This window comes from Streptococcus pyogenes, assembly GCF_002055535.1.
Taxonomy (GTDB): Bacteria; Bacillota; Bacilli; order Lactobacillales; family Streptococcaceae; genus Streptococcus; species Streptococcus pyogenes.
Map to the genome: position 1 here is coordinate 804,976 of NZ_LN831034.1, position 114,107 is coordinate 919,082.

A 114,107-nucleotide genomic window follows, 5' to 3' on the forward strand; every position below is an offset into this window, starting at 1 on the left:
AAGATAGGTGCATTGATTGCTATTGAACAGACTCAAACCTTACAAGAATATATTGCGACAGGAATTCCGCTGAATGCCGACATTTCAAGTCAACTACTCATCAATATTTTTATTCCGAATACGCCGCTTCATGATGGAGCTGTTATCGTTGGTCAGAATAAGATTGTGGCAGCCTGTGCTTACTTGCCTTTGTCAGAATCAAAGGCAATTTCCAAAGAATTTGGGACCCGTCATAGAGCGGCTATTGGATTATCTGAAAACTCTGATGCACTAACTATCATTGTTTCAGAAGAAACAGGAGCTATTTCAGTAACTCGCAAAGGCCAATTTTTACACGATTTAAGCACAGATGAATTTGAAACGGTACTTAGGACCTACCTGATGAGTAATTCAAATGTTACTTTACCATGGTATAAGAAAATTCTAGGAGGGAAATCTAAATGAAACGATTTTTAAATAGTCGTCCTTGGTTAGGAATGGTATCAGTCTTTTTTGCGATTCTCCTTTTTTTAACTGCAGCATCGAGCAATCATAATAACTCTAGCTCGCAAATTTATAGTCCGATTGAAACCTATACGCATAGCCTTAAAGATGTACCAATTGATATGAAGTATGATAGTGACAAATATTTTATCAGTGGGTATTCTTATGGTGCGGAAGTTTATCTAACCTCCACTAATCGTATCAAATTAGATTCTGAAGTGAACAATGATACACGTAATTTTAAGATTGTGGCGGATCTAACACATAGTCATCCAGGTACAGTAAGTGTCAACCTAAGAGTAGAAAACCTTCCTTCTGGGGTGACAGCTACCGTATCTCCAGATAAAATATCAGTCACAATTGGCAAAAAAGAATCTAAGGTATTTCCTGTTAGAGGAAGCGTTGATGCTAAACAAATTGCAAATGGTTATGAAATTAGCAAAATTGAAACGGGGGTTAATAAGGTTGAAGTGACCAGTGATGAATCTACCATTGCTTTAATTGATCACGTTGTGGCAAAGTTACCTGATGATCAAGTGTTAGATAGGAATTATAGTAGTCGAGTGACCTTACAAGCTGTCTCAGCTGATGGAACTATTTTAGCAAGTGCAATTGATCCTGCAAAAACAAATTTATCAGTTGCTGTAAAAAAAATAACGAAATCAGTCCCGATTAGAGTTGAGGCAGTGGGGATGATGGATGATAGCTTATCAGATATTCAATACAAATTGTCAAAACAAACAGCTGTTATCTCAGGTAGTCGAGAGGTCTTAGAAGATATTGATGAAATTATTGCAGAAGTTAACATTTCTGATGTCACTAAAAATACTAGTAAGACCGTGAGTTTGTCTTCTAGTCAGGTGTCAATTGAGCCGTCAGTAGTGACCGTTCAGTTGACAACCACCAAAAAATAATGGATAATAACTAGGAAAATTGAATGGAGGAAGCCATTAGGCTTATATAAATTATGGGAAAATATTTTGGAACAGATGGTGTTCGTGGCGAAGCAAATGTTGAGCTGACACCTGAGTTAGCTTTTAAACTGGGCCGATTCGGTGGTTATGTTTTAAGTCAACATGAGACCGAAAGACCTAAAGTTTTTGTGGCGCGTGACACCCGTATTTCAGGAGAAATGTTGGAGTCAGCCTTGATTGCTGGTCTACTATCTGTTGGTATTGAAGTTTATAAACTTGGCGTTTTAGCGACACCTGGTGTCTCTTATTTAGTTAGAACAGAAAAAGCAAGTGCAGGTGTGATGATTTCTGCAAGTCATAACCCTGCGCTTGACAATGGCATCAAATTCTTTGGGAATGATGGGTTTAAGTTAGCTGATGACCAAGAATTGGAAATTGAAGCTCTCTTAGATGCTCCGGAGGACACGCTTCCTCGCCCGAGTGCAGAAGGACTTGGAACCTTGGTAGATTATCCAGAAGGACTTCGTAAATATGAAAAGTTCTTGGTAACAACTGGTACTGACTTAAGCGGTATGACAGTTGCCTTAGACACTGCTAATGGAGCTGCTTCAGTGTCAGCACGTGATGTCTTTTTAGATTTAAATGCAGAAATTGCTGTCATTGGTGAAAAACCAAATGGTCTTAATATTAATGACGGTGTTGGTTCAACGCGTCCAGAACAACTTCAAGAGTTAGTTAAGGAAACAGGAGCAGATCTTGGTTTAGCCTTTGATGGCGATAGCGACCGTCTGATTGCTGTGGACGAAACTGGCGAGATTGTTGACGGTGATCGTATTATGTTTATCATTGGTAAATATTTGTCAGAAAAAGGGCTTCTTGCTCACAATACCATTGTCACAACGGTGATGTCTAACCTCGGTTTTCATAAAGCTTTAGATAAACAAGGTATTAATAAAGCAATTACAGCAGTTGGAGACCGCTATGTGGTTGAAGAAATGCGTAGCTCAGGATACAATCTCGGTGGTGAACAATCAGGCCATGTCATTATCATGGACTACAATACCACTGGAGATGGTCAGTTGACAGCTATCCAATTAGCCAAGGTGATGAAGGAAACTGGAAAATCACTTTCGGAATTAGCTGCTGAAGTAACCATTTACCCTCAAAAACTGGTGAATATTCGTGTGGAAAACAGCATGAAAGAACGTGCTATGGAAGTTCCAGCTATTGCGAACATCATTGCAAAAATGGAGGATGAAATGGCTGGTAATGGTCGTATTCTCGTGAGACCAAGTGGTACAGAACCTCTTCTTCGTGTCATGGCAGAGGCGCCAACAGATGCCGAAGTTGATTATTATGTCGATACTATTGCTGATGTCGTCCGTACAGAAATCGGATGCGATAACTAACGAGTTGAGTACAAACAAGAAACCTTATTTCTAAGGCTTCTGTCAACAATTGGAAAGAGGCTTGGGGCGTTTAGCCCAAGTCTCTTTTTATAAATTGTTATAAATTGCTAAAGTAGAAGAGAAAGGATATTGGATGACAAAACAGCAAATCGAAAAACTAGCGGACTTACTGCCTCCTTTTGCAGCCACACTTTACTTAGACATGATTCCTGAATTTCAAGAAGGTTATGCTTCTTATGTTTATCAAACACCAAAACAAGATATTCAAAAGCGCCGCATCAAGCAGTTAACTAAAAATTTTGAACGATTACTAGATACCCCATCTTTTTATGTGATGCCTGTGACAAGAAAAACAGCAGAGCAATTGCTAGCAGATAAAGGCCTAGCTTATCATTTGTTATCGACAGTTGCAGCTAATCAAGTGTTTGCGGCTGCTGTTAACGAGGATCAGATGCTTTTTCAAGTGCTTCGAAATGGAGCAAGAGTAGCCTTTGTGATTCTTCAAGAAAAGGGGGAATTTCTAGAAATGACTTTAGGGATTCTTGAAACAGTGACAGAAAACGAGGTTCCAGCAGCTATTGTGGAGGCTGTCCAGACATATCTTCTGGCAGATATGCAAGAGAAACTCCCTTCTTTAAGCATTATGGTCAGTCAAGAATCAAGCAAGCTTTTTTACCAAGAACAAGGGTTTGTTTTGCTAGCTAAGGGTTGCAAGCCAGGAAACGAAAATGATTCTGACGTTTGTCAGCTCGTAAAATACTTTTCCAAGCCATGAAGAATCAAGGGAAATGGTTTATTCATAGAAACATTTTATCATCAAAGTGGTATAATAAGACCATGTCAAAAAAACCTACTTCAGCCTATGTGCACATTCCTTTTTGCACACAAATTTGTTATTATTGCGATTTTTCAAAAGTCTTTATCCAAAATCAACCTGTTGATGCTTATTTGAAAGCCTTGATTCAAGAATTTGACTCTTATGGCATTCGAGACCTAAAAACCCTTTATATTGGAGGAGGTACGCCTACAGCTATCACTGCTAAACAGTTGGAGTATCTCCTAAATCACCTTGAACGAAACCTCAATTTAGATGATCTTGAAGAATTCACAATTGAGGCAAATCCTGGTGATTTGACGCCAGAAAAAATTGCGGTGCTTCAGAGGTCAGCTGTCAATCGGATTTCCTTGGGGGTGCAGACTTTTAATAACAAGCAATTAAAGCAGATTGGCCGTAGCCATAATGAAGAACAAATTTATAGCACCATTGCCAATTTAAAAACTGCAGGCTTTCACAATATTTCCATTGATTTAATTTATGCCTTGCCAGGTCAAACCTTAGATCAAGTCAAGGAAAATGTTGCTAAAGCTTTGGCACTTGATATTCCCCACCTTAGTCTTTATAGCCTTATTTTGGAACATCACACTGTTTTTATGAACAAAATGCGACGTGGTAAACTTAACTTACCAACGGAAGACTTGGAAGCGGAAATGTTTGAGTACATTATTTCAGAAATGGAAGCTAATGGTTTTGAGCATTATGAAATTTCCAATTTTACCAAACCAGGTTTTGAAAGTCGCCATAACTTGATGTATTGGGATAATGTGGAGTATTTTGGATGTGGTGCAGGGGCTTCAGGTTACCTTAATGGCATTCGTTATCAGAATCGGGTGCCCATCCAGCATTATCTTAAAGCGGTTGAAGCAGGGAATGCTAGACTAAATGAAGAAGTGCTGCGCAAAGAGGAAATGATGGAAGAGGAACTCTTTTTGGGCTTACGTAAAAAGACAGGAGTCTCCATCCAGCGGTTCCAAGAAAAATTTGGTATGTCTTTTGAGGAGCGTTATGGAAATATTGTTAGGGAGCTTCAAAACCAAGGACTGCTTGTCAAAGATGACGCCTTTGTCAGAATGACTAAAAAGGGTCTTTTCTTAGGTGATTCTGTTGCTGAGCGGTTTATATTAGATTAGGAGAGTATTATGGGATTAAGTTATCAGGAGGAGTTGACACTTCCTTTTGAATTATGTGATGTCAAATCAGATATAAAATTGCCCCTTTTATTAGACTATTGTTTGATGGTTTCTGGTAGACAGTCTGCGCAATTAGGACGAAGTAACAACAATCTTTTAGTTGATTACAAGCTTGTTTGGATTGTAACGGATTATGAGATCACTATTCATCGCTTGCCACATTTTCAAGAAACCATCACCATTGAAACAAAAGCCCTTTCCTATAATAAATTTTTTTGTTATCGCCAATTTTATATTTATGATCAAGAGGGGGGTCTTTTAGTGGATATCTTAGCCTATTTTGCTTTGTTAAACCCAGATACGCGAAAAGTGGCAACTATTCCAGAAGATTTAGTAGCGCCATTTGAGACTGATTTTGTTAAAAAGCTACACCGTGTTCCTAAAATGCCTCTTTTAGAACAATCAATTGATCGTGATTATTATGTGCGTTATTTTGATATTGATATGAATGGTCATGTCAACAACAGTAAATATTTAGATTGGATGTATGATGTGTTGGGGTGTGAGTTTTTAAAAACGCATCAGCCTCTTAAGATGACTTTGAAATATGTTAAAGAAGTCTCACCAGGCGGTCAAATTACTTCCAGTTACCATTTGGACCAATTAACTTCTTACCATCAAATCACCTCAGATGGGCAGCTGAATGCCCAAGCCATGATTGAATGGCGAGCGATTAAACAAACAGAAAGCGAGACAGACTAGTGCCTTATAAGGGTTATTTAATTGATTTAGACGGAACGATTTACCAAGGGAAAAACCGTATTCCAGCAGGGGAGCGGTTTATCAAACGCCTACAAGAAAGAGGCATTCCCTATTTATTAGTGACTAATAATACCACAAGAACACCCGAAATGGTGCAAAGCATGCTGGCTAATCAGTTTCATGTTGAGACAAGCATTGAGACCATTTATACGGCTACCATGGCAACCGTCGATTACATGAATGACATGAACCGTGGCAAGACAGCTTACGTTATTGGAGAAACAGGGCTCAAATCAGCTATTGCAGCAGCAGGTTACGTAGAAGAACTTGAGAATCCCGCTTACGTGGTGGTTGGTTTAGACAGTCAGGTGACCTATGAGATGTTGGCTATAGCCACCTTGGCTATTCAAAAAGGTGCCCTCTTTATTGGGACAAATCCTGATTTAAACATTCCAACCGAACGTGGTTTGATGCCAGGAGCAGGTGCATTGAATGCCTTACTAGAAGCTGCCACACGTGTAAAACCTGTTTTTATTGGCAAGCCCAACGCTATCATTATGAATAAATCACTAGAGGTATTGGGCATTCAGCGCTCTGAGGCTGTCATGGTTGGCGATAATTACTTGACTGATATCATGGCAGGTATTCAAAATGATATTGCAACGATCCTCGTGACAACAGGCTTTACCAGACCTGAAGAGGTACCAACCTTACCAATTCAGCCAGATCATGTCCTATCCAGCCTTGATGAGTGGAGGTTGTGATGGTAGAAAACACTAAATTACTATGTAGCTGGGTATGGTTATTAGCGTTAGCTATTCTCATAACGATCTATTCAACGTGGCTGTGGTATCCTCTTGAGGTGGACCATCTAAAGTTAGAACAAGTTGTTTTTATGAGCAAGGATGCTATCTTGCATAACTATAACGGACTACTCAATTACCTCACCAATCCTTTTGTGACAAGGTTGGAATTTGCTAATTTTCACTCATCGGCAGACGGACTCAAGCATTTTGCAGATGTGAAGTGGCTTTTTCACCTAACTCAAGTCGTTTTTCTTGGCCTTCTTTACCCAACCCTTAAGACTTTCACACAAAGGTTAAAAACCAAACGTTTCTGGCTCCTTCAAAAACCTTTAATACTAGCAGCTTTGTTTCCTCTTATGATTGGTCTAATGGCTAGTTTCATTGGGTTTGAACATTTTTTTACTCTTTTTCATCAGGTGCTTTTTGTAGGAGATAGCAGCTGGCTCTTTGATCCCTTGAAAGATTCTGTGATTTGGATCCTTCCAGAAGTCTTTTTCTTGCACTGTTTCCTTTTCTTTATGATAGTTTACGAAATCATCCTGTGGAGCTTAGTAGGTTTAGCAAGATGGCAGCGCCTAAATGTAGAATGATAAAAGGATTAAGAGATTAATTTCCCTAAAAATGATAAAACAAGCGTTTTGAAAGCGCTTGTTTTTTTGGTTTGCAGTCAGAGTAGAATAGAAGTATCAAAAAAAGCACCGACTCGGTGCCACTTTTTCAAGTTGATAACGGACTAGCCTTATTTTAACTTGCTATGCTGTTTTGAATGGTTCCAACAAGATTATTTTATAACTTTTATAACAAATAATCAAGGAGAAATTCAAAGAAATTTATCAGCCATAAAACAATACTTAATACTATAGAATGATAACAAAATAAACTACTTTTTAAAAGAATTTTGTGTTATAATCTATTTATTATTAAGTATTGGGTAATATTTTTTGAAGAGATATTTTGAAAAAGAAAAATTAAAGCATATTAAACTAATTTCGGAGGTCATTAAAACTATTATTGAAATCATCAAACTCATTATGGATTTAATTTAAACTTTTTATTTTAGGAGGCAAAAATGGATAAGAAATACTCAATAGGCTTAGATATCGGCACAAATAGCGTCGGATGGGCGGTGATCACTGATGATTATAAGGTTCCGTCTAAAAAGTTCAAGGTTCTGGGAAATACAGACCGCCACAGTATCAAAAAAAATCTTATAGGGGCTCTTTTATTTGACAGTGGAGAGACAGCGGAAGCGACTCGTCTCAAACGGACAGCTCGTAGAAGGTATACACGTCGGAAGAATCGTATTTGTTATCTACAGGAGATTTTTTCAAATGAGATGGCGAAAGTAGATGATAGTTTCTTTCATCGACTTGAAGAGTCTTTTTTGGTGGAAGAAGACAAGAAGCATGAACGTCATCCTATTTTTGGAAATATAGTAGATGAAGTTGCTTATCATGAGAAATATCCAACTATCTATCATCTGCGAAAAAAATTGGTAGATTCTACTGATAAAGCGGATTTGCGCTTAATCTATTTGGCCTTAGCGCATATGATTAAATTTCGTGGTCATTTTTTGATTGAGGGAGATTTAAATCCTGATAATAGTGATGTGGACAAACTATTTATCCAGTTGGTACAAACCTACAATCAATTATTTGAAGAAAACCCTATTAACGCAAGTGGAGTAGATGCTAAAGCGATTCTTTCTGCACGATTGAGTAAATCAAGACGATTAGAAAATCTCATTGCTCAGCTCCCCGGTGAGAAGAAAAATGGCTTATTTGGGAATCTCATTGCTTTGTCATTGGGTTTGACCCCTAATTTTAAATCAAATTTTGATTTGGCAGAAGATGCTAAATTACAGCTTTCAAAAGATACTTACGATGATGATTTAGATAATTTATTGGCGCAAATTGGAGATCAATATGCTGATTTGTTTTTGGCAGCTAAGAATTTATCAGATGCTATTTTACTTTCAGATATCCTAAGAGTAAATACTGAAATAACTAAGGCTCCCCTATCAGCTTCAATGATTAAACGCTACGATGAACATCATCAAGACTTGACTCTTTTAAAAGCTTTAGTTCGACAACAACTTCCAGAAAAGTATAAAGAAATCTTTTTTGATCAATCAAAAAACGGATATGCAGGTTATATTGATGGGGGAGCTAGCCAAGAAGAATTTTATAAATTTATCAAACCAATTTTAGAAAAAATGGATGGTACTGAGGAATTATTGGTGAAACTAAATCGTGAAGATTTGCTGCGCAAGCAACGGACCTTTGACAACGGCTCTATTCCCCATCAAATTCACTTGGGTGAGCTGCATGCTATTTTGAGAAGACAAGAAGACTTTTATCCATTTTTAAAAGACAATCGTGAGAAGATTGAAAAAATCTTGACTTTTCGAATTCCTTATTATGTTGGTCCATTGGCGCGTGGCAATAGTCGTTTTGCATGGATGACTCGGAAGTCTGAAGAAACAATTACCCCATGGAATTTTGAAGAAGTTGTCGATAAAGGTGCTTCAGCTCAATCATTTATTGAACGCATGACAAACTTTGATAAAAATCTTCCAAATGAAAAAGTACTACCAAAACATAGTTTGCTTTATGAGTATTTTACGGTTTATAACGAATTGACAAAGGTCAAATATGTTACTGAAGGAATGCGAAAACCAGCATTTCTTTCAGGTGAACAGAAGAAAGCCATTGTTGATTTACTCTTCAAAACAAATCGAAAAGTAACCGTTAAGCAATTAAAAGAAGATTATTTCAAAAAAATAGAATGTTTTGATAGTGTTGAAATTTCAGGAGTTGAAGATAGATTTAATGCTTCATTAGGTACCTACCATGATTTGCTAAAAATTATTAAAGATAAAGATTTTTTGGATAATGAAGAAAATGAAGATATCTTAGAGGATATTGTTTTAACATTGACCTTATTTGAAGATAGGGAGATGATTGAGGAAAGACTTAAAACATATGCTCACCTCTTTGATGATAAGGTGATGAAACAGCTTAAACGTCGCCGTTATACTGGTTGGGGACGTTTGTCTCGAAAATTGATTAATGGTATTAGGGATAAGCAATCTGGCAAAACAATATTAGATTTTTTGAAATCAGATGGTTTTGCCAATCGCAATTTTATGCAGCTGATCCATGATGATAGTTTGACATTTAAAGAAGACATTCAAAAAGCACAAGTGTCTGGACAAGGCGATAGTTTACATGAACATATTGCAAATTTAGCTGGTAGCCCTGCTATTAAAAAAGGTATTTTACAGACTGTAAAAGTTGTTGATGAATTGGTCAAAGTAATGGGGCGGCATAAGCCAGAAAATATCGTTATTGAAATGGCACGTGAAAATCAGACAACTCAAAAGGGCCAGAAAAATTCGCGAGAGCGTATGAAACGAATCGAAGAAGGTATCAAAGAATTAGGAAGTCAGATTCTTAAAGAGCATCCTGTTGAAAATACTCAATTGCAAAATGAAAAGCTCTATCTCTATTATCTCCAAAATGGAAGAGACATGTATGTGGACCAAGAATTAGATATTAATCGTTTAAGTGATTATGATGTCGATCACATTGTTCCACAAAGTTTCCTTAAAGACGATTCAATAGACAATAAGGTCTTAACGCGTTCTGATAAAAATCGTGGTAAATCGGATAACGTTCCAAGTGAAGAAGTAGTCAAAAAGATGAAAAACTATTGGAGACAACTTCTAAACGCCAAGTTAATCACTCAACGTAAGTTTGATAATTTAACGAAAGCTGAACGTGGAGGTTTGAGTGAACTTGATAAAGCTGGTTTTATCAAACGCCAATTGGTTGAAACTCGCCAAATCACTAAGCATGTGGCACAAATTTTGGATAGTCGCATGAATACTAAATACGATGAAAATGATAAACTTATTCGAGAGGTTAAAGTGATTACCTTAAAATCTAAATTAGTTTCTGACTTCCGAAAAGATTTCCAATTCTATAAAGTACGTGAGATTAACAATTACCATCATGCCCATGATGCGTATCTAAATGCCGTCGTTGGAACTGCTTTGATTAAGAAATATCCAAAACTTGAATCGGAGTTTGTCTATGGTGATTATAAAGTTTATGATGTTCGTAAAATGATTGCTAAGTCTGAGCAAGAAATAGGCAAAGCAACCGCAAAATATTTCTTTTACTCTAATATCATGAACTTCTTCAAAACAGAAATTACACTTGCAAATGGAGAGATTCGCAAACGCCCTCTAATCGAAACTAATGGGGAAACTGGAGAAATTGTCTGGGATAAAGGGCGAGATTTTGCCACAGTGCGCAAAGTATTGTCCATGCCCCAAGTCAATATTGTCAAGAAAACAGAAGTACAGACAGGCGGATTCTCCAAGGAGTCAATTTTACCAAAAAGAAATTCGGACAAGCTTATTGCTCGTAAAAAAGACTGGGATCCAAAAAAATATGGTGGTTTTGATAGTCCAACGGTAGCTTATTCAGTCCTAGTGGTTGCTAAGGTGGAAAAAGGGAAATCGAAGAAGTTAAAATCCGTTAAAGAGTTACTAGGGATCACAATTATGGAAAGAAGTTCCTTTGAAAAAAATCCGATTGACTTTTTAGAAGCTAAAGGATATAAGGAAGTTAAAAAAGACTTAATCATTAAACTACCTAAATATAGTCTTTTTGAGTTAGAAAACGGTCGTAAACGGATGCTGGCTAGTGCCGGAGAATTACAAAAAGGAAATGAGCTGGCTCTGCCAAGCAAATATGTGAATTTTTTATATTTAGCTAGTCATTATGAAAAGTTGAAGGGTAGTCCAGAAGATAACGAACAAAAACAATTGTTTGTGGAGCAGCATAAGCATTATTTAGATGAGATTATTGAGCAAATCAGTGAATTTTCTAAGCGTGTTATTTTAGCAGATGCCAATTTAGATAAAGTTCTTAGTGCATATAACAAACATAGAGACAAACCAATACGTGAACAAGCAGAAAATATTATTCATTTATTTACGTTGACGAATCTTGGAGCTCCCGCTGCTTTTAAATATTTTGATACAACAATTGATCGTAAACGATATACGTCTACAAAAGAAGTTTTAGATGCCACTCTTATCCATCAATCCATCACTGGTCTTTATGAAACACGCATTGATTTGAGTCAGCTAGGAGGTGACTGATGGCTGGTTGGCGTACTGTTGTGGTAAATACCCACTCGAAATTATCCTATAAGAATAATCATCTGATTTTTAAGGATGCCTATAAAACGGAGCTGATCCATTTATCAGAAATTGATATTTTGTTATTAGAAACGACCGATATTGTCTTGTCCACTATGCTGGTAAAACGGCTAGTGGATGAGAATGTCCTTGTCATATTCTGTGATGATAAACGATTACCAACAGCTATGCTGATGCCTTTTTATGGTCGTCATGATTCGAGTTTACAGCTTGGGAAACAAATGTCCTGGTCAGAAACAGTCAAATCGCAGGTTTGGACGACGATTATTGCTCAAAAGATTTTGAATCAATCTTGCTATCTAGGAGCATGCTCCTATTTTGAAAAATCCCAATCTATTATGGATTTATATCATGGTTTGGAAAATTTTGATCCGAGTAATCGAGAAGGGCATGCAGCGAGAATTTATTTTAATACACTTTTTGGGAACGATTTCTCAAGAGATTTGGAGCATCCAATCAATGCAGGTCTGGATTATGGTTATACTTTATTATTGAGTATGTTTGCGCGTGAAGTGGTTGTGTCTGGATGTATGACTCAGTTTGGGCTTAAACACGCTAATCAGTTTAATCAGTTCAATTTTGCTAGCGATATTATGGAACCATTTAGGCCTTTAGTGGATAAGATTGTTTATGAAAATCGAAATCAGCCTTTTCCCAAAATAAAGAGAGAGTTATTTACTTTGTTTTCAGATACATTTTCATATAATGGTAAAGAGATGTATCTCACGAATATTATTAGCGATTATACTAAAAAAGTTGTCAAAGCTCTGAATAATGAAGGGAAAGGAGTTCCTGAATTTAGGATATGAGTTATAGATATATGAGAATGATACTTATGTTTGATATGCCGACGGACACCGCTGAGGAACGAAAAGCCTATCGAAAATTTCGGAAATTTTTACTTAGTGAAGGGTTTATCATGCATCAATTTTCTATTTATAGTAAGTTGCTGTTGAATAATACAGCTAACAATGCCATGATTGGTCGGCTGAGGGAGCATAATCCTAATAAAGGAAATATTACATTACTAACGGTCACGGAAAAACAGTTTGCACGAATGATTTATTTACATGGTGAAAGAAATAATTGTATTGCAAACTCCGATGAAAGACTTGTATTTCTTGGGGAGGCTTTTGATGAATCTTAATTTTTCCTTACTAGATGAACCGATTCCATTAAGAGGCGGTACAATTCTTGTGCTCGAAGATGTCTGTGTATTTTCAAAAATAGTGCAATATTGTTACCAATATGAGGAAGATTCTGAACTTAAATTTTTTGATCACAAGATGAAAACAATCAAAGAATCAGAAATCATGCTTGTAACAGATATTTTAGGATTTGATGTTAACTCCTCAACCATTTTAAAATTGATTCATGCAGATTTAGAATCTCAATTTAATGAGAAACCCGAAGTGAAATCGATGATTGACAAATTGGTTGCTACGATTACAGAACTGATTGTCTTTGAATGCTTAGAAAATGAATTAGATTTAGAGTATGATGAAATCACAATCCTGGAATTGATTAAGTCCTTAGGAGTAAAAGTAGAAACGCAAAGTGATACTATTTTTGAAAAATGTCTAGAGATACTTCAAATTTTCAAATATCTCACTAAGAAAAAGTTGCTTATTTTTGTCAATAGCGGAGCTTTTCTAACAAAGGATGAAGTGGCTAGTTTACAAGAGTATATATCATTGACAAATTTAACAGTTCTCTTTTTAGAACCACGTGAACTATATGATTTTCCGCAGTATATTTTAGATGAAGATTATTTCTTAATAACTAAAAATATGGTATAATACTCTTAATAAATGCAGTAATACAGGGGCTTTTCAAGACTGAAGTCTAGCTGAGACAAATAGTGCGATTACGAAATTTTTTAGACAAAAATAGTCTACGAGGTTTTAGAGCTATGAAAACTTTTTATTTATGATATAATAGTTTGTGTGTGAATATGCGCTTTTGTGGCGTATATTTTTTTGTTTCCAAAATATTTTCTGCGTATTTTACCGTGCTTTTTTGCCTTCTGTCGGGGAATTTAGTCGGGAAATATTATTGTCTAAAAAAGCTGAAAATGTGTCTGTAACTTGAGCAGATAGTTCATCGTGTACCTGATTATATTTATCAGTCATATACATTTTTGTGTGGCCAAGTGCTTTACTAAGAGCTTCCATGGGAACCCCAGCAATTATGCTTTGAGTGGTAAAAAAGTGTCGCATCATGTGAGGGGTAACACGAAAACCAACAATCTCATTAACTTTCTCAAATTCGTCATTGAGTTTGTTTGGATTAATGAGATTACCGTCTTCCTTAATGCTTATATAATCCCATTCTTTGTCTTTGATGATGGAAAGTCGTTTTTTGATAGCAGTAGCATTGTCTCTAAGAAACAATAGCAATTCTGTACCTTTAATATCTAACATGACATATCTTTCTGACTCTTTTGTTTTAAGTCCATGTCGGCCATTTTTAGTGTGATTACTGCGACTATCATGTAGTCTGAGGATAGCACGACCATCCTGATGAAAACGTATATCCATCTGACGTATTCCAAATATTTCCCCTCTACGAAGACCAAAGATGGTTAAATAAGTTAATGAGAAAAAGATTTTATCCATCATCTGCTCAGCTTTTATAAACCATTCCTGAAATTGTTCCATGGTAACTTTTTTATTTTTGGGAGGAACGGTACTTTCCCCAATATAAACACCTTTAAGTCGATTAGCTGGAATATTACCATTCAGAACAGCATCATTGAGCATTGCCATGAAACAATTATTGATACACTTAACGGATTCTCGGGGCTTTGTCATCAGCATGTTAGCTATGTAAACCTCATAGTCGTTGCGATTAAGATTCCGCAATTTAACTGTTCCGTACTCTTTAAGTATATTATTTCTCATTAAGCTTTTATAGGTTTCTTCGGTATTTGGGGTCCATCTATTAGTAGCTACACGTTTCTCGTGGAAAATTTCCCAATAACCAGAAACAGTAATATTCATATTAATACCAATGCTTTTTTCATTAATCTGTTTTTCAATTTCTGTTAAGGCAGCACGGGCTTCAGGAATAGTTTTAAGTCCGCTTTTAGTAATTTCTTTTTTCTTCCCTTGGAAAATGTAACTACGGCGGATATAGTAGCGTTTACCTTTTAGCGTTTCGTACCAAAAAATATTTGGGTATTTTGTTTTGTGATATTTCATGTTATTCTCCTTAGTTGTTGCTTCTGGACAAGGTCTTAACTTCAGAGAATCTTGGCATCACCCCCTTTATGTGATATAATTTAAGGTATAAGAAAACAAGCTATTTAAAGCTTACTTCTTATTGATTTCATATCGCCTTACGCTCTCCTCGCCAAAATTGAGCGTGGGGCTTTTTTTATAATTTATAAAATAATAAAAGCGATAACCAGAAATAGTTACCGCTTAGGTGTGGCAGCTTGTGCCAACAATCATTTGCACTAGGATTTCTCCTAGGTTAGTAACTATATTTTATCAAAGAATTTACACTCTGTCAAATGAGGTATCTTGATTTAATTTCATCACTTAATATTTTCATTTGTGGTTCTAGTATTTGTGCAATACCCATTTTTAATTTTCTACCCCTCTCTATATATATCAACTACCTCACCGACGGTTCTAAAGTTATCACTTTCAGATAGTGTGATGTCAGCATATTTTGGATTAAGAGACTGGAGGTGGTCGTTCTTTAATTTCTTGACATAGTTTTCACCGTTGACCTGAAAAATACCAATTTTGTTAATACCAACTTGATCAGTAAGCTTAATAAATAAAAAGTCACCATTTTTTATCTTTGGTTCCATGGAGTGGCCAACGACTACTGCGACAGTATCATAGTTTTTTTCGTCTGGTATTTCGTCAGCGTAGAAGTCAACTTCTGTATCATAGTCGTCTTCTTGCCAGTAGCCAGTACCAGCAGAAACCTTACCTGGTACAGATAGGCTAATTCGTTTTCTAGCGCCGTATTCTGAACGTTTTTCGGATATGTTGGTGATTTTCCCTTGCTCCTCTGCTAAGAGCGTCTCAGAGGTCGATACGAGCCTATTTTTGCGGTTATCGTTAAGCTTTGAGTAATTAGACAGCAGGATTGCCTTGCGTGGGTCGAAGTTTGGGAATGGAATGGAAGGAGTAGATTTAGATGAGTCAAATAAATCCTGAGGAGCAACATTTAATGCTTCAGCATATTTTCTTATGTCTAGCTCATCTAGTTGTCTCTTTCCGTTTTCATGATTTGATATTGTATTTTGCTTAAAACCTGTTAGCTTTGCTAAATCTTTTTGAGTTAGTTTTTTCGACTTTCGTATAGTTTTAATGGAATTTCCAAGAATGTTCATATGCTTCGCACCCTTTCTACTTATAATATAACATAACGAGATAAAAAAATAAATAAAAAAATCTCAAAAAGAGATAAAAAACAGTTGACAAAATATCTCAAGTTGAGATATAATGTATTTACAAGGTTGATAAAGACCTTAAGAAAGGAGATAGGCAGATGATGGAACACATCATAAAAAGCCTACAAGAACATGACTTAGCAATAGCTATCATTCTTGTAGGCTTAGTTAGAGAAGCTAGACTTCATCATAAGCAAGTGTTACAGCACAAGCTAGAAGTCATGAAGCTTCGCAACAAAAAATAAGAGCAAGGGGTGAAAGCCCCAACCTCTTACTTTAGTGTATCATCATCTGCCAAGAAAGGCAATGACAATTGTTTATGTTTTAGTAGGGTTGTGGTTATGCTCATTTATCGGAAGGCAGTTCCACAAGCGTTATTTGTATAATAAAATTGAAAAGATGAAGAAGGAGGTAAGGAAATGATGCAAGAAGTTATTCAATCTATTGTAGCCGTTGGTGGTTTTGGGTATTTGAATTATTGGATAGCAGCAAGGGTCAGTGATATTGATTTAGGTAATGATCAAGATAAAAAATATTTAATCGCTTTTCTGACGTCGTTAAATTATACGTTTTATTTAACTATCTCATTAGTTTTAAGAGGAGTTGTTGAACGTACTATTATAACCATAGTTGTTTCGATTTTATTTAGCTTACTATTTCCGAGTATTCTAAAAATTTTTTATAAGTTCATTAATGTTATTAGGGGTAGCAGTCAGCATTCAAGATTAGAACCTATGCTTGTGAAAAATGCAATGTTTAATGATGATAAAGATAGATGCTTTATATTTGATTTTGAAGGAAATCTCATATCAAGTGGAGCCATGGGAATGCTCAGTGGAAAGAATGAGGAGCTTTCTATGAAACTGTATCCGTACTTTGCTAGTCATGAGGAACATAAAATTCGCAACGAAGAGACGCTTTATCAGTTTCTTGAAGAAAAAAATCTCGAAGCTAGAGTGTATCTAAACTTTGAGAAAAAAATAAAAATTATTTATTTTTAGGAGTTGGATTTGTTGGGCGTTTAAAATAATCAGGTGCAGGTTTCATTTTACTTGTTTCGCCCTTCACTTTGACATCGTGTTGGTAAATCGGCATTTTATCCATATGTTTGCTCCTTTCGTTAAAGATGGTTGTTTGTCTTTATTATATCATAGGAGCATGGGGCTAGGATGGTTTTCATTGTGGTTCGATTCCGCAACTAGTCATGACGTCAATATTAAGAAAATAGGAGGGGATACAGTGACAAAGAAGCAACGTTTAAAACAGCAACACTTAAAACCTAAAAAACGACTGAGAGAAGAACGGCTCAAACGAGAATATTCTGAGATGTATATGGCTGACTTGATAGGTTTGAAGAATCGAAGAGGTTACTCTGAAAAAGAAGATGGCATTCAATCTTTCAAAGATTATGAGATGGCAATTATAGCTGATAAGTTTGGCATCTCAGAAGTTGAGTTATTTTTTTAAAACAAAATATCTCGATTTGAGATAATCGAAGAAAGGAATTTTATGAACGAAATTTTTAACTTTAACGGACAGAAAGTCCGTACTTTAATTATTAACAATGAGCCTTACTTTGTTGGTAAAGACGTTGCAGATATTTTGGGGTATCAAAATCCGCAAAAAGCTATACGTGATCATGTTGATTTTGATGATAAGCTGACAGAACAAATCGTTCAGTCAGGTCAGAATCGTGAAATGATTATTATCAATGAATCTGGTCTTTACTCACTCATTTTATCAAGCAAGTTGCCACAGGCAAAAGAATTTAAGCGTTGGGTAACTAGTGAGGTGTTACCACAGATTCGGATGCAGGGAGCTTATGTGCCTGAAAACCTATCTGATGAAGCTTTTATTGCTCTATTTACTGGTCAAAAGAAGCTCAAGCAAAAACAATTAGAACTAGCTCAGGATGTTGATTATTTGAAAAATGAACAACCTATCCATCCCAGCTTTGCCCAAGCTCTACTTAAAAAGCGTAAAAGTCGTGTAGTAATGTGGCTTGGTGGCATGGATAGTCCTGCTTATAGTGATAAAGTATTTGCTCAGTCGGTATTCCGTGAGGCAGAAATGGACTTTAAAGCTCACTTTAACGTTAGTCGATATGATATGTTACCCAAGAAGTTTGAAGATGCAGCATTATCTTACTGGATGACTTGGGAACCAAGCACAAATACTAAGATGAAAATTGCTGATCTTAATCAATCGAGTCAATTATATTTGATGTGAAAGCAAAAAGCACATGCGGGAACATGCGCTTAACAAAAATGAATAACTAGATTATATCACAAAGGAGAATAAAGATGAAACTAGAAAAGATTGAGCAGGCTACAAAAATAGCGCTATCTATGGCAGTTGTAGGGACTGCATGTAAGATAGCACTAGAACGACATCACTCACACATGGCTTATCGGAGAAAAATAGGAGAAATCTTATCGGCTATTGGGCCACATTATGTGGACAGTGAACTTCATGAATTTTCCAAGTTTTGCATGAGTTTATTAAAAGAGTCCTAAAGACCTTCCCAGTCACCTGCATCAAAAAATTTAACACCATCAATTTCAGTTACTGATGGTTTCTTGTATGGATGTAATTCTTTGTATTTTAAGAGAAATTTTGTCATAAAACTGCCCAACTCAGCAAACGGTACAGTTTCATACATTTTCTCGTGATAGTCTTTTATAATTTCATCTATTAACTGTTCACAATCTTTATTCATAAATTATCCTCCTTTCCATAATTTTTGAATACAACGGTGAGAGGTCATATTCGAATAAATTATATCAAAATAGAAAGGAAAACACATTAGCGACTTAAAAAGCGGAAAAATAAAAAATTTGTCGTGGCCCAACATGGTCAAAATTTCTGATGCATTAAAAGTCAGCTTGGACGAATTTAGATAACAAAAAAAGTCCGACGGGAATCGGACTCAAAACAAGTTTTAATTTACTTAATTATACCACAAGGAGATAGATATGGATAATATCTTAATGAGTTTGTCCGACTGGATAAAATCTATCATCAAAGATACGCTTAACAAACTAGTCGAAATAGAAAATGAGAACGATAACTATCCAGAGCTGATGGATATTTCAACAACAAGTAATTTTTTGGGAATTGGCGAAACAACTTTTAGAAACCAATACCGATATATGCCAGATTTTCCAAAAGAGCTACCAGCAAAAAGATGGTCAAAAAGAGCTATTAAAAAATGGCTCTCGGAACAATTATAAATAACTTCAAAGACTTCTGGACAAGGTCTGACGACATTATTAGGGCTCTAATGGTATTGAGATTAAGTTAACAGATATAAAAGAGGTAGGAATATGAAGGAATTAACTAAAGCTCTCAATAAAAATAGCGCAGAAAGAAGAAAAGGATATGAGTATGACAGAAAATCCATTAAGTGCAGTTATCTTTCTAATAATTCTATTTTTAATAGCATTTTTATGTAGAGATGACAGCGAAGAACAACCGAAGTCGGTAACAAAATCCAGAGATGATATTGTCGCTGAGCGGTACGGAAGAGTAATGCAGATTGAGCATCACGAAGGAAGCCATTATGGAAGATTTTAAAATATTGCCCCATGATATTCAGACAGAGCAGGCAGTTCTTGGTTCTATCTTTATCAATCCTGAAAAAATCATTGAGGTAGCTGAGTATCTGAAACCAGATGATTTCTATAAACCAGCACACAGAATATTATTTAAGGCCATGCTAAGTATTTCTAGCAATGCTGAGCCTATTGATGTCGTCACAGTTAAATCAGTGCTAGAAAGTCAAGACAATCTTGCTACTATTGGCGGAATAACCTATCTGCTAGAGGTAGTCAATGCAGTACCAACAAGCGTACACGCTGAACATTATGCAAAGATTGTGGCTAAAAAAGCACAACTTAGATCTATCATTGACAGCCTTTCTGATTCTATTGGCAATGCCTATGACGAGAACATGGATATTGACGAGATTATAGCAAAAACTGAGCGGTCGTTGATTGAGGTTAGTCAATCTAGTAATAAGAGTAGTTTTAGACCTATCCATGACGTGCTAGCAGAAAACTATCAAAAAATTGAAGAGCGATCAAACAATAATACTCAGATTACAGGTATTGCTACAGGCTTCTATGACTTTGACAAGTTAACAACGGGATTACATGCAGACCAATTAATTATCTTAGCAGCTAGACCTGCCATGGGTAAGACGGCATTTGCTCTTAATATCGCTCAGAATGTGGCAACTAAGTCTAATAAGGCTGTGGCCGTCTTCTCGCTTGAAATGGGTGCCGAAAGTCTAGTTGAGCGTATGCTTGCTAGCGAGGGAACTATTGAGAGTCACAACATCAGGACTGGTCAATTAACTGTTGAGGAGTGGCAACGGCTTATCTATGTGCAAGGAGAGCTTGCTGAAGCACCTATTTTCATAGATGACACGGCTGGCGTCAAAATTACTGACATTAGAGCAAGAGCCAGAAGACTATCGCAAGAAAATGATGGTTTAGGGCTCATTGTCGTTGACTATCTTCAGTTAATACAAGGGTCACGTTCAGACAATAGGCAACAAGAAGTCTCTGAGATTTCTAGACAGTTAAAGATAATTGCTAAGGAATTAAAAGTGCCTGTCATTGCTCTTAGCCAACTATCACGCAGCGTTGAGCAAAGGCAGGACAAGAGACCTATCATGTCAGACTTAAGGGAGTCAGGAAGCATTGAGCAAGATGCTGATATTGTCGCCTTTTTATACCGTGATGATTACTATACTGACAAATCTGACGATCAGCCAGAAAGTAATCTGACTGAGTTGATTATCAAGAAAAATAGGCATGGCAGTCTTGGCACTGTTAACCTATATTTTCATAAAGAGTACACTAAATTTTCTAGTTTAAAGGAGGAAAATAATGGCTCAGCGTAGAATGTTTAGTAGAAAAATTACTGAGACTGATCGTTTCCTTGAAATGCCATTATCATCTCAAGCTCTCTACTTTCATTTGAATATGGGAGCTGATGATGAGGGCTTTATCGATAAGGCTAAGACGATTCAGAGAACAATTGGTGCTAGTGACGATGATATGAAATTGCTTATTGCAAAAGGGTTCTTGATTCCCTTTGATAGTGGTGTAGTCGTTATCCGTCATTGGAGGATTCACAACTATATCCAGTCTGACCGCTTTCAATCAACTTTATACCAGTCAGAAAAGGCTCAGCTAGAGTATGACAAGTCAAAAACAGCCAGTCTTAAACCTATTGGAAATTGTATACAAAATGTATCCGAAATGGAGACACAGGTTAGGTTAAGTAAGGGTAGCTTAGATAAGGATAGCTTAACTACCTATCCTACTGTTTTAGACAACGAGGAAGAAGATATTCCATACAAGGAAATCATATCTTACTTGAATGAAAAAGCTAATAGAAATTACAGACCTAACATTCAGAAAAACAAAACTCTTATCAAGGCTAGATGGTCAGAAGGATTCAGATTAGATGATTTTAAGCATGTCATTGATAACACAGTCAAGGATTGGTCAGGTACTAAGTATGAAAAGTATCTCAGACCTGAAACGCTCTTTGGTTCTAAGTTTGAAGGTTATCTGAATCAAGCACCACGAACCAAGAAGGAAACAACTGATGAAAGGTTGGGCTTTTAGATGAATCCTTTTAAGAATTTTGAAACCAGGCAAGTCTTGGCTGAAACTTGTGAGGTTCACGGTTGCCAGTTGTGGCTGACTAAAGTACCGATTAAGGGAAGACTTGAAGAACTCAAGCAATGCCCAGAGTGTACCAAGGCTGCTATCAACATCTTTGAAGATAAGTTGAACAGCCAGAGCAAAATCAACAGCAAACTTGCTGATACCTATGCTGTCTTTGAAAGAGATAGCCTGGTATCAGACAAGCTGAGGGCTAAGAGCCTTGAGAACTATGAAATAAAGTATGATATTGACCAGCAAGCTATCAACTACGCCAAGCGAATGGAACAGTTCTACCGACAGGACAGAACAGGCAATGCTATTATTACAGGCCCCTCTGGAGTTGGCAAGAGTCATCTGACTTACGGCTTGGCGAGGTTTATGAATGAACAATTTAAAGTCTACAAATCACCAAAATCAGTCCTCTTCATCTCACTGGTAAGCCTTTTTACAAAAATAAAAGAAAGCTTCAAGGTTGACAATGGGTACAGACAGACTGACATGATTAAGTTACTAACTAAGGTTGACTACCTCTTTCTGGACGATTTGGGCAAGGAGAGTCGCAAAGGCGACAGCCAGAACAATGAGTGGACTCATCAAATACTGTATGAGATTTTAGACAATCGGAGCAACACAATCATCAATACAAATCTGAGCAGTAAGGAGATTAAGGCCTTGTATGCTGACAATTATGGCAACGGTGCTTTGTCTAGTCGGATTCTTGAGGGTGTGACTGGAAATAGCTTTGCTTATCCGAAGGATATGGAAGATAGGAGGTATTGATGTTTAAACTACAACATATTGTTAATGGGTTTTATCCAGTTACCGTTGGTAATTTTGATAATGTTCAAGATGCAGTTGATGCCATCAAGGCGCATGTTAGAGCTAACTCCGCAATCATAAATCCACGATATGCAAAGAGTATGAGTGGCGAAACTATCAGAATTGATTATGGTGCTAAGGATTGCTATTACTTGTTAACTAAAAAAACGGAGGAAAAACAAAATGACTGAAGAACAAATAATGACATTACCAATCAAATATGGAAACTTGATGATGGCTAAGGCAGATGCACTAGATGCCTTGATTGAAAATGACATTGTAAATAAAGAAACAATTATCAATATTGGTAATGATGATTGGTATGCGGAATATTTAGCAAACAAATGGGAGATTGAACATGACTAAAACACTTGAGGAAAAGGTTGAACAATGGTTTATTGACCGCACCCTACATGAGGCTAATCCAGTTAAACAATTTCAAAAGCTGATGGAAGAATCAGGCGAACTGTTTGAAGGTATCGCAAAAAATAAACCTGAATTGATTTATGACGCCCTTGGTGACATGCAAGTTGTCTTGATTGGTCTTGAACAGCAAATCAAGAACGGTGCAGCAATTGAAGCGAAACCACAGGAGATGGAGCTTCTGCTCCTTACATCAAGTTTAGGAGAGGTGGCTCAAAAGCTCTACAAGCACATTTTCCACAAAGAAACACGGACACCGCTTGTCCGTCCTCAGTTGATGTTGCTGCATAGTTCCATTCATGCAGTTGCCATTCATAACGAGACTACGGCTGATGATTGTTTGGCCATTGCCTACAATGAAATCAAAGACCGTAAAGGAAAGATGATTGATGGAGTTTTTGTAAAGGAGGCAGATTTGTGAGAAAGATACTGACAAAAATTGGAAATTTTAGTCTTTTGCTCATCCTCTTGTTTAGTCCGTTGTTAATTAGCTACAAACTTGACAAAACTGATGCAAAAATTAAACAACCAAAAGTCATCATTTACAAAGTTGATAATGTTGGTGCTAATATGATTGGTACCATTACAGCCAAGGAAATTATTGACGGTCACTATACTGTTACCGCTGGTACTTATGGTAAATTCTTAGTCACTGAGGAACAATACAATGAAATTTCTGTTGGTGATAACATTCCAGATTATTTGAAAGGACGTGGGAACTAATGTGGAAATGTGAATTTATAAGAAAATGGCTTAATATTCCAACTGTTAAAGATAATGAAACCAGAAAACTAAGTGAACAAGGTTATGTCAAAGTGAATACTGAAAGCACTCAGTTTACGGGAATAAAAATTATTCATGATAATGTCAATAAACCAAGTCATTATCAGGGTAAGTATGGACTTGAAGCTATTGCTGTCATTGATAACTTCATGGGTGATTTAGCAGGTAAAGCGTCGTGGGCATGGGGGAATATGATTAAATATGTCCTACGTTTTCAGAAGAAAAATGGTCTTGAAGACCTTAAAAAAGCAAGAAAAAACCTTGACTGGTTGATTGAAGAAATGGAGAAAAATAATGGCTGATAAACTTAACGATATGATGACAGGAATCTATGGATTTAGTGTCAGAGATAATAAGGTCGTTCCACCAAAACACCATTTTCCAAAGGCAGTGGCAGAAAGAGCTGATTACTTTTGGGAAATGGCGGAAGATGGTTTGACATTAATGGGAGCGATGGAATGTATCTTTGCGGATGATAAACCTGAAGGATTTGATTTTTGGGCAACAAAGGAGTGGTTACCAAAAACAGAGGAATTTGATGAGTGGGTAGGTCATTTGTTAAGTCTAGCACAATCAGAAATGATGATTTATTTATTATTTGGAAATAGTGGTGATCAAAATGAATAATTTAGAAAAAATTAGGGAAGAAAAAGGAATTTCAGATGTTGAGTTGTCATCTGTTGTCCAAAAAATACTTGAAGAAAAATACATTAAAGGTTTACGATTTGAACAAGTAAATGCCCTAACAATTATGTGCGAGTTGGGTTATATCCACTTTGACAAGAGACTATCTGAAGTTTACGAACAAGCATTAAATAGCATAGGAGATTATAAAAAATGATCAATAACGTTGTCCTGATTGGCCGCTTAACAAAAGATGTTGAGCTACGCTATACACCAAGTCAAGTAGCTTGCGCACAGTTTACTTTAGCAGTTAATCGTAATTTTAAAAATCAAGATGGGCAAAAAGAAGCTGATTTTATTAATTGTGTAATGTGGCGACAAGCTGCTGAAAATTTAACAAATTGGACGAAAAAGGGCCATCTGATTGCGATAACAGGACGCATTCAGACCCGTAACTACGAAAACCAACAAGGACAACGTGTCTATGTAACAGAAGTGGTTGCCGAAAGTTTTCAAATTTTAGAGAAGCGTGATAAAACAGCTAATACTAATAGCTTGGCAGATACCATGCCAGACTATGGACCAGAACCAGATTTACCATTTTAGGAGTAATTAATAAATGATATATTTACAAGGCGAAGGTATAAAACCAGAAGATATGACTATTGACATGAGTGGGGTTCAGGCATTACAGTCAACCATTGACTATATCAACTTTTTAGAATCAGAGAAAAACAGATGCTATAAAGAGTTGGAAGATAACGAAGCTTGTATTGCCAGACTCAAACAGTCGAATATAGAGCTAACTCAAAAAGTTGTTGATGTGACGTGGAAGGATATGAGAAGGGTAGCTAAAGCTCGGTTATCTCGTAGAAAATATGGGGTTAAAATCGGATGAAACTAAGAATTAAATACTTACGTCAAGCATTAGGCTTAACTCAAAGTGCTTTTGCTGCTAAAGCTCACGTTCACAAAAATATGATAGCTAACTATGAGTCTCAAAATTCAAACCCAAGTTTAAAACAGATTGAGAAAATCGTATTAGCATTTAACGTTGAACCAGCATGGCTTGCAGGATGGGACACAAAACCTCAAATTGTTGTCAAAGAAAAAATTGTCAGGGTTCAGGACCCATCAGCTCGTATTCCAAATGATTGGAAAAATGATGAGTGTGGTAGGTTGATCAATTGGGTTGAGGTACAAACATCTGGAGAAATAATCACGAATAAAGGTCAGTAAAAATGAAACTATCCAAAAAAGATTACGATTTACTCGATAAGGAGTTGATGCAATTCAAAGATATTGACAAATCTATTGCAACAAGACAGATGGAATTGATGTCCAAAGATGGCATTAACTTTATAACTTATCGCACAAACGGTCTTCTCAATCATCCAGATATGATAGTTGAGAAGTGGAGTGATGACCTGATTTTACGCAACATGGATATTTTTAAAGAGACTGTCCAAAAACTTATTGAGGAAATGGATAATGAGCAGAAAGAAATATTTTCTTTACATTGGCTTAATCATCAATATAGTTGGGAGGAAGTCATGTTTTACATCAATTGTAGTAAGTCATCAATCTACCGCAAGCGTAAAGCAATTTTAAAAATTTACGCTAAATTGAAAGGTTGGCACTAAAAGCATATTGTAGTGCCACAAAAAAGAAGTTATTATGATAGCGTGAAATATTGAATATCAGAAGCAAGAAACTGTTGGAACGATTTGAATATCATTATTTCTAAAGGAGACAAGAGCAAATGTTCTTGTCTTTTTACTTTTTAGGAGGTGATAAAGTGTGAAGATAGTACAACCAATCAGAGATACTGATCAGATTGATATGATGAAGGATTATTTAAAAGATTGGAATCCAAGGAACTTTTTGCTACTACTTTTTGGATTAAATACTGGATTGAGGATAGGTGATATCCTACCGCTAAAAGTAAAGCATGTCACAGCTAGCAATCATATAGACATAATAGAACAAAAAACAGGTAAGCAGAAGCAGTTTCCTATCAATAAGACGTTAAGACGAGAGATAGACAAGTATATTAAAGAGAAAGAACTAAAGCCTTGGGATTATCTATTTGAAAGTCGCAAAAAGTGTACAGAACCAGGAAAAGAAGGTCAGAAGCAACCAATAAGCAGAGAGCAAGCTTGGAAGATACTCAATCAAGCTGCTAAGCAATTTGGCATACATCATATAGGTACGCATAGCATGAGAAAGTCGTTTGGTTATCACATGTATCAAAAGACCCAAGATATAGCGATGCTGATGGAGATGTTTAATCATTCTTCACCAGATATTACTTTAAGATACATTGGCATAAACCAAGAAAAAATAGATGATGCTGTGGCTGATTTCAGCCTGTAATATTTTTTTAGTTTTATTTAATAACACAAAATGAAAAAATGTTGCATTACCTTTTCAGGAATTGGATGCTTAGCTTAGTAATCATCATTGATTTGATAGCTTTTCAGGAAATTAACAATATATAAGATATGTGACATTGAGAGAGGAAAAATAAATGAAACCTAATCGTTATCCATACGGTAAATCACATTCGAGGAACAATATAACCAAACCAATAAAAGAGCTGGTAATTATTTTTAGAGAAGATGAATCTATCCCTGAAGTAATACTAAACGGAATTAATCTTAAAAATAGCAGAGCAGGCCTAGTATCTATTAACCTTAACTGGCATACAAAGAATGTTCAGTCAATCGATGAGTTAGTAGAGCGCAAAGTATCACTTGAATACTACGATAATCCAGGTTTAGATATGTCGCTTTGTAAGTTGTCTCAATCGTTTAAATTAATATAAGAATTTTAAAATGGAGGTGCAAAATGAAATTTATTAAGTTGACAGTAGAAGAACAAGAAATAACATCAGTCGTAGGAAACAAAGCATTTACACTACCAGAACATATAACTCTAATACCAGTTGAAAACATCATCCAAGTTTTCGAAAACAAAAATTTGAAAAGTGGATTAGTCACTTGTGTTTCCGTTGTTTTTAAGTATTCCCAAGCAACAGAGGAAATATTAGTTAAAGAGTCAATCCACGAAATCAATAGATTGCTAAACAAGTAAAGGTGGATTGTTATGTACAAAATAGCGCCAAAAGGAATGATAATGTTTATCGCTAACAAATATTGCGAAGTAAGACCCAAAAGCATCCACAAGGGAATTGAGTGGGCTTGGAAATGGTATCAGAGTTTTAACAAAGGAAGTTTGGTGCCGTATGAATGGCTAGAGTATCACAATCAATTTAAAAAGGAACATGATTATCCATGTTTTAAAAAATAATTATTATTTATGGCTAGGGAATGTAATGCGAAAAACAAAAATTGAAAAAGAGTTTAGCCATCACATTATGTGGCTACAAAGATACTACAAAAAGTCTCAAGGCAATCCACTAAATTCCATATTGCTACAGATGCTAGAGGAGAAAGAGGAAGAGACAGGTCTTGATAGGTTTAATGATATTGACTGTCGTATTTACTTTGCCTGGCTGTCAGCAATAAGTTACATGATAAACCATACAGATAGCAACATGATGCAGCTAATCAAAGATGTCTATGTTCATCGCATACTAAATATGACAGGAGCTGGTGCTAAGTACCTCAACTATGCTGAGACACAGACACAACAAAAGGTCAGAGATTGGTTTGTTGAGCTTAACAGACAACATTACGAAAAGGTAATTGCCAATGATTAAGATTGATACGACAAGCAAAGAGTCTATGTATCGCACCTTCTACCACAAGACAGAGTGGAGGAAGCTCAGAGAGATTGCAATCATCAGAGATAAGAGAGAGTGTGTTTGGTGCAGGCAGAATGGCAAGAGGACAACAACAAACCTCGAAGTTGATCACATCAAAGAGGTTAAGGACTATCCAGAGCTAGCCTTAGACTTAGCCAACCTTAGGACTCTATGCAAAAACTGTCATAACAGGCGTCATGGACGCTATCAAAAGAAGGAAAACCGCTGGGATGATGAGACTTTTGAATGGTAATGAAAATAAAAAATGAAAGGACACCCCCCGGTCGAAAAAAATCGACTCAATTTTGCTGCCGTGGAACCGGTGGGAGGGTCATTTGACCAAAAATGTGTTTTTTGCGCACATATTTAGAGGGAGGGGGGGATAGTGATAAAAAATGAAAATCTCTGAATTAAAAAAAGAGCTTTTGGGGCTCGTTGATCAGGATAGTTCCTTCGAAGTTGAAATTGTCGAAAGGTACTTGAACCTTGTGAAAATTTATCGAAAGTTAGACCAGTCCCTCAAAGAAAATGGGTATATGATTCTAGTGAAAAATGGTGCTCAAAGTTTCTTGAAAGCAAATTCTGCAATAGGGGAAAAAACCAAGATAAATCAACAGCTCATAAAGCTTGGGGAATTTTTCCAGAAGAAAAAAGAAGAGATTAAAAATGAACAAAATAATACCAATTTTGCGGACCCCTCAGATTTTCTTTAGGAGGTACCTTGATTGATTGGATATGTCCAAGATTACATCGATGATTTTGAAAAAGGCAGAGTCATTTTTAATCAAGAGCGAAAAGATTTAGTCACTTACATTTATCGAGAAATTGTACCTAGAATAGAGAAAAAAGAGATATTTTTTGATGAAAAAAACATAACAAATTGCATCAATTTTATTGAAAAATGGTTCTTTAAACTGGAAAATTTCCAAAAATTTATCATCTCTTTTGTATTTTTAAGGTACTCAGAAACTAATCGAAACGTCTATAAAAAAATACTGATTATGATGGGTCGTGGTGGTGGTAAGAATGGTTTAATATCTGGCATTATAGCTTACTTATTGAGTCCATTCCATGGAATAAAGAACTATAATGTCTCTTTGGTAGCTAATAGCGAGGACCAAGCAAAAACCAGTTTTGACGAAATTTACAACACAGTTGAGAGCCATCCAAAACTAAAAGAAATTTACTACAATACTAAAAGCGAAATCAAATCAATACATACTAATAGTGTGATGCGCTTTAGGACGTCTAACGGGAATACTAAAGATGGTTTACGTGATGGTATGGTTGTTTTTGATGAGATACATCAATACGAGTCTAACAAAGATGTTCGTGTCCACAAGTCTGGTCTTGGTAAAGTAAAAAACGCTCGAGAGTTTTATATTGGCACTGATGGCTATGTCCGAGAGGGCTTTATCGACTCGATGAAGGATAAAGCTAAAAAAGTGTTGAGTGGTGCTGCTAGATGGAACTCGATGTTTCCTTTTATCTGCAAAATTGATGAAGAGCATGAAGTGGATGATAAGGAAAAATGGCAAAAGGCTAATCCAATGTTCCATCAGCCGATGAGCGACTATGCTCAAGAGCTGTTTGACATGGTTTGCGAGCAATACGAAGAAATGATTGAAGATCCGTCAAACCGTGAAGAGTTTATGACAAAGCGCATGGACTTCCCAGTCATGGACGTTGAAAGAAGTGTTGCGAGTCATGAGGAGCTTGTAGCAACCAAACGAGAGTTGCCAGATATGAGAGGTGAAGCTTGTATTGGCGGTTTAGACTATGCTGCTATTCGTGACTTCGCTGCTGTTGGTCTATTATTTAAAAATGGGGACGACTATGTTTGGCTGAGTCATTCATTTGTTCGTAAGGAATTTGTTGACACTTATTATGGTTACTCTAAGCGCAAAGACTCAATTAATGGTAAGAGACAATTTGCCCCTATCAAGAAATGGGAACAAGAAGGACTATTAACGGTTATTGATGAAGCAAGTATCAATCCCCAATATATTGTTGATTGGTTTGTAAAAATGAGAGACGAAGAAGGGTATGATTTACAACGTATCGTGTCAGATAACTTCCGCATGGAAATTTTAAAACCGTTATTTGAGAGAGAAGGTTTTGAGGTCTTGTCAAAAAATACGTTTACTGCCCCACCAGGTTATCAAATAGAAATTGTTAGAAATCCTAGAGCTATTGATAGCTTATTAGCACCAAGAATTGAAACAGCATTTGCTAATCATAAAGTTGTTTTTGGCCATAACGATATGATGCGCTGGTACACACACAATGTTTTGCGTCGCTTAAAAGGTGATGGTAATGTTGAGTACGTCAAAAAAGAAGACACAAGACGTAAGACTGATGGTTTCAAAGCATTTGAATATGCTATGTATCGAGCAGATACTTTAGAAGTTTCTAGTGATGCTGACTTTTATGATGATGTTATGGAATGGTATTAATAAAAGCACCTTTTTAGGTGTTTTTTTATAACTCAAAAAGTCCGCCAAAAAGGGAAGCAAAAACATGTAAATTAAACTTATAAAACGGTGCTGAGATAGCCATTTTAAGGCAATTTCAAATGTTTTTGTGGGTAAATAATCATATAAACGCATTTAAATAGCACCTAGAAAGGTTGTTAAATGGGGATTTTAGACTTCTTTTCCTTCAAAAAATCTGGAACACTGTCAGACGATGACTCAGGAAGTACGACATCAGAAAAATTAATAAATGTCGTCTTAAAAGAAGATGCTCTCTACAAATGTGTCAATTATTTAGCAAGGATAATTTCTAAGTCAACGTTTAGGTTAAAAACTCCAGAAAAATTAACCGAAAATCAAAAAGATTGGTTGTATTGGATTAACACCAAAGCGAATCCTAACCAATCGGCATCCCAGTTTTGGGTTGAAGTAATCCAGAAGCTTTTAGTTGATGGAGAAACATTAATTTTTGTCATACCAGGCAAGGGCATTTACGTGGCAGATAGTTTTACACAGGATAAAAAACTATCTGGAAGTCAATTTAAAGTGTCACGAGTTCAGGGACAAACCTACGAAAAGACATTTACTTTTGATCAAGTCATTTATTTAAAAAATGATAATAGCGATTTAATGTCAAAAGTCGAGTCACTTTGGGAAGAGTATGGGGAATTGCTTGGTCATGTCATTAATAACCAGAAAATAGCCAATCAAATACGCTTTACCATGATACCGCCTAAAGATAAAGTGAGGGAACGTGCTCAGGAAAATAGTGACGGTGGGAGACAGCCTAAATCAGACAAAGATTTTTTCAAACGCACTATCGAAAAAATTAGAACAGAGTCTGTTGTTGGAATCCCAGTTACTGCTAACACTAACTACGAAGAATACGGTTCAAAAAACACAGGGGCTGTTAAATCCTATGTAGATGACATCAAAAAACTAAAAGATCAATACATGGCAGAGTTTGCAGAAATGCTTGGTATTCCAATCTCTTTATTGCATGGAGATATAGCTGACAATCAAAAAAACTATGAGTTACTACTTGAAGGTCCTATTGAGTCGATAGTGACAAATATTGTAGATGGCTTAGAATGTGCTATTTTCGACAAGTCCGAAACACTTGAAGGGTGTTTTATCAAAGTAACTGGATTAAAAAACTATGATTTATTTTCGGTGTCTAACCAAGCAGATAAGCTGATTTCCTCTGGATTTGTCTTTATTGATGAGGTCAGAGAGGAAATTGGTCTTCCTGAGTTACCAGACGGCTTAGGAAAAGTTCTTTATATGACCAAGAACTATGAATCTGTTCTGGAGAGAGGGGGTGAAGTAGATGAAGAAGTTGAAACTTAATGGCCCAGTCGTCAGCGAGGGGGACAAGTGGTACTACGATTGGTGGGAAAAACCTTGTATTACCGCTAAACAAGTACATGATTTTTTAGATAGTGCGGCTGGAGAAGACATCCAAGTCCGACTAAATTCCGGTGGCGGAGAAGTTTTTGTAGGCAGTGAAATATACTCTGCTTTAAAAGATTACCCTGGAAAAGTCGAAATTGTCATTACAGGTCTAGCTGCAAGCATCGCTAGCATTATCATGCTAGCTGGTGATGTTATCAAAGCATCACCAATGGCTCAAATTATGATCCATAACGCTTCTTGGGGAAGTTATGGAGATTATAGGCAATTAAAACATGATAGCGAAGTCGTCGAAAATGCGAGTATCTCTCTAGCTGGAATGTATGCCAGAAAAACAGGGAAACAAGAAGCAGAAATTAGAGAGTTACTAGATGCGGAAACATGGTTTACAGCAAATAGTGCTAAAGAGATTGGTCTTATTGATGACATTTTATACAATGAGATGCCATCGCTTGTAGCTGGTATTGATATAGTTCCTAAGGATAAAATCGAGGAATTTAAAAACATGGTAGCTCACGAAAAAGCTCAAACCAATCAGCAAAATGATGACTTTGAAGCTCGTGTCAAAGCTATTGTTGAGCCAATGATTAACGATTATAAAAATCGACCAGTATCAGAGCTTAAAGTATCTATTGACGCTGATGAATTAACAGAAGTTATAGGCGATGCGGTGACTGAGCTTAAAGAAAAAGCCTCATCCCCATTTGCAAAATTTATTTTTTAGACATTAAGGAGAACACATGGCAATTAACTTAAAAGAATTACCAAAATACCGCGAAGCTGTTGCCGAACTGAGCGCAAAAATCTCAGCAGGGGCAACACCAGAAGAACAAGAAAAGCTATTTGAAGCTGCCTTTACCACGATGGGTGATGAAATTCTCGCCAAAAACGAAGAAGAAATGGAACGCATGTTTGATTTGCGAGACAAAAACCGTGAATTAACAGCAGAAGAAATCAAGTTTTTTAACGACATTGATAAAAATGTTGGCGGAAAAGATAAATTTAAACTTTTACCAGAAGAAACAATGGTCCAAGTGTTTGATGATTTAGTTGCTGAGCATCCACTATTAAAAGTTATCAACTTTAAAAACACTAGTCTGCGTCTAAAAGCTCTTACCGCAGAAACTTCTGGTACTGCTGTTTGGGGTGATATTTTCGGAGAAATTAAAGGTCAATTGAAACAAGCCTTTAAAGAACAAGACTTTAGTCAATTCAAACTTACAGCATTTGTGGTTATTCCTAAGGATGCTCTTAAATTTGGCCCTAAATGGATCAAACAATTTATCACAGAGCAATTGAAAGAAGCTATCGCTGTAGCATTAGAACTTGCCATTGTCAAAGGGAATGGTTTGTTGCAACCGGTAGGCCTTGTCAAAGATTTATCTCAACCAACCGTGGATCAATCAACAGGTCGTGATATTACAACCTATAAAGAAGACAAGAAAGCAATCGCAGATTTATCTGATTTAGATCCAGACACAGCCGTAGAGCTTTTAGTACCGGTAATGAAGCACTTATCCGTTAATGATAAAAAACATCCCTTAAAAATTGCTGGGCAAGTTAAACTACTTTTGAATCCAGAGGATCGCTGGACACTTGAAGCAAAGTTTACGTCACGCAATCAATTTGGAGAGTATGTCACTGTTTTGCCGCATGGTATCACAATCCTTGAATCTCTTGCAGTAGAGACAGGAAAAGTGATTGCTTTTGTCGCAAATCGTTATGATGCGTTTATGGCAACCGCATCAACAATCGAAGAGTATGATCAAACATTTGCTATGGAAGATTTGCAGCTATATCTCACTAAAAATTATTTCTATGGAAAGGCTAAAGACAATCACACTGCTGCATTGCTAACACTTGCTGGTGGCTAGGAGGTAACACATGAAGTTAAGGGTTTTAAAACCATTTGGAGATCACAAAGAAAATATCATTCGACAAGTTGGCGAAGTTTTCGAGGTCTCAAAGACTCGTTTTGATGAGCTTTCAGCAAGTGTGCCTGCTGATTTTTATGAAGAAGTGAAGGCAACTAAAGCTAAGAAAGGCGAGGAAGAATAATGGCTATTGATGCGCAGGAAGCCACTGAGAAATATTTAGCTGCCTTTAAAACAAGGATGAGAGTTTTTGATAGTGACGAAGAAGAAGACAAAAATTTGTCATCTATGCTCTCTGCTAGCATCAAAGTTGTTGCTAATCTAACTGGCGCAAAAGAAGCTAGCGAAGAATTACTTGAGCTAGCTTTTGAGCGTGCCAGGTATGTTTACTATGACGCCTTAGACGAATTCCAAAAAAATTATGCGGATGAAATCGAAACGCTGTATCTAATTAATAAATATAACGACGACGAGGAGTTATCCCATGATTAACGGTAAAAGCATCAAAAAAATAAAGACTGGCAATGGCGAGCTGAAAACAGCTATTAAATTTTATACCTCTACGACAGATGACAGCCTAGATGGTCGTGACACAAAGCTAGATTTAGTCTACAAAACACGAGGGGAAGTCTATAACCCCAGTAGTAAAGACATTGAGATTGCTAACATGCGTAAGGTAGAAGCAAAGATGACTTTGAAAATACGTGATCCACTACATCAATACCACCCAAGTAATTCTGACTTTGTAGAGATTGTAGATAGTCGTATCAAAGGAAAGCTAGGGATTATAGATGTCAGACCGGATTTTAATGACAGAAAATTTTTAATCATTGTTGCTGGAGGTTAGCATGAGTGGATTTGCAAATTTAAAAGGTGTTGAAGAACTTCTGGCGAATATGGAAAAGAAATTAGGCCCTGCGAAAGTTAACAGGGTAGTTAATCGGTCGCTAAAAGAAATTGGCAAAGAACTAGAACCCAGTTTTAAATCTGCCATCTCTATCTATAAGCGTACAGGAGAGACCACTGAGAGCGCAGTTGTTTCGGGTGTAAGAAGAGAAGATGGTATCCCTAAAGTTAAATTAGGTTTCACTACTCCGCGCTGGAATATTGTCCATCTTCAAGAGCTAGAATACGGTTGGAAACACAATAGGCGCGGTGTAGGTGTTATTCGTCGTTACTCTGATATTTTGGAAACTATTTATCCAAGAGGTATCCGTGACAAGCTGAAAAGAGGTTTCGATGGTTAGAGACATGTTAGCAGAAGTGTTTGACTTGTTAAAAGCAGACAATGTTTTAAAATTAGTCAAAATAAAATCTTTTGAACGACCAGAAAGTCTGCTAGACGACCAGACAAGCATTGTCATTTTGCCGATAACTCCGCCAAAACAATCAACTTTTGGTTCTGACACAGCCTTATCAAAAAAATTTCTTTACCAAATCGAGGTTGAAAGCACATCTAGACTAGAATGCAAAGACTTGCAACGTCGTATTGAAAAACAACTGGAAAAGATTGGTTTTTATCAAAATGATGCAGGTTTTGAGAGGTTTGATCGAGATACTGGCAGATATTTAGATACTAGAACTTTTAGGGGTTTTAGCGATATTTACGAAGATTATTAAAGGAGAAATACATGCAAGCAATAGGATTTAAACGCATGACAATCACAATCCTTGATGGCAAAACAAACTCTTTTGTCATCGAAGGAACAAAAGACAAAGGTGCTACTAAGGTTGCTAAAATTAGTGGACTAGCATCAGAACCCGTCAAAACATTTGGTTCAGATATTGCCTACTATACCTCTCGACGTGGGGTAGGTGATGTCAAAATGGAAACGGAAGCAATCGACATCCCATTTGATGTTCTAAAGAAAATTTTAGGATATAAAGATGGTTCATCTTCGACAGGTGTGACTTTTGTTGGTGAAGACACAGAGTCACCAGAAGTATCTGTATTACTTGAAGCACCAGCAACAGGCGGACAGCAAGCTTACCTTGGATTTTTCAAAGGCACATTCTCTATGGATGACATCGAATGGAAATCCAAAGAAGAGAAAAACGAAGGGTTAGACAGCCAAAAACTCGTCTTTACAGCACAACCTGGCGATGAAGGTGAAGCTAAGGGTCAATATGTTGGATGGGCATTTGATAAAGAAACTGAAGGTAAAGGAACTAATGCTCAACAGTTAGAGAAACTTATGAAAGTAAAAAAATCCTAAGCCCAGTCAGCTCTACAGCTGACGATTTTGGGCTTGATCTAAATACTGAGGAAGTAACTGCATTTAGTGAAAAAAAGAATAAAAAGGAAGAGTAAATGGCAATCCTAGAAATTAAAATCACAAATGATGCTGGCGAGAAAGTAGTTAAAGAATGTAAACCTTTAACTGTACGTGATTATCGAGACTATCTTGTTTTACAACAAGAGCTATCTGATAGTGACGCACCAGAGTATGCAAAACTTGACAGGCAGCTGGAATTTATCGTTGGGCTATTTGATGGTCTAACAGTTGATATGATGTATGACAAGCTTAACATGTACGAGCTCAACAGTATTTTAGCAGATGTGTATGTCAAATTGATTGGTGGAGAGCCAGATGACCCAAAGGACAATGCCTAGAACCGAAAGAGGCTTTAGCAAAATTCTATAAGTTTACTCAAGACATTATCCGCTCTGATTTTGGTATGTCTGTCAAGGATGTCATGGAAACAGATTGGCAAGATTTGTTAGCTGTTTTAAGTGCATCAGAGAAAAAAGAAAAAATCATGACTTTAGAGGAATTTATAGGACAGTTAGGATAAGGTCTCGTTTTGAGACCTTTGATTTTTAGGGAAAGGAGATATATGGGAGCAGGAACACCTTTAGGCAGTATGTTTATCGAATTGGGTCTTGATACATCAAAATTTGATCCAAAACTACAGAGTGCTAAAAGGGCTGTTAACTACTTCAAAGCAGAGGCTAAAGCACTAGATTCTACTTTAAAAAATAACGGCAAAAATGTTGGACTCTTACAAGCGAAGTACAAGACGCTAACTCAAGCTATCAATGCTCAAAAAAAAGTATTGACTCATTTAAAAGCTAATTTCGACAAAATGGATCCTGGAACAGCTAAATGGGAAGCTGCAGCCGTGCAAATTGAACGAGAAAATGCAAAGTTAGCTCAACTAGAAGCTCAGCTAGGAAATGTTTCAAAAGCGTTTCAAGAAGCATCTGGTCAGACAGGCTTTACTGGTTTTCTACAACGTAGCGGCAAGCAGATTGATGTTTTGGGCCAGAAATTACAAACACTCGCAGATAAAACTAAATGGATTAGCGCAGGGTTTGGAGCAGGAGCCTTACTCAGTATTAAAGCTGCTAGCGACTTTGATACGGCTTTTACTGGTGTTAAAAAGACTGTGGATGAAGTTAGGGATGCTAATGGGCGGGTCACATACTCTTATGAGAGACTATCAAACGGTATCCGAAAAATGGCTAAGGAAATTCCAGCATCAACAACGGAAATATCAGCTGTTGCAGAGGCTGCTGGACAATTAGGTATCAAAACAAAAGATGTTTTAGGATTTACTCGTGTCATGATCGACATGGGGCAATCAACTAACCTAAGTGCCGAAGAAGCTGCATCATCTATTGCGAAAATCGTAAACATTACAGGACTAACGTCAAAGGAATACTCTAGATTTGGTAGTGCTGTTGTTGCCTTAGGTAATAACTTTGCGACAACTGAAAGAGATGTTGTTGCAATGACAAACCGTATCGCCGCATCTGGTAAACTTGCCGGCTTAACTAATCAAGAAATGTTAGCGTTGGCAACTGCTATGTCAAGCGTCGGTATCGAGGCAGAAGCTGGTGGTACAGCCATGACTCAAACACTATCAGCCATTGAGACAGCTGTCATTAATGGTGGAGAAGATTTAACAAAATTTGCTCAAATTGCCAATATGTCATCAAAAGATTTTGCTAGGGCATGGAAAGAAAAACCAATCGTCGCTTTGCAGGAATTTATCAAAGGTCTTGGACAATTAGATAAAAAAGGAGAGAGCGCTACAAAAGTTTTAGACGACTTGGGGCTCAGCGGTGTCCGTCAGTCTAATATGCTTAAATCTCTTGGATTAGCTTCTGAAACACTCGGAAAAGCCATTGATGTATCAAATATAGCCTGGAAAGAAAACACAGCACTAACAAACGAAGCAAGCAAACGCTATGAAACTTTCCAAAGCAAACTAAAAATTGTTAAGAATAAAATCAACGACATTGCCATTGAGATCGGTGGTCCTCTGATGGAAGCTGCGTCAAATGCACTAAATGCTTTAGAGCCACTCTTTAAAACGATTGGAGACCTAGCTAAAGCATACTCAAATGCAAACCCAGAGACTAAGAGATTTATCGCTTATCTTGTAGCAGGGACTGCTGCAGCATCACCATTTTTACGCATAATCGGTAAAACAAGTTCTGGTGTCGGTAAACTTGTCGCATGGATTGGTAAGCTTGCTGGTGCTAGAAAAGGCGTTGCAGCAGTTAAAGCACTTAAAAGTGCAGTTGAAGCATCAGGAACAGCAGCTGGCGGGGCTAGTACAAAATTTGGCGGTCTAACATCAACTATCAATCTACTGTCAAATCCAATTGGTTTGTTAATTGGTGGGACAGTCGCTTTGACAGGTGTCTTACTAGCTTTAAATCATGCTAAAGATAAAGCTAGAGAGAAGTCTGAGGAGTGGGGAACCACTTTAACCGGCACTACTCGTCAAGCCTTGGACAGCTTTAAACATAAAGTGGATGAGAGCACAGAATCAATGATTAGATTTGATGCTATAGGTTCTCCTGCCATCCAAAGGGTAAAAGATAGTTTCAAGGGCTTATTAGGAGATATAGAAAATGAGTTAACAAAAGCTAACCAACGAATGGAGGAGCTTGGTAATAAGATAGGGCTTACTGCTGAACAGGTAGCTAAAGGTAAAGAGCATAATAATCGAGTAGTTGAGAATGCTAGATTGATGGTTGATGAAATCAATACTATCTATAATCGTCATAATGGCAACGTTAAACGATTGACTGCTGAGGAACAAACTATTGTTGAAAATGCTCAAAAAGAGTTAGTTAGGGCAAAACTAGAGCTTATGGGTCTATCTAATAAGCAGGCTTTATCAGTGATGAAAGCCTTTAACAATGATGTGACAACATTAAATGAGACTCAGCTCAAAAAAACGATGATAGCCCTGGAAAAAGCTATCTCAGAAGAGAAAAAATTATACGATTCTAAGGCTAAATTTCTCAAAGAAGCTCTTGATAAAGAGGCTATTAGCCAAGAAGAATATAACGGTCGAATGAAAACTCTTAAAAATGAGCATGAAGCCACCATGAATGCTTTAGCTGAAAAATATGCTCAAGCTGCTGAAGCTCGTGACTTTAGGCAAAAAGCTAGACTAAAAGACTGGACAACAAATATCCAGGAAAATAGTCAACGGGCTAAAAAATTCTTACGAGAAGTTGGTCTATCTTATGATGAGCTGGCTAATAAGGTGGATGCAGCTGCTAAAAAAGGTGGTACTAATCTGGATTTGTTAGCCAAATCAACAGCAAATATGTCTAAAGAGACTAAGGAAGCTAATGCACTGTGGACATCGCTAACCTTTGACGAGAAGAAAGCTCAGGTTAAGTCTAATGCTATTGATGAGGTAATAAAAGCCTCTCAATCAGAGGAAGGTTGGAACCAGCTCAAGTTTATGCTTAAGCATGCTAACTTAGAGTCAAATGCCAGAGTCAAAATCGCAGAAGCATTGATCGCAAATGGTGATTGGCAAAAAATGACCCCAGAAGAGAAGAAACTGGTCTTTACAAATGATGAGGGACTGGCCAAAATTTACGAAAGTAAAAACTTACTGGAAATTTGGAATCAATTAACACCAAAACAAAAAGAGCTTGCTCTTAAAAATGAAGATTTTGTTAATAAAGCTGGTACTGCTAAAAAAATGCTAGAAAACTGGAATAATCTTCCAGTGGTAAGTAAAGAAATTACGGCAATTGATGGGACTCCTTTGCCAGTATCTACAGCAAAACAAAACCTTGACAGCGTTGTGGCAGGGCCACCACGTCCGATTGAAGCAGAGGATAAAACAGGGCCAAGTGTGGCGCAAGCACATGCAAGCGTCAATAGTCCTAAACAGGTATTGCCAATAGATATGTTTGGTCTTGATAAGACTGGACCATCAGTGGCACAAACTAATAATTCTGTTAATAGCCCAAAACAACGTACTCCAATAGCTATGTTTGGTATGGATAACACAGCAGCCCCAGTCGCTAGTGCAAATAGAGCTGTTAACAGTCCTAAACAAAATGGACCTATACATATCAATGCACAAAATAATACAGGTGGTGTTGTATCACAAGTTTTAGGAGCTTTAGCAGGTATTCCTAGAACAATCACTATCGGAATAAACGCCATCAAAAACTTTGTGGGATTGGAAAACGGGACAAACTATCACAGCGGGGGACCTGCCTTGGTCAATGACCAAAAAGGACCTACTTATCGTGAATTGGTTGTTTATCCAAATGGGCTATCTTTCATACCAGAAGGTCGTAATGTCTTTCTGCCTGATATGCCAAAAGGTACTAAGGTTTTACGAGCAAGTAAGACAAAGGACTTGATGCGTTCTAGGGGAATCCCTAAGTATGCTCATGGTGTGGGGATTTCGTCCGAATCTCGATTTATCAAAGAGTTATCGTCAGCTAATCAGTCGATTAATCAAACGAATATTTCTATTGATAATCGTCAAGTGGAAGCTTTACTAAAACAGCTCATAGAGCTTGTAAAAGCCAACGGAGATAAAGATCAGATCATTGATTTAACCGTGATGCTTGGTAATATGACTCTTGTACAACTCAAAGATAAAATATCAGAGTTACAGCGTAAAGACGAAGCGTTACGTTTAAAATCGTCTAGTTTTTAGAGAGGAGCAGAGATGTTTAGAAAAATAGTCAATGGCAAAGTCACGTTTTTGCCGCTGACAACAACAGTCAATGGCCAGTTGCTTGAAGATGTTTTAAAAAGCGACTCTGCCTCTTTTAAAACAATCAAAATTGAGGGAAGGCATGCGGGTGAATACAATCATCAAGTTACAGAGGTTTTAGGGAGACATGGTGCTTATTATCATCAAAAAACCAAGGATAGCTTACCGCTTACTTGGACAGTCTATCTAAAGGCGAGTGACGTTAGTAGCTTTGGACAGTTAGCTAGTAATCTACATGCGTTGCTAGTCAAATCAAAAGTTACAAAATTTGAATTTAGTGATGATGATGGTTGTTATTATTTAGGGCAATTAAAAAAAATCCCCGATCTCAAAGAAAAACGTTGCGAAGCAGTGGTTGAGATAGAAATTATCTGTTACGATCCTTACAAATTTAAAGACGTTAAGTTATTACAAGGCGGTATCATCAATTACCAAGGTCAAGTAAAAACTAAACCTATTATCACCCTCAACCTATTGTCTTCAACTAAGGGAATTAATCTGCTACATGTCGAGAGTCAGAAGTATATCAGATTGACTGGTACTTATACCACTGACGAAATCAAGATTGATATGGCCACGGGTAAGATTACCCAGAACGGACGCAATATCCTTGGCGATTTAGATATGGTTAATAGTAGGTATTTTGAGCTATTACCTGGTAATAATACATTACAGTGTGCCAATGCCACCATAACCGCAGAGTTTAGGGAGGTTTATCTATGATTTATCTCTTTGATAAACTGGAGCGCTTAGTCGCTACTGTTGGCACTGATGACTTACTCTCGTGGCATTTTAAGGTCAAAAACAATGATTGGGATCAAGCTAGCTTTGAAGTGCCAGTTGACTATGACATTGAGCCTTTTGTTTACTTTGGTTTTTTTAACTACGACCCCAACCTAAAAGAGGAGGTCTTTAAGCTCTTTAAAGTCATTGATTACAACCTAGAAGATAGCAAGTTTTACAAAGGCCTAGATAAAGCAGAGAGTGATCTTGATACCATTGCCATCATCAAAGACAAGCGATTTAGGCAATCGTCCGCAGATGCTTGCATTGCTGGCGCCCTAGAAGGCACTGGTTATCAGGTTGGCAAAGTTGAGGGAATAACTAATGTTAGAACGCTTAGTTATTACTACATCAGCCCAAGAGCAGCTCTGATTAAGGTTGTAGAAGCATTTAACTGTGAGTTTAATGTCAGATATACCTTTGTCCAAAACAAAATAACCAGTCGTTATATCGACCTTAAAAAGCGCTTTGGGAAACCTACAGGTAAGCAATTTGAGCATGGAAGTAACTTGCTTAAAGTCGTCTACGAGGAGTCAACGGACGATATTGTGACATGCCTGATTGGTCGAGGAAAAGGCGAAGAAATCCAACATGAGGAAGCTGAGCCTAAAGATGTTGAGGGACACTTGCCACAGGAAGAAAGGCGGCAAGGCTATGGACGCAGGATTGAATTTACTGATGTTGTCTGGTCGGTTGAAAAAGGAGACCCGATAGACAAACCAGCTGGCCAAAACTTTGTAGCACTAGATAGTGCAAGGGAAGAATACGGCTTGTCTCAAAATGGCGAATTAAAGCATCGTTGGGGTGTCTTTGTCAACGAAGAAATCGAGGACAAGGCGGGACTCTTAAAAGCCACTTGGGAAGAATTGCAGCGTTTGTCAATCCCTATCAGAATCTACAAAGCGGAAATCTTAGATATTGGTCCAGAGACGTGGAAAGGTGACTCAGTAGCCATTATCTACGACGAGGTAAAAATAGGTTTTGAAACTCGAGTTGATGAGATTGATATTGACAAGCTTAATTTTAACAGGTCAGTCGTAACACTTGGTGATTACAGCACTGTCCAAAATCGTGAGTCACGGTCTCGTAAAGAGGCTGTCCAAAACATGATAAATGAGTCTTTAGAGACCATCACAGGCTTGGGGATGACCTTCCAAGAGTTTTTGCAGGACATCGAGAAACGTATCGAGACTGGCAAAAAGGAGATGGAAGACAATTGGCGCAAAGTTAACCTTGAATTTGATAACTTTAAAAAGAAGGTTGAGCTAGAAGGCTTGCAATTCAAGACCTTAAAAGAACAAATCAAAGAAGTTGATGAACGCACCGATAAAGAGCTTGAAGAATTTAGAAAAACCCTAAAAAACCTAGCGTTGCCAGAAGAAGCCATCAAAAAAATCACAGATGCTATCAAGGTAGAGGACATCCCATCGATTAAACAAAGCTTTGATGACCTCAAAAACAAAGTCAGTGAAACGAGCGAGACGTCCCGTCTAAACGCCGAAATTTTAGGTAACAACGGTAAGACCCGCTACAACAAAAATTTGCTGGTTGGCGACCCTAACCGCACCAAAACCTATGATGAGGATTACATAGAAGTAGAAGCCAACGACGGTGGTTTTAAGCGTGGCGAGACGTACACGATTAGCTTTAGTCAAACGTGTGAGCTACTCAAAAAAGTAGCTATCACATTGACGCAAATTAACAACAAGGGAGTTAAGTTAGTACTGACACCAACCAAAGCAAAAATGGAGCCGCAGACCTTTAATCTAACCAAGGATAAAGAAGTTATCAGCGTTTATCCTTTGAGCTATACGGCTGTTTTAACTGGCGATTGGTATAAATCTAAGCAAATAGATTTAAATGCGTTGGAGGGGCGGGAATTAGCTCTGGACATGAGCTATAAAGATGTTGTGGATGGCAATAATGCCGCGATAACAGGGCAGTGGTCAGACAGCCCACAAATAATTTTAGATGGAGGTAATCAATGACAGAAACTATACCGCTGCGAGTCCAATTTAAGCGGATGACTGCCGAAGAATGGGCTCGCAGTACTGTCATCTTACTTGAGGGTGAGATAGGTCTTGAGACCGACACAGGATATGCGAAGTTTGGTGATGGTAAAAACCGATTTAGTAAGCTTAAGTACCTTAATAAACCAGATCTAGATGCGTTTGCACAAAAAAAAGAAACTGATAATAAAATCGCCAAATTAGAATCAATTAAAGCAGACAAAGACACTGTTTACTTAAAAGCAGAGTCAAAAAAAGAGCTAGACAAAAAAATGAATTTGACAGGCGGCACAATGACAGGACAACTACAGTTTAAACCTAATAGTCATATTAAGCACTCATCTTCTACAGGAGGAGCGATTAACATTGATATGTCTAAATCAGCAGGTGCTGCTATGGTGATGTATACAAATAAAGATACTACTGATGGACCATTGATGATTTTACGCTCTGACAAAGATACGTTTGATCAGTCAGCTCAATTTGTGGATTACAGCGGTAAGACTAATGCTGTAAATATTGTAATGCGCCAGCCAAGCACACCTAATTTTTCCTCAGCACTTAATATAACCAGTGCTAATGAAGGCGGTAGTGCGATGCAAATTAGAGGCATCGAAAGAGCATTGGGAACACTCAAAATCACACACGAAAACCCAAACGTTGACGCAAAATACGATGAAAACGCTGCAGCGTTATCTATTGATATCGTTGGAAAACGGGGAGCCAGTGGAAATGGTACTGCTGCCCAAGGCATTTTCATCAATTCGTCCGCAGGCACAACTGGTAAAATGCTCAGAATCAGAAATAAAAATAAAGACAAATTTTATGTAAATCCAGATGGCGGCTTTCACTCATATGCAGATTCAATCGTGGATGGTAATCTAACAGTTAAAGATCCAACATCTGGAAAACATGCTGCGACTAAAGATTACGTAGATAAAAAATTTGATGAGTTAAAAAAACTCATACAAAAAACAGATTAAGGAGGATAAATGAGTAGAGATCCAACACTAACATTAGACGAGTCAAATCTCGTTATTGGTAAGGACGGACGTGTGCATTACACATTTACTGCAGAGAACGACAACCCAAAAGTCAGACTAGCTAGCAAGTGTCTAGGCACAGCGCATTTTAATCAGCTCATGATTGAGCGAGGGGATAAAGCGACTGGCTATGTGGCGCCTGTGGTTGTTGAGGGTAGCGGTGAGTCGACAGGTGTGTTTAAAAGTCTTGAGGAGATGCTTAGTGGTCTACAGTCTATTAATTTAGAGCTGACAGATACTAAAAACTCCAAACTTTGGTCAAAAATCAAGCTGACTAACCGTGGCATGTTGCAGGAGTACTACGATGGTACGATTAAGACTGAGATTATTAACTCCGCCAAAGGTATCGCTACACGCATTAGTGAGGAGACTGGTCAAAAGCTAGCGCTCATCAATGACACCATTGATGGTATCAGACGTGAGTATCAAGATGCTGATAGGCGCTTATCCGCAAGTTATCAAGCTGGTATTGAGGGCTTAAAAGCCACCATGCGTGATGATAAGTTAGATTTGCAAGCTGAGATACAAGCAAGTGCTCATGGCTTGTCTCAAAAGTATGATGATAAGCTTAAGCAGCTATCAGCTAAAATCACAACAACATCTAGCGGCACGACCGAGGCCTACGAAAACAAGCTAAAGGGTTTGCGTGCTGAGTTTACTCGCTCAAATCAAGGCATGCGGACAGAGCTGGAGTCTAAAATTAGTGGGTTGCAATCAACGCAACAAGCAACTGCTAGCCAAATCTTACAAGAGATTAAAGACAGGCAAGGCGCTGTCAGTCGTGTGCAGCAAGACCTAAACAGTTATCAAAGGCGCTTGCAAGATGCAGAAGGCAATTACAACTCTTTAAAAGAGACTGTAGCGGGTTATGAGCGCAGGATATCCAATCAGGATAACACTATCTCTTCTAACTTTACACAGCTAAAAAGCTTGATAAATCAGTCTGTGACCTTAGAAAAAATTCAGTCCCTCTTGAGGCTATCTGGTGACAGTATCATGCTTGCGATTAAAGACAAAATCCCGCAAAGTAAAATGTCTGGCAGCGATATTATCTCAGCGATTAACTTAAACTCCTACGGAGTAACAATCGCAGGTAAACACATCGCTCTCGATGGCAATACGACTGTCAACGGCACCTTTACCACAAAGATAGCAGAGGCTATCAAAATCAGAGCTGACCAAATCATAGCAGGCACTTTAGATGCCTCTAAAGCTCGTATTATTAATCTAAACGCCAGCAGTATCGTTGGTTTAGACGCTAACTTTATCAAAGCTAAAATTGGCTATGCGATTGTTGACATGCTTGAGGGTAAAGTGATTAAGGCACGCAATAGCGCTATGCTTATTGATCTTAGCTCGGCTAAGATGGATTTTAATAGTAATGCGACCATCAACTTTAACAGCCGAGATAACGCTTTAGTGCGTAAAGACGGTACCCACACTGCCTTTGTACACTTTAGTAATGCCACACCAAAAGGTTATACAGGTTCGGCATTATATGCCTCTATTGGTATCACCTCATCTGGTGATGGGGTCAACAGTGCGTCATCTGGACGTTTTGCAGGGCTAAGGTCATTTAGGTATGCTACGGGATATAATCATACTGCTGCAGTCGACCAAACCGAGCTATACGGTGATAATGTCTTGATTGCAGATGACTTTAGCATCAATCGAGGATTTAAATTTAGACCAGACAAAATGGAAAAAGTGCTCGACATGAACGACTTGTATGCGGCTGTAGTAGCCTTAGGCCGCTGTTGGGGGCACTTGGCTAACGTCGGCTGGAATACTGCTCATAGCAATTTTACAAATGCGGTCACTAGAGAGTTGAGTAATTACATTGGTATTATTTAAAAGGAGAAAACATGGATTTAACGCTTAAAAACAAAGATTTAAACACATTATATAGTGTACTAGACAAAATCAAGGTCACGAACATGCGAGCAAACCGCGGACGTGCTAAGCTACTCGCAAAAGTAGTCGATAAAATCAAAGAGTACGCCAAGGATGAGGGTGACCTTATTGATCTGTATGCTCAAAAAGACAAAGATGGCAAGTTTGTCATCGATGAGCGCAAAAACATCAAGCTAGCAGACCCGACTAAGATTGATGAGCTCAACGACTTATTGTCCGAACTTGGTAATGAGGACATTACTATCAAAGGCCATGAGTATTCTAAGCGTTTTATCGACTTTTTGGAGTACTTGGCAGAATCGGAAGATGAGTTTACCTCAGACGAAATCATTATCATCGATAACATTTTAGAGGAATTTGAAGAAAGCAAAGGAGAATAACTATGAAGACATTAACACTATCAGGCAAACCTTATCCAATTCATGAAGGCGGTAAAGTTGTAAAAACAGAGGTTCGCTTAATCGGTGACAATGGGCTATTTATCCCCATTGAATTAATCGGTGATCAGACAGCTAAGGGAGCAGATGACCTTATTAAAGAGGGACTAGATGCTTTTGTACGCGAGTATGTGACTAAATACGCCGTAGCAGAATCAGTGCAAAAAGTGGAAGAGTTGAGCCTCGCACAAAAAGAGATTGAGCAAAATGCGGAGCAAGCAAAGGTAACAGCAGAAGCCGCTGAAAAACAAGCTAAATCTCTGGAGCTTGTCATTGCAAAATCTCAAAAAATGGCTAATCTACAAGCAATCCATCTACTAACAAGCGGAAGCAAAGTTGAACCTGATATCTATAAAGGTCTTTTAGAGCTAATCGAGCCAGCCAAACAAGGTGAGTATCAGGCTTATGACGTGTTTACGGTGGTCGACAGTACTAAAGAGGAAGACGGAGAGGCTGGTGAAGGTAACCTAGTCTTTGTGCATGTCAACGAGCCATTTACTTATGACAAACAGACGCTTAAAGAGCTAGAGGAAGAGGATAAAGTTACAGTCATTAAGTATGCGGACTTAGTTAAGCAGGATTAGCGAGGTAAGCTATGGCAACAGAGTTGATTTTTGGCCTTGGTGGCTTTATTTTAGCTATCGTCACGACTTACAATATTTTTAATGCAAAATCTATCAAGCATGCGACAGATATTACATTGTTGCAGTCTGAGGTTGAGCATTTAAAAATTGTCACTCGTCAAAATGCTAGGCGTCTTGAGGAGCATGATGAGCAAAACAAAACGCTCATCACAATGACAGAGCAAATTAAAAACCTCAATCGTGAGGTAAGAGAACTTAAAGATATTATGAGAGGTGAAGCATGATTAATTTAAAATTACGACTACAAAACAAAGTAACCTTGATGGCTATTTTAGGAGCTATCTTTTTACTGGCACAGCAATTAGGTATTAAACTACCATCAAACATCGCGGATATTGCCAACACAGCTGTAACGCTTTTGGTGTTGCTTGGTGTTGTCGCAGACCCAACCACAAAAGGGTTGTCTGATAGTGAACAAGCCTTGACTTACCACGAGCCAAAGAAATAGAAGAGGAGTAGCATGAGAAAAGCAATCACACAACTAGCCGTCATCATAGCTATCATAGTGCTATATTTTCCACTGGCCGCGATTGCTTTGATTTTGGCTCCCTTTATAGGAGAGGATGATAGATGGCATTTTTAGATAAAATAAAAAGCGCAGTTATCGCAGAGTGGCACACTCATAAGATTTTGCCATCCTTGACAGCAGCGCAAGCAATCCTTGAGAGCGGGTGTGGTAAACATGCACCACATAATGCTTTGTTTGGTATCAAGGCAGATAGATCTTGGACCGGTAAGTCGTTTAACACCAAAACCCAAGAGGAGTATCAACCAGGAGTTGTGACGGATATTGTCGACAGGTTTAGGGCCTATGACAGTTGGGAGGACTCTATCGCTGATCATGGCCAGTTTTTAGTCGATAATCCACGCTATAAGGCAGTTATTGGAGAGGCTGACTACAAAAAAGCTTGTCATGCTATAAAAGATGCAGGTTATGCGACTGCGAGTGGCTATGCGGATCTGTTGATCCAACTGATCGAGGAGAATAACTTGCAGGAATGGGATGCCGAAGCTATAAAAAATAAGGAGGAGCAGATGATTAGTTCTCAGTGTCGGGAAGTCATTGAATTTTTTATTAACTTAGCAAACGCCGGAGTTGGCGTGGATAAAGATAGTTTTGCGGGCTGGCAATGCGCAGATGTGCCTTGTTATGCAGCAAAGCACTGGTTTGGTGTTGACCTCTGGGGAAATGCCATAGACTTACTAGATAGCGCTGCTGCCGTAGGCTGGGAAGTACATCGCATGCCTACGGACGCAAATCCGCGCACTGGAGCATTTTTTGTTCAATCAGTGCCATACCATCAATTTGGACATACGGGAATTGTTATCGAGGATAGTGACGGTTACACTATGCGCACTGTCGAGCAAAACATTGATGGCAATCCTGATGCTTTGTATGTCGGTGCACCAGCTCGTTTTAACAATCGCGATTTTACAGGCGTGATAGGGTGGTTTTACCCGCCATACCAAGGAGATGCAGTTACACAAACAGTCAGCACCGAGCCACAAACCTCTGACACCATCGTAGAGACAGCAAAAACAGGCACCTTTACCCTTGATGTCGCAGAAATCAATATCAGACGCTGGCCAAGCCTTGCCAGCGAAGTAGTAGGTATCTACAAGCAAGGCGATACCGTTAGCTTTGATAGTGAGGGTTACGCCAATGGTTACTACTGGATTAGCTATGTTGGTGACTCGGGTAAGCGAAGCTACATGGCTATTGGGATAACTGACAAAGACGGTAACATTATCAGTCTTTGGGGTAAATTAGTGTAACCGACATATATGCCGGTAGCAAAAAAGGAGGTAAAGCTCCAAGATAAGACAAAACCGCTCAGATTAATTTCTGGGCGGTTTTTTGTGTGTCTAAAAAAGCAGCAATATTAGCCGCTCAAATATTAATCGACTCTATTAATTTTAGGCGCTGTGCGTAATCTAAATCTCTAACCATCTTGGCTAAATCCAGACAGCCGTCAATCTCTGTGTCGGCAATAGCATCGTGCAAATATCTGATTTTATTGCGATCCATAAAAGCACCGAGAACAGCCTCGCCTAAAATCATTTGCTGCTGTGGTGTCAACTCTGGGATCTCTGTTAGCCCCATCAGAGCATCGTAACGCTCTGCAATATCCATGACGCGACCGCTAAAAGTACGATTGCGCAAAGCGTTGCTGCACTCATCATAAATCTTTTCTAATGCGCCGTTGATATAAATTGATTTTTTCCGTTGTGCGGTTGTTTTTGTCATGTTAAATCCTCCTTGGACGGCAATTTACCAATAAAGGGGGCAGTTGCCCTCTTTATACTAAAATTCAAATCCGTTTTCTTTAGCGATTGTTATATAATCTGCTAGTTCGTTGGTTTCTGCGTTAATCTCGTTATCGTTTAAAAATTCGATTGCTTGAGCAAGCTCGTTCCACCAGTCAAACATTGCTTTTTCTTCTGTGTACCAAATGCCTTCTTCTGATTCAGTAAAGTCAAAGCCAAACTCTTCAAAAACTGTGATGTTGTCAATGTTTTCGATGTCTGTTACAAAGTATTTCATATTGTCCTCCTCGACCTCTTTCAGGTCTTGCGATTTATTTTTTTGTAAGCCTTTGTCTTACTTACATATTTATTATAACATTAGGTAGCACCTTAGTCAATACCTTTTTTAAAATTATTTTTTAGTCCATTAAACCAGACTAAAACAAAAAGTCCTTTTTATAGGACTGTTTTTGTTGCCAGAATCAATATGTTTTATAAAAAAAGACTCGTCATTAATAGTGTAAAATGTAAAAGTTTTGAGAGTTATAGTAGTCATAAGTATTACCCCTTAAAATACCCACAACGTTTTTCAGCAGTCGCTTGAGTGATTTTTCTATCACCCCAGTAAAAAACTTTTTCAATCGATCCATGTCGAGGATATACTGCACAATTAATATTTGCTGTTTTGTTAACTACAAATTTTGTGTTTGGCTCGATACCGCTAGCTCTAACTTTATTGTAGTTAGTTGATGAACTGTTACGATATTTAAAGGGTTTATTGTAAATTTCAAAAATTTTATTTCCATATTCCATTTTATTTCTCCTTATTACATAGATAAACATTGATAATGATGATTAATATTGCGATAGTCATTACCATTGCATGACCTCTTTTCTTTTGTTATAATAAGGACAGGGTAGGGGAGTTACTGCTCCCCTCTGTCCATTAGCGATTACTTATGCTTGCGAGGCTTGGGTTTTCGCTTTTTTGTTTGCTTGCTAACGCTTAGAGCTGTGATAAAACTGGCTACTGCGGTTATGTAAGCTGGTGTGCTATCAATTACTTTTTCAAGTAACCTTAGATAGTCTTCTTTGTTCATTGGTCTCACCTTCTTTCCTTACCTTATGATATTATTATACAAGATTATCTTGTATTTGTAAAGTGTTTTTAAAAGATTTTTTTGTTTTTTAAAAAATAATCTTGTTTTTAAGTTATTTTTGTTGTAATATAAACTCAACAGGAGATTAAAAAAATGGAATTATATGAATTTGTCGGGGAACAAATAAGACATCAAAGGAAACTTGCTAAACTAAATCAAAGTCAACTTGCGGAGTTATTAGATACCAATCAGCAAACAATCGGCATGATGGAAAACGGGAAGCGTAGAGCTACACTCCAAGATTTAGTTAAGCTACGGAAAATATTTAATGTATCAGTAGATGATTTTTTACCAAAGGACTGACAATATCTAATTTTAAATTTACAATATAATTAATGACATAGTAGCTTAGCTATGAGGGTTGAGAAATATGGTAGTAATCCATAAATTAAACAGACTGCAGTTTTTGCCAGTCTGTTTTTTTAGTCCATTAAACCAGACTAAAACAAAAAAGTCCTTTTTAAGGGACTTTTTACGAATAATAAGATAAGGAGGATTTACATGCTAACATACGACGAGTTTAAGCAAGCGATTGACAATGGATATATCACAGCAGACACAGTAGCGATCGTGCGTAAAAACGGATTGATATTTGATTATGTGTTGCCGCACGAGTCTGTGAGATCGTGTGAGATTGTGATCGAGGAGAGGGTGGCGGAGGTGATGGTGGAATTAGACAAATAAAAAAAGACCTTGTCCAAAAGGTCGTGGTATAGTCGGGGACAGGTAGTCCAATCTATTGATATAAAGCCTTTTTAGTTTACGAGCTATGCTGTTTTGAATGGTCTCCATTCAACATTGCCGATGATAACTTGAGAAAGAGGGTTAATACCAGCAGTCGGATACCTTCCTATTCTTTCTGTTAAAGCGTTTTCATGTTATAATAGGCAAAAGAAGAGTAGTGTGATGGAACAAACATTTTTTATGATTAAGCCATATGGGGTTAAGCAAGGGGAGGTAGTTGGAGAGGTTTTACGGTGGATTGAACGCCTAAGATTTACGTTTAAGCGATTCGAGCTAAGACAAGCTAGTTCGAAATACTTGGCTAAGCACGACGAGGCCTTGGTGATAAACCTTTTGATCCTAAACTTAAAGCTTACATGACAAGTGGTCCTGTTTTAATTGGGATAATTCTTGGGGACTAAGGTGGTTTTGTCTTTTTGAACCATGATGAGAGTAACCAATCCTAAGGATGCTCTTTGCGGAACCATTCGTGAGAATTTTGCTCAGGCTCCTGGTGATGATGGAGGTATTTTTAACATGGTGCATGGGTCTCATTCAAGAGACTCTGCTAGGCGTGAGATCGCTCTTTGATCTCATCAAAGTAATCTTGGTAGCTCCGCTATTCTCTTGCAAGATAATCCGTAAGAAAAGATAGGCAAAGGCCTACCTTTTTTGTTATAATAGAAGGAAAGACTAAATGTATAGGAAAATAGAATGAACAGTCAAGATTTAAAAAAACGTCAGGAGAAGATTCGTAATTTCTCCATTATCGCACATATTGACCATGGCAAATCTACTCTCGCTGACCGCATTTTGGAAAAGACAGAGACGGTTTCGTCTCGTGAAATGCAGGCTCAGTTATTGGACTCCATGGATTTGGAGCGTGAGCGTGGGATTACCATCAAGTTAAACGCCATTGAGCTTAATTACACGGCTAAAGATGGGGAAACCTACATTTTCCACCTTATTGATACCCCAGGGCATGTGGACTTTACTTATGAAGTATCGCGTTCGTTGGCAGCCTGTGAGGGAGCGATTTTAGTTGTTGATGCAGCGCAGGGAATTGAAGCGCAGACATTGGCTAATGTTTACCTAGCCCTTGATAATGATTTGGAAATTTTACCGGTTATCAATAAAATTGATTTGCCTGCTGCTGACCCTGAGAGAGTCCGTCATGAAGTAGAAGATGTCATTGGACTTGATGCTTCTGAGGCTGTTCTGGCATCAGCCAAGGCTGGTATTGGGATCGAAGAGATTCTTGAGCAAATTGTTGAGAAGGTTCCTGCTCCTACGGGTGATGTGGATGCGCCTTTACAGGCCTTGATTTTTGACTCTGTGTATGATGCTTACCGAGGGGTAATTTTGCAGGTTCGGATTGTGAACGGTATTGTCAAGCCTGGCGATAAAATCCAGATGATGTCTAATGGAAAAACCTTTGATGTTACAGAAGTTGGGATTTTCACTCCTAAGGCAGTTGGACGAGATTTCCTTGCGACGGGAGATGTTGGTTATGTTGCGGCTTCTATCAAAACGGTAGCAGATACCCGTGTGGGGGATACGGTGACTTTAGCTAATAACCCTGCTAAGGAAGCCTTGCATGGCTACAAGCAGATGAACCCGATGGTCTTTGCAGGGATTTATCCGATTGAATCAAATAAATACAATGACTTGCGTGAAGCACTTGAAAAATTACAACTGAACGATGCCAGTTTACAGTTTGAACCCGAAACGTCACAAGCGCTTGGATTTGGTTTTCGATGCGGTTTTTTAGGCTTGCTTCACATGGATGTGATTCAAGAACGTTTGGAACGTGAATTTAACATTGATTTGATCATGACAGCACCATCTGTAGTCTACCATGTTCACACAACAGATGAGGACATGATTGAAGTGTCTAACCCTTCAGAATTTCCAGACCCAACACGGGTGGCTTTTATTGAAGAGCCTTATGTTAAAGCGCAAATCATGGTGCCACAAGAGTTCGTAGGGGCTGTTATGGAATTATCGCAGCGCAAGCGTGGTGATTTTGTGACCATGGATTACATTGATGATAACCGTGTCAATGTGATCTACCAAATCCCGCTGGCTGAAATTGTGTTTGATTTCTTTGATAAATTGAAATCCTCAACGCGAGGCTATGCGAGTTTTGATTATGACATGTCAGAATACCGCAGGTCACAATTGGTGAAAATGGACATTCTTTTGAACGGTGATAAGGTCGATGCGCTCAGCTTTATTGTTCATAAAGAATTTGCTTATGAACGCGGGAAAATTATTGTTGAGAAATTGAAAAAAATCATTCCACGTCAACAGTTTGAAGTTCCGATCCAAGCCGCTATTGGTCAAAAAATTGTTGCGCGTTCAGACATCAAGGCCCTTCGTAAAAACGTTTTAGCGAAGTGTTATGGTGGTGACGTGTCTCGTAAACGTAAATTGCTCGAAAAACAAAAGGCTGGTAAAAAACGGATGAAGGCTATTGGTTCTGTCGAAGTCCCTCAAGAAGCCTTCTTGAGTGTTCTTTCAATGGATGACGATACCAAGAAATAACCAAGCCTAATCGCTTAGTCTTCAGAGGAGAACTCTTGTGGGTCTACATGACCAAAAAATGGTTATCTTATACAAAAAGAACTTTACAATCATTCGCACATAATGTTATAATAATATTATAATGTTATCTCATTATTAGGTGGGTCTACATTTAATATTATTAAAGAAAAAAGAGGAAACAAAAACTGTGAACAAAACAAAACAAAACAAAACATAGCCTTCTTTGTCGCTATGGCTTAACCTCAGCGGCTGCTCTTTTGCTGACCTTTGGAGGTGCAAGTGCGGTTAAGGCGGAAGAAAATGAAAAAGTAAGAGAGCAAGAAAAGCTCATACAGCAACTTTCTGAAAAGCTAGTGGAAATTAATGACTTACAAACTTTAAATGGTGATAAAGAGAGTATACAGTCTCTCGTAGATTATCTGACTCGAAGAGGAAAACTTGAAGAAGAATGGATGGAATATTTGAATTCTGGTATTCAACGCAAACTTTTTGTTGGTCCAAAAGGACCTGCAGGTGAAAAAGGAGAACAAGGTCCTACTGGAAAACAAGGCGAGCGTGGTGAGACCGGCCCTGCAGGTCCACGTGGTGACAAGGGCGAAACTGGTGACAAAGGAGCCCAGGGTCCAGTAGGTCCCGCTGGCAAGGACGGCCAAAACGGTAAAGATGGTCTTCCAGGTAAAGACGGCAAGGACGGCCAAAACGGTAAAGATGGTAAGGATGGCCAAGATGGCAAAGATGGTCTTCCAGGTAAAGACGGTCAACCAGGTAAACCAGCTCCTAAAACACCAGAGGTCCCTCAAAACCCAGATACTGCACCACATACTCCAAAAACCCCTCGGATCCCTGGTCAATCAAAAGACGTGACACCTGCTCCTCAAAACCCTTCTAATAGAGGTCTAAACAAACCACAAACACAAGGTGGTAATCAGCTCGCAAAAACACCGGCAGCTCACGACACACACAGACAATTGCCAGCAACAGGCGAAACAACCAATCCATTCTTTACAGCAGCTGCTGTAGCTATCATGACGACAGCTGGAGTTGTAGCTGTTGCAAAACGTCAAGAAAACAACTAATCCTCTTTTTGCTACCTAACTGATGGAAAGTAAAACTCAGAGAGAACCTCAAGGTTCTCTCTTTTTTGAATCAAGATAGTAGCTCTAGGTATAACGTCTTGTCTGAGGTGCTGTGAACAAATCAGTTACCGCTCACCTCTTTTTTTGGTAAAATGTAAGCACTAAAACATCAAAAGGAGTTTTCCATGGAAACATCAGATGAGTTAAAACAACGCATTGGTGATCTTTCTTACGAGGTCACCCAGCATGCAGCAACAGAATCTCCCTTTACAGGAGAATATGATAATTTTTTTGAGAAGGGTATCTATGTCGATATCGTCAGTGGTGAGGTCTTGTTTTCATCACTGGATAAATTTAATTCTGGCTGTGGTTGGCCTGCCTTTTCAAAACCTATTGAAAATCGTATGGTCACAAACCACGATGACTCTTCTTATGGGATGAGACGAGTTGAGGTTAAAAGCCGTGAAGCAGGATCGCATTTGGGGCATGTCTTTAGTGACGGCCCCAAAGAAGCTGGAGGCTTGCGTTACTGTATCAATTCAGCAGCTCTTAAATTTATTCCTTATGACCAGATGGAAAAAGAAGGCTATGCCCAATGGCTCACATTGTTTGATGAGACATAACAGGGTTTCAAAATGACTGAAATTCCCACAAGCACTGGATTGGTGAGGCGTACGGGTCAGTTTTACAAGCCTTTGTAAAAGGTCTATAATAGGGAATGAAAAAAGGAGGTTAGTATGTCAACTCACTTAAGAAAACTTCCAGGGCTGTTACTTTGCTTATTGTTAGCTCTTCCAGCCTGGTGTTTAGGGCGCTTATTTCCCATTATTGGAGCACCTGTTTTTGCTATTCTTTTAGGAATGTTGTTAGCCTTGTTTTATGAACATCGTGACAAGACTAAAGAGGGAATTAGTTTTACATCCAAGTATATTTTACAAACAGCAGTGGTTTTGCTTGGTTTTGGATTAAACCTAACCCAAGTTATGGCAGTGGGCATGCAGTCTTTACCGATTATCATTTCAACTATTGCGACAGCTCTTTTGGTAGCTTATGGCTTACAGAAATGGCTGCGCTTAGATGTCAATACAGCCACCTTGGTAGGTGTAGGATCTTCCATTTGTGGGGGGTCTGCTGTTGCAGCGACAGCTCCTGTCATTAAGGCAAAGGATGACGAGGTTGCTAAGGCAATTTCAGTCATTTTTCTCTTTAATATGTTAGCAGCTTTGCTATTTCCAAGTTTAGGACAATTACTAGGCTTATCTAATGAAGGTTTTGCTATTTTTGCCGGGACAGCTGTTAACGACACTTCTTCCGTGACTGCAACGGCCACGGCCTGGGATGCCCTTCACCATTCCAATACACTAGATGGAGCAACCATTGTTAAATTGACTCGCACCTTGGCTATTCTCCCAATTACTTTAGGTTTATCCCTTTACCGAGCGAAAAAAGAGCACGACATCGTTACAGAAGAAAACTTTAGCCTTAGGAAGTCATTCCCTCGTTTCATCCTCTTCTTTTTATTAGCTTCTCTCATCACAACATTGATGACCAGTTTGGGAGTTTCTGCCGATAGTTTCCATTACCTAAAAACCTTATCAAAATTCTTTATCGTGATGGCTATGGCAGCGATTGGTTTAAACACAAACCTGGTTAAACTGATTAAGACGGGCGGTCAGGCTATCCTTTTAGGAGCTATTTGCTGGGTAGCTATCACCCTTGTCAGTTTAGCCATGCAATTAAGTTTGGGCATTTGGTAATCAGACACGAGAAATCAGTTTGACTGATTTCTTTTTTTGTATCTTATTTGTGTAGAATTGTCTACATTTTAAAGAGAATAATGCATTTTTAAAACGTTTTCATTTGATAAAATAAACCTATCGTTAAACCAGTTCAGTAAGGACAACTGGTTGAGATAAGCAATTACCGTTTACTCAGCGGTTTTTGTTAATAGAGGAGGATAGGAATGAAACGAAAATTTCTCATTGGGAGTCACGGCAGACTAGCCAGTGGTTTGCAAAGCTCTATTGACATTTTAGCAGGTATGGGACAGGCACTTGAAACCATTGATGCTTATGTTGATGATAGTGACTACACTAGCCAGATTGATGACTTTATCGCTGGGGTAGCAGCAGATGAGCAGGGCCTTATTTTTACTGATTTGTTAGGCGGCAGTGTGAATCAGAAAATGGTAACCGCTGTAATGAACAGTGGCAAAGACAATATCTTTTTAATCACAAACAGTAACTTAGCCACTTTATTGTCGTTGGTGTTTTTAAAACCAGGCGAAGCGCTTACTAAAGATGAAATTGTAACCGTTATCAATGAATCGCAAGTTCAGTTAGTGGATTTGGTCCCTGAGACAAATTCAGAAGATGACTTTTTTGATTAATATCTAGGAGGAAGACAAATGATTACCCAAATTCGTGTTGACGACCGTTTGATTCACGGGCAAGTGGCAGTTGTATGGACCAAAGAGTTAAATGCGCCGCTTTTAGTAGTGGCTAATGATGAAGCTGCAAAAAATGAAATCACACAAATGACGCTTAAAATGGCTGTGCCAAACGGCATGAAACTGCTTATTCGTTCAGTTGAAGACTCGATTAAGCTCTTTAATGATCCACGCGCCAAAGACAAGCGTATCTTTGTGATTGTCAATTCTGTTAAAGATGCTTGTGCCATTGCTAAAGAAGTTCCAGACTTAGAAGCTGTTAATGTGGCTAATGTGGGGCGCTTTGATAAGTCAGACCCAGCAAGCAAAGTCAAAGTGACACCAAGTCTTTTACTTAACCCAGAAGAAATGGCAGCCGCAAAGGAATTAGTCAGTTTACCAGAACTTGATGTCTTTAACCAAGTCTTACCATCAAATACCAAGGTCCATTTGAGCCAATTAGTCAACTAAAGAGAGGTAAAAAAGTATGTTAGTACCAGCAACAATGGCAGCTTTAGCTGTATTGATTTGTTTTGGGGGAAATTATTTAACCGGTCAAAGCATGATGGAAAGACCCCTAGTAGTTGGACTGGTCACAGGTCTTCTTTTAGGAGATATGAAGGTCGGTATCTTAATGGGGGCCTCTCTAGAAGCTCTTTTCCTAGGAAATGTGAATATTGGGGGTGTTATTGCAGCTGAGCCTGTAACAGCGACTGCCATGGCAACAACCTTTACCATTATTTCACATATTGACCAAAAAGCAGCCATGACCCTAGCTGTTCCAATTGGAATGTTGGCAGCCTTTGTGGTTATGTTTTTGAAAAACGTCTTCATGAATATCTTTGCTCCAATGGTTGATAAAGCTGCAGCAGCTAACCATCAAGGTAAACTAGTGATGCTCCACTATGGCACTTGGATTATCTATTACTTAATCATTGCCTCTATTTCTTTCATTGGTATCTTAGTAGGTAGTGGACCTGTTAATGCCTTTGTGGAACACATTCCTCAAAATCTCATGAATGGCTTGAGTGCTGCGGGAGGCCTTCTTCCAGCTGTCGGTTTTGCCATGCTGATGAAATTATTGTGGACCAACAAATTAGCTGTTTTTTACCTATTGGGCTTTGTCTTAACAGCTTATTTGAAATTACCAGCGGTTGCAGTTGCTGCCCTAGGAGCAGTTATTTGCGTCATTAGTTCCCAACGTGATCTAGAATTAGACGCAATTACTAGAGGTGCAATTAGTAAACAAACAACCTTTGACTCTAAAGAATCAGAAGAGGAGGACTTCTTCGCATGACATCACAAGATAATTTGACTAAAGAAGACCGTAAAATGCTTCGCTCAGTCTTTTGGCGCTCATGGACGATGAATGCTAGTCGTACTGGGGCAACACAATACCACGCAGTAGGGGTTATTTACACTTTACTACCAGTCATCAATCGTTTTTATAAGACTGATAAGGATAAAGCAGAGGCACTGGTCCGTCATACAACATGGTTCAATGCCACCATGCACATCAATAACTTTATCATGGGTCTTGTGGCATCGATGGAAAAGAAAAACAGTGAAGATCCTGATTTTGATGCTAGTGCTATTACGGCGGTAAAAGCATCTCTAATGGGACCTATCTCCGGAGTTGGAGATTCCTTCTTCTGGGGAATTTTAAGGGTTATTGCGGCAGGTATCGGGATTTCCTTGGCAAGTGCAGGCTCAGCCATGGGAGCTGTTGTCTTCTTACTCTTGTACAATATTCCTGCTTTTATTATTCACTACTATAGCCTTTATGGTGGTTATTCTGTAGGTGCAGGATTTATCAAAAAACTTTACGAATCTGGTGGTATAAAAATCGTCACTAAAACCTCAAGTATGCTTGGGTTAATGATGGTAGGCTCAATGACGGCTTCAAATGTAAAATTTAAAACGATTCTTACAGTTGCTGCGAAAGGTGCCAAAGAAGCAGCTTCTATTCAAGATTACCTTGACCAATTGTTTATTGGTATTGTACCATTAATGGTAACACTAGCAGCTTTTTGGCTTCTACGAAAGAAAGTGAATATCAACTGGATTATGTTTGGTATCATGTTCCTTGGCATTATCCTTGGACTTTTAGGTATTTGCTAATAATCTCCTAGCAATAAAGGTAAGTAAGACAAGTTTTCTTGTTTTGCTTACCTTTTTCCTTTTAAGATGATGAGACTTGTTTTGATGAAAAACGTAGTAGCATTAAGAAATTTGTTATAATGAAAGGAGCTTAAGATGCGAGGTGAACAGGTGGAAGAACATTTTAAAAAACAATTACAAGATGATATTTCTAGACATTTTTCGTACCAATCGTTAATGTTATCATTGTTGCTAATTGGTCTTTTTATTATTTTTTCATTAGCGCCACAACAATTAGGCCTCTATCGTGATATCAATGCCACTGCAACCCGTTATCACCGTTTGATTAGCAAACAAGAAGCCTTGCTGGATGACTTAGGGAAAAATAGCTTACTACCTTTTTTAAATAAAAACCTCAGCACTGCTGATTTAAGCAAGCACTATTTTCATTTGCGCCATAGCAGCCAAACGTCACCAGAACTTTTACTATTTTCACCTAGTCAAGACCTTTTATTTGCTAGTAACCCACATTTAGGAAATGTTTTTAGTAAATCTGTTTATATTCAAGAAGTCTTGAGAGCAACTCATCCTCCAAAAACCTTGTTTAAAGTTGCTATGGATAGTGAAGATGGTCACTACTTGATGATCATTAAGCCAATGATAGATCAAAACCAACTAAAGGGATATGCTTTTTTAGTGATGAGTGGCAAAGATTTTCTTCATCCTACAAAAACATTGACGTCAGAGTTGGTCATTGCTGATAAGCTGGACAATACGTTTACGTTTTCCAATCGTGAGTTTATAGCATCTAGTCTAGATAAGATCAATAGCCAGTATTTACACCATTATTTTGTTTTTCAAGATAATCGAGCCTTTATCACAAGAAAGGTTGCCTTACAAGGAGGTCTTTGGCTTTACATGTATAGGCCCTTGATTCCAATGGTATCGGTGATGTTATTTTCACTTATTTCATCAGCTGTTATCTTTGTGATTTTGCAACGTAAATCAAGTGGTTTAGCTAACCGAATTGCAGCTAAAAATTCAAGAGCAATCAATCAAATGGTTAGAGATATGAGTGCGATCTCTCGGCAAGAAAAAAGACGTATTGACCTTGAGAGTCAAGATGAATTTCAATATTTATCTGATCAAATCAATCAAATGGTAGAGCGATTGCAACAGTTACATGATAAAACGTTAGATTTGGAAACTCAAAAATTATTATTTGAAAAACGGATGTTAGAAGCTCAATTCAATCCGCATTTCCTCTACAATACGCTAGAAACCATTTTGATTACGAGCCATTATGATTCTGCCCTAACAGAAAAAATTGTTATCCAATTGACAAAATTGTTGCGGTATAGTCTCACGGATTCTAGCAAACCTGTCTTGCTCAAAGATGATTTAAGTGTCATCGAGTCTTATTTAGTGATTAATCAGGTGCGGTTTGAAGAATTGCAATATAGCATTAACCTATCCCCAGACCTTGATAGTCTTGAAGTGCCTAAATTGTTCTTGTTACCTTTGATAGAAAATGCCATCAAATATGGCTTGAAAGAACGACACGATGTCAAGATTAACATTGCTTGTTATTATCAAGATGACCACATTATTTTTTCTGTGAGAGATAATGGTTCGGGAATTGATGCTCATCACCAAAAAGTGATTCGAGAGCAATTGGAAGCTGGAGAGTCACACCATGGGTTAATTAACTCTTATCGTCGGCTTAAGTATCATTTTTCAGAAGTATCCTTGGTTTTTGATCAAGGTGATAAACAGTTTAATGTTAGTTACCATGTTAAGGAGTAGTCTATGTACAAATTAGTCATTATTGAAGATGAACATATTATTAGGAAATGGTTGCGATACGCTATTGATTATAAAGCTTTAGATATTTTGGTCATTGGCGAGGCTAAAGATGGCAAAGAAGGAGCTGTTTTAATCAAAGAGAGTCAACCAGATATCGTTTTAACCGATATTAACATGCCCATCATGACAGCTTTTGACATGTTTGAAGTAACAAAAGATCAAACTTACGCCAAAATTATTTTATCTGGCTATGCTGATTTTCCAAATGCAAGGTCTGCCATACACTACGGTGTACTTGAATTTTTAACAAAACCGATTGAAAAAGCAGCTCTTTGGGAATGTCTTCAAACCATTATTGCTAAAATAGAAAAGCAAAAGGGGTCTAATCAAAAAACAGATGCTTGCGTCTATATTCCCTTACCCCAGATGACTGATCAGATTCCTGAAGTAGTCAAAGATATTTTGGAGTGGGTACATGCTCATTTTCAAGACAAGATCAGCACGAGCCGCCTAGCTCATGACTTAGGGTATAGTGAGAGTTATATCTATCAAAATATCAAAAAGCATCTTCAGATGCCTTTAAGTGATTACATTAATCAATATCGGATTAATCAGGCAATTCAATTGATGCAACAAGAACCAGATTTAATGGTATATGAAATAGCACAAGCTGTAGGTATTTATGACTATCGCTATTTTGATAGGGTTTTTAAAAAGTATCTAGGACAAACTGTAAAGGCTTTTAAAGAAGAGCATTTTATGAAAGATACCGATAGGAGTAAGCCATGTTAAAACTCAAACGCAAATGGCTATTAAGCTTTTTGTTAGTAATAATTATTCTAGCAATCGTTAACGTTGCAATGTATATATTCTCATCGTCAAAAAAAGATAGTGCTAAAGAATTAGTTATCTTGACTCCTAATAGCCAAACTATTTTAACAGGGACTATTCCAGCCTTTGAGGAAAAGTATGGGGTTAAAGTAAGATTAATCCAAGGTGGGACGGGCCAACTTATTGATCAATTAGGTCGAAAAGATAAACCATTAAACGCTGATATTTTCTTTGGTGGCAATTACACTCAATTTGAAAGCCATAAAGATTTATTTGAATCTTATGTTTCTCCGCAGGTTTCTACTGTCATTTCAGATTACCAATTGCCTAGTCATCGCGCAACCCCATATACGATCAATGGCAGTGTACTGATTGTTAATAACGAATTAGCAAGAGGACTTCATATTACCAGTTATGAGGATTTGCTACAACCAGCTTTAAAAGGCAAAATTGCTTTTGCTGATCCCAACAGTTCATCAAGTGCCTTCTCACAGCTGACTAATATATTGTTAGCTAAGGGGGGGTACACAAACGCTGACGCTTGGGCTTACATGAAGCGCTTGTTGGTCAATATGAATTCTATTAGGGCTACGAGTTCTTCAGAAGTCTATCAATCTGTCGCTGAGGGTAAGATGATTGTTGGGCTAACCTACGAAGATCCTTGTATCAACCTGCAAAAAAGTGGTGCCAATGTTTCCATTGTTTATCCAAAAGAAGGAACGGTGTTTGTGCCCTCCTCTGTTGCTATTATCAAACATGCGCCAAACATGACAGAGGCTAAGCTCTTTATTAATTTTATGTTATCACGTGATGTGCAAAATGCCTTTGGCCAATCAACCAGTAACCGACCCATTCGTCAAGATGCCCAAACCAGTCACGACATGAAAGCCTTAGAAACGATAGCTACTTTGAAAGAGGATTATGCTTATGTTACCAAGCACAAGAAAAAAATAGTGGCTACGTACAACCAGTTGCGCCAACGGTTGGAAAAAGCTAAGTAGGAGTTAAAAGTATGGTATTGTCAACTTGAAAAAGGTCCTAAGGCCTTTTTTCTATGTTATAATTAAGAATCATCTTCAGTTGAGAAAGTAAGGATTATGCCACCAAAAACTATTGATATTGAAAAGTACCACCAGCTTGCTTGGCAAAGGCAGGCTGAACACCGAAAGTTTTTAGCGACTTTAAAGAAAAAACCACCTAAACATCTAGACAAAATTGTCCAGGACATTCATCAGGAGGTTTTTCAAGAGATTGATTGCACGTCCTGTGCTAATTGTTGCAAAGACCTTGGACCTGATTTGACAGAGACCGATATTGTCAAAATCGCTAAACTATTCCGAATGAAATTAGCGACTTTTGAAAAGACTTACTTGCGCGTGGATGAGGATGATGATAAGGTTTTCCGGTTCATGCCCTGTCCTTTTTTAGGAGGGGATAACCTTTGAAGCACTTATGATGTAAGGCCTAAAGCTTGCCGAGAATTCCCTCACACAGACCGTAAAAAAATCTACCAGATTAATCACCTCACTTCAAGAACACCTTGATTTGTCCAGCCACCTACGAGTTTGTGGAGCGGTTAAGCAAACGTTTGACCCGTTCTTAGGCTAGAAAAAGGTGTTCTTGTAGTAGAAAGTGTATTTATTATCACTTTTGACAAAAAATCTCTTTCCCTAATTGTTCTAAAGAGGCGACAATCCTTAATCACTGTTAACAAACAGTTAACCGATAAGTGGATTAAGGTTTGTCATCTCAAATAAAATACCCTCAAAAGGAGACCTTATGACCACAGAATTTGACAAAATGACTAGAGGCGAATGGTATGATGCTAATTTTGATTCGGAACTGATTCAAAAACGCATGATGGCACAAGACCTCTGTTTCGATTTAAACCAATTAAAGCCTAGTCGAGAAGAAGAACGCTCTGCCGTTTTAAACCAACTTTTTGGACAATCTTTTGAGGGCTTGGTCCTGCTCAGCCCTTTCATCTGTGACTATGGTAAGAACATTACTTTTGGGAAGAATTGCTTTATTAACAGCAATTGTTATTTCATGGATGGGGCGAAGATTGCCTTGGGCGATAATGTCTTTGTAGGTCCTTCGACAGGTTTTTACACGGCAAATCACCCTCTAGATTATAAACGCCGCAATGAGGGGCTTGAAAAAGCTTTACCAATTACCATAGGAGATAATGTCTGGTTTGGTGCCAATGTCAATGTTATGCCCGGCGTTACTATTGGCAGTGGTTGTGTGATTGCGTCAGGATCAGTTGTTACCCATGATATTCCAGTCAATTCCCTTGCGGCAGGTGTTCCTTGCCAAGTTGTACGGAAAATTGAGCAGGAGTAGAAAGTGAGGCAAAAAGTGCATTACAACTTTCTTTTTTTCGACCTTGACCATACCCTACTTGATTTTGATGCGGCAGAAGAGGTTGCTTTGACCAAGTTGCTAGAAGAGTACCAGGTTATTGATATTAAGGCTTACAAGGACTACTATAAGCCGATGAATCAGAACTTATGGAAACAGTTAGAAGGTGGGGATATTAGTAAAGCTGATTTGGTTAACTCTCGCTTTGCTCTGCTATTTGCTCATTTTGGAGTGACGGTTGATGGCAGGCAGTTAGCAGAAGGTTATCAAAAGCATTTAAAAGATCAAGGGCAAGTTTATGCTGGTGCTAAGGAGCTGTTAGCGGACTTAACTGCCCAAGGCTATAATCTTTATGCGGCAACTAATGGCATCGCAACGATTCAACAAGGCCGATTGCAAGCGTCTGGTTTGGCACCTTACTTCAAAGCCATTTTCATTTCGGAACAGTCGGGTAGTCAAAAACCTAAAAAAGCTTTCTATGATTGGATGACCCAGCAGGTTTCCAATTACCAACCTGATCAAGCTTTGATGATTGGTGATAGTTTATCGGCTGATGTTCAAGGTGGAATTAATGCTGGCATGGATACCTTATGGTACAACCCAAAGCATCTCCTGAATAACAGCCCTGTTCATCCTACCTATGAGGTGTCAGATTATCAAGCTCTGCTGAATTGTATTGCGGAGTAACAGACAATAGCCTTTAAAAATAGCGTAGTCATTTTTTGAAATCGATTTCATAATCTGGTAGACTAAGGTTATCACGAAAAGGAGGCTATATGTGATGGCTTATCAAACTATTTACCCTTATACAAATGAAGTCCTTCATACATTTGATAATATGACCGATCAAGGTTTGGCAGATGTCCTTGAAAGAGCTCACCTTCTCTATAAAAAATGGCGCAAGGAAGATCATTTAGAAGAACGTAAAGCCCAGCTTCATCAAGTGGCTAATATTCTTCGTCGTGACCGCGATAAATACGCTGAAATCATGACCAAAGACATGGGAAAACTGTTCACAGAAGCCCAAGGTGAAGTAAATCTTTGTGCCGATATTGCTGATTACTACGCTGATAAGGCAGATGAATTTTTGATGTCTACGCCACTAGAAACGGATTCAGGTCAAGCTTACTATTTGAAACAATCAACTGGTGTTATCCTAGCTGTTGAGCCTTGGAATTTTCCTTACTATCAAATCATGCGGGTCTTTGCGCCAAACTTTATTGTTGGAAACCCAATGGTTTTAAAACACGCGTCCATTTGCCCACGCTCTGCCCAATCTTTCGAAGAATTAGTTCTTGAAGCTGGTGCTGAAGCAGGTAGTATTACCAATTTGTTTATTTCTTATGACCAAGTATCACAAGTGATTGCTGATAAACGTGTGGTTGGTGTCTGCTTGACAGGTTCCGAACGTGGAGGAGCTAGCATTGCAGAAGAAGCTGGTAAAAACTTGAAAAAAACAACCCTTGAATTGGGTGGAGATGATGCCTTTATTATCCTTGATGACGCGGATTGGGATCAATTAGAGAAGGTGCTTTACTTCTCTCGTCTCTACAATGCAGGTCAAGTATGTACCTCATCGAAACGTTTTATCGTGCTTGACAAAGACTATGACCGTTTCAAAGAGTTATTAACAAAAGTCTTCAAAACAGCTAAATGGGGTGACCCAATGGATCCCGAAACGACGTTGGCGCCATTATCATCAGCTCAAGCTAAAGCAGATGTTCTTGACCAAATTAAGTTGGCCTTGGATCATGGTGCGGAGTTGGTTTATGGTGGTGAAGCGATTGATCATCCAGGTCATTTTGTCATGCCAACCATTATTGCTGGCCTCACAAAAGACAACCCTATTTACTATCAAGAAATCTTTGGCCCAGTCGGTGAAATCTACAAAGTGTCTTCTGAAGAAGAAGCGATTGAAGTGGCGAATGATTCTAACTATGGCCTTGGAGGTACTATCTTTAGTAGCAATCAAGAACATGCGAAAGCCGTAGCTGCTAAAATTGAAACTGGTATGTCTTTTATCAACTCAGGCTGGACAAGTCTTCCGGAACTCCCATTTGGTGGGATTAAACATTCAGGCTATGGTCGTGAATTGAGTGAGCTTGGCTTTACATCTTTTGTGAATGAACACCTTATCTATATTCCGAATAAAACGAATAATGGCAATACTAAAGTTTGATCTAGATTGTTAAAGGAGATCTGCTCGCCTTAATAAACAATCAAGGCGTTACACTCTTCTTTTTTAAAGTCAAAATTTTAAAAATTTGATAAACTAGTAACATGAACGAACTGATTAAACATAAACTAGAACTCTTACCAGACAGCCCTGGCTGTTACTTACATAAAGATAAAGAAGGAACTATTATCTATGTCGGTAAGGCCAAGAATTTGAAAAAACGCGTCCGGTCCTATTTTCGTGGGAGCCATGATACCAAAACAGAGTTACTAGTATCTGAGATTGTAGATTTCGAATATATTGTAACAGAGTCAGATACCGAAGCGCTTTTGTTGGAAATTAACTTGATTCAAAAAAATATGCCTAAGTACAACATCAAGTTAAAAGATGATAAATCTTATCCCTTTCTCAAAATCACAAATGAGTCTTTTCCTCGGTTAGTGATTACAAGATATATTAAGAAAAATGATGGATTGTACTTTGGGCCCTACCCAGATTCTTACACTGCTAATGAAGTTAAAAAGTTATTAGATAGGATTTTTCCATTTAAAAAGTGTAAAAATCCTATCAATAAGGTCTGTTTTTATTACCATTTAGGCCAGTGCTGTGCTCATACCATTTGTCATACAGACAAGGCCTATTGGGATCGTTTAATTGATGATGTTAAGCACTTTTTAAATGGTAAAGATGACAAAATTATTGAAGATCTTCGTTCTAAGATGTTAGCAGCTTCTAAAGAAATGGCATTTGAACGTGCCGCTGAATATCGAGATTTGATTTCAGGTATTGCCACCATGCGCACCAAGCAGCGGGTGATGAGCAAGGATTTGCAAGATAGAGATATCTTTGGCTATTATGTTGATAAGGGATGGATGTGTGTCCAAGTTTTCTTTGTGCGTCAAGGGAAATTAATTCAGCGTGATGTTAACCTTTTTCCCTATTATACCGATGCAGAAGAAGATTTCTTAACTTATATGGGGCAATTTTACCAAGATAAACAGCATTTCATCCCTAAAGAAGTCTTTATTCCAGAAGCTATTGATGAAGAACTGGTAGCCGCTATTGTGCCAACCAAAATCATCAAACCCAAACGCGGTGAAAAAAAACAACTGGTAGCTTTGGCTACTAAGAATGCTCGTGTTAGTCTGCAACAAAAATTTGATTTATTAGAAAAAGATATCAAAAAAACGAGTGGTGCTATCGAAAATTTAGGTCAGTTACTTAGGATTGACAAGCCTGTGCGCATTGAAGCCTTTGATAATTCTAACATTCAAGGGACAAGTCCAGTTGCGGCTATGGTTGTTTTTGTTGATGGCAAACCTAGTAAGAAAGATTATCGTAAATTTAAGATTAAAACAGTGGTGGGACCAGATGATTATGCCAGTATGAGAGAAGTGCTTTTTCGAAGGTACAGTCGGGTGAAAAAGGAGGGACTGCAAGCTCCTAACTTGATTATTGTTGATGGAGGCGTTGGACAAGTCAATGTGGCCAAAGATGTGATAGAAAAACAACTTGGACTCACTATTCCTGTTGCGGGACTTCAAAAAAACGATAAGCACCAGACCCATGATTTGCTTTTTGGAAACCCACTTGAAGTTGTACCGTTGCCGCGCCGTTCTGAAGAGTTTTTCTTACTGCATCGGATTCAAGACGAAGTGCATCGCTTTGCAGTTACATTTCATAGACAAGTGCGACGTAAAAATTCTTTTTCATCAACATTAGATCATATTTCAGGGCTTGGCCCAAAGCGAAAACAGTTATTACTAAGACACTTTAAAACCATAACAGCGATTGCATCAGCTACCTCTGAGGAGATTCAAGCTTTAGGTATACCTAAAACAGTAGTTGAAGCAATACAGCAACAGATAACAGACAATAAAAATGATAGATCGTCCCCTTAAATAAGTGTTATGTTTTCAGTACTGATGAGGTAAAAAGGCGCTACTTGTTACGCACGACATTTCAGTTCGTTATTTTGAAACTTTCAGAAGGTTGCGAAGTGTAGTGAGTTTATGATTTTAAAAACTATTTTATGGTAAAATAAAATGGTATTAAAAAAAACAGATTTAGATAGGAAGTTTTGAAATGAAATTTCTAGAGTTAAACAAAAAACGCCATGCCATTAAGACCTTTAATGACCAGCCAGTTGACTACGAGGATTTGCGAACAGCCATTGAGATTGCAACCTTAGCACCTAGTGCCAATAACATTCAACCTTGGAAATTTGTAGTCGTTCAAGAGAAAAAAGCTGAGTTAGCAAAAGGGTTACCTCTAGCAAATAAAGTGCAGGTTGAACAGGCTCAATATGTAGTGGCGCTATTTTCAGACACTGATTTAGCTTTACGTTCTCGTAAAATTGCCCGTATCGGTGTCAAATCATTACCAGACGACTTAATTGGTTATTATATGGAGACTTTGCCACCACGTTTTGCTGCTTTTAATGAGGTTCAAACCGGTGAGTACTTAGCTATTAATGCAGGCATTGTGGCTATGAACTTGGTGTTATCCTTGACGGATCAAAAGATTGCTTCCAATATTATCCTTGGTTTTGATAAGTCAACGACCAATGAGATTTTAGACATCGATCCGCGTTTTCGTCCAGAATTATTGATTACTGTTGGCTATAGTGACGAGAAACCAGAACCAAGTTATCGTTTGCCTGTTGATGAAGTCATCGAAAGAAGATAGAGTCAGGACAATTAGTTAAATGTAATGTCCAGATGCGCTACTGAGCGACCACTATTGTTAGACTGATACTATTTTGGCTTATTTTAAGTTAAACATTATCCCTAAAACGAATAAGGAGAGTATAATGACAACCATTGATTTTAAAGCAGAAGTTGACAAACGTAAAAAAGCTATGCTAGCAGATTTAGTTGACCTATTACGCATTAATTCAGAACGCGATGACCAATTAGCTGATGATAAACACCCATTTGGCCCAGGTCCAGTTAAGGCCTTGGAGCATTTCCTCGCAATGGCTGAGCGTGATGGCTACAAAACGCGTAATATTGATAACTATGCAGGTGACTTTGAATTTGGTCAAGGTGATGAAGTACTAGGAATCTTTGGTCACCTTGATGTTGTGCCAGCTGGTAGCGGTTGGGATACAGACCCTTATGAGCCAGTGATTAAAGACGATCGCATCTATGCGCGTGGGTCTTCGGATGATAAAGGACCAACCATGGCGTGTTACTACGCTCTGAAAATCATTAAAGAACTGGGTCTTCCTGTGTCTAAAAAAGTTCGTTTCATTGTTGGTACCGATGAAGAATCTGGCTGGGGGGATATGGATTATTACTTTGCTCATAATGGCTTGAAAAATCCAGATTTTGGTTTCTCACCAGATGCTGAATTTCCAATTATCAATGGTGAGAAAGGAAATATCACTGAATACCTCCATTTCGCTGGTGACAACAAGGGCGCTTTTGTGCTTCATCGCTTCCAAGGTGGGTTGCGTGAAAACATGGTACCAGAATCTGCCACAGCTGTCATTACGGCACCGCATGACCTTGATGTGCTAGAAGCAGCTTTGGAGCAATTTTTATCAGAACATGGTGTTAAAGGTTCTATGAAGGCTACTGATGGTAAAATTGAAGTAACTATTATTGGTAAGTCTGCTCACGGGTCGACTCCAGAAGCGGGTGTTAATGGTGCTACCTTGTTGGCTAAATTCCTGAATCAATTTACCTTTGAAGGGGCTGCTAAGGATTATTTACATGTGGCAGGTGAGGTGCTTCATGAAGACTTTGCGGCAGAAAAACTAGGCCTTGCTTATACTGATGACCGTATGGGAGCCCTGAGCATGAACGCAGGTGTCTTCACCTTTGATAGTCAATCAGCTGACAATACCATCGCCTTGAATTTCCGCTATCCCAAAGGAACTGATGCGGCAACCTTAAAAGCAGGATTGGAAAAATTACCAGGATTAACTAAGGTAAGCCTTTCTGAGCATGAACATACACCTCATTATGTGCCAATGGATGATGAATTAGTAGCTACCTTACTTGCTGTTTACGAAAAACAAACAGGTCTTAAAGGCTACGAACAAGTTATCGGCGGAGGAACCTTTGGGCGCTTGCTAGAACGTGGTGTGGCCTTTGGAGCGATGTTCCCAGGTGATGAAAACACTATGCACCAAGCTAATGAGTATATGCCTTTAGAAAATATTTATCGCTCAGCAGCTATTTATGCTGAAGCAATCTACGAATTAATTAAATAAGATGCTTATGACAGCAAAAAGAGCTGGAACACTGTTCCAGCTCTTTTGTGATGATTAGAGACTGTTGTTATTTACCAAGACAGAATTGACTAAAGAGTTGGGTAATGAGTTCATCAGGAGCAGCATCCCCTGTGATTTCTCCGAGAATTTCCCAAGTTCTGGTTAAATCAACCTGTAGTAAATCAACTGGCATGCCAAGCGCCAAACCGTCATTGACAGCTTCTAAACTCTGGACTGCCTTTTCAATCAAAGAAATGTGGCGGGCATTTGACAGGTAAGTGGCATCTTGCTCTACCAAACCAGCGTTGTCAAAGAAAAGCTGGTTGATACGATCTTCGATTAGATTAATGTTCTGGTTGGTTAAAACGGAAATGGGAATGTAGTCATCTGGTAATTGCTCTAATTCAATCTTCTGTTCCAAATCCGTTTTATTCAACAATATAATACGGTTACTGTCCTGACTGAGATTTAACAAAGCCCGGTCTTGGTCAGTCAGTTTTTCAGAAGCATTCAGCACAAGAAGAACAAGGTCAGCTTCTTGAAGAGCTTTTTTAGACCGTTCAACTCCGATTTGTTCGACCAGATCATCTGTCTCACGAATACCGGCCGTATCGACAAGTTTTAGAGGAACTCCCTTGATATTAACGTATTCTTCAATGACATCTCGGGTGGTTCCTGCAATATCAGTCACAATAGCCTTGTCTTCTCGCAACAAATTATTAAGTAAGCTTGACTTACCGACGTTTGGACGACCAATAATAGCTGTTGATAAGCCCTCACGCAGAATTTTACCGCGTTTAGCTGTTCGAAGGAGACTTTCCAAAAGGCTTTGGAATTCTTGTGTTTTCTCACGTAGCAGAGCAGTGGTCATTTCTTCCACATCGTCGTATTCAGGGTAGTCAATATTGACTTCGACTTGAGCTAAGGTGTTGAGAATTTCCTGACGGGTGTCATTGATAAGCTGGGAAAGGGAGCCATCCAGTTGCTTGACTGCAATCGTCATAGCCTTGTCTGTTTTGGCACGAATAATGTCCATGACAGCCTCAGCTTGAGTCAAATCAACTCGCCCATTTAAGAAGGCACGTTTGGTGAATTCGCCAGGCTCTGCCATTCTAGCGCCTTGGCGAATCAATAGTTGCAAGATTTCATTTGTCACAGCAATACCACCGTGCGTATTGATTTCAACCACATTTTCACGGGTAAAGGTTTTGGGGGCTAGCATGACTGACACCATAACTTCATCGATAATAGTTCCTGTCTTAGGATTAATGATATGGCCATAGTTAATGGTGTGTGAGGCGACTTGCTCTAAGTTCTTTCCCTTAAAAACAGATTGTGCAATGGCAAGCGCATCTGTCCCTGATAAACGAACAATGCCAATAGCTCCTTCACCAAGAGGGGTTGAAATGGCGGTAATTGTATCAAATTCTTTAGTTATACTCATGCCCTCTATTTTAAATCAAGTCCTAGTAGAAAGCAAGGTGTTATTTGTATAGAAAATAGGACTAGCACCATTTTGAGTTTAGCTAATACTAAAAAAATAAATGTAAAAAAATCATTTTTTAATAGTTTTTATTGACAATAGTATTATAAAAGAATATAATGATATAGGTTTTGATAAAAAACTGACCTAAGACAGCAGGGGAGCATGCTCATAATATTCCTGCCGAGGCACAAAACGTGATTAAAGAAAATAACGTATTTGTACTTTCGTGTCTAGGTTTAGGTGCGATTTTTTTTGTACCTAGCCCAAAAATAAAAACGGAGGTAAAACTAATGAGTGAAGCAATTATTGCTAAAAAAGCTGAACAAGTCGAACTTATTGCTGAGAAAATGAAAGCAGCAGCAAGTATCGTTATTGTTGATTCACGTGGTCTTACAGTTGATCAAGATACTGTTCTTCGTCGTTCACTTCGTGAAAGTGGCGTTGAGTTCAAAGTTATCAAAAACTCAATTTTGACTCGTGCAGCTGAAAAAGCAGGTCTTGATGAGTTGAAAGATGTATTCGTAGGACCATCTGCAGTAGCATTTTCTAACGAAGATGTTATCGCACCAGCTAAAGTTATCAACGACTTTACTAAAACTGCTGACGCACTTGAAATCAAAGGTGGTGCAATCGAAGGCGCTGTTTCTTCAAAAGAAGAAATCCAAGCACTTGCAACATTGCCAAACCGCGAAGGAATGCTTTCTATGCTTCTTTCTGTACTTCAAGCTCCAGTCCGTAACGTTGCATACGCTGTCAAAGCTGTTGCAGAAAACAAAGAAGGCGCTGCTTAAGTCGTCTCAGAGTAGCTTAAGGCTACGCTTAACATTTTAAATTAATTATTTGGAGGAAATCACAATGGCATTGAACATTGAAAACATTATTGCTGAAATTAAAGAAGCTTCAATCCTTGAGCTTAACGATCTTGTAAAAGCTATCGAAGAAGAATTTGGTGTAACTGCAGCTGCTCCTGTAGCTGCTGCAGCTGCTGGTGGTGCTGAAGAAGCTGCTAAAGATTCATTCGACGTTGAATTGACATCTGCTGGCGACAAAAAAGTTGGCGTTATCAAAGCTGTTCGTGAAATCACAGGTCTTGGTCTTAAAGAAGCTAAAGGTCTTGTTGATGGAGCACCTGCTAACGTTAAAGAAGGCGTTGCTGCTGCAGAAGCTGAAGAAATCAAAGCTAAACTTGAAGAAGCTGGAGCAACAATCACTCTTAAATAAGAAGCAGATAGCAATTTGAGAGCGAAATCCCGATTTATCAGTCTTTTAGAGTTTATAGCGATTTGAAGAAACTGATAAATTGATTTGGTTTCTTGCCAAAAATCCTGCCCAAAAAATCTTTGGCAGGATTTTTATTTTCTATAAAAATTAAGCTGAGTAGAGTGGTTATTCTATCTATATGTGTCTAGTAATAATTTTTTTATGTGAACGAGAACATTTTAATAAGTGTTCTCATTTTTTTATTTTCAGGAGGAAAATCATGCAAATGAATGAACAGTCATCACGACAAATGGTGATTGCCATCTATCTCATTTATTCCAACTCAAAATGACAGTACTCCTTGGCTGTTCCAAGTCGAAATTGTTAGCGATTAAGAAAACCTACGAGACTATGGTTTGATCGATGAAGTCCAACAGTCTCCCAGTGAAAAAGGGCGTTTGGCTAATAAGATTTATTTAGGAAAGTTGGAACATGATTTCACCCCAGTCTTCAGTTCAGACGGGGCCAGTCTCAAAAACAGACCAGCCCCGTGTTAAATTCAGCCCCTAATGAGACTGAAAAGAGTGAAACTGAAGGTAGTGAAACTAAAGAGAGTAATTTAGTGATTGAGGACGAGGAGGAAAGAAAGGAGTGCACTAGTGTGAAAAAGACTGAGGGTCACTTTACCCGTCAAGTTGATCAGGTCACCAAATATGACAAAGATTATATTTGGAGTTTGGTTCATTCCCAATTACGTGAAGGTGGTTTATCACAAGCTGCTAGTGACTTAGTCATGAGCTATTTTGAAGAACGCTATGCTTATGCGCTGGAACACATACGGTTCGCAAGAACAGCTGAAGCTATTGCGGAATATGTCTTTAATGGTGTCTTATCCGAATGGACCAAGCAACTAAGGTGACAAGAAGCGAAGTGAGTAAGATGTTTTGGTGGCTATTATTAGGTGTTTGGGGACTAAGGACAATTTGGTTGATTATTGAAGTTATCACTGCACCAGAAATGGAAGATTATAGTTGAGTAAGGACGTTACATAAGCAGTAAGGTCCTTTTATTTTGTCAGAAAGGAATGAGAGATATGAAGTTTTTAGATTTGTTTGCAGGAATTGGAGGCTTTCGATTGGGTTTAATTAATCAGTGCCATGAGTGTATTGGCTTTTGTGAGATTGATAAGTTTGCGAGGCAATCTTACAAAGCCATCTATGAGACCGAAGGAGAAATAGAATTTCATGACATTAGACAAGTCACAGACCAAGACTTTAGACAACTTAGAGGGCAAGTGGATATCATCTGCGGTGGTTTTTCCCTTGTCAAGCATTTTCACTCGCAGGCAGACGACTGGGATTTGAGGGCACTAGGAGAACTCTCTTCTTTGAGATTACTCGAGCGACCAAACAGATAAAAATCATACCCATAATCACATCCAATCAACGCCATTGACCGTAATTCAGATAAAAAATTGATATGGAATTATGCCTTGGAACGAAACCTCCGTATGATTTCAGACCGTATTTCAAAAATGACTGGAGCAAAAATTATCGAGAAGCGTTATTCCTACCGTGACTATCAAAAATATAGGTAGTCTAGTCATAAATTTGAATTGAAACAACGTCTTTATTTTTTGATGCAGCAGTCAAAGTTCTTTGATGATTTTTTAGAAAAAGCAGAGTAATTACATGTTCATATTGATTTTAGTCAGAAGCATAGCAGATTCATGATGACGGATCGAGTAATGAAAAAACCAATTCGAGGCCGTCAACTCAGTAAACGAGATTTATATGATGAAGAATTTTTTCGTACACATTTTGCCAAGATAGAAATTGAAAGTCGATTAGAATTTTTGTTGAACCGTGCCAATTCATTAGAGGAGCTACTATTAAAAGCAAAAGAAGTGAATCTAACCATTGACTTAAAACAAAAAATGTAACTTTTATCCTAGAAGAAGATACTCAAAAGATAAGTTTAGGTCATAAAAAAATAAGCGATAAGAAATTATATGATGTCAATTTTTTCAAGATTACTTTAAAAATAAGGAAGTCGGTGTTTCAGATCGATTAGAAAGTCTACAGAAACAGTACATGCTTTTCAAGAAGAACGAGATAAAGAGGAGGTATCCACTGAAGAGAGTAAGGAAGTCTTCAAGAAATACAAGGGGCAACGAGATGCCATCCATGAGTTTGAAGTTGAACTTGTGGAACATCAAATTGAGAGGTTAATTGCTGAGGACATTTATATCAAGGTGTCTTTTAGTGTAAAGCAGAGTGGTCTTATTTTCATTCCTAACTATCAATTGGATATTAGGAAAGAAGAAAATCATAAAAAATATAAAGTCTATATTCGTGAGACCGCACAATTCTTCATTTACAACAAGGAGGCGTCTGAACTTAATCGCTATATGCGAGGGCATGAGCTCATTTGCCAGTTAACCAATGATAGCAAGAGTATTCCAAAAAGAAGACGACAAACCATTGATACACTTAAGAAAAAGATTGAAGAAATAAGTCTCCTCATTGAGTTAGATACGGAGAATAAGCCTTATCAAGATATTAAAGATGACATTGTTAAAGATATGGCTCAATTAGATTTGACCATTACAGAGTTGCAGGACCATATTGCTCATCTCAATAAGGTTGCGGAGGTCTTGCTTAATCTGAACAACAACGATATAGAGAACCGCCGTTTGGCCAGATATGACTATGCCAAGATGAACTTGACTGCAGCTATAAAAATAGAAGAAGTTGAGAAAGAGATTGAAACTTCTCAAAATGAACTTAATATATCCATAGATGAGTATGAATATCTAGTAAGAAGGTTGGAAAAGTTTGGAGAGATCTTGAGTGATAGCAAAATTATCGATACTTCTCGAAATGAAATACAATGGGAGTAATTATGATATAATTTGGGTGGTAGCAATTTTTATATCAGATATTAAAATCTAGTTGATGTTTCGTAAATAACTATATTAAAGAAATGATTCCTGCCGCTTACATTAAGAATAGTTTATTTGTAAGTATTTCATTATTTAAAAGGGGTAATAATGTATAAGATTTTAGCCATAGATGATGATAAAGAAATTCTGAAGCTTATGAAGACTGCTTTGGAGATTGAAAATTATCATGTTATAACCTGTCAAGAGATAGAATTACCAATAGTTTTTGATGATTTTAAAGGATATGATTTGATCTTATTGGATATCATGATGCCTAATATAAGTGGAACTGAGTTTTGTTATAAAATTCGGGAAGAAGTTCATTCTCCAATTATTTTTGTTAGCGCTTTAGATGGCGATAATGAAATTGTCCAAGCTTTAAATATAGGGGGAGACGATTTTATTGTGAAACCATTTAGCTTAAAACAATTCGTAGCTAAAGTTAACTCTCATTTGAAGAGAGAAGAGAGAGCAAAGATAAAGAATGAGGCTGAGGAGAGAGTGAAGCGTAGTTTTCCACCTATAGAAATCTATCTAGAGGAACGTATGTTATATATTGATAAACAGCCGTTATTCCTGACTTATAGAGAGTACGAAATTTTAGAATTACTGTCACGTCATCCGTATAAAGTTTTCACAAAAGAAGAGATATATGAACAAGTATATAGCGATGAAGCTTCAGCATTGTTTCATTCTATTTCAGAATATATCTATCAGATTAGAATGAAATTTTCAAGTTTTGGAATTAATCCAATAAAAACTATTCGCGGGATTGGTTATAAATGGGATGTTTAAAAAATATTCAATAAAAAATCGTGTTTGGCGCGCCGTCGTTGAAATTGTCTTTGGAGTTTGTATCACTGTTTTAATGATTGCGATAATATCGCTTTCTTTTTCAAAGTTAAATATAGTGACATCTCATAATGTGGGAGAAGAATTTTATATTAAAGATAAACAGTCAATCAAACAGTTGAACAATTATATGAAGACATTGGGATTAGATTATGTTGTTTTTGATAGAAAAACAGATAAAGCTATGGAAGGAAAATATTTATCTAAAGAATTTTCTTTATTTAACGAAGTTGCAGAAGAAAAAAATAATCTGACTTTTAATTCTGTACATTATGATTTATATACTAATATCAATTATAATATTGTTATAAGATATAATGAGATACCGGAGTTCTCTAACCATTACCTTAGAAATGTTTCATATAACATGTTGACATTTTATATTCTGGGAATAGGAACGAGTATCAGCATTGTAGTTGCTTTAACACGGTTTGTAAAAGAAATTTCTTTGAATTTCAAGGAAATCAAGAAGTTAGCAAATAAAATGGGGATAGAAGTCCTTTCTGAAAATGAAAATTATTCTAAAATAATCGAGTTTGATGATATACTTAGAACTTTACATATTAAAGGTGATAATTTGAAAAGTTTGATTGAGCGAGAAATATTGGAAAAGCAAGATCTATCCTTTCAAATTGCAGCACTTTCGCATGATATAAAAACACCTTTAACGGTTTTAAAAGGAAATCTTGAGTTATTAGAATTGACTACTTTAAATAAAAATCAGGAAGGTTATATTGTATCTATGAACAATAGTATTTCTGTTTTTGAAGGCTATTTCAATTCTTTAATATCTTATACACGCATGCTTTCAGAGGATAGATCAGTGAAACTAATTTTAGTTGAGGAGCTATTAAGTGAGTTACATTTTGAAGTCGATGACTTATTGAATATCAATAATATTGAATTTTCTATTTGTAATAGACTTATTATCACTTCTTTTTATGGAGATGAGGAAAATCTGATAAGAGCTCTTTCTAACCTTTTAGTTAATGCAATAAGATTTATGCCCGTATTAGATAAAAAAATCGAAGTTATACTGTCTGAGTCAGGAGAGCAAATTCATTTTGAAATATGGAATAATGGTGAGCGTTTCAGTGATAGTACACTGAAAAAGGGAGATAAATTATTTTACACGGAAGATTATAGCAGAGGTAACAAACATTATGGAATCGGTTTGGCATTTGTTAAAGGCGTTGCTATCAAACACGGTGGGAATCTTCAATTGAATAATCCAGCTAGAGGAGGTGCTAGCGCCATAATCTCGATAAAAAAGAAAATTTAATAGATTTGATTGAAACTGGAGTATTTCAGGCAAAAAATCGTAAATTTTTGGCTAAAATACTTTTTTTCTGAACAAATTCTGAACTTGGGGTGTCATAATAATCATGTAAATATATCGGATGCAAAAACGTAAGAGAGGAACTAGAAAATGAATAACACAATTAAAGACTTTGATCTCGATTTGAAAACAAATAAAAAAGACACTGCTACACCTTATGTTGGTAGCCGTTACCTATGTACCCCTGGTTCTTGTTGGAAATTAGTTTGCTTTACAACAACTGTTAAATAATAAAGTTATCATTATCATAAACATTATAATTTCAAATAATTTTATATATTTATAAATTTAGGGGAGTAGACTGATTTTAGTTTGCTCCTTTATTAGTAGATAAGGAAGTTATACATGATTAAAGCTCAGCTAAAGAATCTAATAAAAACAATTCATCTCGTAAAAGAGGCTGGTTTCTCCCTAAATGGTTCATTGTACATGGAGTTATTGCATGATTTTACGCATGATGAGTTAGTACATAACCCTATAATCGAAAGTACGGTTGATACAATTCAGTCAGTTGAATTTGAAAGGGTTTCTTTTTCATATAATGGTAAGGATAATGTAATAAACGATATAAGTTTTTCAATTAAAGCAGGAGAGAGGTTAGCAATTGTTGGTGGAAATGGTTCTGGAAAAAGTACGATTTTCAAATTAGCCTGCGGTCTTTACGATAATTATGAAGGCAATATATATATAAATGGTATTAATCTTTGTTCAATACAGAAAAAGTCATACTACAAGAGAATATCCGCATTGTTCCAAGATTTTTTAAAGTATGAATTGACACTGCGTGAAAATGTTGGATTGGGTGAATTATCAAAGTTATATAGTGATGAGTCTTATAATACTTCATTTTTTACCACATCATGGGATTCAGAGAATGAACTGCGATTGGAGGATATTTATATAAGATATAGTGATGGTAAGTTTCATTTTACAACTATCGATGAATCGATTAAACGGGATTGATAGAGAGTTTGAAGAGAAAGTGTATTGTTTTGCTTACTATACACTAAACGCTCAGCAATATATAGAATGGGAGTAACTAATATGTTGAAAATACAAAATCTAAAAAAATCTTATGGTAAGAGAACCATATTGAATAATGTCAATATGAATATTCCTAAGGGAAAAGTGTATGCTTTAATCGGTCCAAATGGTGCTGGAAAATCAACTATTATGAAAATTTTGACAGGCTTAGTTAGTAAGACAAGTGGTTCTATTATTTTTGAAGGTAGAGAATGGTCACGTCGGGATCTGCGAAAAATCGGGAGTATTATTGAAGAACCACCACTTTATAAAAATTTGAGTGCTTACGATAATATGAAGGTAGTTACAACAATGCTTGGTGTTTCAGAAAGCACTATACTTCCATTATTAAATAAAGTTGGTCTAGGAAATATTGACAAGAGACCAGTAAAACAATTTTCTCTTGGAATGAAGCAACGGTTAGGTATAGCTATCTCTTTAATAAATTCACCTAAACTACTTATATTAGACGAACCTACTAATGGCTTGGACCCAATTGGAATTCAAGAATTAAGGGAAATTATAGAGTCATTTAAATCAGAAGGAATGACAATTATGATTTCAAGCCATATACTGTCAGAAGTTGAACATCTAGCTGATTTTATTGGATTTATCTATGAAGGAAAGATTATTCTGGAAAAAGAATATGACGGCTCTGAGAATCTTGAAGAGTTATTCAATAATCAAATTTTATTTGAAAAGAGGAGGTAGGGGCTATGGTACAAATTTTTTTATCAAATTTATTAAAAATAAAAAATACGAGTATTAGCAAGTTGATTCTTATTTTCCCTATTATTTGTGTGATGTTATCTTTATTGTTTTCAGCATTAGGTGGTGAAAATATCCTACGTTTAACTGCGGAAACAACAGTAAATCAGTGGGGAGTTATTTGGATTAATGTTATTATTGCTGTAAATTCTGGTTTGTTAAATAAATTAGAATTAGATTCTAATAAGTATTCTGTTTTTTTATCAAGGGATGTTGATTTAAAAAAGGTAGAATATGCCAGAGTTCTATTGATAGCTCTTATAAATCTAATAATTAGTATGATTTTAAGCTTAATGCTTATTGTAATTAGTTTTGTCCTACCTACTCCAAGTCTTATTAGTATAGGTAGGATACTATTAACTATCTTGTTAATTTGGTTGACTACACTATGGCAAATCCCGTTTATTTTATGGCTATCAAGAAAAATTAATGTGTATTTTGCTATGATTATTAATATTATATCTCCACTAATTATTGGTACAAGTTTTTCTCTCTTAAATAAATGGTATTTGTTCCCTTATGATTGGTCGTTGAAGTTGCTTGAGCCAATGACAAGAATGAGAATAAATAGTATACCTTTTGGAGCGGAGTTTGTTCCAGACTACTCACAGATTTTTATATCATTGTTCCTAGGAATTGCTTTTTTCATCTTACTGACCAATCTATTTGCTATCTCTTTCAAAAAACAGGTGAAATAGTCATGAAATCATATTTATGTTCTAATTTTTTAAAAATCAAAAATACTTCATATTTACTAATACATATTTTAGCTGCACTATTATTTCCCTTACTTCTATTTTTCTATTGGAGTCAACGTGGAGGTTTACAAAGCAGGACTGTATTATTCTCCTACTTTCAAATAGTAGGTGTACTTCTTCCTTTTGTTGCAAGTATTGTGTGCATTCAACTAAAAAATTTGGAAGAATCATCTGGAAAATATAAATATTTATTGGGTTACTCACAGTCGAATTATAAGCCATTTATTGTAGAATTAGTATTTCTATGGTTATGCTATTGTATAGTATTAATTATTTCAATTACTATATTTATTCTTTTATTGAAAACTATTGGTATAAATGTATCTCTCAGACTACTTATTTTGAATAGTTTAATTTATATCATTTTTGCCTATGTAACCTATCTGATCAATCATATTATTAGCTATATATTTAGTACAGGTGTGGCATTAGGTATTTCAATGGTAGGTGTTATTGCTGCAGCATTTTGTGAAACGAGCCTTGGTGATAAGGTATGGTTTCTTATTCCATGGGCATGGCTTTTAAGAATATCAGATACTCTATATAACCAACAGAAAATGGCAATTGTTCCACTTATTGTTATATTTTTTGTTTCATGCACAGTAGCTTTACTTCATATACGAATATTTAAAAGGTGGAATCAAGACTGTTTGACAAGTAGTTAAATACATCTATTTTGTTTACCTAGCAATAAATATGATTTTTTAAGTTATAAATACTATCTAACTTGTTTAACTAAAAAATGACTATAAAATTTCAATGGATTACTAGCTTATATTTAATAGTCTTGTCCAAATAGGACAATTAAACATTTTTTAATCAAATCTCCTTTATACTGATATTAGGAGAATGTTAGATGTATCCGCGTATTAGGAATTTGAGAGAAGATAACGATTTCACTCAAAAGTTTGTTGCAAATTTACTTTCCTTCTCTCATGCAAATTATGCAAAAATTGAGAGAGGAGAGGTTGCCTTAATGGCAGATGTTCTTGTGCAGTTTTATAAACTCTATAACGTCAGTATTGATTATTTATTAGGGCAAACAGATTATCCGTATCGTTTTCATAATAAATAAAAGTCTCGCCTTGATTTGTTCATTGACAACTGAATAAACCGAGGTGGGACTTTCTTGTTTGTCGAGCAATTTAGTGAGATACGCCGTGATAGGAGCGATAATTATTAGCTATAAAATAGAGTGGTTCTCTATCTGCCATGACCACAAATAGGGACAATGATACTTCTGAACGTTCAGGCTGCCAGCGTAAAAGGCCAGTGGGTGAGATTCCCATGAGTGATTTAACCAGTCATACCCACGGAGGTTGTAATTTTTTTGAAAGGAGTGGAGGTGTGAAAATAGTAACATATAAAAAGCTTGATGAATATTGGTTTTCTCGAACATACTGCAAGAAATATTATTAGAGAAGCAAAAAGAATAGCTATAAAAAAGTTGAAGAAGCTCGCGAACTTGAACAAAATGCGGTACAATTAAGTAAATCGCCCTTTGACAATAGAAGACTTGGTATTGCTCCTAAAGATGAAGAAAGTTTAGAAAGTGAGAATTAAAGATGACTATAAAAAATCAAAAAAAGTACAAAGGTGTTTATTGTGATAAGAATGGGAAGATATTTTATCAAGCTGATCTTGGTGTAGATCCAGTAACAGGTAAACGAGTTCAAAAGAAAGCCAGAAAGAATTAGTATGGAAAGCCATTTGGTACAATGAAAGAAGCGTATGATGAACTGGTTCGGATTAGGTATGGGTTTAGTAATAATCTTAGTATTGAAAATGACAATATATCGTTTGAAAACTATATGAATACTATTTACCTAAGAGCATATAAGCAAAAGGTTCAGGCTGTAACTTATGAAATAGCCTTACCACATCATAAGTTATTTATTCAGTATTTTGATTCTAAACTTTTAAAGGGAATAACAGCTTGAGATTGTGAATCTTTTAGTTTACATATTATTGAAAATTATGCAAAGAATTTATGGTCGCGATTCAAAGATTGCATGGGGTATGCTGAAAGGTTAGACTATATTTCAAAAGTGCCATGTAAGGCTTTGGATAATCCTAAAGGGAAACATCCCGACACTCCATTTTGGACTTATATTGAGTTTCAGAATTTTATAAAATCGTTTGATTTGCAAGATTATGAAGAGCTACAAAGATTTACAACTATTTGGCTATATTATATGACAGGTGTTCGTGTAAGTGAAGGTTTATCATTATGATGGGAAAATATCGATTTCGAACAAAAATTCTTGAAAGTTCATACAACCTTGGAAAAGGATGAAAATGGAAATTGGTATCGTAAAGACCAAACAAAAACGCCAGCAGGAGAACGTCTTATTGAGTTAGATGATGTGACAATAGTAGTATTGGAAAATTGGAGAAGAAATCAAGTAGTCAATACTGACACAGATTTCATTATTTCACGGTTTGGTGAACCATTTTGTAAATCAACGATTTGTCGAGTTATTAAGCACAAAGCTCAAAGTATTGGAGTTCCCGTAATAACTGGAAAAGGATTGCGACATAGTTATGCTTCCTATCTTATTAATGTTTTGAAAAAAGACATTCTGTACGTTGCAAAGTGTATGGGACATGCTGATAAGTCTACAACTTTGAATACATATAGTCACTGATTTAATGCATTAGATAAAACAGTATCTGAAGAAATAACCCAAAATGTAATAAGTTCAGGATTAGATTCCATTTTATACCAAAATTCCTGCCAAATAACTAATTGATATAACGAAGCTTATTATATCGCCCATATAACAGGATGTGTTATTGTTACAGGGTACTTGCTTTATGAGCTTGTTTAAGCTACTAAAGGTGTGTGCCACTATACTTCCTTCCAAATTTCTGAGAATTTTTGTTATAATAGTAACTATGAAAGATATAATGATAAAAAGGTGGGTTATCCTTTTTTTTATGGTATTAACTTGTTCAGGGTTTGGTAAAACAGTTCTCGCAGCTGATTTTCAAGTGGGAGCAGAACATGCGATTGTCGTAGAGGCAGACTCTGGGAGAGTTCTGTATGAGAAAGACGCTAAGACGCCAGATGCTATTGCCTCTTTGACCAAATTGGTGACGGCTTATCTGGTTTTAGATAAGGTTAAATCAGGCCAGCTGCAATTATCAGATCAAGTTAATCTCTCAGATTATGCCTTCGAGTTAACAAAAGATAGGTCTTTAAGTAATGTACCTTTTGACAAAAAAACTTATTCAGTTCAAGACCTGTTGACAGCTACTTTGGTAGCAAGCTCAAATAGCGCTGCTATTGCGTTAGCCGAAAAAGTGGCGGGCTCAGAGCTTCATTTTGTAAATCAAATGAGAGAACAGCTATCTCATTGGGGGATTACTTCTGGTAAAATCCTCAACGCTTCAGGACTGCCGAATGAGGTGCTAAAGGACCATCGTTATCCTGGTTCTGCGTTGGAAGAAGAGAATATGTTGAGTGCTCAGGATGTTGCCATTGTGACGATGCATTTACTGGAAGATTTTCCTGAGATTTTAGAGATCACTAAACAAACAGAAGTTGATTTTGCTGGTAATTCTATTAAAAGTTTTAATCAACTCTTACCAGGTATGGCTAAGGGTAGAGCAGGAGTGGATGGGCTAAAGACAGGAACGACAGATTTGGCAGGTCATTGCCTTGTGGTAACTTCTATTGAAAATGGTATGAGGCTGATTACCGTTATTCTAAATGCTGATGGATCTGATAAAAACCAAAACACGCGGTTTGAGCAAGCAAATCGCTTGTTGGACTATGTGGCTAGAACTTATTGTCGTCGTAAGATTCTTAAAAAAGGAAGTCTTGTCTCGGAGCGATCGCTCCCTATTCAAGATGGCCAAGTAAAAGAACTACCGATATCTGTTGCCGAAGATGTAACCATCATTTTGCAACAGGGTGAACAAGTTCCCAAACCTAAACAATTTATGATATCAGAGACTTCTTTATTAGCACCGATTACTAAAGGTGAAGTGGTTGCTTATTTGACGTCTCCAAGAATAACAGATCAGTCAGTGAGGTATTTAAAGGAACCTAAGCGTATTCCTCTTAAAGCTAGCCAATCTCTAAAAAAAGCCTCTGACTTACAGCTGTGGTGGCGAGATTTTCTTGAAAAAAGACGTTAAAGATAAGAATAAAATAATTTTAAAACAATCAAAAAAAGACAGTTATGAAAGAATTTTTTCATAACTGTCTTTTTAGTTTACAGTGAGTATGATTTGGAATGATAAAAAAATTGATGTTATGGTTCCATTGTTTGTAAAAGATTTTCAGGACTCATGTTTGGGAGGATACGAATCCGGTTAAGAGAAAGAAGTCCATTAGCCGCGCTAGCTATTCCTTCGTTAGTGGTAACACCTAATTTATAGTTAAGTCTAGCTGCAATTTGTAAGGTAGTGTCATTATATCTACCAGATGGATAAGCAATGGCAATAGTGTTTTGGTTTAATTGCTTATCAAGATAGTCCTTTGAATCTTTCATTTCAGTTGTTTGAACATCAGGACTAGCCTGCTCTAGATCAGGATGATTCACTGTATGATCTTGGAAAGACATACCGACTTGTTTCATTTCTTTCATCTGCTTAAGAGTCAGATTGGCAGCGCTTCCCATTTCGGTTAGTCCTGTAATAACATTATTGGTGGCTTTAGCATCATATTTTTTTAAGATTGGGTAAGCAACATTGTAGAAATCAATCATACTGTCATCAAATGTTAGCCATACAACTTTTTTAGCAGGCAATTCATTATTTGAAAGAGCGCGGTAGACCTCTTCAGGACTCAAAAAATAGTAGCCCTCGTCTTTCATTTTTTGAAGTTGTTGATCAAAGAGATCTGGGTTGACAATCAAATTAGCATTAGCCGTCTCTTCAGGGGACATTACATGAATAGCATGATACATTAAAATTGGGATCTTGACAGGTGTTTCTTGCTTGGTCCAAGTCAATTTAGAATGGGCCTTTTTTTGAGATTTTGAGGAATCGAAATGAGTCTTCTTAAGTTTTGTCGTTTCTTTTTTTGCCGTCTTTTTGTGATGAAAAAGACTTATTTTAGGTACAAATCGAGAGACATCTGACAAGCCGAATTTGTTAGACCCTTGATATAAATAGAAAATGAGGGTCAAACCAAGAATGCAGGCAAATAATAGTATAAGGTTAATGAGAGTGAAGGCTTTTCTTTTTTGGCGCCGTTTATGTCTATTGTTCATTACTTGCTCCTTTTTTTGATATAAGTACCTCTATTGTAACATTTTTTAGAGAAAAGAAGGCTTGAAGTCAGCCTTTTTTCTTGTTTTTTGGAAGAACGTGTATTAAGGAGTAAAAAAATTATTGTCACAGATAACACTTTAGGAGGTAGCAAAGACTATGTGGGGCTGGTATTCTTATCACGTAAAAAAAGCAATGAAGATAAAAGTGTAGTGTACTTTAGAACTTATTTGAGTGTTTGGTGAGGATAATAAAAAAAAGGGTACTACTCTAGGTTATCTGCTGTCACTTTTTTTTATATATGGTATACTAAAGATAGATGTGAGGTATGAAATGACTTATGAAGAGACTCTAGAATGGATTCATGATCACTTAGTTTTCGGCATCAAGCCAGGCTTAAAACGTATGCTTTGGGTTCTTGGACAGTTAGGAAATCCCCAAAAAAATGTCAAGGGAGTGCATATCGTTGGAACTAACGGAAAAGGTTCCACGGTCAATCATTTACAACACATCTTTACGACAGCTGGTTATGAAGTGGGGACCTTTACCTCTCCTTATATTATGGATTTCAAAGAACGTATTAGCATAAATGGTCGAATGATTTCAGAAAAAGATTTGGTTATTGCTGCTAATCGTATTCGTCCTTTGACAGAGCGTCTAGTTCAAGAGACTGATTTTGGAGAGGTAACTGAATTTGAAGTGATTACTTTGATCATGTTCCTCTATTTTGGTGACATGCATCCTGTAGATATTGCTATTATTGAAGCAGGCCTTGGCGGTCTTTATGATTCGACCAATGTTTTTCAAGCAATGGTTGTGGTCTGTCCCTCAATTGGTTTAGATCACCAAGCTATTTTGGGCGAGACTTACGCTAATATTGCCGCCCAAAAAGCTGGTGTTTTAGAAGGGGGCGAGACCCTTGTTTTTGCCGTTGAAAACCCGTCAGCTCGAGAGGTTTTTTTAACAAAAGCTGAGCAGGTTGGTGCTTCAATCTGGGAATGGCAAGAGCAGTTTCAAATGGCTGAGAACGCATCTGGCTATCGTTTTACTAGTCCTTTAGGAGTTATTTCAGATATTCACATCGCTATGCCAGGACACCACCAAGTGTCTAATGCAGCTTTAGCTATTATGACTTGCTTAACCTTGCAAGACCGCTATCCTAGGCTAACTCCAGATCATATAAGGGAAGGTCTAGCAAATAGTTTGTGGCTAGGCCGTACCGAATTATTAGCACCAAATCTAATGATTGATGGGGCTCATAACAATGAAAGCGTTGCTGCTTTGGTAGCCGTCTTAAAAAATAACTACAATGATAAAAAGCTTCATATTTTGTTTGGTGCGATCGACACCAAGCCTATTGCAGATATGTTGGTTGCTCTTGAGCAAATAGGTGACTTGCAGGTTACTAGCTTTCATTACCCTAACGCCTATCCATTGGAAAAATACCCAGAACGTTTTGGTAGGGTTGCTGATTTCAAAGATTTCTTGGCCTTGCGTAAGCATGCTAAAGCAGATGACTTTTTCGTGATTACAGGGTCACTATATTTTATTTCAGAAATTAGACAGTATTGGGAAAAACATATTGAAAAAAGCGTTCTTTTAACCCATTAAAAAAGAGAAAATGAAAAGGAAAAAACTAATGAAAAGGGAAAGACTAATGTCTATTAATAAGGAAAAAGCAGAAGCAGCCATTTATCAGTTTTTAGAGGCTATTGGTGAAAATCCAAATCGGGAAGGTCTTCTTGACACGCCTAAACGGGTTGCTAAAATGTATGCGGAGATGTTTTTGGGACTGGGAAAAGATCCTAAAGAGGAGTTTACGGCTGTCTTTAAAGAACAACATGAGGATGTGGTGATTGTCAAAGACATTAGTTTTTATTCTATATGTGAACACCACTTAGTTCCTTTTTATGGCAAGGCTCATATCGCTTACTTGCCAAGTGATGGTCGAGTAACAGGTTTGAGTAAATTAGCGCGAGCAGTTGAAGTAGCTAGTAAACGACCTCAACTCCAAGAGCGTTTGACCTCTCAAATAGCGGATGCTTTAGTTGAAGCCCTCAATCCTAAAGGGACTTTAGTTATGGTAGAAGCAGAGCACATGTGCATGACCATGCGAGGCATCAAAAAGCCAGGTAGTAAAACCATTACCACCACTGCCAGAGGCTTATATAAGGAAAGTCGTGCTGAGAGGCAAGAAGTTATTTCTCTAATGACAAAAGATTAGGAGAACTTATGAAAATTGGAAAGTTTGTGATTGAGGGCAATGCGGCTATCATGGGGATTTTAAATGTGACTCCAGATTCTTTTTCAGATGGGGGGTCTTACACTACTGTGCAAAAAGCATTAGATCACGTTGAGCAAATGATTGCTGATGGGGCTAAAATCATCGACGTTGGTGGAGAATCAACACGTCCAGGTTGCCAATTTGTAAGCGCTACCGATGAAATTGACCGGGTGGTTCCTGTGATCAAGGCCATCAAAGAAAACTATGATATTCTAATCAGCATTGATACCTATAAAACCGAAACAGCTAGAGCAGCTTTAGAGGCGGGTGCCGATATTCTCAATGATGTTTGGGCAGGTTTGTACGACGGTCAAATGTTTGCCTTAGCAGCCGAGTACGATGCGCCTATCATCTTGATGCATAACCAAGACGAAGAAGTTTATCAAGAGGTAACACAAGACGTTTGTGATTTTCTAGGCAATAGAGCACAAGCAGCTCTTGATGCTGGCGTGCCAAAAAACAATATTTGGGTTGATCCAGGATTTGGATTTGCCAAATCTGTTCAACAGAATACGGAGTTATTAAAAGGATTGGACCGCGTCTGTCAGTTGGGCTATCCTGTCTTGTTTGGTATTTCGAGAAAGCGTGTCGTAGATGCCTTGTTAGGCGGCAACACCAAAGCTAAAGAGCGAGACGGAGCGACAGCAGCCTTGTCTGCTTATGCCCTTGGAAAAGGCTGTCAGATTGTACGCGTACACGATGTCAAGGCTAATCAAGACATTGTGGCTGTGTTGAGCCAGTTGATGTGAGGACTTATGGATAAAATCGTATTAGAAGGTTGCCGTTTTTATGGCTACCATGGAGCCTTTAAAGAAGAACAGACCCTTGGGCAAATTTTTCTGGTTGATTTAGAATTGTCAGTCGATTTGCAAGCAGCTTCTTTGTCAGACCAATTAACAGATACGGTCCATTACGGGATGGTGTTTGATAGTGTCCGTCAGTTAGTGGAAGGGGAAAAGTTTATTTTGATTGAACGTTTAGCAGGTGCGATTTGTGAACAGCTTTTTAACGAATTTCCGCCTATTGAAGCCATCAAAGTGGCCATTAAAAAGGAAAACCCACCGATTGCAGGCCACTATAAGGCAGTTGGTATTGAATTGGAGAGACAGAGATGACCATTGTTTATTTAAGTTTAGGCACCAATATGGGGGACCGAGCAGCTTACTTGCAAAAAGCTCTTGAGGCTTTAGCTGACTTACCTCAAACACGGTTGCTTGCTCAATCATCCATTTATGAAACGACTGCTTGGGGCAAGACAGGCCAGGCTGATTTTCTCAATATGGCCTGTCAATTAGATACACAATTAACCGCGGCTGATTTCTTAAAAGAAACACAAGCTATTGAGCAATCTCTTGGTCGTGTGAGGCATGAAAAATGGGGATCAAGAACTATTGACATTGATATCTTGCTATTTGGAGAAGAGGTTTATGACACAAAGGAATTGAAAGTGCCACACCCTTATATGACTGAGCGTGCTTTTGTTTTAATCCCCTTATTGGAATTGCAGCCAGATTTAAAATTGCCTCCTAATCATAAGTTTTTAAGGGATTATCTTGCAGCTTTAGATCAATCAGATATCACACTCTTTTCAGCTCAACAGACAGAGTTCTAGACTCTGTTTTCGGAGTAATGCCTGCTATAAGCCAATCCATAAAGTTTTGCCAAATTCATCGTTATTTTTTCTAAAATTTGATATAATAGTATCGGCTTTATGCCGATTTTTTTACGTGTATAAGAAGTGATAAAAGAAAGAAGATAACTATGATAACTGAACTTCATGGGATTGATATTCGAGAGAATGAACCCCTAAAACATTACACTTACACTAAGGTAGGTGGCCCAGCAGATTTCTTGGCTTTTCCTAGAAATCACTACGAGCTATCACGCATCGTTGCTTATGCCAACAAAGAAAATATGCCTTGGCTTGTTTTGGGAAATGCCAGCAATCTCATTGTGCGAGATGGTGGTATTCGTGGCTTTGTCATCATGTTTGATAAGCTAAATGCAGTGCACTTAAATGGTTATACCTTAGAAGCCGAAGCTGGTGCCAATCTGATTGAAACAACGAAGATTGCCAAATTCCATAGTTTAACAGGGTTTGAATTTGCATGTGGCATTCCTGGAAGCATTGGGGGTGCTGTTTTTATGAATGCGGGTGCTTATGGTGGGGAAATATCACATATTTTCTTATCCGCTAAGGTGCTTACCCCAAGTGGAGAGATCAAAACCATTTCAGCTAGGGATATGGCTTTTGGTTACCGTCACTCTGCCATTCAAGAAACAGGTGACATTGTCATTTCTGCTAAGTTTGCTCTTAAACCGGGTAATTATGATACGATCAGCCAAGAAATGAATCGGTTAAATCACCTTCGCCAACTAAAACAACCTTTAGAATTTCCATCTTGTGGATCTGTGTTTAAGCGCCCGCCAGGACACTTTGCAGGTCAATTAATCATGGAAGCAAATCTTAAAGGGCATCGGATTGGTGGTGTGGAAGTTTCCGAAAAACACACTGGTTTTATGATTAATGTGGCAGATGGCACAGCTAAAGATTATGAAGATTTGATTGCTTATGTCATTGAGACAGTTGAAAACCATTCTGGTGTCAGGCTTGAACCAGAAGTTCGGATTATTGGGGAAAACCTGTAACCATTATTGATAATTAAAGAAAGTACCGTGGAGGATTTATGACAATTGACTAAGCCAATTATCACATTTAACAATGTTTCAAAAACATTTGAGGACAGTGGAACACAGGTTCTAAAGAACATTAACTTTGACCTTGAAGAAGGAAAATTTTACACCCTGCTTGGAGCTTCTGGCTCTGGAAAATCAACTATTTTAAATATTATGGCGGGCCTACTAGATGCCAGCAGCGGAGACATTTATTTAGATGGGGAACGTATTAATGATTTGCCGATTAATAAACGTGACATTCATACCGTTTTCCAAAATTATGCCCTCTTCCCTCATATGACTGTTTTTGAGAATGTTGCCTTTGCTTTGAAGCTGAAGAAAGTGGACAAGAAAGAGATTGCTAAGCGCGTGAAAGAAACCTTGAAAATGGTTCAATTAGAAGGGTTTGAAAATCGTTCTATCCAGAAGTTGTCTGGTGGTCAACGTCAACGTGTTGCCATTGCGCGTGCGATTATCAATCAACCGCGTGTGGTCTTACTTGACGAACCACTCTCAGCCCTTGATTTGAAATTAAGAACAGAGATGCAATATGAATTACGTGAATTGCAACAACGTCTAGGCATTACCTTTGTTTTTGTTACTCACGATCAAGAAGAAGCCTTGGCCATGAGTGATTGGATTTTTGTCATGAATGAAGGTGAAATTGTTCAGTCGGGAACACCAGTGGATATTTACGATGAGCCAATTAATCATTTTGTTGCTAATTTTATTGGAGAATCTAATATTATTAACGGTACCATGATTGAAGACTATCTTGTCTCCTTTAACGGGAAAGAATTTGAATCTGTGGACGGTGGAATGCGCCCTAATGAGCCTGTTGAAGTGGTTATTCGTCCTGAAGATCTTCAAATTACTTTGCCAGAAGAAGGGAAATTACAAGTTAAGGTTGATACCCAATTATTCCGCGGGGTTCACTACGAAATTATTGCCTATGATGAATTGGGTAATGAATGGATGATTCATTCTACCCGCAAAGCTATCGAAGGAGAAGTTATCGGATTAGATTTTACCCCTGAAGATCTTCATATCATGCGTCTTAATGAGACTGAAGAGGAATTTGATGCCCGTATTGAAGAATATGTGGAAATGGATGAGCCTGAAGATGGATTGATTAATGCCATTGAGGAGGAGCGTAATGAAGAAAACCTCTAGTCTTTTTTCGATTCCTTACTTCTTATGGATTCTCTTTTTTGTTGTGGCACCAGTCACTCTCTTGTTTTACAAGTCCTTTTTTGACATAGAAGGGCGCGTGACCTTAGCCAATTATGAAACCTTTTTTAGCTCTTGGACTTATTTGAGGATGAGTGTGAATTCTATTTTATACGCTGGTATTATCACACTCGTCACGCTCTTGATTTCATATCCTACGGCTCTCTTTTTAACGCGCCTAAAGCACAAGCAGTTGTGGCTTATGCTCATTATCTTGCCAACCTGGGTAAATTTATTGCTAAAGGCCTATGCCTTTATGGGAATCTTTGGTCAACAAGGAGGGATTAACAGCTTTTTAACCTTTATGGGGATTGGCCCGCAGCAAATCCTTTTCACAGATTTCTCCTTCATTTTTGTAGCCTCTTACATTGAGCTCCCTTTTATGATGTTACCGATTTTTAACGCTTTGGATGATATTGACCATAATGTCATCAATGCCAGTCGCGACCTAGGAGCTAGTGAATTTCAGGCCTTCTCAAAAGTTATTTTTCCCCTTTCTTTAAATGGGGTTAGGGCAGGTGTTCAGTCTGTCTTTATCCCAAGTTTGAGTCTCTTTATGTTAACCCGTTTGATTGGTGGAAACCGGGTGATTACACTTGGTACAGCCATTGAACAACATTTTTTGACCACCCAAAACTGGGGAATGGGATCAACCATTGGTGTCGTCTTGATTTTGACCATGGTTGCTATTATGTGGCTCACAAAGGAGAAAAGTAAATGAAAAAATTTGCCAATCTTTATTTAGCGAGTGTCTTTGTTTTACTCTACATTCCTATTTTTTATTTGATTTTCTATTCTTTCAACAAAGGTGGGGATATGAATGGTTTTACAGGATTTACCCTTGAGCATTACCAAACCATGTTTGAGGATAGTCGTCTCATGACAATCTTACTGCAAACCTTTGTTCTTGCTTTTAGTAGCGCTCTACTAGCAACGATTATTGGGATCTTTGGAGCTATCTTTATCCACCATGTTAGAGGTAAGTACCAAAATGCCATGCTATCAGCCAATAATGTCTTGATGGTATCACCAGATGTCATGATTGGGGCTTCCTTTTTAATTCTTTTTACATCATTGAAGTTTCAGCTGGGCATGTCTTCAGTTTTATTAAGTCATATTGCTTTTTCGATTCCTATTGTGGTTTTGATGGTATTGCCGCGCTTGAAAGAGATGAATCAGGACATGGTCAACGCCGCTTATGATTTGGGAGCTAATTATTTCCAAATGCTCAAAGAAGTCATGCTGCCATACTTAACACCAGGGATTATTGCAGGTTATTTTATGGCCTTTACCTATTCCTTAGATGATTTTGCAGTGACTTTCTTTTTGACTGGAAATGGTTTTACTACTTTATCTGTTGAGATTTATTCGCGGGCTCGTCAGGGAATTTCCTTGGATATCAATGCTTTGTCAACCATCGTTTTCTTTTTCTCCATCCTCTTAGTGATCGGTTATTATTATATGTCACAGGACAAGGAGGAAAAACATGCGTAAACTTTATTCCTTTCTAGCAGGAGTTTTGGGTGTTATTGTTATTTTAACAAGTCTTTCTTTCATCTTGCAGAAAAAATCGGGTTCTGGTAGTCAATCGGATAAATTAGTTATTTATAACTGGGGAGATTACATTGATCCAGCTTTGCTCAAAAAATTCACCAAAGAAACGGGCATTGAAGTGCAGTATGAAACTTTCGATTCCAATGAAGCCATGTACACTAAAATCAAGCAGGGCGGAACCACTTACGACATTGCTGTTCCTAGTGATTACACCATTGATAAAATGATCAAAGAAAACCTACTCAATAAGCTTGATAAGTCAAAATTAGTTGGCATGGATAATATCGGGAAAGAATTTTTAGGGAAAAGCTTTGACCCACAAAACGACTATTCTTTGCCTTATTTCTGGGGAACCGTTGGGATTGTTTATAATGATCAATTAGTTGATAAGGCGCCTATGCACTGGGAAGATCTGTGGCGTCCAGAATATAAAAATAGTATTATGCTGATTGATGGAGCGCGTGAAATGCTAGGGGTTGGTTTAACAACTTTTGGTTATAGTGTGAATTCTAAAAATCTAGAGCAGTTGCAGGCAGCCGAGAGAAAACTGCAGCAGTTGACGCCGAATGTTAAAGCCATTGTAGCAGATGAGATGAAAGGCTACATGATTCAAGGTGACGCTGCTATTGGAATTACCTTTTCTGGTGAAGCCAGTGAGATGTTAGATAGTAACGAACACCTTCACTACATCGTGCCTTCAGAAGGGTCTAACCTTTGGTTTGATAATTTGGTACTACCAAAAACCATGAAACACGAAAAAGAAGCTTATGCTTTTTTGAACTTTATCAATCGTCCTGAAAATGCTGCGCAAAATGCTGCATATATTGGTTATGCGACACCAAATAAAAAAGCCAAGGCCTTACTTCCAGATGAGATAAAAAATGATCCTGCTTTTTATCCAACAGATGACATTATCAAAAAATTGGAAGTTTATGACAATTTAGGGTCAAGATGGTTGGGGATTTATAATGATTTATACCTCCAATTTAAAATGTATCGCAAATAAGCACTCAAAAAGGCTGGTATTTCTCCAGCCTTTTTAATGTATCGACAGATGACGTCACCAGTACACGCGATAGGGGCGGCCAACCTTTGTAAAAATTTGTTGGCTGTTCAGTTGCTTATTTTCTTCTAAATAAGCAATGTATTTACGGACAGAGACATGGGATAAGTGACAAGCGGAAGCTAATTCTTGGATAGTAAAAGGTTGATCAAAGACTTTGATATTTTCCATAATCCACTGGAAAGTGGATTCAGATAAGCCTTTTTCTAACAATTGTTTGTTTTTAGTGTCTTTTTTGCTAGTCAAACATTTCAGTTGGTCAATTTGGGCCTGCTCTAGTTGCTGATTGGCCAAATGTTCTCGATGTGTAACAAACTGTTGGATGCTTTCTTGAAAGCGTTCAAAGGTAAAGGGCTTGATGAGGTAGTCGATAATTCCTAAATGAAAACCATCTCGGATAATATTCCCATCATTTGCGGCTGAAATAATAATGACTTCGCAAGGAATATGCTGAGTACGCCATTTCTCCAAAAATTGAATCCCATTGCCATCTGTAATATGAATATCCAGTAAAATGAGGTCAATTGCGTAATCAGTAAGTATGCTTTGAACAGCTTTCATAGAGTCGCTGGATATAATGCGATCAAAAAGATTTAGTTTTTCGAGGTAATTGCGATGGATAAAATCCACCATAGGATCATCTTCAATGATTAAAACGTTCATGTTGCCCTCCTACATAAGGTGTTGTCACTGAGAACTGTAACTCGGTTACGGTTTGATGTTGATGGAATTGGGAATTTGTATCGGTCAAGAGCTGTTGAAAATAAGGTAAGTCAAAAATAGGCTGTACCCGCTCCAAATCAATCCAATTGTCTGTCAAGGTGTAATGGCTGATTAAATGATTCTGGTCATGTTGAATACTCAAAACGAGTGATTTGGGTCTCAGTGTGGTTAGAAGATTAGTATGGATAAAGCGGTAAATCATCAAACCATTATTAAGTTGATTCTTGGTGGCAGAATGAGGAATCTCGCTTAAAACATCAATCTTGAGATGGACATTTAATTCTTGGTATTTCTCTTGCTCTCCAATGAGAAAACTAGCTAGAAGAGGCTCCTTAACAAGGACAGATAAGCTAGTGAGAATTTCATTTTCGGGTTCCAAAATACTGTCTAAATAAATTTTCAATTGGTCATAATAAGCAATATCCACTAAGCCATAAATAACATGCAATTGATTCATGAATTTATGAGTTTGGGCTTGTAGAGCAGAAGCATAGGCAGTGGTATAGGCTAGCTGATCCAAGGTATCAATAGCCTTAACTGCTTCTCGCATGAAAATAATATGGCCTCGGTGATCGTTTTTGACACAGATGGGTGAAATGGCTAACAAGTAGTCTTCCTCACCATACCGAAAGAGTTGTTCATGCCCCTCTTGCAAACTAAGTTTTGGAAAATCAGGAAAGAGGTAATTGAAACTGTTGCCAGTAGGTTTTCCCAACTGGCATTTCCGAGCAATTAATTTTTGTCCAGCCTGATTGCAGAGCTGTAAGATACCAGCTTTATCTACCACAAATACGGCGGCTTCGATTTGATCCAACATGGCATTACGCTCTTCAAAGAGCTGATAAATTTCACTTGGTTCTAACTGGTGCAGTTGACGCTTGAGTCGAAAAGAAATAAAACTGGTGACCAGTAAACTAATAAGAAGACAAAGGAGTAAAGACAGGGTATAATTGCGTTTTGACGTTAAAGCCACATCATTTAGGGTAGTTAGTTTAATGCCAACCGCAATAGCACCAATCTGTTTGTCACCGTCAAACACAGGTACTAGATAGCGAAGTGACTTTCCTAAAGTGCCCTTGGCGGTAGAGATAACCTTTTTTCCTGCTAGAACAGCCTCCTCATCACCTCCTTGAAAAGGTTTTCCGATATTTTTCGGGTTAGGATGGGTGAGTCGAATCCCTTTCATGTTCATCACGACCACATAATCAAGGTTATAGATGGAGGCAATGGAGTTGGTATAGGCTGTTGTTTTAGCATTTGGTTGGTTGTTTAGGAGTAATTCTTTAATCGCTTGATGACTTGCTAACATTTTTCCAGTTGACGTTAGCAAATGGGTTTCCTGATTTTTGATGGATTGGTGCGTATCATGTAGCATAATCCCGTAAAATAGAGAGGTTGTGACAACAATCATAGATACCAAAATCAACGATAAACTGGCCCATAAACGTAGTGGTTTTTTCATAAGGTCTCCTCTTTATTGAGTATAACACGATAAGAAATGACCTGCTAGCTTAAATTAATTAAATAACTTGAAAAAATTAAAGTAGTTAAACAACTTAAATAAACTATGCTTTTGACATGTTCTCTTTTATACTAGCCTTATCACTAAAGGAGGTTGTTTCATGGAAACAATAAGCAAGAAAATGCCTCAAAAAGACTTGTCTGAGCATTCAAAAGCATGGCAAAATAGGCGAATAGGCTCCGTTCCCTTGCCTGTTTATCTGGTTTTAGCTACCTTAATTTTAGTCACAGGCTGGCTCCAACAATTGCCTGTTAATATGCTGGGTGGCTTTGCTGTTATTTTAACCCTTGGTTGGCTACTAGGAACCATTGGAGCGACCATTCCAGGCCTCAAACATTTTGGTGGCCCAGCTATTTTATCACTCTTAGTCCCTTCGATTTTGGTTTTTTTTAATCTCCTCAATCCCAATGTCTTAGAAGCGACGAATGTCTTGATGAAGCAAGCCAATTTTCTTTATTTTTATATTGCCTGCCTGGTCTGCGGTAGTATTTTAGGCATGAATCGAAAAATCTTGATTCAAGGTCTTTTTCGGATGATTATTCCCATGTTACTTGGAATGGTTTGTGCAATGGGTGTAGGGACTTTGGTTGGCGTCATTTTAGGATTAGACTGGCAACATACCCTCTTTTATGTTGTGACGCCAGTCCTTGCTGGAGGAATTGGTGAAGGTATTTTACCCTTATCTCTTGGTTACAGTGCCATTACAGGAGTCGGAAGTGAGCAATTAGTGGCTCAACTGATTCCAGCCACCATTATTGGGAATTTCTTTGCTATCTTGTGCACGGCTTTGCTCAATCGTTTTGGAGAGAAGCACCCAAGTTATTCTGGTCAAGGGCAACTGGTTAAAATTGGTCACAGCGAAGACATGTCTGATGCCCTAAAAGACAATTCTGGAGCCCTAGATGTTAAATTAATGGGGGCAGGCGTTTTAACAGCTTGTTCACTTTTTATTGCTGGTGGCTTGTTACAGCATTTAACAGATTTTCCAGGACCGGTGTTGATGATTATTCTGGCAGCCTTCTTGAAATACCTGAATGTTATTCCCCAAGAAACCCAAAATGGTGCCAAGCAACTTTATAAATTCATTTCCAGCAACTTTACTTTTCCGTTAATGGCAGGGCTTGGTCTACTTTATATCCCCTTAAAAGAGGTTGTGGCAACCCTTAGCTGGCAATATTTTATTGTGGTGATTAGTGTGGTGTTAACGGTTGTCAGTGTCGGTTTTTTTGTCTCTCGTTTCCTTAACATGAGCCCAGTGGAAGCAGCTATTATTTCAGCTTGTCAAAGTGGTATGGGTGGAACCGGTGATGTGGCTATTTTGAGTACGGCTGACCGCATGAATCTAATGCCGTTTGCCCAAGTCGCTACCCGTTTAGGTGGGGCTATTACCGTTATCACTATGACAGCTATTTTAAGAATTATTTTTAGTTAATCCAAACCAATAAAAAGAGAGGTATTTCCTATGAAAAATCAATTAGGTCAACTTGCCCTTGAACAAGCCAAAACGTTCGGCGGTAAATTGGAAGTTCAACCAAAAGTTGACATTAAAACTAAACATGATTTGAGTATTGCCTACACACCAGGTGTAGCGAGTGTGTCATCTGCCATCGCAAAAGATAAAACATTAGCATATGACTTAACCACCAAGAAAAATACAGTAGCCGTTATCAGTGATGGTACTGCGGTTCTTGGTCTGGGGGATATTGGCCCTGAAGCAGCCATGCCAGTTATGGAAGGAAAAGCAGCCCTTTTTAAAGCATTTGCGGGTGTTGATGCTATTCCGATTGTATTAGATACCAAAGATACTGAAGAAATTATTAGTATTGTCAAGGCGCTTGCACCAACCTTTGGTGGTATTAATTTAGAGGATATTAGTGCGCCCCGCTGTTTTGAAATTGAGCAGCGCTTGATTAAGGAATGTCATATTCCTGTTTTCCATGACGATCAGCATGGAACAGCTATTGTGGTGTTAGCAGCCATCTTCAATAGTTTGAAACTTCTTAAAAAATCCCTTGATGAGGTATCCATTGTGGTGAATGGTGGTGGATCTGCTGGATTATCCATTACCCGTAAATTATTAGCAGCAGGTGCTACGAAAGTGACAGTAGTGGATAAATTTGGCATTATCAATGAACAAGAAGCCGCTCAATTAGCGCCACATCATTTGGATATAGCGAAAGTCACTAATCGTGAGTTTAAATCAGGTACCTTAGAAGATGCTCTTGAAGGAGCAGATATCTTCATTGGCGTATCAGCACCAGGAGTCTTAAAAGCAGAGTGGATTAGTAAAATGGCAGCGCGCCCAGTAATTTTTGCCATGGCCAACCCTATTCCAGAGATTTACCCTGATGAAGCCCTTGAAGCGGGGGCTTACATTGTAGGTACTGGCCGCAGTGATTTTCCTAACCAGATTAATAATGTCCTTGCCTTTCCAGGTATTTTTAGGGGAGCATTAGATGCACGGGCAAAAACCATTACTGTTGAGATGCAAATTGCTGCCGCAAAAGGTATTGCCAGTCTTGTCCCAGATGACGCTTTGAGCACTACTAATATTATTCCAGATGCCTTTAAAGAAGGAGTCGCTGAGATTGTCGCTAAAAGCGTCAGGTCGGTAGTCCTTAAATCATAGAATATATGAAAAAAAAGAGAAAGTTATACTTTAAATCACAAAATAAGTAGAAGCATATTTCTAGCTTCTACTTATTTTGTGATTAGCTAATATCATTATCAATAATAACTTTCAAGGCGTTATTTGCACCAGCATGTTTAAAGGTTTCATAAGCTTTTTCAACTTCTGAAAGTTTAAAATGATGTGTAATAAGTCTTGTTGCGTCAATCTTTCCAGTTTTCAAGACATTTAGTAGCATTTCAGTTGTATTGGCATTAACAAGTCCAGTGTTTAAGGTGATATTTTTAATCCATAATTCATCCAGGTTGAAATCAACTGGTTTCCCATGAACCCCAACGTTAGCAATATGCCCACCTACTGATATAATTTTTTGACAAATATCAAATGTCGCGGGATAACCAACACACTCCATGGAAATATCGACACCACGTCCATTGGTTATATCGTCAATGATAGCCTTGACTTCTTCACTACTTCCTGAACAAATCGTGTGTGTGGCTCCAAATGTTTTAGCTGCTTCAAGGCGATTTTGAGATAAGTCGACCATAATAATATTGGCTGGAGAGAAAAATTGAACGGTTAGTAGGGCTGCGAGTCCTACTGGACCGGCACCAACAATACAAACATTATCTCCAGGCTTGACATGTGATGGCAAGACACCAATTTCATATGAAGTTGGTAAAATATCAGAAAGCATGACAAGTGCCTCATCATCAATCGTATCAGGAGCATGATAGAGACTACCATCTGCATGTGGGATATGGACATATTCTGCTTGTGTTCCATTAATTAAATGGCCAAGAATCCAACCGCCATCTTGACAATGTGACGAAAGGCCTCGTTTACAATAATAACAGGTATGACATGATGTGACGCAAGAAATAATCACTTTATCTCCGATTTTAAAGTTAGTAACCGCATCACCGACCTCCTTAACAATTCCAATTCCTTCATGACCAAGGATTGTTCCTTCTTTACATGCGGGAACATCCCCACCTAAGATATGCAAATCAGTTCCACAAATAGTGGTTTTTACCAACTGGACGATAGCATCTGTAGGCTTTATAATGACTGGTTTTGGTTTGTCTATGAGCTGTAGATTTCCGGTTGAAAGGTAAGTTGCTGCTTTCATATTTAACTTCTTATAAGGTTGAGAGGTAATCAACCAATTCATTTTTACACAGATATTATAATATTTTAAGAAAGGGTTTTCAATATTTTTTAAATCGATTATGATAATTTTTTAGATCATCTTTGTTGAATAACTTCATCCTTATTCAGAACTTAAAGGGTACTATTATAAGAATTTGAAACCGCTTTACTTAAACCGTGTATTTTTGTACAATAATGATTAAGGAGGTTTTTAGATGAAAAAAGAATTTACCAGTATCCTGTTTACAGTTAGTTTTTGTGGAATCATAGCATTGCCTGTCGAAGCTAGTGGCCCTAAAGTTCCTTATACACAAGAAGGTATAACGGCCATTTCAAATCAGGCAACAGTAAAATTGATTTCTATTGCTGATATCGCGAGCAGTTTAGAAGGACAAAAACCTATAACGGTTAGTTTTGATATCGATGATACTTTGTTATTTACTAGCCAATATTTTCAGTACGGCAAAGAATATATAACTCCAGGCTCATTTGATTTTTTGCATAAGCAAAAATTTTGGGACTTGGTCGCTAAACGGGGAGATCAGGATTCTATTCCAAAAGAGTATGCAAAGCAACTAATCGCAATGCATCAAAAACGAGGAGATAAAATTGTCTTTATTACTGGCCGAACTCGAGGATCGATGTATAAAAAAGGTGAGATTGATAAAACAGCTAAGTCACTGGCTAAAGATTTTAAGTTAGACAAGCCAATAGCTATCAATTATACAGGAGATAAAGCTGTGAAGCCGTATCAGTATGATAAAACATATTATATAAAGAAAAACGGCTCACAAATTCATTACGGAGATAGTGATGAAGATATAAATGCTGCCAAAGAGGCAGGTGCAAGACCTATTCGCATTTTAAGAGCTCCTAATTCAACCAATCTTCCTTTGCCAAAAGCTGGAGGATACGGAGAAGAGGTTTTAGAAAATTCGGCTTATTAGTCAAATATTTGTGTAAGAAAGGAAGTAACAGTAATTTCTTTCATCACCCCACTGAGTAACCAATAGCCCAGTGGGTTTTTTGGGTTACAGAAATCAGTTCTAAAAAAGAATCACTGGTAACTTAAGGTTGTCTTTGATACAATGGTAACAGTGTATTTAAAAGAAAGAGAGGACAACATGGAAAACCATAAAAATGAATTCACCTTTTCCAACAAATCAATTATTGCCTATGTTTGGCGTGGTGTTGTGGTTGGTATTATTGCTGGTGTTATTGTTAGTTTATTCCGGTTGTTAATTGAAGTGACAGCTGACTGGGTGATTGAATGGTACCGATACGCTCATATCAATTCGCTGTTGCTACTTCCTATACTAAGTGTCAGTTTGTTAGCTGTTCTTTTTGTAGGTTTTTTAGTAAAGTCTGATTCTGATATAAAAGGATCAGGGATCCCCCATGTCGAAGGAGAACTAAAGGGGCTAATGTCCCCAGATTGGTGGAGTGTCCTTTGGAAAAAATTTTTAGGAGGAATCATGGCTATTTCTATGGGATTTATGCTCGGTCGTGAGGGTCCTTCGATTCAGTTAGGTGCTATGTCAGCCAAAGGATTAGCTAAGTTTTTAAAATCGAGTCGTTTGGAAAAGCGAGTGCTAATTGCCAGCGGAGCAGCAGCAGGGCTATCAGCAGCTTTTAATGCTCCAATAGCAGGCCTCTTGTTTGTTGTTGAAGAAATTTACCATCATTTTTCGCGTTTAATTTGGATTACAGCGCTAGTGGCTAGCTTAGTGGCTAATTTTATTTCTCTGAATATTTTTGGATTGAAACCAGTCTTAGCAATGTCAGAGGCGATGCCTTTTTTAGGACTCAATCAATATTGGTTGTTGCTTTTACTTGGATTATTTCTAGGCTGCTTAGGCTATTTATATGAGATAGTTATCCTTAATTTTAATAAACTTTATGTTATTTTAGGGAGTTGGTTACATCTGCCAGATTATTTTTACGGTATTATTATGGTTTTTCTAATTTTACCGATTGGCTATTATTTACCACAGTTACTTGGAGGAGGACATGGTTTAATACTTTCTTTATCCAATCAACAATTGCCTTTGATGACTATCTTCTTTTATTTTATTATTCGATTTATTGTTAGTATGTTTAGTTATGGAAGTGGCTTACCTGGAGGTATTTTTTTACCTATTTTAACTTTAGGTGCTTTGGCAGGCCTATTATTTGGGCAAATAGCTTCTCAATTAGGTTTATTGAACCAATCTTTTCTTTCTCTTTTTTTGATATTAGGGATGGCAGGGTATTTTGCGGCAATTTCAAAAGCACCACTGACAGGCATGATTTTGGTAACTGAAATGGTAGGTGATTTGAAACCCTTAATGGCCATAGCTGTAGTTACTTTTGTCTCCTATTTAGTGATGGATTTGTTAAATGGACAGCCAATTTACGAAGCTATGCTAGATAAGATGGCAATGAAGCATCCAACTAATCTTGTTGAACCAACATTAATTGAATTGACTGTTGGTGATAAGATTGCAGGGAAATATGTTAAAGAGTTAAAGCTTCCAGAAAATGTCTTAATTACAACCCAAATTCACCATCAAAAATCTCAAGTTGTGTCAGGTAACACGCGCCTTTTATCAGGAGCAACTATCTTTTTGGTCGTTAATGAAGCTGATACAGGTTTTGTCCGTGAGGTATTGATGTAGGTATTAATTTATCACAATTCGGAAAGTTCGAGCTTGTCTTTTAGACTAAGTCTTCGAACGTTTTACTGCTAGAGTTTCATCTGAACCAAAGTGAAACGCTTTTGATGAAGTCAAGTAGGCTTTTTGTTATACTAACAATAAAGATAAGCTAAGGAGGCTGAGATGTTAGAAATTGTTTCAGAAGAGCTACGTCACTATCAAGAACAAAAATTGATTGAGTACCGTAACAAAAATCAGTTAGCCCCAAAAGGAGGCATTGTATTTGCAGGTGATTCTCTCATTGAATTTTTTCCTTTAAAAAAAGCTTTTGGTTCATGTTTGCCTATTATTAATCGAGGTATTGCTGGGATAGATAGTCAGTGGTTATTGCGCCATTTTTCTGTCCAAATTACTGATTTAGAGCCTAAACATATTTTTTTATTAATTGGTTGTAATGATATCGGGCTTGGATATGATAAATGTCATATTGTCAAGACTATTGTAGAGCTTATTAGCCAGATTCGTAGTCATTGTGTCTATAGTCAGATTTATCTCTTATCTTTATTACCAGTTTCCAACAATCCCCGATATCAGAAGACTGTCAAAATAAGAACAAATGCTATGATTGATGCTATTAATAAAGATTTAGCAATGATTCCAACTGTAGAATTTATTAATCTTAATACTTGTCTTAAAGACGAAAAAGGTGGTTTATCAGATGAGAATACTCTAGATGGTTTACATCTTAATTTTCCAGCTTATGCTAAACTAGCTGAAATTATTAAATCTTATATCTAGCAAATAAATGTACTAATAGCGATGAGGCAAGAAGTCAGATAGCAGATGGTTCATCAATCAATTAAGAAAAAAGTTATCAAGATACCATTAAAAATAGTTGCTCAAAGTTCTTTCAAATCAAAAGATTATGATATCGCTATGTTGAGTTTTAGTGTATAATGATAATTAAAGGAGTTACCATGAAATTTGAAAAAAAACAAGTCTTCTATTTAGTCCTTACGTTTATCTTATGCTATGGGATCCTAGCAAACTGGCGAAATGGAACGGCTATCGTCACGACTATTTACAAAACAAGCCTTCCTTTTTTTTATGGAGCAGCAGGTGCCTATATTGTTAATATTGTAATGAGCGCTTACGAAAAGGTATATGTTTATATCTTTAAAGACTGGTCACATGTCTTAAAAGTAAAACGGGGTATTTGTTTACTGTTAGCGTATTTGACATTTTTTATTTTAATTACTTGGATTATTTCCATTGTCATTCCAGACTTAATTACAAGTATTAGTACTCTAACAAAATTTGATACTATAACGATACAAGAAGTTGTTAACAATCTTGAGCACAATAAACTGTTAGCACGTACTATTCAGTATATTGGTGGCGATGGCAAACTTACAGAGACGATTGCTAACTATAGTCAACAGTTATTAAAGCAATTTCTTACTGTTTTGACAAATATTTTAACATCTGTCACGGTTATTGCTTCTGCAATTATTAATCTTTTTATTAGTTTTGTTTTTTCGTTATACGTTTTAGCAAGTAAAGAAGATCTTTGTCGTCAGGGAAATACTTTAGTAGATACTTATACTGGTAAGTACGCTAAACGCATTCATTACTTGTTAGAGTTGTTGCATCAGCGTTTTCACGGATTTTTTGTTAGTCAGACCTTAGAAGCTATGATTTTAGGTTCGCTGACTGCTAGTGGCATGTTTATATTAAGATTACCATTTGCAGGGACTATTGGCGTTTTAGTAGCTTTTACAGCATTGATTCCAGTTATAGGTGCTTCAATTGGAGCAGCTATTGGATTTATTTTAATTATGACTCAGTCCATGTCACAGGCCATTATTTTTATCATTTTTTTAATTATTTTGCAGCAGATTGAAGGCAATTTTATTTATCCGAAAGTAGTTGGTGGATCGATTGGATTACCGGCTATGTGGGTATTAATGGCAATTACAATAGGCGCTTCTTTAAAGGGAATAGTTGGTATGATTATTGCAGTTCCTTTAGCAGCGACACTTTATCAAGTGATTAAAGATAATATTCAAAAAAGACAAGCTATTCAAAAAAAACAAGTTTCCTAAAAGGAACTTGTTTTTTTGTCGAATAAAAAGATGGAGGTAATATGATAAATGTATTCTATAAAATGTGATGATAATAAAGCCATGCCAAGAGAACGTTTGATGCGACTAGGAGCAGAGTCTCTAAGTAATCAAGAATTATTAGCAATTTTATTACGAACAGGTAATAAAGAAAAGCATGTCTTAGAGCTGTCATCCTATCTTTTATCGCATTTAGACAGTCTGGCAGATTTTAAAAAGATGTCTTTGCAAGAATTACAACATTTGGCAGGTATAGGAAAAGTTAAAGCGATTGAAATTAAAGCTATGATTGAGTTGGTTTCCCGAATTTTAGCGACAGATAAGACATTAACTGATAGCGTATTAACCAGTGTTCAGGTCGCTGAAAAAATGATGGCAGCTTTAGGAGATAAAAAACAAGAGCATTTAGTCGTATTGTATTTAGATAATCAAAATCGTATTATTGAAGAAAAAACTATTTTTATTGGGACTGTCCGACGTTCACTTGCAGAACCAAGAGAAATTTTATACTATGCCTGTAAAAATATGGCGACTAGTCTCATTGTTATTCATAATCATCCTTCAGGAAATATTGAACCTAGTTCTAACGATTATTGCTTTACTGAAAAAATAAAACGATCATGTGAAGATTTAGGCATTATCTGTCTAGATCACATTATCGTTAGCTATAAAGATTATTATAGTTTTCGAGAAAAATCAACCCTTTTTTAAGTCAGAAGTCATTGACGAATAAGCGGAACAATTGTAAATCTTCATCTCGAACACCTTGGAGAAGTTCAGGATGCCACTGAACACCTAAAAAAGGAATGGCATCGTTGGTTGATATGACTGCTTCGATGGTACCATCACGTGGATCCCTAGCGATTACTTTTAAATCCTTAGCAACAGTTTTTAAACTTTGGCGATGAAAAGAATTAATTAATGTCTTATGACCATAAATAGGATATAAGATAGAGTCTGGCTCAATAATCATTTCGTGTGATAAGAAATCAGAAGGCGCTTCTTGCCAATGTGAGTCAATGTGTTGGTTAAGATTTCCTCCTAAGGCAACATTCATTAACTGTGTACCACGACAAATCCCTAAGATTGGTTTTTTTAATGTTATAGCCTCCTTGATGATAGCTAGCTCAAATGTGTCTCGCTCTGGTGAAAAATCATCATCAAAAGCAGCCTTCTCTTCTTGATAATATTTTGGGTCAACGTTTTGCCCACCAATTAAAATGATTTTATCAACCATAGATACATAAGTTTTAGCGGCGGCTTCATCACCAATGGGTAAAAGAAGCGGCAGCCCCCCAGATTGAGTGACTGCCTGTACAAATCCAGTAGGTGCATATGACCATGGGAGATTATCCAAAGCCATATTTAGTCTTTGATTTGCAGTTATTCCAATAATCGGTTTGGTCATTATACCTCCTTAATCTAGATGATTTTGATTCATAAAATAGAGTAGTGTCTGGAGCTCACTGGTCAAATCGACAGATTGAACAATAACTCCTTTAGGAACTTGTAGGTGAACAGGAGCAAAACTCAAGATTCCTTTGATTCCTGCTTCAATAAGTTGATCAGTAACTTCTTGAGCATGAATGCTGGGAACCGTTAAGATAGCCGTTTCAATGTCAGTGTTCGCAATCCGTTCTTTGACAGATGAGATACCATGGACTGGAATATTATCAGCTGTTTTAGTACCAACAAGAGCGTTATCATCGGTATCAAAACCCATGGCAATTTGCATCTTATTACGATCATGGAAGCGGTAATGTAATAGAGCACGCCCTATATTACCGCATCCAACTAAGATAACGTTTGTTGTAGAGTGATCATTAAGCAAGTCAGCAAAAAAATTCATCAATTTGGTAACATCATAGCCAAACCCACGACGCCCCAATTCTCCAAAATAAGAAAAGTCACGGCGTACAGTAGCAGAGTCAATTCCCATTGCATCTGCAATTTGTTTAGAACTGGCTTTTTCAACTTGGTCAGCATGGAATCGTTTAAAAATACGGTAATAAAGTGATAAGCGCTTTGCAGTCGCTTTTGGAATAGATTTGTCAATAACCACTATTTTACTCCTTGTAGATTTCTCGTTAAATATGTCTGTCTTTATTGTAACAAAAAGATTGTGAAAAATGCAACATTTTGATTGTTTTTGTATGAGTTAAAAAAGCTAAAATTAGTTTTAGCACTATATAATAGTATTCATTAGGAAAGTAAGTTATGACAGTCAAAATGAACAACATGAATTAATAGCAATAGAAGCGAAATCATTTATTGACATTGTGATATGACTAAAAAAACAAAATTTAAAGTTGATTAGACGACTGTTTTGCTAAAAATTTCACGTTCTACAAGGCTGTCCATCAAGAAATAAAATTTATCTTGAAGGATTTGATTATCTTTTGTTTTAAAAATATTAACTAATCTAAGACCAGACTGATCGGTGATAGCTAATTTAAACCCTGTGAGTTCTTTATTAATAGTGATTTTTAAAGGGAAACCATCCCCTGAATTAGGTATTTTTTCGAGTAAACGTATTAATTGGTAGTGCCCTACTTTAGTTTGACTAAATGTAGTATCTCTTAGGGTATATTTTTTAATGTTTGGACTGATTGTATAAAGGTATTTACAGTCTTTAAGCTTAATTTCTTTTTCAAAAGCCATCTGTTCCTCCTAAAATATTTTTTAATGTTTGAGCTAATTGATTAACATCTTCAATGCTATTTTGATCTGAAAAACTGATACGAATTGATTCTTTTAAACGAGAAGAGTCATCCCCATAGTACGCAGCTAAAACATGACTTGGATTAACAGCTCCAGCAGTACAAGCAGAACCAGTTGATACTGCAATGCCTGCTAAGTCAAGTTGTGTTAGTAAAATAGTATTTTGGTAGCCTAAAAATCCAATATTGAGAACATGAGGAAGATAATGAGTACCTTGATTAATATAGTAGGGTAGTCCTTCTAGGAGGCTAATCAAGTGATGACGTAAACTAATAATGTGATCAGTTGATTGGTCAAGACAAGTCATAGCATCAGTCAAAGCTTGTGCCATACCAATAATACCTAACATATTTTCAGTACTTGCGCGTCGCTTTCCTTCTTGATCACCCCCGTGAAGAAGAGGGTCGATTGGTTGTCCGTTACTGTATAAAAAGCCGCATCCTTTAGGACCATGAAATTTGTGAGCAGAAGCAGATAAAAAGTCAATCCCAAGTTCGCTAGGAATAATCTTGAGTTTGCCAACAGCTTGAACGGCATCAACATGAAAAGCAGCTTGATGGTCTTTGAGCAGATTCCCAATGTCCTTAATAGGTAACAGGTCACCTGTTTCGTTATTGGCATACATTATGCTTACCAAAATGGTGTCATCTCTCAAGGCTTGTTTTAAGTCAGATAAATTTATTTGTCCATTTTGACAAGGCAAATAAGTGACCTCAAAACCAAATCGCTCTTCGAGATAGGCCATGGTATGAAGCACAGAGTGGTGCTCAATAGTAGTTGTGATGAGATGTTTGCCCTTTGCTTGATGAGCTAAAGCATAGCCTTTTATGGCCATATTATTGCTTTCAGTTCCACCGGACGTTACTATAATTTGCTGTTCACTTGCCCCCAAGTTTCTAGCGATAGCTTGTCGGCATTCACGAAGGATTTTATTGGCTCGGCGACCGTAGAAATGAATACTAGAGGGGTTACCAAAGTTATCTTGCATAGCTGCTGTCATCGCCCTAATCACATTAGGACTAAGTGGTGTGGTGGCGGCGTTATCAAAGTAAGTCATGCGTTATTTTTGCCTTTAGGTTGATAAGAAAAAAGCGGACTTAAGGGTCTTCTTTCATGGATACGAATAATAGCTTCTGCGATTAAATCACTGGCGCTAAGATAAGTAACGTTTTCTGGCACACGATTTTTAGTTTTAACAGAATCTGTAACGATAATTTCTTTGATTGGAGCTGTTTCTAATACATCAGCAGCTCCACCAGCAAATAAGCCATGGCTAGCGACCGCGTAAGTATCAGTAGCGCCTGAGCGTTCAAGAATTTTAGCAGCTTCTGCAAAGGTTTTCCCAGTATTTAAAATATCATCAATTAAAATGGCTTTTTTACCAGAAACATCACCAATAATATAACCTTGTTCACGTTCAGAATCATCTTGTGCATAGTCGATAATAGCAATCGGGGAATCAAGATATTCAGCCAAGCTTCTAGCACGTTTAATTCCAGAATTTTTAGGGCTAACGACAACAACATCAGAACCTGATAAGCCTAATTTACTGTAACGTTCTGCAAAAAGAGGGACTGTAAAGAGGTTATCCACTGGAATATCAAAAAAACCTTGTACCTGAACAGCATGTAAGTCAAGCGTCACTACACGATCAATACCAGCTTTAGTCAGCATATTAGCTACTAGTTTAGCAGTAATCGGTTCGCGGGGCTTAGCGACACGGTCTTGACGAGAGTAACCAAAGTATGGCAATACAATATTGACGGTATTAGCACTTGCACGTTTACAAGCATCAATCATGATGAGTAATTCCCAAAGATTATCATTGACAGGAAAACTAGTGGATTGAATAATATAGATATCATCTCCACGCACTGTTTCTTCAATATTGATCATAATTTCTCCATCGGAAAATTGACGTGAAGACATTTTTCCAAGAGGGATTCCAGCAGCTTTAGCAATTTTTTCAGCAATTGGAAGATTTGATGTGAGTGAGAACAGTTTGATTTGCTTGTCAGCATATCGTTCAGTCATGATAGATTTAGCTCCTTAACTTCAATAAAATTGGGTAAACTGTTTTATTAATGAGTCACATTACCCAAAAGTGTTTAATTGACATCCCTATTTTAACAGAAAAACAGAAAAATTTCAGTTTTTCTGTCGCTTTTAGCCATTATTTATCGTTGAACTTTTTTAAGGTATTAATACACCGAGCTACTTTGCTTTTAGCATATTTGAAAGTAATGTGATGTTCAGATAAAAAAGAATCAAAATCAATCTTTCCTTGAAGAGCGTCACTTACTTCTAATTCTAATTCATAGTCTTTGGTATTGGCATATAGGTTATAGTCTAAGGCCAATTTACCTATCGGTATCACTGTCTCGCGACGAACGGTAGTTAAATTGCCAAAAGTTACCAGTGCAGATGGTTTGATACCTTTTGAAATAATAATATCAAGAGCAGTTGATTCAGGAAGATTCCCATGTTTAATCATATCTTTTGCTTGTTCAAGAAAAAGAGGGACATTGTACTCACGATTCCCCACTTTTTCTGGCACTTTTAGGGTTAATTCGGCGCTATTTACAAATGTTCGAATACGTAATGACATTTTGTTAGCTTTTAAATCAAATGCTTTTGTATCAATATAGTAATTAGTTTGTGTAACAGGCGTCACATGTTTCATTTGAGATAAAAGACGGTTATACTCATTTTTTGTAAGTAGAGTTTTATATTCGATTTCTAGGTTAGTCATGGGAAATTCCTTTTAATTTGTGCTATAATAAATTGTTATTTCAATTTTATATTATTATCCTGGCTTTGACAAGAAAGGAGACAATAGATGACCTTAGATTGGGAAGAATTTTTAGATCCTTATATCCAAACAGTTGGTGAATTAAAAATAAAACTACGGGGTATTCGCAAGCAATATCGTAAGCAAAATCGTTATTCTCCGATTGAATTTGTTACGGGACGTGTTAAGTCAATTGAAAGTATTAAAGAAAAAATGATTTTACGTGGTGTTATTGAAGAAAATATAGCACAAGATATTCAAGATATTGCTGGACTACGTATTATGGTTCAGTTTGTTGATGATGTGGAAGAAGTCTTAGCTCTATTGCGTCAACGACAAGACATGACAATTGTTTATGAACGAGATTATATTCGCAATATGAAGTCCAGTGGCTACAGGTCTTATCATGTGGTGGTTGAGTACCCTGTTGACACCATTGAAGGTCAAAAAAAGGTCTTAGCGGAGATTCAGATTCGTACTTTGGCAATGAACTTTTGGGCGACCATTGAGCATTCTTTAAATTATAAATATGGTGGAGACTTCCCAGAAGAAATTAAAAAGCGTCTTGAAGTGACTGCTAAAATTGCTTTAGAATTAGACGAAGAAATGCGTAAGATTCGAGAAGATATTCGGGAGGCTCAATTATTGTTTGACCCCGTGACACGAAATTTAAGTGATGGTGTAGGAAATAGTGATGACACAGATGAATTATACAGGTAAGGTAAAACGAGTTGCTATTATTGCAAATGGTAAGTACCAAAGTAAACGCGTCGCCTCCAAACTTTTCTCCGTATTTAAAGATGATCCTGATTTCTATCTTTCAAAGAAAAATCCGGATATTGTGATTTCTATTGGCGGAGATGGGATGCTCTTATCTGCCTTTCACATGTATGAAAAAGAATTAGATAAGGTACGTTTTGTAGGAATCCACACCGGTCATCTTGGCTTTTATACCGATTATAGGGATTTTGAAGTTGATAAATTAATTGATAATTTAAGAAAAGACAAGGGAGAACAAATCTCTTATCCGATTTTAAAAGTTGCTATTACTTTAGATGATGGTCGTGTGGTTAAAGCGCGTGCTTTGAATGAAGCGACGGTTAAGCGTATTGAAAAAACGATGGTAGCAGATGTTATTATTAACCATGTCAAATTTGAAAGCTTCCGAGGTGATGGGATTTCAGTATCGACCCCGACAGGGAGCACAGCCTACAATAAATCTTTAGGTGGTGCTGTCTTGCATCCGACGATTGAAGCGCTGCAATTGACGGAAATTTCCAGTCTTAATAACCGTGTCTTTAGAACCTTGGGCTCATCAATCATTATTCCCAAAAAAGATAAGATTGAGTTAGTGCCAAAACGATTAGGAATTTATACCATTTCCATTGATAATAAAACCTATCAGTTAAAAAATGTGACGAAGGTGGAGTATTTTATCGACGATGAGAAAATTCATTTTGTTTCCTCTCCGAGTCATACGAGCTTTTGGGAAAGGGTCAAGGATGCCTTTATTGGAGAGATTGACTCATGAGATTTGAATTTGTAGCAGACAAACGAATAAAAGTAAAAACCCTTTTAAAAAGTTATGATGTCTCTAAAGGACTATTGGCTAAAATCAAATATAAGGGCGGTAATATATTAGTGAATGGTATTGAACAAAATGCCATTTATTTATTGCAAGTGGGAGATGTTGTCACCATTGACATTCCAAACGAAGAGCCCTTTGAAAAGCTTGAAGCCATCCCTTTTGATTTGGATATTGTTCACGAGGATGATCATTTTTTGGTGATTAATAAACCCATTGGCTTTGCCAGTATTCCAAGTGCCATCCACTCCAATACCATTGCTAACTTTATCAAGGCATATTATGTGGACAATCATTACCTAGACCAACAAGTGCATATCGTGACTCGTTTAGACAGAGATACGAGTGGCTTGATGTTATTTGCTAAGCATGGTTATGCTCATGCAAGGTTGGACAAGCAACTCCAAACTCGCTCAATAGAGAAACGTTATTTTGCTCTGGTTTCTGGAAATGGGATGTTG

General features: G+C 37.5%; 127 protein-coding genes, 9 pseudogenes and 1 other annotated feature (2 of these 137 only partly in view). Of the genes and pseudogenes, 118 read left to right on the top strand and 18 right to left on the bottom strand.

Going from position 1 to position 114,107, the window contains the following annotated elements; genetic code table 11:
• The 12 genes from cdaA to csn2 all read left to right on the top strand — a co-directional run.
• Positions 1–444 carry the 3' portion of a diadenylate cyclase CdaA gene (gene cdaA, locus B6D67_RS04235; RefSeq protein ID WP_010922244.1) on the top strand. The gene continues 408 nt to the left of window position 1, outside the view, so only the last 444 of its 852 coding nucleotides appear in the window; its start codon lies beyond the left edge, outside the window; it ends in the stop codon at positions 442–444.
• Positions 441–1,397 carry a CdaR family protein gene (locus B6D67_RS04240; RefSeq protein WP_002984857.1) on the top strand — a complete coding sequence of 319 codons (957 nt, stop codon included), beginning with the start codon at positions 441–443 and terminating at the stop codon, positions 1,395–1,397. The genes cdaA and B6D67_RS04240 overlap by 4 nt, the downstream gene beginning before the upstream one ends.
• 53 nt (positions 1,398–1,450) lie before the next feature.
• Positions 1,451–2,806 (top strand): phosphoglucosamine mutase, encoded by a 1,356-nt coding sequence (gene glmM, locus B6D67_RS04245; protein ID WP_010922245.1) that lies wholly within the window; start codon positions 1,451–1,453, stop codon positions 2,804–2,806.
• A 133-nt stretch (positions 2,807–2,939) separates the two neighbouring features.
• Positions 2,940–3,581 carry a hypothetical protein gene (locus B6D67_RS04250; protein WP_010922246.1) on the top strand — a complete coding sequence of 214 codons (642 nt, stop codon included), beginning with the start codon at positions 2,940–2,942 and terminating at the stop codon, positions 3,579–3,581.
• A 62-nt stretch (positions 3,582–3,643) separates the two neighbouring features.
• Complete coding sequence (hemW, locus tag B6D67_RS04255) at positions 3,644–4,774, top strand: radical SAM family heme chaperone HemW (RefSeq protein WP_010922247.1); 1,131 nt, start codon at positions 3,644–3,646, stop codon at positions 4,772–4,774.
• Positions 4,775–4,783: 9 nt separating this feature from the next.
• A complete protein-coding gene (locus tag B6D67_RS04260) occupies positions 4,784–5,536 on the top strand; it encodes an acyl-[acyl-carrier-protein] thioesterase (protein ID WP_011285504.1) in 753 nt (250 codons plus the stop codon).
• Entirely contained in the window at positions 5,536–6,300 is a 765-nt protein-coding gene (locus B6D67_RS04265) for a TIGR01457 family HAD-type hydrolase (protein WP_010922249.1), read from the top strand. Before B6D67_RS04260 ends, B6D67_RS04265 begins: the two co-directional genes overlap by 1 nt.
• Complete coding sequence (locus tag B6D67_RS04270) at positions 6,300–6,932, top strand: TIGR01906 family membrane protein (RefSeq protein WP_010922250.1); 633 nt, start codon at positions 6,300–6,302, stop codon at positions 6,930–6,932. The genes B6D67_RS04265 and B6D67_RS04270 overlap by 1 nt, the downstream gene beginning before the upstream one ends.
• Before the next feature lie 479 nt (positions 6,933–7,411).
• Complete coding sequence (gene cas9 / locus B6D67_RS04280) at positions 7,412–11,518, top strand: type II CRISPR RNA-guided endonuclease Cas9 (protein WP_011285506.1); 4,107 nt, start codon at positions 7,412–7,414, stop codon at positions 11,516–11,518.
• On the top strand, positions 11,518–12,387 hold the full coding sequence (cas1, locus tag B6D67_RS04285; protein WP_002989953.1) for a type II CRISPR-associated endonuclease Cas1: 870 nt from the start codon (positions 11,518–11,520) through the stop codon (positions 12,385–12,387). Before cas9 ends, cas1 begins: the two co-directional genes overlap by 1 nt.
• Positions 12,384–12,725, top strand: coding sequence for a CRISPR-associated endonuclease Cas2 (gene cas2 / locus B6D67_RS04290; protein WP_002989951.1), 342 nt, complete (start codon positions 12,384–12,386; stop codon positions 12,723–12,725). The genes cas1 and cas2 overlap by 4 nt, the downstream gene beginning before the upstream one ends.
• Complete coding sequence (gene csn2, locus B6D67_RS04295) at positions 12,715–13,377, top strand: type II-A CRISPR-associated protein Csn2 (RefSeq protein WP_010922252.1); 663 nt, start codon at positions 12,715–12,717, stop codon at positions 13,375–13,377. Before cas2 ends, csn2 begins: the two co-directional genes overlap by 11 nt.
• Before the next feature lie 207 nt (positions 13,378–13,584).
• Here csn2 and B6D67_RS04300 read toward each other — a convergent pair whose 3' ends face one another.
• Positions 13,585–14,781, bottom strand: coding sequence for a tyrosine-type recombinase/integrase (locus B6D67_RS04300; protein ID WP_029713988.1), 1,197 nt, complete (start codon positions 14,779–14,781; stop codon positions 13,585–13,587).
• 395 nt (positions 14,782–15,176) lie between these two features.
• Positions 15,177–15,932, bottom strand: a complete 756-nt coding sequence (locus tag B6D67_RS04305) for a helix-turn-helix domain-containing protein (protein WP_029713987.1) — start codon at positions 15,930–15,932, stop codon at positions 15,177–15,179.
• A 158-nt stretch (positions 15,933–16,090) separates the two neighbouring features.
• Here B6D67_RS04305 and B6D67_RS10215 point away from each other — a divergent pair, with 158 nt between their 5' ends.
• The 5 genes from B6D67_RS10215 (at position 16,091) to B6D67_RS04325 (ending at position 18,508) form a co-directional block, all read left to right on the top strand.
• A complete protein-coding gene (locus B6D67_RS10215) occupies positions 16,091–16,237 on the top strand; it encodes a hypothetical protein (protein ID WP_022554802.1) in 147 nt (48 codons plus the stop codon).
• Positions 16,238–16,411: 174 nt separating this feature from the next.
• A complete protein-coding gene (locus tag B6D67_RS04310) occupies positions 16,412–16,993 on the top strand; it encodes a hypothetical protein (protein WP_029713986.1) in 582 nt (193 codons plus the stop codon).
• Positions 16,994–17,231: 238 nt separating this feature from the next.
• Positions 17,232–17,459: a hypothetical protein gene (locus B6D67_RS04315; RefSeq protein WP_029713985.1), complete on the top strand. Its 228-nt coding sequence runs from the start codon at positions 17,232–17,234 to the stop codon at positions 17,457–17,459.
• Between the two features lie 42 nt (positions 17,460–17,501).
• Positions 17,502–18,221, top strand: a complete 720-nt coding sequence (locus B6D67_RS04320) for an ORF6C domain-containing protein (protein ID WP_029713984.1) — start codon at positions 17,502–17,504, stop codon at positions 18,219–18,221.
• Between the two features lie 74 nt (positions 18,222–18,295).
• Complete coding sequence (locus tag B6D67_RS04325) at positions 18,296–18,508, top strand: hypothetical protein (RefSeq protein ID WP_029713983.1); 213 nt, start codon at positions 18,296–18,298, stop codon at positions 18,506–18,508.
• Here the strand turns inward: B6D67_RS04325 and B6D67_RS04330 are convergent.
• Positions 18,505–18,711 (bottom strand): hypothetical protein, encoded by a 207-nt coding sequence (locus B6D67_RS04330; RefSeq protein WP_029713982.1) that lies wholly within the window; start codon positions 18,709–18,711, stop codon positions 18,505–18,507. The two genes, B6D67_RS04325 and B6D67_RS04330, sit on opposite strands and share 4 nt — an antisense overlap.
• Positions 18,712–18,793: 82 nt before the next feature.
• Here B6D67_RS04330 and B6D67_RS10410 point away from each other — a divergent pair.
• From B6D67_RS10410 to B6D67_RS04545, 44 genes and pseudogenes are all read left to right on the top strand, one after another.
• Positions 18,794–18,895, top strand: a pseudogene (locus B6D67_RS10410) (helix-turn-helix domain-containing protein); the annotation flags it as partial.
• Between the two features lie 72 nt (positions 18,896–18,967).
• Positions 18,968–19,225, top strand: coding sequence for a hypothetical protein (locus tag B6D67_RS04335; protein ID WP_022554795.1), 258 nt, complete (start codon positions 18,968–18,970; stop codon positions 19,223–19,225).
• A gap of 154 nt (positions 19,226–19,379) precedes the next feature.
• On the top strand, positions 19,380–19,568 hold the full coding sequence (locus B6D67_RS04340) for a hypothetical protein (RefSeq protein WP_029713981.1): 189 nt from the start codon (positions 19,380–19,382) through the stop codon (positions 19,566–19,568).
• The gene (dnaB, locus tag B6D67_RS04345) at positions 19,555–20,901 is read left to right on the top strand and encodes a replicative DNA helicase (protein ID WP_029713980.1); all 1,347 of its coding nucleotides are present in this window, start codon (positions 19,555–19,557) and stop codon (positions 20,899–20,901) included. The genes B6D67_RS04340 and dnaB overlap by 14 nt, the downstream gene beginning before the upstream one ends.
• A complete protein-coding gene (locus B6D67_RS04350; protein ID WP_029713979.1) occupies positions 20,888–21,634 on the top strand; it encodes a conserved phage C-terminal domain-containing protein in 747 nt (248 codons plus the stop codon). The genes dnaB and B6D67_RS04350 overlap by 14 nt, the downstream gene beginning before the upstream one ends.
• Positions 21,635–22,456, top strand: coding sequence for an ATP-binding protein (locus B6D67_RS04355; RefSeq protein WP_029713978.1), 822 nt, complete (start codon positions 21,635–21,637; stop codon positions 22,454–22,456).
• Positions 22,456–22,686: a hypothetical protein gene (locus tag B6D67_RS04360; protein WP_029713977.1), complete on the top strand. Its 231-nt coding sequence runs from the start codon at positions 22,456–22,458 to the stop codon at positions 22,684–22,686. The genes B6D67_RS04355 and B6D67_RS04360 overlap by 1 nt, the downstream gene beginning before the upstream one ends.
• A gap of 10 nt (positions 22,687–22,696) precedes the next feature.
• On the top strand, positions 22,697–22,861 hold the full coding sequence (locus B6D67_RS10220; protein WP_153276856.1) for a hypothetical protein: 165 nt from the start codon (positions 22,697–22,699) through the stop codon (positions 22,859–22,861).
• Positions 22,848–23,339, top strand: a complete 492-nt coding sequence (locus B6D67_RS04370; protein ID WP_093974717.1) for a MazG-like family protein — start codon at positions 22,848–22,850, stop codon at positions 23,337–23,339. The genes B6D67_RS10220 and B6D67_RS04370 overlap by 14 nt, the downstream gene beginning before the upstream one ends.
• Positions 23,336–23,641, top strand: coding sequence for a DUF1372 family protein (locus tag B6D67_RS04375; protein ID WP_093974715.1), 306 nt, complete (start codon positions 23,336–23,338; stop codon positions 23,639–23,641). The genes B6D67_RS04370 and B6D67_RS04375 overlap by 4 nt, the downstream gene beginning before the upstream one ends.
• 122 nt (positions 23,642–23,763) lie before the next feature.
• Positions 23,764–24,003, top strand: coding sequence for a DUF3310 domain-containing protein (locus B6D67_RS04380; RefSeq protein ID WP_029713973.1), 240 nt, complete (start codon positions 23,764–23,766; stop codon positions 24,001–24,003).
• Positions 23,996–24,328, top strand: coding sequence for a hypothetical protein (locus tag B6D67_RS04385; RefSeq protein WP_029713972.1), 333 nt, complete (start codon positions 23,996–23,998; stop codon positions 24,326–24,328). Before B6D67_RS04380 ends, B6D67_RS04385 begins: the two co-directional genes overlap by 8 nt.
• Positions 24,321–24,542 carry a hypothetical protein gene (locus tag B6D67_RS04390; RefSeq protein WP_003057301.1) on the top strand — a complete coding sequence of 74 codons (222 nt, stop codon included), beginning with the start codon at positions 24,321–24,323 and terminating at the stop codon, positions 24,540–24,542. The genes B6D67_RS04385 and B6D67_RS04390 overlap by 8 nt, the downstream gene beginning before the upstream one ends.
• Positions 24,539–24,931 (top strand): single-stranded DNA-binding protein, encoded by a 393-nt coding sequence (gene ssb, locus B6D67_RS04395; protein ID WP_029713971.1) that lies wholly within the window; start codon positions 24,539–24,541, stop codon positions 24,929–24,931. The genes B6D67_RS04390 and ssb overlap by 4 nt, the downstream gene beginning before the upstream one ends.
• A gap of 13 nt (positions 24,932–24,944) precedes the next feature.
• Complete coding sequence (locus B6D67_RS04400; RefSeq protein ID WP_029713970.1) at positions 24,945–25,223, top strand: hypothetical protein; 279 nt, start codon at positions 24,945–24,947, stop codon at positions 25,221–25,223.
• Positions 25,220–25,564, top strand: coding sequence for a helix-turn-helix domain-containing protein (locus B6D67_RS04405; protein WP_029713969.1), 345 nt, complete (start codon positions 25,220–25,222; stop codon positions 25,562–25,564). The genes B6D67_RS04400 and B6D67_RS04405 overlap by 4 nt, the downstream gene beginning before the upstream one ends.
• Before the next feature lie 2 nt (positions 25,565–25,566).
• Positions 25,567–25,968 (top strand): hypothetical protein, encoded by a 402-nt coding sequence (locus B6D67_RS04410; protein WP_027970299.1) that lies wholly within the window; start codon positions 25,567–25,569, stop codon positions 25,966–25,968.
• A gap of 157 nt (positions 25,969–26,125) precedes the next feature.
• The gene (locus B6D67_RS04415; protein ID WP_029713968.1) at positions 26,126–26,701 is read left to right on the top strand and encodes a site-specific integrase; all 576 of its coding nucleotides are present in this window, start codon (positions 26,126–26,128) and stop codon (positions 26,699–26,701) included.
• Positions 26,702–26,855: 154 nt separating this feature from the next.
• Entirely contained in the window at positions 26,856–27,152 is a 297-nt protein-coding gene (locus B6D67_RS04420) for a hypothetical protein (protein ID WP_029713967.1), read from the top strand.
• A 23-nt stretch (positions 27,153–27,175) separates the two neighbouring features.
• The gene (locus tag B6D67_RS04425) at positions 27,176–27,421 is read left to right on the top strand and encodes a hypothetical protein (RefSeq protein WP_029713966.1); all 246 of its coding nucleotides are present in this window, start codon (positions 27,176–27,178) and stop codon (positions 27,419–27,421) included.
• Between the two features lie 241 nt (positions 27,422–27,662).
• Positions 27,663–28,049: a hypothetical protein gene (locus B6D67_RS04435; RefSeq protein WP_029713964.1), complete on the top strand. Its 387-nt coding sequence runs from the start codon at positions 27,663–27,665 to the stop codon at positions 28,047–28,049.
• Entirely contained in the window at positions 28,042–28,347 is a 306-nt protein-coding gene (locus tag B6D67_RS04440; RefSeq protein ID WP_029713963.1) for an HNH endonuclease, read from the top strand. The genes B6D67_RS04435 and B6D67_RS04440 overlap by 8 nt, the downstream gene beginning before the upstream one ends.
• Before the next feature lie 142 nt (positions 28,348–28,489).
• Positions 28,490–28,807 (top strand): P27 family phage terminase small subunit, encoded by a 318-nt coding sequence (locus B6D67_RS04445; protein WP_029713962.1) that lies wholly within the window; start codon positions 28,490–28,492, stop codon positions 28,805–28,807.
• Positions 28,808–28,819: 12 nt separating this feature from the next.
• Entirely contained in the window at positions 28,820–30,550 is a 1,731-nt protein-coding gene (locus B6D67_RS04450) for a terminase large subunit domain-containing protein (RefSeq protein ID WP_029713961.1), read from the top strand.
• 180 nt (positions 30,551–30,730) lie between these two features.
• Entirely contained in the window at positions 30,731–31,918 is a 1,188-nt protein-coding gene (locus B6D67_RS04455) for a phage portal protein (RefSeq protein WP_027970293.1), read from the top strand.
• Positions 31,899–32,705, top strand: coding sequence for a head maturation protease, ClpP-related (locus B6D67_RS04460; protein ID WP_029713960.1), 807 nt, complete (start codon positions 31,899–31,901; stop codon positions 32,703–32,705). Before B6D67_RS04455 ends, B6D67_RS04460 begins: the two co-directional genes overlap by 20 nt.
• 16 nt (positions 32,706–32,721) lie before the next feature.
• On the top strand, positions 32,722–33,855 hold the full coding sequence (locus B6D67_RS04465) for a phage major capsid protein (RefSeq protein ID WP_029713959.1): 1,134 nt from the start codon (positions 32,722–32,724) through the stop codon (positions 33,853–33,855).
• Between the two features lie 10 nt (positions 33,856–33,865).
• Complete coding sequence (locus tag B6D67_RS10225; RefSeq protein WP_164875336.1) at positions 33,866–34,039, top strand: hypothetical protein; 174 nt, start codon at positions 33,866–33,868, stop codon at positions 34,037–34,039.
• Positions 34,039–34,347, top strand: a complete 309-nt coding sequence (locus tag B6D67_RS04470) for a hypothetical protein (protein WP_029713958.1) — start codon at positions 34,039–34,041, stop codon at positions 34,345–34,347. Before B6D67_RS10225 ends, B6D67_RS04470 begins: the two co-directional genes overlap by 1 nt.
• Positions 34,340–34,702, top strand: coding sequence for a hypothetical protein (locus B6D67_RS04475; RefSeq protein ID WP_029713957.1), 363 nt, complete (start codon positions 34,340–34,342; stop codon positions 34,700–34,702). Before B6D67_RS04470 ends, B6D67_RS04475 begins: the two co-directional genes overlap by 8 nt.
• Before the next feature lies 1 nt (position 34,703).
• Positions 34,704–35,102, top strand: a complete 399-nt coding sequence (locus B6D67_RS04480) for an HK97 gp10 family phage protein (RefSeq protein ID WP_011017387.1) — start codon at positions 34,704–34,706, stop codon at positions 35,100–35,102.
• Positions 35,095–35,475 carry a hypothetical protein gene (locus tag B6D67_RS04485; protein WP_029713956.1) on the top strand — a complete coding sequence of 127 codons (381 nt, stop codon included), beginning with the start codon at positions 35,095–35,097 and terminating at the stop codon, positions 35,473–35,475. The genes B6D67_RS04480 and B6D67_RS04485 overlap by 8 nt, the downstream gene beginning before the upstream one ends.
• Positions 35,476–35,486: 11 nt before the next feature.
• On the top strand, positions 35,487–36,071 hold the full coding sequence (locus B6D67_RS04490; RefSeq protein WP_029713955.1) for a major tail protein: 585 nt from the start codon (positions 35,487–35,489) through the stop codon (positions 36,069–36,071).
• A 95-nt stretch (positions 36,072–36,166) separates the two neighbouring features.
• Entirely contained in the window at positions 36,167–36,469 is a 303-nt protein-coding gene (gpG, locus tag B6D67_RS04495; protein WP_029713954.1) for a phage tail assembly chaperone G, read from the top strand.
• Positions 36,470–36,693: 224 nt separating this feature from the next.
• Positions 36,694–40,794: a phage tail tape measure protein gene (locus B6D67_RS04500; protein ID WP_029713952.1), complete on the top strand. Its 4,101-nt coding sequence runs from the start codon at positions 36,694–36,696 to the stop codon at positions 40,792–40,794.
• A gap of 12 nt (positions 40,795–40,806) precedes the next feature.
• Complete coding sequence (locus B6D67_RS04505) at positions 40,807–41,577, top strand: distal tail protein Dit (protein ID WP_029713951.1); 771 nt, start codon at positions 40,807–40,809, stop codon at positions 41,575–41,577.
• On the top strand, positions 41,574–43,625 hold the full coding sequence (locus B6D67_RS04510; RefSeq protein ID WP_029713950.1) for a phage tail spike protein: 2,052 nt from the start codon (positions 41,574–41,576) through the stop codon (positions 43,623–43,625). The genes B6D67_RS04505 and B6D67_RS04510 overlap by 4 nt, the downstream gene beginning before the upstream one ends.
• The gene (locus B6D67_RS04515) at positions 43,622–44,629 is read left to right on the top strand and encodes a hyaluronate lyase N-terminal domain-containing protein (protein WP_011017394.1); all 1,008 of its coding nucleotides are present in this window, start codon (positions 43,622–43,624) and stop codon (positions 44,627–44,629) included. The genes B6D67_RS04510 and B6D67_RS04515 overlap by 4 nt, the downstream gene beginning before the upstream one ends.
• Positions 44,630–44,638: 9 nt before the next feature.
• A complete protein-coding gene (locus tag B6D67_RS04520; RefSeq protein ID WP_011017395.1) occupies positions 44,639–46,543 on the top strand; it encodes a gp58-like family protein in 1,905 nt (634 codons plus the stop codon).
• An 11-nt stretch (positions 46,544–46,554) separates the two neighbouring features.
• Entirely contained in the window at positions 46,555–46,983 is a 429-nt protein-coding gene (locus tag B6D67_RS04525; RefSeq protein ID WP_002988448.1) for a DUF1617 family protein, read from the top strand.
• A 2-nt stretch (positions 46,984–46,985) separates the two neighbouring features.
• Positions 46,986–47,624, top strand: a complete 639-nt coding sequence (locus B6D67_RS04530) for a hypothetical protein (protein WP_046735270.1) — start codon at positions 46,986–46,988, stop codon at positions 47,622–47,624.
• A gap of 11 nt (positions 47,625–47,635) precedes the next feature.
• Positions 47,636–47,908: a DUF7365 family protein gene (locus B6D67_RS04535; protein WP_011017397.1), complete on the top strand. Its 273-nt coding sequence runs from the start codon at positions 47,636–47,638 to the stop codon at positions 47,906–47,908.
• Complete coding sequence (locus B6D67_RS04540; protein ID WP_029714020.1) at positions 47,905–48,132, top strand: phage holin; 228 nt, start codon at positions 47,905–47,907, stop codon at positions 48,130–48,132. The genes B6D67_RS04535 and B6D67_RS04540 overlap by 4 nt, the downstream gene beginning before the upstream one ends.
• A 122-nt stretch (positions 48,133–48,254) precedes the next feature.
• Positions 48,255–49,460, top strand: a complete 1,206-nt coding sequence (locus tag B6D67_RS04545; protein ID WP_029714018.1) for a glucosaminidase domain-containing protein — start codon at positions 48,255–48,257, stop codon at positions 49,458–49,460.
• A 115-nt stretch (positions 49,461–49,575) separates the two neighbouring features.
• On the opposite strand, the gene B6D67_RS04550 is transcribed toward B6D67_RS04545, so the two are convergent.
• The 4 genes from B6D67_RS04550 to B6D67_RS10230 all read right to left on the bottom strand — a co-directional run bounded on the left by B6D67_RS04550 (position 49,576) and on the right by B6D67_RS10230 (position 51,031).
• A complete protein-coding gene (locus tag B6D67_RS04550) occupies positions 49,576–49,932 on the bottom strand; it encodes a hypothetical protein (protein WP_011054446.1) in 357 nt (118 codons plus the stop codon).
• 57 nt (positions 49,933–49,989) lie between these two features.
• The gene (locus B6D67_RS04555) at positions 49,990–50,229 is read right to left on the bottom strand and encodes a hypothetical protein (RefSeq protein ID WP_011054447.1); all 240 of its coding nucleotides are present in this window, start codon (positions 50,227–50,229) and stop codon (positions 49,990–49,992) included.
• A 263-nt stretch (positions 50,230–50,492) separates the two neighbouring features.
• A complete protein-coding gene (locus tag B6D67_RS04560) occupies positions 50,493–50,744 on the bottom strand; it encodes a hypothetical protein (protein WP_011054448.1) in 252 nt (83 codons plus the stop codon).
• 140 nt (positions 50,745–50,884) lie between these two features.
• Positions 50,885–51,031 carry a hypothetical protein gene (locus tag B6D67_RS10230; protein ID WP_011054449.1) on the bottom strand — a complete coding sequence of 49 codons (147 nt, stop codon included), beginning with the start codon at positions 51,029–51,031 and terminating at the stop codon, positions 50,885–50,887.
• A gap of 153 nt (positions 51,032–51,184) precedes the next feature.
• Between B6D67_RS10230 and B6D67_RS04565 the strand changes: the two genes are divergently transcribed.
• From B6D67_RS04565 to pepV, 21 genes and pseudogenes are all read left to right on the top strand, one after another.
• Complete coding sequence (locus B6D67_RS04565) at positions 51,185–51,394, top strand: helix-turn-helix domain-containing protein (protein WP_011054450.1); 210 nt, start codon at positions 51,185–51,187, stop codon at positions 51,392–51,394.
• Positions 51,395–51,592: 198 nt separating this feature from the next.
• Positions 51,593–51,775, top strand: coding sequence for a competence regulator inhibitor paratox (locus tag B6D67_RS04570; protein WP_029714017.1), 183 nt, complete (start codon positions 51,593–51,595; stop codon positions 51,773–51,775).
• 222 nt (positions 51,776–51,997) lie between these two features.
• A pseudogene (locus B6D67_RS10235) lies at positions 51,998–52,405 on the top strand (nucleoside-diphosphate kinase).
• A gap of 123 nt (positions 52,406–52,528) precedes the next feature.
• Positions 52,529–54,361, top strand: coding sequence for a translation elongation factor 4 (gene lepA / locus B6D67_RS04585; protein WP_010922253.1), 1,833 nt, complete (start codon positions 52,529–52,531; stop codon positions 54,359–54,361).
• Positions 54,362–54,618: 257 nt separating this feature from the next.
• Positions 54,619–55,437, top strand: a complete 819-nt coding sequence (gene slc2 / locus B6D67_RS04590) for an LPXTG-anchored collagen-like adhesin Scl2/SclB (protein ID WP_029714016.1) — start codon at positions 54,619–54,621, stop codon at positions 55,435–55,437.
• A gap of 185 nt (positions 55,438–55,622) precedes the next feature.
• Positions 55,623–56,060, top strand: coding sequence for a peptide-methionine (R)-S-oxide reductase MsrB (msrB, locus tag B6D67_RS04595; RefSeq protein WP_010922255.1), 438 nt, complete (start codon positions 55,623–55,625; stop codon positions 56,058–56,060).
• A gap of 114 nt (positions 56,061–56,174) precedes the next feature.
• Positions 56,175–57,194 (top strand): YeiH family protein, encoded by a 1,020-nt coding sequence (locus tag B6D67_RS04600; RefSeq protein WP_010922256.1) that lies wholly within the window; start codon positions 56,175–56,177, stop codon positions 57,192–57,194.
• A 206-nt stretch (positions 57,195–57,400) separates the two neighbouring features.
• Positions 57,401–57,826, top strand: a complete 426-nt coding sequence (locus tag B6D67_RS04605; RefSeq protein WP_002989935.1) for a PTS sugar transporter subunit IIA — start codon at positions 57,401–57,403, stop codon at positions 57,824–57,826.
• 18 nt (positions 57,827–57,844) lie between these two features.
• Positions 57,845–58,336, top strand: coding sequence for a PTS sugar transporter subunit IIB (locus B6D67_RS04610; protein WP_002984845.1), 492 nt, complete (start codon positions 57,845–57,847; stop codon positions 58,334–58,336).
• A 16-nt stretch (positions 58,337–58,352) separates the two neighbouring features.
• Positions 58,353–59,162 (top strand): PTS mannose/fructose/sorbose/N-acetylgalactosamine transporter subunit IIC, encoded by an 810-nt coding sequence (locus B6D67_RS04615; RefSeq protein ID WP_002984844.1) that lies wholly within the window; start codon positions 58,353–58,355, stop codon positions 59,160–59,162.
• On the top strand, positions 59,159–59,986 hold the full coding sequence (locus B6D67_RS04620; RefSeq protein WP_002989931.1) for a PTS system mannose/fructose/sorbose family transporter subunit IID: 828 nt from the start codon (positions 59,159–59,161) through the stop codon (positions 59,984–59,986). Before B6D67_RS04615 ends, B6D67_RS04620 begins: the two co-directional genes overlap by 4 nt.
• Positions 59,987–60,121: 135 nt before the next feature.
• Positions 60,122–61,771 (top strand): sensor histidine kinase, encoded by a 1,650-nt coding sequence (locus B6D67_RS04625; RefSeq protein ID WP_011285511.1) that lies wholly within the window; start codon positions 60,122–60,124, stop codon positions 61,769–61,771.
• Between the two features lie 3 nt (positions 61,772–61,774).
• On the top strand, positions 61,775–62,563 hold the full coding sequence (locus B6D67_RS04630) for a response regulator transcription factor (RefSeq protein WP_010922260.1): 789 nt from the start codon (positions 61,775–61,777) through the stop codon (positions 62,561–62,563).
• Positions 62,557–63,603, top strand: a complete 1,047-nt coding sequence (locus B6D67_RS04635; RefSeq protein WP_015055942.1) for an extracellular solute-binding protein — start codon at positions 62,557–62,559, stop codon at positions 63,601–63,603. Before B6D67_RS04630 ends, B6D67_RS04635 begins: the two co-directional genes overlap by 7 nt.
• Positions 63,604–63,699: 96 nt before the next feature.
• Positions 63,700–64,205 (top strand): annotated as a pseudogene (locus B6D67_RS04640) (YkgJ family cysteine cluster protein).
• A gap of 176 nt (positions 64,206–64,381) precedes the next feature.
• Positions 64,382–64,948 carry a sugar O-acetyltransferase gene (locus tag B6D67_RS04645; protein WP_010922263.1) on the top strand — a complete coding sequence of 189 codons (567 nt, stop codon included), beginning with the start codon at positions 64,382–64,384 and terminating at the stop codon, positions 64,946–64,948.
• Between the two features lie 15 nt (positions 64,949–64,963).
• Positions 64,964–65,653, top strand: coding sequence for a pyrimidine 5'-nucleotidase PynA (gene pynA, locus B6D67_RS04650; RefSeq protein ID WP_011285513.1), 690 nt, complete (start codon positions 64,964–64,966; stop codon positions 65,651–65,653).
• Between the two features lie 94 nt (positions 65,654–65,747).
• A complete protein-coding gene (locus tag B6D67_RS04655) occupies positions 65,748–67,145 on the top strand; it encodes an NAD-dependent succinate-semialdehyde dehydrogenase (RefSeq protein WP_010922265.1) in 1,398 nt (465 codons plus the stop codon).
• A gap of 101 nt (positions 67,146–67,246) precedes the next feature.
• The gene (gene uvrC, locus B6D67_RS04660) at positions 67,247–69,043 is read left to right on the top strand and encodes an excinuclease ABC subunit UvrC (RefSeq protein WP_010922266.1); all 1,797 of its coding nucleotides are present in this window, start codon (positions 67,247–67,249) and stop codon (positions 69,041–69,043) included.
• A gap of 184 nt (positions 69,044–69,227) precedes the next feature.
• Positions 69,228–69,830, top strand: a complete 603-nt coding sequence (locus B6D67_RS04665; RefSeq protein ID WP_002989923.1) for a nitroreductase family protein — start codon at positions 69,228–69,230, stop codon at positions 69,828–69,830.
• A 124-nt stretch (positions 69,831–69,954) separates the two neighbouring features.
• Positions 69,955–71,364 carry a dipeptidase PepV gene (gene pepV, locus B6D67_RS04670; RefSeq protein ID WP_010922267.1) on the top strand — a complete coding sequence of 470 codons (1,410 nt, stop codon included), beginning with the start codon at positions 69,955–69,957 and terminating at the stop codon, positions 71,362–71,364.
• A gap of 67 nt (positions 71,365–71,431) precedes the next feature.
• On the opposite strand, the gene mnmE is transcribed toward pepV, so the two are convergent.
• Positions 71,432–72,808, bottom strand: coding sequence for a tRNA uridine-5-carboxymethylaminomethyl(34) synthesis GTPase MnmE (gene mnmE / locus B6D67_RS04675; protein ID WP_010922268.1), 1,377 nt, complete (start codon positions 72,806–72,808; stop codon positions 71,432–71,434).
• A gap of 167 nt (positions 72,809–72,975) precedes the next feature.
• Positions 72,976–73,111 (top strand) — a sequence feature (ribosomal protein L10 leader region).
• 29 nt (positions 73,112–73,140) lie between these two features.
• Between mnmE and rplJ the strand changes: the two genes are divergently transcribed.
• The 16 genes and pseudogenes from rplJ to pbp3 all read left to right on the top strand — a co-directional run bounded on the left by rplJ (position 73,141) and on the right by pbp3 (position 85,880).
• Entirely contained in the window at positions 73,141–73,641 is a 501-nt protein-coding gene (gene rplJ, locus B6D67_RS04680; protein WP_010922269.1) for a 50S ribosomal protein L10, read from the top strand.
• Between the two features lie 64 nt (positions 73,642–73,705).
• On the top strand, positions 73,706–74,071 hold the full coding sequence (gene rplL / locus B6D67_RS04685) for a 50S ribosomal protein L7/L12 (RefSeq protein WP_002984819.1): 366 nt from the start codon (positions 73,706–73,708) through the stop codon (positions 74,069–74,071).
• 298 nt (positions 74,072–74,369) lie between these two features.
• A pseudogene (locus tag B6D67_RS10240) lies at positions 74,370–74,969 on the top strand (replication initiator protein A); the annotation flags it as partial.
• A 174-nt stretch (positions 74,970–75,143) separates the two neighbouring features.
• A pseudogene (locus B6D67_RS04695) lies at positions 75,144–75,469 on the top strand (DNA cytosine methyltransferase); the annotation flags it as partial.
• Positions 75,460–76,952: pseudogene (locus B6D67_RS10415) on the top strand (SAG1250 family conjugative relaxase); the annotation flags it as partial. The pseudogenes B6D67_RS04695 and B6D67_RS10415, both read left to right, overlap by 10 nt.
• Before the next feature lie 150 nt (positions 76,953–77,102).
• Positions 77,103–77,789, top strand: a complete 687-nt coding sequence (locus B6D67_RS04715; RefSeq protein ID WP_002984807.1) for a response regulator transcription factor — start codon at positions 77,103–77,105, stop codon at positions 77,787–77,789.
• Entirely contained in the window at positions 77,782–79,128 is a 1,347-nt protein-coding gene (locus B6D67_RS04720; RefSeq protein ID WP_002984805.1) for a sensor histidine kinase, read from the top strand. The genes B6D67_RS04715 and B6D67_RS04720 overlap by 8 nt, the downstream gene beginning before the upstream one ends.
• Positions 79,129–79,275: 147 nt before the next feature.
• Complete coding sequence (locus B6D67_RS04725; RefSeq protein WP_002984803.1) at positions 79,276–79,416, top strand: lantibiotic streptin; 141 nt, start codon at positions 79,276–79,278, stop codon at positions 79,414–79,416.
• A gap of 180 nt (positions 79,417–79,596) precedes the next feature.
• Positions 79,597–80,127: pseudogene (locus B6D67_RS04730) on the top strand (ATP-binding cassette domain-containing protein); the annotation flags it as partial.
• Positions 80,128–80,229: 102 nt separating this feature from the next.
• Positions 80,230–80,919, top strand: coding sequence for a lantibiotic protection ABC transporter ATP-binding protein (locus B6D67_RS04740; RefSeq protein WP_010922274.1), 690 nt, complete (start codon positions 80,230–80,232; stop codon positions 80,917–80,919).
• 5 nt (positions 80,920–80,924) lie between these two features.
• Complete coding sequence (locus B6D67_RS04745; RefSeq protein WP_010922275.1) at positions 80,925–81,674, top strand: lantibiotic immunity ABC transporter MutE/EpiE family permease subunit; 750 nt, start codon at positions 80,925–80,927, stop codon at positions 81,672–81,674.
• Positions 81,675–81,676: 2 nt separating this feature from the next.
• A complete protein-coding gene (locus B6D67_RS04750) occupies positions 81,677–82,399 on the top strand; it encodes a lantibiotic immunity ABC transporter MutG family permease subunit (protein WP_010922276.1) in 723 nt (240 codons plus the stop codon).
• Positions 82,400–82,590: 191 nt separating this feature from the next.
• Complete coding sequence (locus B6D67_RS04755; protein ID WP_010922277.1) at positions 82,591–82,809, top strand: helix-turn-helix domain-containing protein; 219 nt, start codon at positions 82,591–82,593, stop codon at positions 82,807–82,809.
• 300 nt (positions 82,810–83,109) lie between these two features.
• A pseudogene (locus B6D67_RS04765) lies at positions 83,110–83,297 on the top strand (DUF3173 family protein).
• A 2-nt stretch (positions 83,298–83,299) separates the two neighbouring features.
• Positions 83,300–84,487 (top strand): annotated as a pseudogene (locus B6D67_RS10420) (tyrosine-type recombinase/integrase).
• Positions 84,488–84,644: 157 nt separating this feature from the next.
• The gene (gene pbp3 / locus B6D67_RS04790) at positions 84,645–85,880 is read left to right on the top strand and encodes a D-alanyl-D-alanine carboxypeptidase PBP3 (protein ID WP_010922278.1); all 1,236 of its coding nucleotides are present in this window, start codon (positions 84,645–84,647) and stop codon (positions 85,878–85,880) included.
• 116 nt (positions 85,881–85,996) lie between these two features.
• Here the strand turns inward: pbp3 and B6D67_RS04795 are convergent, their stop codons facing one another.
• Positions 85,997–86,959, bottom strand: coding sequence for a polysaccharide deacetylase family protein (locus tag B6D67_RS04795; protein WP_010922279.1), 963 nt, complete (start codon positions 86,957–86,959; stop codon positions 85,997–85,999).
• Positions 86,960–87,290: 331 nt separating this feature from the next.
• Here B6D67_RS04795 and B6D67_RS04800 point away from each other — a divergent pair, with 331 nt between their 5' ends.
• From B6D67_RS04800 to B6D67_RS04845, 10 genes are all read left to right on the top strand, one after another.
• Complete coding sequence (locus tag B6D67_RS04800) at positions 87,291–88,568, top strand: folylpolyglutamate synthase/dihydrofolate synthase family protein (protein WP_010922280.1); 1,278 nt, start codon at positions 87,291–87,293, stop codon at positions 88,566–88,568.
• 46 nt (positions 88,569–88,614) lie between these two features.
• Complete coding sequence (gene folE / locus B6D67_RS04805) at positions 88,615–89,181, top strand: GTP cyclohydrolase I FolE (protein WP_002989871.1); 567 nt, start codon at positions 88,615–88,617, stop codon at positions 89,179–89,181.
• A gap of 8 nt (positions 89,182–89,189) precedes the next feature.
• A complete protein-coding gene (gene folP, locus B6D67_RS04810) occupies positions 89,190–89,990 on the top strand; it encodes a dihydropteroate synthase (protein WP_010922282.1) in 801 nt (266 codons plus the stop codon).
• Positions 89,991–89,996: 6 nt separating this feature from the next.
• Positions 89,997–90,356, top strand: coding sequence for a dihydroneopterin aldolase (gene folB / locus B6D67_RS04815; RefSeq protein ID WP_002989868.1), 360 nt, complete (start codon positions 89,997–89,999; stop codon positions 90,354–90,356).
• Positions 90,353–90,853, top strand: a complete 501-nt coding sequence (folK, locus tag B6D67_RS04820; RefSeq protein WP_002984757.1) for a 2-amino-4-hydroxy-6-hydroxymethyldihydropteridine diphosphokinase — start codon at positions 90,353–90,355, stop codon at positions 90,851–90,853. The genes folB and folK overlap by 4 nt, the downstream gene beginning before the upstream one ends.
• Before the next feature lie 149 nt (positions 90,854–91,002).
• Positions 91,003–91,890, top strand: a complete 888-nt coding sequence (gene murB, locus B6D67_RS04825) for a UDP-N-acetylmuramate dehydrogenase (protein ID WP_010922283.1) — start codon at positions 91,003–91,005, stop codon at positions 91,888–91,890.
• 45 nt (positions 91,891–91,935) lie between these two features.
• Positions 91,936–93,090 (top strand): ABC transporter ATP-binding protein, encoded by a 1,155-nt coding sequence (locus B6D67_RS04830; RefSeq protein WP_010922284.1) that lies wholly within the window; start codon positions 91,936–91,938, stop codon positions 93,088–93,090.
• Positions 93,074–93,868 (top strand): ABC transporter permease, encoded by a 795-nt coding sequence (locus B6D67_RS04835; RefSeq protein ID WP_002984743.1) that lies wholly within the window; start codon positions 93,074–93,076, stop codon positions 93,866–93,868. Before B6D67_RS04830 ends, B6D67_RS04835 begins: the two co-directional genes overlap by 17 nt.
• A complete protein-coding gene (locus tag B6D67_RS04840; RefSeq protein WP_011285520.1) occupies positions 93,865–94,641 on the top strand; it encodes an ABC transporter permease in 777 nt (258 codons plus the stop codon). The genes B6D67_RS04835 and B6D67_RS04840 overlap by 4 nt, the downstream gene beginning before the upstream one ends.
• Positions 94,634–95,707 (top strand): ABC transporter substrate-binding protein, encoded by a 1,074-nt coding sequence (locus tag B6D67_RS04845; protein WP_002984738.1) that lies wholly within the window; start codon positions 94,634–94,636, stop codon positions 95,705–95,707. The genes B6D67_RS04840 and B6D67_RS04845 overlap by 8 nt, the downstream gene beginning before the upstream one ends.
• Before the next feature lie 54 nt (positions 95,708–95,761).
• Here the strand turns inward: B6D67_RS04845 and B6D67_RS04850 are convergent, their stop codons facing one another.
• Both B6D67_RS04850 and B6D67_RS04855 read right to left on the bottom strand, forming a co-directional pair.
• Positions 95,762–96,427: a response regulator gene (locus B6D67_RS04850; protein ID WP_010922286.1), complete on the bottom strand. Its 666-nt coding sequence runs from the start codon at positions 96,425–96,427 to the stop codon at positions 95,762–95,764.
• The gene (locus B6D67_RS04855; RefSeq protein ID WP_010922287.1) at positions 96,408–97,949 is read right to left on the bottom strand and encodes a Spo0B domain-containing protein; all 1,542 of its coding nucleotides are present in this window, start codon (positions 97,947–97,949) and stop codon (positions 96,408–96,410) included. Before B6D67_RS04855 ends, B6D67_RS04850 begins: the two co-directional genes overlap by 20 nt.
• Before the next feature lie 160 nt (positions 97,950–98,109).
• Between B6D67_RS04855 and B6D67_RS04860 the strand changes: the two genes are divergently transcribed.
• Together B6D67_RS04860 and B6D67_RS04865 are read left to right on the top strand one after the other, a co-directional pair.
• The gene (locus B6D67_RS04860) at positions 98,110–99,441 is read left to right on the top strand and encodes a 2-hydroxycarboxylate transporter family protein (RefSeq protein ID WP_010922288.1); all 1,332 of its coding nucleotides are present in this window, start codon (positions 98,110–98,112) and stop codon (positions 99,439–99,441) included.
• Between the two features lie 30 nt (positions 99,442–99,471).
• Positions 99,472–100,638 carry an NAD(P)-dependent malic enzyme gene (locus B6D67_RS04865; protein WP_010922289.1) on the top strand — a complete coding sequence of 389 codons (1,167 nt, stop codon included), beginning with the start codon at positions 99,472–99,474 and terminating at the stop codon, positions 100,636–100,638.
• Positions 100,639–100,720: 82 nt separating this feature from the next.
• On the opposite strand, the gene B6D67_RS04870 is transcribed toward B6D67_RS04865, so the two are convergent.
• Positions 100,721–101,770, bottom strand: coding sequence for a zinc-dependent alcohol dehydrogenase family protein (locus tag B6D67_RS04870; RefSeq protein ID WP_010922290.1), 1,050 nt, complete (start codon positions 101,768–101,770; stop codon positions 100,721–100,723).
• A 235-nt stretch (positions 101,771–102,005) separates the two neighbouring features.
• Here B6D67_RS04870 and aphA point away from each other — a divergent pair, with 235 nt between their 5' ends.
• The 5 genes from aphA to radC all read left to right on the top strand — a co-directional run bounded on the left by aphA (position 102,006) and on the right by radC (position 107,260).
• Positions 102,006–102,737 (top strand): acid phosphatase AphA, encoded by a 732-nt coding sequence (gene aphA, locus B6D67_RS04875; protein WP_002984720.1) that lies wholly within the window; start codon positions 102,006–102,008, stop codon positions 102,735–102,737.
• Between the two features lie 177 nt (positions 102,738–102,914).
• Positions 102,915–104,447, top strand: a complete 1,533-nt coding sequence (locus B6D67_RS04880) for a ClC family H(+)/Cl(-) exchange transporter (protein WP_010922291.1) — start codon at positions 102,915–102,917, stop codon at positions 104,445–104,447.
• A gap of 162 nt (positions 104,448–104,609) precedes the next feature.
• Positions 104,610–105,224, top strand: coding sequence for an SGNH/GDSL hydrolase family protein (locus tag B6D67_RS04885; RefSeq protein WP_010922292.1), 615 nt, complete (start codon positions 104,610–104,612; stop codon positions 105,222–105,224).
• Between the two features lie 179 nt (positions 105,225–105,403).
• A complete protein-coding gene (locus B6D67_RS04890; RefSeq protein WP_002994399.1) occupies positions 105,404–106,531 on the top strand; it encodes an AI-2E family transporter in 1,128 nt (375 codons plus the stop codon).
• A 48-nt stretch (positions 106,532–106,579) separates the two neighbouring features.
• Positions 106,580–107,260: a RadC family protein gene (gene radC, locus B6D67_RS04895; RefSeq protein ID WP_002984709.1), complete on the top strand. Its 681-nt coding sequence runs from the start codon at positions 106,580–106,582 to the stop codon at positions 107,258–107,260.
• Between the two features lies 1 nt (position 107,261).
• Here the strand turns inward: radC and B6D67_RS04900 are convergent, their stop codons facing one another.
• The 6 genes from B6D67_RS04900 to B6D67_RS04925 form a co-directional block, all read right to left on the bottom strand.
• Positions 107,262–107,957, bottom strand: coding sequence for a gamma-glutamyl-gamma-aminobutyrate hydrolase family protein (locus B6D67_RS04900; protein ID WP_002989835.1), 696 nt, complete (start codon positions 107,955–107,957; stop codon positions 107,262–107,264).
• A 9-nt stretch (positions 107,958–107,966) separates the two neighbouring features.
• A complete protein-coding gene (locus B6D67_RS04905) occupies positions 107,967–108,611 on the bottom strand; it encodes a redox-sensing transcriptional repressor Rex (protein ID WP_002984705.1) in 645 nt (214 codons plus the stop codon).
• Positions 108,612–108,862: 251 nt separating this feature from the next.
• The gene (locus tag B6D67_RS04910; protein WP_002989831.1) at positions 108,863–109,210 is read right to left on the bottom strand and encodes a DUF1831 domain-containing protein; all 348 of its coding nucleotides are present in this window, start codon (positions 109,208–109,210) and stop codon (positions 108,863–108,865) included.
• On the bottom strand, positions 109,200–110,327 hold the full coding sequence (locus tag B6D67_RS04915) for a cysteine desulfurase family protein (RefSeq protein ID WP_002989829.1): 1,128 nt from the start codon (positions 110,325–110,327) through the stop codon (positions 109,200–109,202). The genes B6D67_RS04910 and B6D67_RS04915 overlap by 11 nt, the downstream gene beginning before the upstream one ends.
• The gene (locus B6D67_RS04920) at positions 110,324–111,304 is read right to left on the bottom strand and encodes a ribose-phosphate diphosphokinase (RefSeq protein ID WP_002984700.1); all 981 of its coding nucleotides are present in this window, start codon (positions 111,302–111,304) and stop codon (positions 110,324–110,326) included. Before B6D67_RS04920 ends, B6D67_RS04915 begins: the two co-directional genes overlap by 4 nt.
• Before the next feature lie 139 nt (positions 111,305–111,443).
• Complete coding sequence (locus tag B6D67_RS04925) at positions 111,444–112,022, bottom strand: CYTH domain-containing protein (protein WP_002984698.1); 579 nt, start codon at positions 112,020–112,022, stop codon at positions 111,444–111,446.
• Between the two features lie 87 nt (positions 112,023–112,109).
• Here B6D67_RS04925 and B6D67_RS04930 point away from each other — a divergent pair, with 87 nt between their 5' ends.
• The 3 genes in view from B6D67_RS04930 to B6D67_RS04940 are tightly spaced (each overlapping or abutting the next) and all read left to right on the top strand, a layout consistent with a single transcriptional unit that may run on beyond the window.
• A complete protein-coding gene (locus tag B6D67_RS04930) occupies positions 112,110–112,781 on the top strand; it encodes a GTP pyrophosphokinase (RefSeq protein WP_002984696.1) in 672 nt (223 codons plus the stop codon).
• Complete coding sequence (locus B6D67_RS04935; RefSeq protein ID WP_002993124.1) at positions 112,756–113,592, top strand: NAD kinase; 837 nt, start codon at positions 112,756–112,758, stop codon at positions 113,590–113,592. The genes B6D67_RS04930 and B6D67_RS04935 overlap by 26 nt, the downstream gene beginning before the upstream one ends.
• Positions 113,589–114,107 carry the 5' portion of an RluA family pseudouridine synthase gene (locus tag B6D67_RS04940; RefSeq protein ID WP_010922295.1) on the top strand. 387 nt of this gene lie beyond the right edge of the window, so only the first 519 of its 906 coding nucleotides appear in the window; the start codon lies at positions 113,589–113,591; the stop codon falls past the right edge of the window. Before B6D67_RS04935 ends, B6D67_RS04940 begins: the two co-directional genes overlap by 4 nt.

Excerpts from the sequence above, each read along its gene's own strand:
- B6D67_RS10230 (WP_011054449.1), bottom strand. The coding sequence starts at position 51,031 with ATGAACAAAGAAGACTATCTAAGGTTACTTGAAAAAGTAATTGATAGC.
- folP (WP_010922282.1), top strand. The coding sequence starts at position 89,190 with ATGAAAATTGGAAAGTTTGTGATTGAGGGCAATGCGGCTATCATGGGG.
- rplJ (WP_010922269.1), top strand. The coding sequence starts at position 73,141 with ATGAGTGAAGCAATTATTGCTAAAAAAGCTGAACAAGTCGAACTTATT.
- dnaB (WP_029713980.1), top strand. The coding sequence starts at position 19,555 with ATGGAAGATTTTAAAATATTGCCCCATGATATTCAGACAGAGCAGGCA.
- B6D67_RS04885 (WP_010922292.1), top strand. The coding sequence starts at position 104,610 with ATGTTAGAAATTGTTTCAGAAGAGCTACGTCACTATCAAGAACAAAAA.
- aphA (WP_002984720.1), top strand. The coding sequence starts at position 102,006 with ATGAAAAAAGAATTTACCAGTATCCTGTTTACAGTTAGTTTTTGTGGA.
- B6D67_RS04480 (WP_011017387.1), top strand. The coding sequence starts at position 34,704 with ATGAGTGGATTTGCAAATTTAAAAGGTGTTGAAGAACTTCTGGCGAAT.
- B6D67_RS04725 (WP_002984803.1), top strand. The coding sequence starts at position 79,276 with ATGAATAACACAATTAAAGACTTTGATCTCGATTTGAAAACAAATAAA.
- B6D67_RS04390 (WP_003057301.1), top strand. The coding sequence starts at position 24,321 with ATGAATAATTTAGAAAAAATTAGGGAAGAAAAAGGAATTTCAGATGTT.
- B6D67_RS04910 (WP_002989831.1), bottom strand. The coding sequence starts at position 109,210 with ATGGCTTTTGAAAAAGAAATTAAGCTTAAAGACTGTAAATACCTTTAT.
- B6D67_RS04870 (WP_010922290.1), bottom strand. The coding sequence starts at position 101,770 with ATGAAAGCAGCAACTTACCTTTCAACCGGAAATCTACAGCTCATAGAC.
- B6D67_RS04440 (WP_029713963.1), top strand. The coding sequence starts at position 28,042 with ATGATTAAGATTGATACGACAAGCAAAGAGTCTATGTATCGCACCTTC.
- B6D67_RS04915 (WP_002989829.1), bottom strand. The coding sequence starts at position 110,327 with ATGACTTACTTTGATAACGCCGCCACCACACCACTTAGTCCTAATGTG.
- B6D67_RS04335 (WP_022554795.1), top strand. The coding sequence starts at position 18,968 with ATGGATAATATCTTAATGAGTTTGTCCGACTGGATAAAATCTATCATC.
- B6D67_RS04835 (WP_002984743.1), top strand. The coding sequence starts at position 93,074 with ATGAAGAAAACCTCTAGTCTTTTTTCGATTCCTTACTTCTTATGGATT.
- B6D67_RS04880 (WP_010922291.1), top strand. The coding sequence starts at position 102,915 with ATGGAAAACCATAAAAATGAATTCACCTTTTCCAACAAATCAATTATT.
- B6D67_RS04935 (WP_002993124.1), top strand. The coding sequence starts at position 112,756 with ATGACACAGATGAATTATACAGGTAAGGTAAAACGAGTTGCTATTATT.
- B6D67_RS04720 (WP_002984805.1), top strand. The coding sequence starts at position 77,782 with ATGTTTAAAAAATATTCAATAAAAAATCGTGTTTGGCGCGCCGTCGTT.
- B6D67_RS04630 (WP_010922260.1), top strand. The coding sequence starts at position 61,775 with ATGTACAAATTAGTCATTATTGAAGATGAACATATTATTAGGAAATGG.
- B6D67_RS04425 (WP_029713966.1), top strand. The coding sequence starts at position 27,176 with ATGAAATTTATTAAGTTGACAGTAGAAGAACAAGAAATAACATCAGTC.
- B6D67_RS10220 (WP_153276856.1), top strand. The coding sequence starts at position 22,697 with ATGACATTACCAATCAAATATGGAAACTTGATGATGGCTAAGGCAGAT.
- B6D67_RS04435 (WP_029713964.1), top strand. The coding sequence starts at position 27,663 with ATGCGAAAAACAAAAATTGAAAAAGAGTTTAGCCATCACATTATGTGG.
- B6D67_RS04500 (WP_029713952.1), top strand. The coding sequence starts at position 36,694 with ATGGGAGCAGGAACACCTTTAGGCAGTATGTTTATCGAATTGGGTCTT.
- B6D67_RS04565 (WP_011054450.1), top strand. The coding sequence starts at position 51,185 with ATGGAATTATATGAATTTGTCGGGGAACAAATAAGACATCAAAGGAAA.
- B6D67_RS04855 (WP_010922287.1), bottom strand. The coding sequence starts at position 97,949 with ATGAAAAAACCACTACGTTTATGGGCCAGTTTATCGTTGATTTTGGTA.
- B6D67_RS04355 (WP_029713978.1), top strand. The coding sequence starts at position 21,635 with ATGAATCCTTTTAAGAATTTTGAAACCAGGCAAGTCTTGGCTGAAACT.
- B6D67_RS04665 (WP_002989923.1), top strand. The coding sequence starts at position 69,228 with ATGAAATTTCTAGAGTTAAACAAAAAACGCCATGCCATTAAGACCTTT.
- B6D67_RS04635 (WP_015055942.1), top strand. The coding sequence starts at position 62,557 with ATGTTAAAACTCAAACGCAAATGGCTATTAAGCTTTTTGTTAGTAATA.
- lepA (WP_010922253.1), top strand. The coding sequence starts at position 52,529 with ATGAACAGTCAAGATTTAAAAAAACGTCAGGAGAAGATTCGTAATTTC.
- B6D67_RS04410 (WP_027970299.1), top strand. The coding sequence starts at position 25,567 with ATGAAACTATCCAAAAAAGATTACGATTTACTCGATAAGGAGTTGATG.
- cas2 (WP_002989951.1), top strand. The coding sequence starts at position 12,384 with ATGAGTTATAGATATATGAGAATGATACTTATGTTTGATATGCCGACG.
- pepV (WP_010922267.1), top strand. The coding sequence starts at position 69,955 with ATGACAACCATTGATTTTAAAGCAGAAGTTGACAAACGTAAAAAAGCT.
- B6D67_RS04470 (WP_029713958.1), top strand. The coding sequence starts at position 34,039 with ATGGCTATTGATGCGCAGGAAGCCACTGAGAAATATTTAGCTGCCTTT.
- B6D67_RS04925 (WP_002984698.1), bottom strand. The coding sequence starts at position 112,022 with ATGACTAACCTAGAAATCGAATATAAAACTCTACTTACAAAAAATGAG.
- B6D67_RS04625 (WP_011285511.1), top strand. The coding sequence starts at position 60,122 with ATGCGAGGTGAACAGGTGGAAGAACATTTTAAAAAACAATTACAAGAT.
- B6D67_RS10225 (WP_164875336.1), top strand. The coding sequence starts at position 33,866 with ATGAAGTTAAGGGTTTTAAAACCATTTGGAGATCACAAAGAAAATATC.
- hemW (WP_010922247.1), top strand. The coding sequence starts at position 3,644 with ATGTCAAAAAAACCTACTTCAGCCTATGTGCACATTCCTTTTTGCACA.
- gpG (WP_029713954.1), top strand. The coding sequence starts at position 36,167 with ATGGCAATCCTAGAAATTAAAATCACAAATGATGCTGGCGAGAAAGTA.
- B6D67_RS04755 (WP_010922277.1), top strand. The coding sequence starts at position 82,591 with ATGTATCCGCGTATTAGGAATTTGAGAGAAGATAACGATTTCACTCAA.
- csn2 (WP_010922252.1), top strand. The coding sequence starts at position 12,715 with ATGAATCTTAATTTTTCCTTACTAGATGAACCGATTCCATTAAGAGGC.
- B6D67_RS04490 (WP_029713955.1), top strand. The coding sequence starts at position 35,487 with ATGCAAGCAATAGGATTTAAACGCATGACAATCACAATCCTTGATGGC.
- B6D67_RS04615 (WP_002984844.1), top strand. The coding sequence starts at position 58,353 with ATGTTAGTACCAGCAACAATGGCAGCTTTAGCTGTATTGATTTGTTTT.
- B6D67_RS04260 (WP_011285504.1), top strand. The coding sequence starts at position 4,784 with ATGGGATTAAGTTATCAGGAGGAGTTGACACTTCCTTTTGAATTATGT.
- B6D67_RS04715 (WP_002984807.1), top strand. The coding sequence starts at position 77,103 with ATGTATAAGATTTTAGCCATAGATGATGATAAAGAAATTCTGAAGCTT.
- B6D67_RS04515 (WP_011017394.1), top strand. The coding sequence starts at position 43,622 with ATGACAGAAACTATACCGCTGCGAGTCCAATTTAAGCGGATGACTGCC.
- cas9 (WP_011285506.1), top strand. The coding sequence starts at position 7,412 with ATGGATAAGAAATACTCAATAGGCTTAGATATCGGCACAAATAGCGTC.
- B6D67_RS04560 (WP_011054448.1), bottom strand. The coding sequence starts at position 50,744 with ATGGAATATGGAAATAAAATTTTTGAAATTTACAATAAACCCTTTAAA.
- B6D67_RS04340 (WP_029713981.1), top strand. The coding sequence starts at position 19,380 with ATGACAGAAAATCCATTAAGTGCAGTTATCTTTCTAATAATTCTATTT.
- B6D67_RS04505 (WP_029713951.1), top strand. The coding sequence starts at position 40,807 with ATGTTTAGAAAAATAGTCAATGGCAAAGTCACGTTTTTGCCGCTGACA.
- B6D67_RS04555 (WP_011054447.1), bottom strand. The coding sequence starts at position 50,229 with ATGAAATACTTTGTAACAGACATCGAAAACATTGACAACATCACAGTT.
- folB (WP_002989868.1), top strand. The coding sequence starts at position 89,997 with ATGGATAAAATCGTATTAGAAGGTTGCCGTTTTTATGGCTACCATGGA.
- B6D67_RS04420 (WP_029713967.1), top strand. The coding sequence starts at position 26,856 with ATGAAACCTAATCGTTATCCATACGGTAAATCACATTCGAGGAACAAT.
- mnmE (WP_010922268.1), bottom strand. The coding sequence starts at position 72,808 with ATGAGTATAACTAAAGAATTTGATACAATTACCGCCATTTCAACCCCT.
- B6D67_RS04350 (WP_029713979.1), top strand. The coding sequence starts at position 20,888 with ATGGCTCAGCGTAGAATGTTTAGTAGAAAAATTACTGAGACTGATCGT.
- B6D67_RS04405 (WP_029713969.1), top strand. The coding sequence starts at position 25,220 with ATGAAACTAAGAATTAAATACTTACGTCAAGCATTAGGCTTAACTCAA.
- B6D67_RS04250 (WP_010922246.1), top strand. The coding sequence starts at position 2,940 with ATGACAAAACAGCAAATCGAAAAACTAGCGGACTTACTGCCTCCTTTT.
- B6D67_RS04745 (WP_010922275.1), top strand. The coding sequence starts at position 80,925 with ATGGTACAAATTTTTTTATCAAATTTATTAAAAATAAAAAATACGAGT.
- B6D67_RS04485 (WP_029713956.1), top strand. The coding sequence starts at position 35,095 with ATGGTTAGAGACATGTTAGCAGAAGTGTTTGACTTGTTAAAAGCAGAC.
- B6D67_RS04460 (WP_029713960.1), top strand. The coding sequence starts at position 31,899 with ATGAAGAAGTTGAAACTTAATGGCCCAGTCGTCAGCGAGGGGGACAAG.
- B6D67_RS04305 (WP_029713987.1), bottom strand. The coding sequence starts at position 15,932 with ATGAACATTCTTGGAAATTCCATTAAAACTATACGAAAGTCGAAAAAA.
- uvrC (WP_010922266.1), top strand. The coding sequence starts at position 67,247 with ATGAACGAACTGATTAAACATAAACTAGAACTCTTACCAGACAGCCCT.
- B6D67_RS04400 (WP_029713970.1), top strand. The coding sequence starts at position 24,945 with ATGATATATTTACAAGGCGAAGGTATAAAACCAGAAGATATGACTATT.
- msrB (WP_010922255.1), top strand. The coding sequence starts at position 55,623 with ATGGAAACATCAGATGAGTTAAAACAACGCATTGGTGATCTTTCTTAC.
- B6D67_RS10215 (WP_022554802.1), top strand. The coding sequence starts at position 16,091 with ATGATGGAACACATCATAAAAAGCCTACAAGAACATGACTTAGCAATA.
- rplL (WP_002984819.1), top strand. The coding sequence starts at position 73,706 with ATGGCATTGAACATTGAAAACATTATTGCTGAAATTAAAGAAGCTTCA.
- B6D67_RS04510 (WP_029713950.1), top strand. The coding sequence starts at position 41,574 with ATGATTTATCTCTTTGATAAACTGGAGCGCTTAGTCGCTACTGTTGGC.
- B6D67_RS04445 (WP_029713962.1), top strand. The coding sequence starts at position 28,490 with ATGAAAATCTCTGAATTAAAAAAAGAGCTTTTGGGGCTCGTTGATCAG.
- B6D67_RS04865 (WP_010922289.1), top strand. The coding sequence starts at position 99,472 with ATGAAAAATCAATTAGGTCAACTTGCCCTTGAACAAGCCAAAACGTTC.
- B6D67_RS04525 (WP_002988448.1), top strand. The coding sequence starts at position 46,555 with ATGGATTTAACGCTTAAAAACAAAGATTTAAACACATTATATAGTGTA.
- B6D67_RS04655 (WP_010922265.1), top strand. The coding sequence starts at position 65,748 with ATGGCTTATCAAACTATTTACCCTTATACAAATGAAGTCCTTCATACA.
- B6D67_RS04860 (WP_010922288.1), top strand. The coding sequence starts at position 98,110 with ATGGAAACAATAAGCAAGAAAATGCCTCAAAAAGACTTGTCTGAGCAT.
- B6D67_RS04800 (WP_010922280.1), top strand. The coding sequence starts at position 87,291 with ATGACTTATGAAGAGACTCTAGAATGGATTCATGATCACTTAGTTTTC.
- B6D67_RS04795 (WP_010922279.1), bottom strand. The coding sequence starts at position 86,959 with ATGAACAATAGACATAAACGGCGCCAAAAAAGAAAAGCCTTCACTCTC.
- B6D67_RS04740 (WP_010922274.1), top strand. The coding sequence starts at position 80,230 with ATGTTGAAAATACAAAATCTAAAAAAATCTTATGGTAAGAGAACCATA.
- B6D67_RS04385 (WP_029713972.1), top strand. The coding sequence starts at position 23,996 with ATGGCTGATAAACTTAACGATATGATGACAGGAATCTATGGATTTAGT.
- B6D67_RS04540 (WP_029714020.1), top strand. The coding sequence starts at position 47,905 with ATGATTAATTTAAAATTACGACTACAAAACAAAGTAACCTTGATGGCT.
- B6D67_RS04310 (WP_029713986.1), top strand. The coding sequence starts at position 16,412 with ATGATGCAAGAAGTTATTCAATCTATTGTAGCCGTTGGTGGTTTTGGG.
- B6D67_RS04930 (WP_002984696.1), top strand. The coding sequence starts at position 112,110 with ATGACCTTAGATTGGGAAGAATTTTTAGATCCTTATATCCAAACAGTT.
- B6D67_RS04890 (WP_002994399.1), top strand. The coding sequence starts at position 105,404 with ATGAAATTTGAAAAAAAACAAGTCTTCTATTTAGTCCTTACGTTTATC.
- B6D67_RS04600 (WP_010922256.1), top strand. The coding sequence starts at position 56,175 with ATGTCAACTCACTTAAGAAAACTTCCAGGGCTGTTACTTTGCTTATTG.
- B6D67_RS04850 (WP_010922286.1), bottom strand. The coding sequence starts at position 96,427 with ATGAACGTTTTAATCATTGAAGATGATCCTATGGTGGATTTTATCCAT.
- B6D67_RS04620 (WP_002989931.1), top strand. The coding sequence starts at position 59,159 with ATGACATCACAAGATAATTTGACTAAAGAAGACCGTAAAATGCTTCGC.
- B6D67_RS04845 (WP_002984738.1), top strand. The coding sequence starts at position 94,634 with ATGCGTAAACTTTATTCCTTTCTAGCAGGAGTTTTGGGTGTTATTGTT.
- B6D67_RS04300 (WP_029713988.1), bottom strand. The coding sequence starts at position 14,781 with ATGAAATATCACAAAACAAAATACCCAAATATTTTTTGGTACGAAACG.
- B6D67_RS04330 (WP_029713982.1), bottom strand. The coding sequence starts at position 18,711 with ATGAATAAAGATTGTGAACAGTTAATAGATGAAATTATAAAAGACTAT.
- B6D67_RS04320 (WP_029713984.1), top strand. The coding sequence starts at position 17,502 with ATGAACGAAATTTTTAACTTTAACGGACAGAAAGTCCGTACTTTAATT.
- B6D67_RS04325 (WP_029713983.1), top strand. The coding sequence starts at position 18,296 with ATGAAACTAGAAAAGATTGAGCAGGCTACAAAAATAGCGCTATCTATG.
- B6D67_RS04570 (WP_029714017.1), top strand. The coding sequence starts at position 51,593 with ATGCTAACATACGACGAGTTTAAGCAAGCGATTGACAATGGATATATC.
- B6D67_RS04240 (WP_002984857.1), top strand. The coding sequence starts at position 441 with ATGAAACGATTTTTAAATAGTCGTCCTTGGTTAGGAATGGTATCAGTC.
- pbp3 (WP_010922278.1), top strand. The coding sequence starts at position 84,645 with ATGATAAAAAGGTGGGTTATCCTTTTTTTTATGGTATTAACTTGTTCA.
- B6D67_RS04610 (WP_002984845.1), top strand. The coding sequence starts at position 57,845 with ATGATTACCCAAATTCGTGTTGACGACCGTTTGATTCACGGGCAAGTG.
- radC (WP_002984709.1), top strand. The coding sequence starts at position 106,580 with ATGTATTCTATAAAATGTGATGATAATAAAGCCATGCCAAGAGAACGT.
- B6D67_RS04360 (WP_029713977.1), top strand. The coding sequence starts at position 22,456 with ATGTTTAAACTACAACATATTGTTAATGGGTTTTATCCAGTTACCGTT.
- glmM (WP_010922245.1), top strand. The coding sequence starts at position 1,451 with ATGGGAAAATATTTTGGAACAGATGGTGTTCGTGGCGAAGCAAATGTT.
- B6D67_RS04750 (WP_010922276.1), top strand. The coding sequence starts at position 81,677 with ATGAAATCATATTTATGTTCTAATTTTTTAAAAATCAAAAATACTTCA.
- folE (WP_002989871.1), top strand. The coding sequence starts at position 88,615 with ATGTCTATTAATAAGGAAAAAGCAGAAGCAGCCATTTATCAGTTTTTA.
- folK (WP_002984757.1), top strand. The coding sequence starts at position 90,353 with ATGACCATTGTTTATTTAAGTTTAGGCACCAATATGGGGGACCGAGCA.
- ssb (WP_029713971.1), top strand. The coding sequence starts at position 24,539 with ATGATCAATAACGTTGTCCTGATTGGCCGCTTAACAAAAGATGTTGAG.
- B6D67_RS04270 (WP_010922250.1), top strand. The coding sequence starts at position 6,300 with ATGGTAGAAAACACTAAATTACTATGTAGCTGGGTATGGTTATTAGCG.
- B6D67_RS04920 (WP_002984700.1), bottom strand. The coding sequence starts at position 111,304 with ATGACTGAACGATATGCTGACAAGCAAATCAAACTGTTCTCACTCACA.
- murB (WP_010922283.1), top strand. The coding sequence starts at position 91,003 with ATGATAACTGAACTTCATGGGATTGATATTCGAGAGAATGAACCCCTA.
- B6D67_RS04530 (WP_046735270.1), top strand. The coding sequence starts at position 46,986 with ATGAAGACATTAACACTATCAGGCAAACCTTATCCAATTCATGAAGGC.
- B6D67_RS04840 (WP_011285520.1), top strand. The coding sequence starts at position 93,865 with ATGAAAAAATTTGCCAATCTTTATTTAGCGAGTGTCTTTGTTTTACTC.
- B6D67_RS04465 (WP_029713959.1), top strand. The coding sequence starts at position 32,722 with ATGGCAATTAACTTAAAAGAATTACCAAAATACCGCGAAGCTGTTGCC.
- B6D67_RS04475 (WP_029713957.1), top strand. The coding sequence starts at position 34,340 with ATGATTAACGGTAAAAGCATCAAAAAAATAAAGACTGGCAATGGCGAG.
- B6D67_RS04605 (WP_002989935.1), top strand. The coding sequence starts at position 57,401 with ATGAAACGAAAATTTCTCATTGGGAGTCACGGCAGACTAGCCAGTGGT.
- B6D67_RS04900 (WP_002989835.1), bottom strand. The coding sequence starts at position 107,957 with ATGACCAAACCGATTATTGGAATAACTGCAAATCAAAGACTAAATATG.
- B6D67_RS04520 (WP_011017395.1), top strand. The coding sequence starts at position 44,639 with ATGAGTAGAGATCCAACACTAACATTAGACGAGTCAAATCTCGTTATT.
- B6D67_RS04645 (WP_010922263.1), top strand. The coding sequence starts at position 64,382 with ATGACCACAGAATTTGACAAAATGACTAGAGGCGAATGGTATGATGCT.
- B6D67_RS04455 (WP_027970293.1), top strand. The coding sequence starts at position 30,731 with ATGGGGATTTTAGACTTCTTTTCCTTCAAAAAATCTGGAACACTGTCA.
- B6D67_RS04550 (WP_011054446.1), bottom strand. The coding sequence starts at position 49,932 with ATGACAAAAACAACCGCACAACGGAAAAAATCAATTTATATCAACGGC.
- B6D67_RS04545 (WP_029714018.1), top strand. The coding sequence starts at position 48,255 with ATGGCATTTTTAGATAAAATAAAAAGCGCAGTTATCGCAGAGTGGCAC.
- B6D67_RS04535 (WP_011017397.1), top strand. The coding sequence starts at position 47,636 with ATGGCAACAGAGTTGATTTTTGGCCTTGGTGGCTTTATTTTAGCTATC.
- cas1 (WP_002989953.1), top strand. The coding sequence starts at position 11,518 with ATGGCTGGTTGGCGTACTGTTGTGGTAAATACCCACTCGAAATTATCC.